General features: G+C 72.0%; 81 protein-coding genes and 2 pseudogenes (1 of these 83 running past the window's edge). 38 read left to right on the top strand and 45 right to left on the bottom strand.

Annotation, left to right across the window (positions count from 1 at the left end; all coding sequences use genetic code 11):
- Window positions 1-169: 169 nt before the first annotated feature.
- The 5 genes from ACFWRT_RS28490 to ACFWRT_RS28470 form a co-directional block, all read right to left on the bottom strand.
- Complete coding sequence (locus ACFWRT_RS28490; RefSeq protein WP_380954035.1) at window positions 170-1,366, bottom strand: LLM class flavin-dependent oxidoreductase; 1,197 nt, start codon at window positions 1,364-1,366, stop codon at window positions 170-172.
- The gene (locus tag ACFWRT_RS28485; protein ID WP_380954036.1) at window positions 1,363-2,397 is read right to left on the bottom strand and encodes an ABC transporter substrate-binding protein; all 1,035 of its coding nucleotides are present in this window, start codon (window positions 2,395-2,397) and stop codon (window positions 1,363-1,365) included. Before ACFWRT_RS28485 ends, ACFWRT_RS28490 begins: the two co-directional genes overlap by 4 nt.
- A 64-nt stretch (window positions 2,398-2,461) precedes the next feature.
- Window positions 2,462-3,310: an ABC transporter ATP-binding protein gene (locus tag ACFWRT_RS28480; protein ID WP_380954038.1), complete on the bottom strand. Its 849-nt coding sequence runs from the start codon at window positions 3,308-3,310 to the stop codon at window positions 2,462-2,464.
- A complete protein-coding gene (locus tag ACFWRT_RS28475; protein ID WP_380954039.1) occupies window positions 3,283-4,170 on the bottom strand; it encodes an ABC transporter permease in 888 nt (295 codons plus the stop codon). Before ACFWRT_RS28475 ends, ACFWRT_RS28480 begins: the two co-directional genes overlap by 28 nt.
- 255 nt (window positions 4,171-4,425) lie before the next feature.
- Window positions 4,426-4,509 (bottom strand): putative leader peptide, encoded by an 84-nt coding sequence (locus ACFWRT_RS28470; protein ID WP_311307964.1) that lies wholly within the window; start codon window positions 4,507-4,509, stop codon window positions 4,426-4,428.
- A gap of 92 nt (window positions 4,510-4,601) precedes the next feature.
- Here ACFWRT_RS28470 and ACFWRT_RS28465 point away from each other — a divergent pair, with 92 nt between their 5' ends.
- The 3 genes from ACFWRT_RS28465 to ACFWRT_RS28455 all read left to right on the top strand — a co-directional run bounded on the left by ACFWRT_RS28465 (window position 4,602) and on the right by ACFWRT_RS28455 (window position 6,375).
- A complete protein-coding gene (locus tag ACFWRT_RS28465; protein ID WP_380954041.1) occupies window positions 4,602-5,027 on the top strand; it encodes a secondary thiamine-phosphate synthase enzyme YjbQ in 426 nt (141 codons plus the stop codon).
- 464 nt (window positions 5,028-5,491) lie between these two features.
- Complete coding sequence (locus tag ACFWRT_RS28460) at window positions 5,492-5,869, top strand: ArsR/SmtB family transcription factor (RefSeq protein ID WP_380954042.1); 378 nt, start codon at window positions 5,492-5,494, stop codon at window positions 5,867-5,869.
- Window positions 5,866-6,375, top strand: a complete 510-nt coding sequence (locus ACFWRT_RS28455) for an SRPBCC family protein (RefSeq protein WP_380954043.1) — start codon at window positions 5,866-5,868, stop codon at window positions 6,373-6,375. Before ACFWRT_RS28460 ends, ACFWRT_RS28455 begins: the two co-directional genes overlap by 4 nt.
- On the opposite strand, the gene ACFWRT_RS28450 is transcribed toward ACFWRT_RS28455, so the two are convergent.
- A complete protein-coding gene (locus ACFWRT_RS28450; protein WP_380954044.1) occupies window positions 6,368-7,264 on the bottom strand; it encodes a helix-turn-helix transcriptional regulator in 897 nt (298 codons plus the stop codon). The genes ACFWRT_RS28455 and ACFWRT_RS28450 overlap by 8 nt on opposite strands.
- A gap of 167 nt (window positions 7,265-7,431) precedes the next feature.
- Here ACFWRT_RS28450 and ACFWRT_RS28445 point away from each other — a divergent pair, with 167 nt between their 5' ends.
- From ACFWRT_RS28445 to ACFWRT_RS28430, 4 genes are all read left to right on the top strand, one after another.
- Complete coding sequence (locus tag ACFWRT_RS28445) at window positions 7,432-7,557, top strand: hypothetical protein (protein ID WP_380954045.1); 126 nt, start codon at window positions 7,432-7,434, stop codon at window positions 7,555-7,557.
- A 37-nt stretch (window positions 7,558-7,594) separates the two neighbouring features.
- On the top strand, window positions 7,595-8,110 hold the full coding sequence (locus ACFWRT_RS28440; RefSeq protein ID WP_380954046.1) for a hypothetical protein: 516 nt from the start codon (window positions 7,595-7,597) through the stop codon (window positions 8,108-8,110).
- A 128-nt stretch (window positions 8,111-8,238) separates the two neighbouring features.
- On the top strand, window positions 8,239-9,387 hold the full coding sequence (locus tag ACFWRT_RS28435; RefSeq protein WP_380954047.1) for a hypothetical protein: 1,149 nt from the start codon (window positions 8,239-8,241) through the stop codon (window positions 9,385-9,387).
- Window positions 9,388-9,482: 95 nt separating this feature from the next.
- Window positions 9,483-10,799 carry a serine hydrolase domain-containing protein gene (locus tag ACFWRT_RS28430; RefSeq protein ID WP_380954049.1) on the top strand — a complete coding sequence of 439 codons (1,317 nt, stop codon included), beginning with the start codon at window positions 9,483-9,485 and terminating at the stop codon, window positions 10,797-10,799.
- Window positions 10,800-10,934: 135 nt separating this feature from the next.
- Here ACFWRT_RS28430 and ACFWRT_RS28425 read toward each other — a convergent pair whose 3' ends face one another.
- A complete protein-coding gene (locus ACFWRT_RS28425; protein WP_380954050.1) occupies window positions 10,935-12,095 on the bottom strand; it encodes an agmatine deiminase family protein in 1,161 nt (386 codons plus the stop codon).
- Window positions 12,096-12,214: 119 nt separating this feature from the next.
- Window positions 12,215-12,964, bottom strand: coding sequence for a TetR/AcrR family transcriptional regulator (locus tag ACFWRT_RS28420; RefSeq protein WP_380954051.1), 750 nt, complete (start codon window positions 12,962-12,964; stop codon window positions 12,215-12,217).
- Window positions 12,965-13,366: 402 nt separating this feature from the next.
- Here ACFWRT_RS28420 and ACFWRT_RS28415 point away from each other — a divergent pair, with 402 nt between their 5' ends.
- From ACFWRT_RS28415 to ACFWRT_RS28400, 4 genes are all read left to right on the top strand, one after another.
- On the top strand, window positions 13,367-13,948 hold the full coding sequence (locus ACFWRT_RS28415) for a TetR/AcrR family transcriptional regulator (protein WP_380954052.1): 582 nt from the start codon (window positions 13,367-13,369) through the stop codon (window positions 13,946-13,948).
- 295 nt (window positions 13,949-14,243) lie between these two features.
- The gene (locus ACFWRT_RS28410) at window positions 14,244-14,648 is read left to right on the top strand and encodes an FKBP-type peptidyl-prolyl cis-trans isomerase (RefSeq protein WP_380954054.1); all 405 of its coding nucleotides are present in this window, start codon (window positions 14,244-14,246) and stop codon (window positions 14,646-14,648) included.
- A gap of 108 nt (window positions 14,649-14,756) precedes the next feature.
- Entirely contained in the window at window positions 14,757-15,155 is a 399-nt protein-coding gene (locus ACFWRT_RS28405) for a hypothetical protein (protein WP_380954055.1), read from the top strand.
- 86 nt (window positions 15,156-15,241) lie between these two features.
- Complete coding sequence (locus tag ACFWRT_RS28400; RefSeq protein WP_380954101.1) at window positions 15,242-15,382, top strand: hypothetical protein; 141 nt, start codon at window positions 15,242-15,244, stop codon at window positions 15,380-15,382.
- Window positions 15,383-15,472: 90 nt separating this feature from the next.
- Here the strand turns inward: ACFWRT_RS28400 and katG are convergent, their stop codons facing one another.
- Window positions 15,473-17,728 (bottom strand): catalase/peroxidase HPI, encoded by a 2,256-nt coding sequence (gene katG / locus ACFWRT_RS28395; RefSeq protein ID WP_380954056.1) that lies wholly within the window; start codon window positions 17,726-17,728, stop codon window positions 15,473-15,475.
- Window positions 17,729-18,115: 387 nt separating this feature from the next.
- On the opposite strand from katG, the gene ACFWRT_RS28390 reads away from it, so the two are divergent.
- Window positions 18,116-18,526 (top strand): Fur family transcriptional regulator, encoded by a 411-nt coding sequence (locus tag ACFWRT_RS28390; protein WP_380954057.1) that lies wholly within the window; start codon window positions 18,116-18,118, stop codon window positions 18,524-18,526.
- Window positions 18,527-18,598: 72 nt separating this feature from the next.
- On the opposite strand, the gene ACFWRT_RS28385 is transcribed toward ACFWRT_RS28390, so the two are convergent.
- Complete coding sequence (locus ACFWRT_RS28385) at window positions 18,599-18,814, bottom strand: DUF6243 family protein (RefSeq protein WP_380954058.1); 216 nt, start codon at window positions 18,812-18,814, stop codon at window positions 18,599-18,601.
- Window positions 18,815-19,113: 299 nt separating this feature from the next.
- Here ACFWRT_RS28385 and ACFWRT_RS28380 point away from each other — a divergent pair, with 299 nt between their 5' ends.
- From ACFWRT_RS28380 to ACFWRT_RS28365, 4 genes are all read left to right on the top strand, one after another.
- Entirely contained in the window at window positions 19,114-20,382 is a 1,269-nt protein-coding gene (locus ACFWRT_RS28380; RefSeq protein WP_380954059.1) for a pyroglutamyl-peptidase I, read from the top strand.
- 149 nt (window positions 20,383-20,531) lie between these two features.
- Complete coding sequence (locus ACFWRT_RS28375) at window positions 20,532-21,158, top strand: class I SAM-dependent methyltransferase (protein WP_380954061.1); 627 nt, start codon at window positions 20,532-20,534, stop codon at window positions 21,156-21,158.
- 30 nt (window positions 21,159-21,188) lie between these two features.
- Window positions 21,189-22,061 (top strand): alpha/beta fold hydrolase, encoded by an 873-nt coding sequence (locus ACFWRT_RS28370; RefSeq protein ID WP_380954062.1) that lies wholly within the window; start codon window positions 21,189-21,191, stop codon window positions 22,059-22,061.
- A gap of 40 nt (window positions 22,062-22,101) precedes the next feature.
- Window positions 22,102-24,063, top strand: coding sequence for an acyl-CoA dehydrogenase family protein (locus ACFWRT_RS28365; protein WP_380954064.1), 1,962 nt, complete (start codon window positions 22,102-22,104; stop codon window positions 24,061-24,063).
- 64 nt (window positions 24,064-24,127) lie between these two features.
- Here the strand turns inward: ACFWRT_RS28365 and ACFWRT_RS37650 are convergent, their stop codons facing one another.
- The 3 genes from ACFWRT_RS37650 to ACFWRT_RS28355 form a co-directional block, all read right to left on the bottom strand.
- Window positions 24,128-24,271 (bottom strand): MFS transporter small subunit, encoded by a 144-nt coding sequence (locus tag ACFWRT_RS37650; protein ID WP_326707124.1) that lies wholly within the window; start codon window positions 24,269-24,271, stop codon window positions 24,128-24,130.
- The gene (locus ACFWRT_RS28360) at window positions 24,240-25,586 is read right to left on the bottom strand and encodes an OFA family MFS transporter (protein WP_380954065.1); all 1,347 of its coding nucleotides are present in this window, start codon (window positions 25,584-25,586) and stop codon (window positions 24,240-24,242) included. The genes ACFWRT_RS37650 and ACFWRT_RS28360 overlap by 32 nt, the downstream gene beginning before the upstream one ends.
- A 149-nt stretch (window positions 25,587-25,735) precedes the next feature.
- Complete coding sequence (locus tag ACFWRT_RS28355; protein WP_380954067.1) at window positions 25,736-26,344, bottom strand: TetR/AcrR family transcriptional regulator; 609 nt, start codon at window positions 26,342-26,344, stop codon at window positions 25,736-25,738.
- A gap of 104 nt (window positions 26,345-26,448) precedes the next feature.
- Here ACFWRT_RS28355 and ACFWRT_RS28350 point away from each other — a divergent pair, with 104 nt between their 5' ends.
- Complete coding sequence (locus tag ACFWRT_RS28350) at window positions 26,449-27,408, top strand: oxygenase MpaB family protein (RefSeq protein WP_380954068.1); 960 nt, start codon at window positions 26,449-26,451, stop codon at window positions 27,406-27,408.
- A gap of 49 nt (window positions 27,409-27,457) precedes the next feature.
- Here ACFWRT_RS28350 and ACFWRT_RS28345 read toward each other — a convergent pair.
- Window positions 27,458-27,641 (bottom strand): annotated as a pseudogene (locus tag ACFWRT_RS28345) (siderophore-interacting protein); the annotation flags it as partial.
- Here ACFWRT_RS28345 and ACFWRT_RS28340 point away from each other — a divergent pair.
- Window positions 27,627-27,818, top strand: a pseudogene (locus ACFWRT_RS28340) (iron chelate uptake ABC transporter family permease subunit); the annotation flags it as partial. The pseudogenes ACFWRT_RS28345 and ACFWRT_RS28340 overlap by 15 nt on opposite strands.
- A gap of 40 nt (window positions 27,819-27,858) precedes the next feature.
- Here the strand turns inward: ACFWRT_RS28340 and ACFWRT_RS28335 are convergent.
- Complete coding sequence (locus tag ACFWRT_RS28335; protein WP_380954069.1) at window positions 27,859-28,251, bottom strand: hypothetical protein; 393 nt, start codon at window positions 28,249-28,251, stop codon at window positions 27,859-27,861.
- A 108-nt stretch (window positions 28,252-28,359) separates the two neighbouring features.
- A complete protein-coding gene (locus tag ACFWRT_RS28330) occupies window positions 28,360-29,205 on the bottom strand; it encodes a hypothetical protein (protein WP_380954071.1) in 846 nt (281 codons plus the stop codon).
- A 256-nt stretch (window positions 29,206-29,461) separates the two neighbouring features.
- Between ACFWRT_RS28330 and ACFWRT_RS28325 the strand changes: the two genes are divergently transcribed.
- Together ACFWRT_RS28325 and ACFWRT_RS28320 are read left to right on the top strand one after the other, a co-directional pair.
- Window positions 29,462-31,996: an ATP-dependent Clp protease ATP-binding subunit gene (locus tag ACFWRT_RS28325; protein ID WP_380954072.1), complete on the top strand. Its 2,535-nt coding sequence runs from the start codon at window positions 29,462-29,464 to the stop codon at window positions 31,994-31,996.
- A gap of 6 nt (window positions 31,997-32,002) precedes the next feature.
- Window positions 32,003-32,173 carry a hypothetical protein gene (locus ACFWRT_RS28320; RefSeq protein ID WP_380954074.1) on the top strand — a complete coding sequence of 57 codons (171 nt, stop codon included), beginning with the start codon at window positions 32,003-32,005 and terminating at the stop codon, window positions 32,171-32,173.
- A 31-nt stretch (window positions 32,174-32,204) separates the two neighbouring features.
- On the opposite strand, the gene ACFWRT_RS28315 is transcribed toward ACFWRT_RS28320, so the two are convergent.
- Both ACFWRT_RS28315 and ACFWRT_RS28310 read right to left on the bottom strand, forming a co-directional pair.
- Window positions 32,205-33,353, bottom strand: a complete 1,149-nt coding sequence (locus ACFWRT_RS28315; protein ID WP_380954075.1) for an FAD-dependent oxidoreductase — start codon at window positions 33,351-33,353, stop codon at window positions 32,205-32,207.
- A 122-nt stretch (window positions 33,354-33,475) separates the two neighbouring features.
- Window positions 33,476-33,841 (bottom strand): hypothetical protein, encoded by a 366-nt coding sequence (locus ACFWRT_RS28310; protein ID WP_380954076.1) that lies wholly within the window; start codon window positions 33,839-33,841, stop codon window positions 33,476-33,478.
- 149 nt (window positions 33,842-33,990) lie between these two features.
- Here ACFWRT_RS28310 and ACFWRT_RS28305 point away from each other — a divergent pair, with 149 nt between their 5' ends.
- Entirely contained in the window at window positions 33,991-34,662 is a 672-nt protein-coding gene (locus ACFWRT_RS28305) for a DUF6518 family protein (protein ID WP_380954078.1), read from the top strand.
- A 66-nt stretch (window positions 34,663-34,728) separates the two neighbouring features.
- Here the strand turns inward: ACFWRT_RS28305 and ACFWRT_RS28300 are convergent, their stop codons facing one another.
- The 4 genes from ACFWRT_RS28300 to ACFWRT_RS28285 form a co-directional block, all read right to left on the bottom strand.
- Window positions 34,729-34,995: a DUF4235 domain-containing protein gene (locus ACFWRT_RS28300; RefSeq protein ID WP_380954080.1), complete on the bottom strand. Its 267-nt coding sequence runs from the start codon at window positions 34,993-34,995 to the stop codon at window positions 34,729-34,731.
- Window positions 34,992-35,525 (bottom strand): DUF3618 domain-containing protein, encoded by a 534-nt coding sequence (locus tag ACFWRT_RS28295; protein ID WP_380954081.1) that lies wholly within the window; start codon window positions 35,523-35,525, stop codon window positions 34,992-34,994. The genes ACFWRT_RS28300 and ACFWRT_RS28295 overlap by 4 nt, the downstream gene beginning before the upstream one ends.
- The gene (locus ACFWRT_RS28290) at window positions 35,522-35,935 is read right to left on the bottom strand and encodes a phage holin family protein (RefSeq protein WP_380954082.1); all 414 of its coding nucleotides are present in this window, start codon (window positions 35,933-35,935) and stop codon (window positions 35,522-35,524) included. Before ACFWRT_RS28290 ends, ACFWRT_RS28295 begins: the two co-directional genes overlap by 4 nt.
- A 166-nt stretch (window positions 35,936-36,101) precedes the next feature.
- The gene (locus ACFWRT_RS28285; protein ID WP_380954083.1) at window positions 36,102-37,148 is read right to left on the bottom strand and encodes a YihY/virulence factor BrkB family protein; all 1,047 of its coding nucleotides are present in this window, start codon (window positions 37,146-37,148) and stop codon (window positions 36,102-36,104) included.
- Between the two features lie 165 nt (window positions 37,149-37,313).
- On the opposite strand from ACFWRT_RS28285, the gene ACFWRT_RS28280 reads away from it, so the two are divergent.
- Window positions 37,314-38,189, top strand: coding sequence for an RNA polymerase sigma factor SigF (locus ACFWRT_RS28280; RefSeq protein WP_380954084.1), 876 nt, complete (start codon window positions 37,314-37,316; stop codon window positions 38,187-38,189).
- A gap of 114 nt (window positions 38,190-38,303) precedes the next feature.
- Here ACFWRT_RS28280 and ACFWRT_RS28275 read toward each other — a convergent pair whose 3' ends face one another.
- On the bottom strand, window positions 38,304-38,786 hold the full coding sequence (locus ACFWRT_RS28275) for an ATP-binding protein (protein WP_380954097.1): 483 nt from the start codon (window positions 38,784-38,786) through the stop codon (window positions 38,304-38,306).
- Window positions 38,787-39,066: 280 nt separating this feature from the next.
- Between ACFWRT_RS28275 and ACFWRT_RS28270 the strand changes: the two genes are divergently transcribed.
- From ACFWRT_RS28270 to ACFWRT_RS28250, 5 genes are all read left to right on the top strand, one after another.
- Window positions 39,067-39,936 carry a universal stress protein gene (locus tag ACFWRT_RS28270; RefSeq protein WP_380954085.1) on the top strand — a complete coding sequence of 290 codons (870 nt, stop codon included), beginning with the start codon at window positions 39,067-39,069 and terminating at the stop codon, window positions 39,934-39,936.
- Window positions 39,937-40,280: 344 nt separating this feature from the next.
- Entirely contained in the window at window positions 40,281-42,074 is a 1,794-nt protein-coding gene (locus ACFWRT_RS28265; RefSeq protein WP_380954086.1) for a GAF domain-containing sensor histidine kinase, read from the top strand.
- 108 nt (window positions 42,075-42,182) lie between these two features.
- Window positions 42,183-42,863, top strand: a complete 681-nt coding sequence (locus ACFWRT_RS28260) for a response regulator (RefSeq protein ID WP_380954087.1) — start codon at window positions 42,183-42,185, stop codon at window positions 42,861-42,863.
- 316 nt (window positions 42,864-43,179) lie between these two features.
- On the top strand, window positions 43,180-43,971 hold the full coding sequence (locus ACFWRT_RS28255) for a SigB/SigF/SigG family RNA polymerase sigma factor (protein WP_380954088.1): 792 nt from the start codon (window positions 43,180-43,182) through the stop codon (window positions 43,969-43,971).
- Window positions 43,972-44,362: 391 nt separating this feature from the next.
- Window positions 44,363-45,409 (top strand): SDR family oxidoreductase, encoded by a 1,047-nt coding sequence (locus tag ACFWRT_RS28250; protein WP_380954089.1) that lies wholly within the window; start codon window positions 44,363-44,365, stop codon window positions 45,407-45,409.
- 35 nt (window positions 45,410-45,444) lie between these two features.
- On the opposite strand, the gene ACFWRT_RS28245 is transcribed toward ACFWRT_RS28250, so the two are convergent.
- Complete coding sequence (locus ACFWRT_RS28245) at window positions 45,445-46,239, bottom strand: RNA polymerase sigma factor SigF (RefSeq protein ID WP_380954090.1); 795 nt, start codon at window positions 46,237-46,239, stop codon at window positions 45,445-45,447.
- A gap of 353 nt (window positions 46,240-46,592) precedes the next feature.
- Here ACFWRT_RS28245 and ACFWRT_RS28240 point away from each other — a divergent pair, with 353 nt between their 5' ends.
- Window positions 46,593-47,381: a VOC family protein gene (locus tag ACFWRT_RS28240; protein WP_380954091.1), complete on the top strand. Its 789-nt coding sequence runs from the start codon at window positions 46,593-46,595 to the stop codon at window positions 47,379-47,381.
- 217 nt (window positions 47,382-47,598) lie between these two features.
- Here the strand turns inward: ACFWRT_RS28240 and ACFWRT_RS28235 are convergent, their stop codons facing one another.
- On the bottom strand, window positions 47,599-48,072 hold the full coding sequence (locus ACFWRT_RS28235; RefSeq protein WP_380954092.1) for a DUF5709 domain-containing protein: 474 nt from the start codon (window positions 48,070-48,072) through the stop codon (window positions 47,599-47,601).
- Between the two features lie 47 nt (window positions 48,073-48,119).
- On the bottom strand, window positions 48,120-48,446 hold the full coding sequence (locus ACFWRT_RS28230; RefSeq protein WP_380954093.1) for a plasmid stabilization protein: 327 nt from the start codon (window positions 48,444-48,446) through the stop codon (window positions 48,120-48,122).
- Between the two features lie 612 nt (window positions 48,447-49,058).
- Between ACFWRT_RS28230 and ACFWRT_RS28225 the strand changes: the two genes are divergently transcribed.
- Entirely contained in the window at window positions 49,059-49,295 is a 237-nt protein-coding gene (locus tag ACFWRT_RS28225) for a DUF5133 domain-containing protein (RefSeq protein ID WP_380954095.1), read from the top strand.
- Between the two features lie 77 nt (window positions 49,296-49,372).
- Here the strand turns inward: ACFWRT_RS28225 and ACFWRT_RS28220 are convergent, their stop codons facing one another.
- Window positions 49,373-50,104: a GAF and ANTAR domain-containing protein gene (locus ACFWRT_RS28220; RefSeq protein WP_380953219.1), complete on the bottom strand. Its 732-nt coding sequence runs from the start codon at window positions 50,102-50,104 to the stop codon at window positions 49,373-49,375.
- 324 nt (window positions 50,105-50,428) lie between these two features.
- Here ACFWRT_RS28220 and ACFWRT_RS28215 point away from each other — a divergent pair, with 324 nt between their 5' ends.
- The 5 genes from ACFWRT_RS28215 to ACFWRT_RS28195 all read left to right on the top strand — a co-directional run bounded on the left by ACFWRT_RS28215 (window position 50,429) and on the right by ACFWRT_RS28195 (window position 57,172).
- Window positions 50,429-50,914 (top strand): STAS domain-containing protein, encoded by a 486-nt coding sequence (locus ACFWRT_RS28215; protein WP_380953220.1) that lies wholly within the window; start codon window positions 50,429-50,431, stop codon window positions 50,912-50,914.
- Between the two features lie 500 nt (window positions 50,915-51,414).
- On the top strand, window positions 51,415-52,143 hold the full coding sequence (locus tag ACFWRT_RS28210) for a GAF and ANTAR domain-containing protein (protein ID WP_380953221.1): 729 nt from the start codon (window positions 51,415-51,417) through the stop codon (window positions 52,141-52,143).
- Window positions 52,144-52,288: 145 nt separating this feature from the next.
- Window positions 52,289-53,605, top strand: coding sequence for an ATP-grasp domain-containing protein (locus tag ACFWRT_RS28205; RefSeq protein WP_380953222.1), 1,317 nt, complete (start codon window positions 52,289-52,291; stop codon window positions 53,603-53,605).
- A gap of 56 nt (window positions 53,606-53,661) precedes the next feature.
- The gene (locus tag ACFWRT_RS28200) at window positions 53,662-55,698 is read left to right on the top strand and encodes a CocE/NonD family hydrolase (RefSeq protein ID WP_380953223.1); all 2,037 of its coding nucleotides are present in this window, start codon (window positions 53,662-53,664) and stop codon (window positions 55,696-55,698) included.
- Between the two features lie 127 nt (window positions 55,699-55,825).
- Window positions 55,826-57,172 carry a cation:proton antiporter gene (locus tag ACFWRT_RS28195; protein ID WP_380953224.1) on the top strand — a complete coding sequence of 449 codons (1,347 nt, stop codon included), beginning with the start codon at window positions 55,826-55,828 and terminating at the stop codon, window positions 57,170-57,172.
- A 45-nt stretch (window positions 57,173-57,217) separates the two neighbouring features.
- On the opposite strand, the gene ACFWRT_RS28190 is transcribed toward ACFWRT_RS28195, so the two are convergent.
- A complete protein-coding gene (locus ACFWRT_RS28190; RefSeq protein WP_380953225.1) occupies window positions 57,218-58,048 on the bottom strand; it encodes a pentapeptide repeat-containing protein in 831 nt (276 codons plus the stop codon).
- Window positions 58,049-58,229: 181 nt separating this feature from the next.
- Between ACFWRT_RS28190 and ACFWRT_RS28185 the strand changes: the two genes are divergently transcribed.
- Both ACFWRT_RS28185 and ACFWRT_RS28180 read left to right on the top strand, forming a co-directional pair.
- Window positions 58,230-58,802 (top strand): PadR family transcriptional regulator, encoded by a 573-nt coding sequence (locus ACFWRT_RS28185; protein ID WP_380953226.1) that lies wholly within the window; start codon window positions 58,230-58,232, stop codon window positions 58,800-58,802.
- Window positions 58,803-58,872: 70 nt separating this feature from the next.
- Window positions 58,873-60,597 carry an acyl-CoA dehydrogenase family protein gene (locus tag ACFWRT_RS28180; protein WP_380953227.1) on the top strand — a complete coding sequence of 575 codons (1,725 nt, stop codon included), beginning with the start codon at window positions 58,873-58,875 and terminating at the stop codon, window positions 60,595-60,597.
- Window positions 60,598-60,655: 58 nt separating this feature from the next.
- Here ACFWRT_RS28180 and ACFWRT_RS28175 read toward each other — a convergent pair whose 3' ends face one another.
- The 3 genes from ACFWRT_RS28175 to ACFWRT_RS28165 form a co-directional block, all read right to left on the bottom strand.
- Window positions 60,656-61,414, bottom strand: a complete 759-nt coding sequence (locus tag ACFWRT_RS28175) for an IclR family transcriptional regulator domain-containing protein (protein ID WP_380953228.1) — start codon at window positions 61,412-61,414, stop codon at window positions 60,656-60,658.
- Window positions 61,415-61,520: 106 nt separating this feature from the next.
- Window positions 61,521-63,635, bottom strand: a complete 2,115-nt coding sequence (locus ACFWRT_RS28170; RefSeq protein WP_380953229.1) for a neutral/alkaline ceramidase — start codon at window positions 63,633-63,635, stop codon at window positions 61,521-61,523.
- Window positions 63,636-63,843: 208 nt separating this feature from the next.
- Window positions 63,844-66,186, bottom strand: a complete 2,343-nt coding sequence (locus ACFWRT_RS28165) for an FdhF/YdeP family oxidoreductase (protein WP_380953230.1) — start codon at window positions 66,184-66,186, stop codon at window positions 63,844-63,846.
- Window positions 66,187-66,461: 275 nt separating this feature from the next.
- On the opposite strand from ACFWRT_RS28165, the gene ACFWRT_RS28160 reads away from it, so the two are divergent.
- Window positions 66,462-67,106: a DUF1345 domain-containing protein gene (locus ACFWRT_RS28160; RefSeq protein WP_380953231.1), complete on the top strand. Its 645-nt coding sequence runs from the start codon at window positions 66,462-66,464 to the stop codon at window positions 67,104-67,106.
- Here ACFWRT_RS28160 and ACFWRT_RS28155 read toward each other — a convergent pair.
- The 7 genes from ACFWRT_RS28155 to ACFWRT_RS28125 all read right to left on the bottom strand — a co-directional run bounded on the left by ACFWRT_RS28155 (window position 67,096) and on the right by ACFWRT_RS28125 (window position 75,081).
- The gene (locus ACFWRT_RS28155) at window positions 67,096-68,886 is read right to left on the bottom strand and encodes an ABC transporter ATP-binding protein (protein WP_380953232.1); all 1,791 of its coding nucleotides are present in this window, start codon (window positions 68,884-68,886) and stop codon (window positions 67,096-67,098) included. The two genes, ACFWRT_RS28160 and ACFWRT_RS28155, sit on opposite strands and share 11 nt — an antisense overlap.
- On the bottom strand, window positions 68,883-70,547 hold the full coding sequence (locus ACFWRT_RS28150) for an ABC transporter transmembrane domain-containing protein (RefSeq protein WP_380953233.1): 1,665 nt from the start codon (window positions 70,545-70,547) through the stop codon (window positions 68,883-68,885). Before ACFWRT_RS28150 ends, ACFWRT_RS28155 begins: the two co-directional genes overlap by 4 nt.
- Window positions 70,544-71,611 (bottom strand): FecCD family ABC transporter permease, encoded by a 1,068-nt coding sequence (locus ACFWRT_RS28145; protein ID WP_380953234.1) that lies wholly within the window; start codon window positions 71,609-71,611, stop codon window positions 70,544-70,546. Before ACFWRT_RS28145 ends, ACFWRT_RS28150 begins: the two co-directional genes overlap by 4 nt.
- The gene (locus tag ACFWRT_RS28140) at window positions 71,608-72,687 is read right to left on the bottom strand and encodes a FecCD family ABC transporter permease (protein WP_380953235.1); all 1,080 of its coding nucleotides are present in this window, start codon (window positions 72,685-72,687) and stop codon (window positions 71,608-71,610) included. The genes ACFWRT_RS28145 and ACFWRT_RS28140 overlap by 4 nt, the downstream gene beginning before the upstream one ends.
- A 25-nt stretch (window positions 72,688-72,712) precedes the next feature.
- Window positions 72,713-73,801 carry an iron-siderophore ABC transporter substrate-binding protein gene (locus ACFWRT_RS28135; RefSeq protein ID WP_380953236.1) on the bottom strand — a complete coding sequence of 363 codons (1,089 nt, stop codon included), beginning with the start codon at window positions 73,799-73,801 and terminating at the stop codon, window positions 72,713-72,715.
- Window positions 73,802-73,965: 164 nt separating this feature from the next.
- Complete coding sequence (locus ACFWRT_RS28130) at window positions 73,966-74,829, bottom strand: helix-turn-helix domain-containing protein (RefSeq protein WP_380953237.1); 864 nt, start codon at window positions 74,827-74,829, stop codon at window positions 73,966-73,968.
- A 105-nt stretch (window positions 74,830-74,934) separates the two neighbouring features.
- Window positions 74,935-75,081, bottom strand: a complete 147-nt coding sequence (locus ACFWRT_RS28125; RefSeq protein ID WP_380953238.1) for a hypothetical protein — start codon at window positions 75,079-75,081, stop codon at window positions 74,935-74,937.
- A 347-nt stretch (window positions 75,082-75,428) separates the two neighbouring features.
- Between ACFWRT_RS28125 and rph the strand changes: the two genes are divergently transcribed.
- Window positions 75,429-78,047 (top strand): rifamycin-inactivating phosphotransferase, encoded by a 2,619-nt coding sequence (gene rph, locus ACFWRT_RS28120; RefSeq protein ID WP_380953239.1) that lies wholly within the window; start codon window positions 75,429-75,431, stop codon window positions 78,045-78,047.
- A 40-nt stretch (window positions 78,048-78,087) separates the two neighbouring features.
- On the opposite strand, the gene ACFWRT_RS28115 is transcribed toward rph, so the two are convergent.
- The 7 genes from ACFWRT_RS28115 to ACFWRT_RS28085 all read right to left on the bottom strand — a co-directional run.
- Window positions 78,088-78,444 carry a PRC-barrel domain-containing protein gene (locus ACFWRT_RS28115; RefSeq protein WP_380953240.1) on the bottom strand — a complete coding sequence of 119 codons (357 nt, stop codon included), beginning with the start codon at window positions 78,442-78,444 and terminating at the stop codon, window positions 78,088-78,090.
- Between the two features lie 147 nt (window positions 78,445-78,591).
- A complete protein-coding gene (locus tag ACFWRT_RS28110; protein WP_380953241.1) occupies window positions 78,592-79,371 on the bottom strand; it encodes an FkbM family methyltransferase in 780 nt (259 codons plus the stop codon).
- Entirely contained in the window at window positions 79,368-79,586 is a 219-nt protein-coding gene (locus ACFWRT_RS28105; RefSeq protein WP_380953292.1) for a Trm112 family protein, read from the bottom strand. The genes ACFWRT_RS28110 and ACFWRT_RS28105 overlap by 4 nt, the downstream gene beginning before the upstream one ends.
- A gap of 89 nt (window positions 79,587-79,675) precedes the next feature.
- Entirely contained in the window at window positions 79,676-80,572 is an 897-nt protein-coding gene (locus tag ACFWRT_RS28100) for a hypothetical protein (RefSeq protein ID WP_380953242.1), read from the bottom strand.
- A gap of 4 nt (window positions 80,573-80,576) precedes the next feature.
- Entirely contained in the window at window positions 80,577-81,338 is a 762-nt protein-coding gene (locus ACFWRT_RS28095; RefSeq protein WP_380953243.1) for a class I SAM-dependent methyltransferase, read from the bottom strand.
- Window positions 81,335-82,636 (bottom strand): condensation protein, encoded by a 1,302-nt coding sequence (locus tag ACFWRT_RS28090; protein WP_380953244.1) that lies wholly within the window; start codon window positions 82,634-82,636, stop codon window positions 81,335-81,337. The genes ACFWRT_RS28095 and ACFWRT_RS28090 overlap by 4 nt, the downstream gene beginning before the upstream one ends.
- Window positions 82,633-84,906, bottom strand: the 3' portion of a protein-coding gene (locus ACFWRT_RS28085) for an alpha-(1->3)-arabinofuranosyltransferase (RefSeq protein ID WP_380953245.1). 2,088 nt of this gene lie beyond the right edge of the window; 2,274 of the gene's 4,362 nt are visible here — the last part of the coding sequence; its start codon lies off the right edge, out of view — the gene reads right to left on this strand; its stop codon occupies window positions 82,633-82,635. The genes ACFWRT_RS28090 and ACFWRT_RS28085 overlap by 4 nt, the downstream gene beginning before the upstream one ends.

The raw sequence follows: 84,906 nt of genomic DNA, 5'->3' as shown, positions 1-84,906 counted from the left end.
GTCCTGGGGTTTGTCGTTTTTTTTTATTCTCTCGATCATCTATTTGATGCCCACGCCGGGGGGGGGGGGGGGCGGGCGCCCCCCCCCCCCCCCCCCCCACGACCGCTACCGCGAGGCTCAGCGCCGACTGGGCACCGCGCGGCTCAGCGCCGACCGGGCACCGGGAGGTTCAGCGCCCGCCCGCGACCAGCAACGGAGCCCCGGCCGTCCGCGATTCCCCGCCGGACCTGCCCAGCAGCGGGGACGCCGGTACGGTCGACAGCAGCCCGCGCCGGGTCAGCTCGGGCGTCACGCCCTCACCGAACCAGTACGCCTCCTCCAGGTGCGGATAGCCCGAGAGCACGAAGTGCTCCACACCCAGCGCGTGGTACTCCTCGATCCGGTCGGCGACCTCCGCATGGCTGCCCACCAGCGCGGTCCCGGCCCCGCCGCGCACCAGACCGACGCCCGCCCAGAGGTTCGGCGCGATCTCCAGCTCGTCCCGCGAGCCGCCGTGCAGCGCCAGCATCCGCTGCTGCCCGACCGACTCGCTCCTGCCCAGCGCCTGCTGTGCCGCCGCGATCGTGTCCGCGTCCAGGTCGCCCAGCAGCCGGTCGGCCGTCGCCCACGCCTCGCGCGACGAGTCACGCGAAATGGTGTGCAGCCGGATCCCGAACCGGACGGTACGCCCCTGCTCCTCGGCGAGCCCGCGGATCCAGTCGATCTTCTCCTTCACCTGGGCCGGCGGCTCACCCCAGGTCAGGTAGACATCGGCATGGGCGGCGGCCACCGGCCCGGCGGCCGCCGAGGACCCGCCGAAGAAGATCTCCGGCAGCGGGTCCGGCGGCAGCGCGGTCAGCCCGCCCTCCACCTGGTAGTGCTCGCCGTCGAAGTCGTACGGCTGCCCGCTCCAGGCACCCCGTACGACCGACAGGAACTCCGCCGTCCGCGCATACCGCCGGTCGTGGTCCAGGTGGTCGCCGAACCGCCGCTGCTCGGTCGAGTCACCCCCGGTCACCACGTTGAGCAGGAGCCGCCCCCGGGTGATCCGCTGGTAGGTCGCGGCCATCTGGGCGGCCAGCACGGGCGAGATGACCCCCGGCCGGAAGGCGACCAGGAACTTCAGCCGCTCGGTGTGCTGCGCGAGCGCGACCGTGGTCAGCCAGGCGTCCTCGCACCACGTACCGGTCGGCGTCAACACGGCCTCGAAGCCGAGCTGTTCGGCCGCCTTGGCGATCTGTGCCAGATATTCGATGTCCGGTGCGCGCACCCCGCTCACCGGGGTGATCCGGTCGCGCTTGATCCCGCCGTCGGTGTACGCGTGCCGGTCCACGAGCGTCCGGCCGTCACCTCCGGTGGGCAGGAACCAGTGCAGATGGACGTTCACGAGGAGGCCTTTCCGTAGGAGCGGGGGGCGGTGTCGGAGGCGGGGAGATCGCGGTTGAAGCGGGTGTCGACGTAGTCCTTGAAGGCGAACCGCCGTGGGATCAGCTTGAGTTCGGCGAAGGTGTCGGCGATCTCCTGCTCGGAGGCGATGGCGGCGTCGTCGATGGCCACCGGAACCCGGGTGCCGTAGCTGCGCTTCACCGCGTCCAGCGCCACCTCGTAGGGAAGCCCGGTCTCCTTCGCCCAGACCTTCGCCCACTCCTCCGGATGCTCGAAGACCCAGCTCTGCGCCCGCTCCAGCCGCACGAGCAGATCGCCGATGGCCTTCGACTTCTTCGCGTCCTTCAGCGAGGCGGGCGAAGCGACTTGGAAACCGAGGCCGTTGACGACACCCTCACCGGTCGTCAGCACACGGGCGTTCCCGGCCCGCAGGATCTGCGAGGTGTACGGATCCCAGATCGCCCAGGCGTCCACCTTGCCCCGGCTGAACGCGGCCAACGCGTCAGCGGGCTGAAGGTAGTTGAGCTTCACGTCCTTGATGGAGAGGCCGGCCTTCCTGAGCGAGGCAACCAGTTGGAAGTGGGCCGAACTGCCCTGCGCCACGGCGACGGACTTCCCCTTGAGCTGCTCGGGCCTTTTGAGCGGAGAGTCCTCGGGTACGACGATGACCTCACCGGCCGGTGAACCGTGAGTGGCGCCCACGACGGTGATGTTCGAGTCGGACCCGGCCGCGAAGACGGGCGGCGTGTTGCCCACTCCGCCGATGTCCACGGCCCCGGCGTTCACGGCCTCCAGCAGCGGTGGACCGGAGGTGAAGGTGGACCAGGTGATGCGGTAGTCGAGGTCGTCGAGCTCTCCGGAGGCCCGCAGGATGGCTTCGTAACCGCCTTTCTGGTCACCGACGTTGAGCGTCACGCTGCCCTTGCCGTCGGTGCTGCCTCCTCCCGACCCCGTGGACGAGGCGCCGCCACCGCAGGCGGCGAGGAGAAGAGCGAGGGGAAGGAGCAGGGCGGGCAGGGTGCGGCGTTTCATGGTGGTTCTCCGTGTTGCTCGGGGAAGCGGGTGGGTGGTGGTGGTTGGGCGAGGTTGGGGGAGGTCATACGTCCGAGCGCGCGGCGGCAACCGCTTCCTGCTGGTGTACGGCCCTGACATCAGCGACCCCGACATCAGTGGCCCCGGCGTCGGCGGCACCGCCGTCCTCGACGCCCAGCTCGCTCAGCAGCCGCGAACGCAGTCCGGCGAAGCCGGGGGCGCCGACACCGCGTGGGCGGTCCAGCCCGACGGCCGTGTCGTACGCGATGCCGCCCTCCCGCATCACCAGCACTCGGTCGGCCAGCAGCAGGGCCTCGTCCACGTCATGGGTGACCAGCAGGACCGCGCAGCCACGCCGCTGCCAGAGCTCCGCCACGAGCTGCTGCGCCTTGATCCGGGTCAGGGCGTCCAGCGCGCCGAAGGGCTCGTCGAGCAGGAGCAGATCAGGCTCGCGCACCAACGCACGTGCCAGGGAGGCACGTTGGGCCTCGCCGCCGGAGAGGGTCTTGGGCCAGGCGCCTGCCCGGTCGGTCAGCCCGACCTCGGCCAACGCCTTCTCGGCCAGGGCCCGTTCGGGCTTGCCGGGCAGCCCCAGCAGGACGTTGCGCCAGACCCGCTTCCAGGGCATGAGGCGCGGCGCCTGGAAGGCCACCGCACGCCGCCGGGGCACCAGAACCGTGCCCGCTATCTCGCGGTCGAGCCCGGCCAGCACCCGCAGCAGGGTCGACTTGCCGCACCCGCTGCGCCCGAGCAGAGCGGTGAACTCCCCGGCCTTCAACGTCAGATCGAGGCCGTCGATGACGGCACGCCCGTCGAAGGCCCGGGTGAGCCCTTCGACCCGTACGGCTGCCTCTGGCTCCCCGGCGGGGGAGGGGGTCGGGATGGTCACTGGCCGGTGAAGGTCGGTCGCCATTGCAGAAGCAGCCTTTCGAGGGTCCGGACGATGACGTCGGCGGTGAGGCCGAGGAAGGCGTACACGACGAGGCAGACGACGATCACGTCGGTCCGGAAGAACTCCCGGGCCTGGTTCATCAGGAACCCGATCCCGGCATCGGCGTTGATGGACTCACCGAAGACGAGCGCGAGCCAGGCGGTGGCCAGGGAGTACCGCAGCCCGGTCATGGCCCCGGGCAACGCCCCCGGCAACACGACATGGCGCACGAGCCCCCACCGGCTGAGCCCCAACGACTCACCTGCCTCGATGAGGTGGGCGTCCACGCCGCGGATCCCCGCATACACGTTCAGGTACAGATGGAAGGCGACCCCGAGCGCGATGAGCGCCACTTTCGGCGCCTCGCCGATCCCGAGCCAGATGATGAACAGCGGGATCAGCCCCACCCAGGGCACGGTGCGCAGCATCTGCACGGTCGCGTCGACGAGGTCCTCGCCGAGCCGCGAGAGCCCCGAGACCAGCGCGAGCACCGTCCCGACGACCCCGCCGAGCACGAGCCCCACCGCCACCCGCTGGAGCGACACGCCCATGGCGGCCGGCAGGGTCCCGTCGGCGATCAGATCACCGCCCGCCCGGGCGATGGTCCCCGGCGAGGCGAGCACGTCCGGGTGCAGAACCCCCGTAGCGCTGAACACCTGCCAGAGCGCGAGCAGCAGCAACGGCCCCACGGTGCGCCGCAGCCACCGGGGCACGGACCGCAGCCGCGCCCGGCGCACGGACGCCGGGACGATCGGCTCCAGACCGGGTGACGTAGGACTGTCGGAGGCCGGGGCATTCTCCGGGCCGGCGGCCAGATCGGGCGGTGCATGGCTGATGGTCATGGGGGCTCCACGGAAGGTCGTACGGAGGGGGATCGGGAACGGAGACGCGCCGAGGCACCCCGGGCCGCCGGGACGCAGCGGCTGACCCGAACACGTCAGGAAGACCGCAAGGCCGGAGGATCAGAGGCGACGGGCCCGGCCGCCGGCAGCTCGAAGCGGCCGCACGGGTGTGCCGAGGGAAAGGCGCAGCCGCCGGGGCGGAGCAGACACGGAAGGGCCAGGGTCAGAAGCGACCGGAATGGCGCTGAGGGAACGTCAGCAGCCGCGACAACACGCGGCGGATGCCACCCGCAGCAGGTCGATGTGACCGCGCGAGGTGAGCAGAGCTGATCGGAACATGGCGATGAACGTAGTCATCCGGTCAGGAGGCGGTCAACGGTGTCTCGGAGCGTGGACGTGTGATCTCGCCCTCCGGAAGGGAGGATGGGGGCATGTCCGATTCCTTCACCACCACTGTTCTGCACATCGCCACGGGGACCGCCGAGAGCGTCACCGACCTCACCCGGCAGTGCGAGGAGTTCCTCACCCGGGCGGCGGCCGGCCGGGACGGCCTGCTCAACGTCTTCGTCCCCCACGCCACGGCGGGCATCGCGATCCTGGAGACGGGCGCGGGCAGCGACGACGACCTCCTGGCCGCCCTCCACCACCTGCTCCCGGCGGACGACCGCTGGCAACACCGCCACGGCAGCCCGGGCCACGGCCGCGACCACGTACTCCCCGCCCTCGTCCCGCCCCACGCCACCTTGCCGGTGATCGGGGGGTCGCTGGAGCTGGGGACGTGGCAGTCGGTGTGCCTGGTGGACACGAACGTCGACAATCCGGAGCGTCAGGTGCGGCTGAGCTTCCTCGGTCAGTGAGCTGCTCCGGTGGGCCGTAGGGAGAATCCTCCGACCGTACCGACTGAGTAGCGCCGGGGAGTGCCAGGCGAGCGTGGCACATCTGGCGGCAGACCACCTTCTCCAAGCCGGCCGCCACGTGGTGGAACTGCCCCTGCAAGACGATGAGTTCGCTCTCCTTGTCGTCAGGGAGAAGAAGGCGGTTCAGCAGGTGGCGGTGCGTCTCAATAATTCCCATGGCGGGTGAAGTCTCCACTTCTCAGGGGGACCTGATCGGCCGGGCTTCCGGGTCGAGCTTGCCCTCGGCCTGGGCGAGTAGTGGCTGAAGGCCACAGCCGTGTACACCCGGCGACGAGGCAGTTGCGCCTCACCCGGACGCGGCTTGCCGACTCCTCGATGCGCCAGCGTCGCTCCTCATTGCGGGAATCCCGGAGCCGTGGGGCCGAGGACTTGCCCATTGGTAACCTATGGGTTACCAATGAGAGGTGGACCCCTTCACCGCCCTGGCCGATCCCGTACGCCGTGAGCTGCTGCGCGCCCTCGCCTCCGGGCCGGCCCGAGTGGTCGACCTCGCGGCGCGGCACCCCATCAGCCGGCCCGCGGTGAGCAAACATCTGCGACTGCTCACCGAGGCAGGGCTGGCCACCGTCGAGGACCACGGCCGCGAGCGCCACTACGCGCTCGCCCGCCAAGGCCTCGCCCCGGTCCGGGCCCTGCTCGACGAGCTCGCCGGGTACCGCCCCCCGATCCCCGAGAGCGCCTTCGACGCCCTCGACCTGGAGGTCCGCAGGACCCTCCACGAACGCCGGGCCGGCACCGACGCCGCTCCCGGCACCGGACGACCTCAGGAGGAATCAGCATGACCAGCACCCCCACCGGGCGTCGCGTGACCATCGACGGCCTGGACAGCATCGCCTTCGACCGCACCTTCCGGGCCGGCATCGAGGACGTCTGGGCGGCGGTCACCGAGTCGGACCGGCTGGCCCGCTGGATCGGCGAATGGACCGGCGACCCGTCGACCGGCTCGGTCGACTTCCGGATGCTCTACGAGGGCGACGAACACCAGGCCGAACTCTTCACCATCCAGGAGTGCCAGGCCCCCCGCCGTCTGGTCCTCACATCGCAGGTACCCGGCCAGGAACTCGTCTGGCACATGACTCTCACGCTCGTCGAGCACGAGGGCACCACCACACTCACCTTCGCCCAGTCCGTCGGCGACGACCCGGCGATGGCCGGTGGAGTCGGCCCCGGCTGGGACTACTACCTCGACCGGCTCGTCGTCGCCGAGACCGGCGGTGACCCGGCATCCGTCGACTTCGGGGACTACCACCCGGCCCACGCACAGCACTACCTCGACATGTTCAGCTGAGCCTGCCCAGGGCGCCCGGTACGAGGGTGGGCTCCCGCCTACCGGGAAAATGCGAGGCGGTCGAGCCCGGGCCGGGGTGCGCGCCGGACGGCTCGGCCGGCCCGGGAAGCAGGCCTGCGTCCTGGGCACGCAGCACCGCGCTGAGCCGGTCCGCGGTCCCGAGCTTCCGGTACAGCGCGTTCAGGTGCTTGTGGACGGTGCGCGGTGAGATGCCCAGCCTCCGTCCGATCACCTCGGCGGTCAGCCCCGCCGCCAGCAGGTGCAGTACGTTCGTTTCGCGCGGGGTCAGCGGCGCCGCCAAGGCGTGGTTGGCCTGCCGCCTGCGAGCGCTGCCCGACGACTTGCGCAGCGCCGTCAGGAGGGACCGGTGGGCCGTCGCGGCCTTGAGCAGCGGCTGCACGCGTGCTGCGTAGCGCTCATCGTGCCGGGAGAAGTCGCCCCCGGACCGGTGCACCAGGAACCCGCTGACGTGCGGCCCCCTCTCCGGCAGCGGCAGGCCGAACACGTGCCGTGTCCCGAACGCCTGACGGAGTGCGTCGGCCGTCGGACTGTTCTGCCAGGTCCGCGCCCCCACCACCCGTGCGGCGCTCTGCGGCGTCCAGTCGGAGGTGGCCCCGTAGCGGTCGATGAAGGGGTACCCCGAACGGATGTAGGCCTGCACAGAGTCGTCACCGTCACCGTCATCGACGCCGACGTTCGGTAGGGGTTCCGGGGACCGGATCACCACGCTGCCCTGATCCCGGGTCCAGGGCACCTCCTTGACCACGATCAGCTCCCCGTCGAGCGCCGTGAGCAGCTCCCCGGTGAGCAAGGGCCAGACGGACTCCGGGGCTTCGGCGCTCATCACCTCGACCGCCAGGTCCAGCATGCGTGCGTACCGATCCGGCATGACGACTTCCCCCGACGTCCCCGCGAGTGTGCCTCCTCACCGTAACCCGCCGCTGTCCATACGCACTTCTCCCCATAGCGCGGTACGGAGCACTCCCGCCACGATCGGCTCCGGGCGGACCACCACCTGTCCGGGGGTGGCCGAACAACCTGACGTCCTTCCGGGTGATGGGCGGCCGCACCCAGGCGTACCTCAGTGGCCCGCGCGGCAGCGGCTCGTTCACCTGGCAGGTCCCGTACGCCGGCGGCGCCCTCGACGGCGCTGTCACGTACGTGAAGGTCCGGCGCGGCTGACGCCGTGACCGTCAACCACGGAAAGGACATCCGCACCATGCGTTCACCGCGTTCCGTGCTCACCTCTCTCACCGCGGTATGCGCCCTCGCGGCCGGTCTGGCCGTCGTGGCGCCCGTCGCCCCGGCCCAGGCCGCCGCGTCGGACTGTACGGGCGGCGCCCGGGGCTTCCGCGACCACCCGGACAACGCCTCCGGGGACACCGACAAGCCGCGCAGCCTGGATCTCGGCGGCGGCGTGGTCATCACCTTGGAGAAGGGGGTGTACGGGGACCAGCAGATCGGCTTCGGGAAGATCAGCGGCCCCACCCGTCCGGGTGACAAGGTGTGGATGGACTGGCGGGCCGCCGGCTGGGACGACGGAGGCAGGCCGGAATGGCCGGTGCGCCCCTGGCTCCAGTGCGGACCCTTCACCGTCCAGAGCCACGGCCAGAGCCTGACAACTCCCTTCAAGCGCACCAGCACCGACCCCGACTACCAGTTCCGGGTCTGTGGTTCGCTCGCCACCAACGGTGTCGTCCGCTGCGCCGCCAGGAACGGCGTCGACTGGTGGTGACCCGCCGGGACCACGGAGACCCGGCCCGTTCCTCGCGTATCTCTGGACGACTTATGGCTCTGTCTCCCACCCGTTCGTCGGGCGCCGCTCGATGTCGTCGGTCGTGGCGGCCGGCCCATGCAGCCCTGATGGGGGCGTTACTCCTGGCGCTGGTCCTCCCGGCCGCTCTGCCGGCCTCAGCCGCCCCGACATCCGCTCCGACATCCGCTCCGCCATCCGTACCGTCATCCGACCCGTCGTCCAGGGCCGGGCGTGCCGACGTGCCGCCCGGAGTGACGGCCGGCGTCGCCGTCTTCGACCGCGGGTCCGGCTCCTTCACCGAACAGGTCAACCCCTCCCTGCCCTTCCGATCGGCCTCCGTCGTCAAGCTCCTGATCGCCCTCGACCTCCTGGGCGACCGCGGCCCCGACGCACTCCCCGCGCAGGACCGCGCACGCGTCGACGCCATGCTGCGCGCCAGTGACGACGACGCGGCCGGCCACTTCTGGACCGTGAACGGCGGCGGCTCGATCATCGACCGGATGGTGCGCAAGCTCGGCCTCACCGACACCGCCCGCCCGCCGGCGACCCACCCCGGCCACTGGGGATACACCGCGCTCTCCGCCCGCGACACCGTCCGGATCTACCGCTACCTGCTGGACACCGCGCCCGCCGCGGTACGGGACTACGTCATGGGCGGTCTGCGCTCCTCCACCCGCTGTGCCGACGACGGATATGACCAGCACTTCGGCATCCCGGGCGCCTTCGAACGTCCCTGGGCGGTGAAGCAAGGCTGGTCGGGCTTCGGCTCGGGCGGCTGCACCACACCGGCCGGGGCCGTGCCGACCGCCCGCACCGGCGGTCCGGCCGTCGCGGGGGTCGACCTCGCCCGGCCGGCCCTCCACAGCACCGGTACCGTCGGCCCCGACGACCGCGCCATCGTGGCCGTTCTGACCCTGCACCCGGACGGCACCTCGTACGGCAAGGCGTACACCGACCTGGGCCGGCTGACCCGCTCCCTGAACGTGCCCGGGGCCACGCGCTCCGCCGGTACGTGGATCGGCACGTGGGGCGCCGACGTCAACGTCCGCGCGGATTCCACCACGACCTCCCGGAAGCTGACGGTGCTGCCCGCCGGCGCCGAGGTCCTGGTGTCCTGCCAGAAGCGTGGCCAGCAGGTCAGCATTCCTCCGTACACCAACGACTGGTGGGTCTACCTGCCCCAGTACGGGGGTTACGTCACCAACATCTACCTGAGCGTTCCCGAGAACCAGGTTCCCGGCCTGCGCCTGTGCTGAGCCGAACAGTCCGACCCCACCCTGCACCCTTCCGCAGTGTCTGTCGCCGATCGCCGCAGCGCTGCCGTACCCACCCAGTGGAAGAAGAACCGAGGATGACCGTGCCACTGTCGTCACACCGCCGTCTGACCGTGAGCGCAGCCCTGATCGCCGCTCTCGCCGGTGCTCTCGCTCCCGCCACCAGCGCGTCCGCAGCTCCCGCCACCAGCGAGTCCGCAGCCCCCGCCACGAGCGCGTCCGCGGCCCTCGCCACCATCCGCACCCAGACGCCCGCCCCCGACATGGCCGGCATCGTCGCCGCACTCGAGGCCGCGAGGGCCAACGGGGCGCCGGGGGCGATGGCCCGCTACTCGGGCCCGGACGGGGTCAGGGGAAGAGCCGTCGGCGTACGGGACCGGGAATCGGGCACGGCCATGGACACCCGGGCACGGTTCCGGATCGGCAGCGTCAGCAAGACGTTCTCCAGCGTCGTGCTGCTTCAACTGGTGGAGGAGCACCGGCTGAAGCTCGACGCGTCCGTCAACACGTATCTCGAAGGGCTGTTGCCCGACGACCGGATCACGGTCCGGCATCTCCTCACCCACCGCAGCGGTCTGGCCGACTACACCGGCGCCATGTTCAACGAGACCGTGCCGGGCTTCGAGGCCGTACGCAACCGGGTGTTCAGCTACCAGGAGCTGGTCGACCTCTCCCTCGCCGACCCCCGGACCACCGAGCCCGGTGGAGCGTACGCGTACTCGAACACCAACTTCGTCGTCGTCGGCATGCTCATCGAGAAGCTGACGGGACGCCCGGTGGCCGACGCCTACCAGCGGCGCGTCATCAGGCCGCTGGGGCTGCGCGAAACCGCGTACGTCCACCCCGACACGCGCATCAAGGGCACGCACGTACGTGGCTATCTGCACCCCGACGAGGCGGGTGCGCCGCTCGTCGACTCCACCGAGCAGACCGTGTCCTGGGCACAGTCCGCGGGTGCCGTCATCTCCAGCCCCACCGACCTCAACACCTTCACCAGCGCCCTGATGCGCGGCCGGCTGCTCGCCCCGGCGACCCTGGAGGCCATGACCACGGTCACGCCGACGGACGGCACCGACACCCGGTTCTACGGCCTCGGCCTGCGCCGCTACGACCTGTCCTGCGGCACCCGGGTGTACGGGCACACCGGCACCGTCCAGGGCTACTACACGTACGCCTTCTCCACCCGCGACGGACGCCGCAGCCTTTCGGCCCTGGCCAACACCTCCAACCGCGGCGCCGCGAACACCGCGCTGGGCGGCACCCTGGAAGCGGCCTTCTGCGGCAAGCCGCCGGCGCCTGCCCCGATCGCGCGCTCCACGACGCCCTCCGCTCCATCCGCTCCCTCCGCCCACGTACCGCGGCCCGCCGAGCGCGACCTGCCCGAGCGCTACTGAGGTCCGGCACGGCCGGCCGAACTACCCAGGCGGAAGGCGGTCGGAGCGAACAGGGCGGTGGCCGTCCAGCCGAGGGCCGGCCGGGTCAGGACCCTGCGCCGGGTGACGGGGAGCCCGCCTCGGGGTGGACGGGGGTCAGCTGCCGGGCTTGCCGGGCTGGTCGTGCGTGGCGCAGTGGATCCCGCCGCCTCCGGAGGCGACGGTGTCGATCACGACCGGCACGATGTCGCGCTGGGGGAACTGTTCCTGGAGGATTCCCCGGGCCCGGTCGTCGGCCTTGCGGTCGCCGAACCGGGGCATGAAGACCGAGTCGTTGGCCACGTAGAAGTTGGCGTAGGTCGACACGAAGTCATCACCCTCACCGGTGATCCTGTCGAGGTCGGGCTGCGGCAGGTCGATCACCTCGAAGCGTCGGCCCCGGGCATCGGTCGCCTTGCCCAGCACCTCCCTGGCCTGGTCCGCGGCGCGCGACCAGGAGTCCGGGGGCGTACCGGGGAAGGCCTGGTCCAGGAGCACCACGCCCGGTGCCGTGAAGCGGACGAGGCTGTCCACGTGGGCGTCGGTGATGTCCTGGCCCCTCACCCCCTTCAGCCACACCACCTTGTCGACCCCGAGGGTCTCGATGAGTTCGGCCTCGATGTCGTCCCGGCTCATGCCCGGGTTGCGGTTCTCGTTGACGATCGAGCTCTCGGTGATCAGCAGGGTGCCCTCGCCGTCGGTCTCGAAGGAGCCGCCTTCGGAGACGAGGGGGGCTTCGACCCGCGGGATCCCGTACTCGGTGAGCAGCGTGCGGCCGACGCGGGCGTCGTGTCCGTGCTCCTGCTTGTCGCCCCAGCCGTTGAAGTTGAAGTCGACCCCGATGACCTTGCCCCCCTCCTCGACGAAGACCGGGACCGTGTCGCGGGCCCACATGTCGTCCACGGCGAGAGGGATGACCTCGACCTGTGAGCCGCAGGCGCGCTGGGCGGCTTTCTGCTGGTTGGGCCTGGCCATCATGACGACGTACTCGTACTCCGCGATGGCGCGGGCGATGCGGGCGATGTCCTCGCGGACGTACGGGAGGTCCTCCGCCCAGACCGATTCCAGGGCGGGCCATGACATGAAGGTGCGTGCGTGGCTGTCCCATTCCGCACCGAACCGGCGTTCTCCCTCGGCTGCGCGGTCCGAGCCGGTGCCGGTGCCGACGGCGCCGGAGGCGTAGTCGTCCGGTCCGCAGGCCGCAGCCCCGAAGGCGAGTGCGCCGAGTCCACCGAGGGTGCGGAGGACCGTACGGCGGGTGGGGGGACGGTAGGACACGATGTGCTCCGATCGTGGACATTCAGGCTATCCGGGGGCGCGGGGTACGGCGCGGCGGTCCGCGGCCTCGGCGCGAGCGCCGGTTCGGCACTGACGGCACTGTGACACTGACTGAAAGTTCAGTCAAGTTTGTTCGGGCTCGTCGGCGTGCCGCCGGCCGACGGGTCGGCTGTGCGCCTGGCGAGGTGGGCCACCTCCACCTCGATCGCCTCGCGCATCCGGGTACGGGCGTCCGCCAGGGGAAGAATGTCGCTGAGCCACCGGGCGCTGAGGCCCTCGAGCAGGGCGGTCAGTCGTTCGGCGGAGGCGACGAGTGCGGATTCCGGCGCGGTCGGCCGGACTTCGCCCAACTGGTCGGCCACCTCTCGGACCCAGATCACGCTCGCGAGGGCCAGCTCGCCCCGCAGCTCGGGGTCGAACACGGCGCTCGCGCGGAGCTCGCCCCAGGCGGTGCTGTTCTCCCGTACGTGGGGGAGGTCCTGGAGCTCCAGCAGGAGCGCCTGCTCCAGCCGGCGGAGCGGCCCGGCGGCCGGGGCGGCGGTGCGGGCGGCGGGCCGGGCGGCGGGCCGGGCGGTGCCGCTCGTCGCCGCGTCGGGGCCGGCCGTGGCGTCGAAGCGGGTCGCGGCGTCGCGGCCGGTTTCGACCGTCGCTTCGGCGGCCGACTGCTCGACGGTGTACCGCTCGGCACGGTTGTTGACGAAGGCCAGGGTCCGCCGGAGCAGGCCGGTGCGGTCCTCGAAGTGGTAGTAGATCAGGGCCTTGGAGACGCCTGCCTCCACCGCCAGCTCCTCCACCCGGAGCCCCCGTACGCCACGCCGTGCGATGACGGTGGCCGCCGCTTCCAGAATGGCCGTTCTGCGGTCGCTCATCGCGTGCTCCTCCTCATGGGGCGTCCTCCCGGGACGCCTGGTCGATATCGATGGCCATGCCGATGGCGTGTTGACTGAAATTTTAGTCAAGTACACGATCGTCCGAACGCCCAGGTGTGCTCACGGCCCACGCAGGTCGGGCCCACTCCCGGGAGGCGGTGGACCCGGGGCGTCCTGGTAGGGGCGGCTGTGGAGTTACGAGTTCGATCTCCAGGCCGGGGGAAGTGGTCCCCGCCGAGGCCTCGTCCTGGTATCCGGCGCGGAGGCGGAGGAGGGGCCTGTCGCGGTGGTGCTGAGCCGCCGCACCAGGGCGGGATGACCCGGCCGTCCGGGCCGGACGGCCCTTCGCAGGGTCGGCGGCCGGGTGCCGGCGGCGAGGGCCGGACCGGTAGGTTGGTCGCCATGGCGTCCCGTAATACCCGGATTCTCGAAGCGGCCGCACGGGTGATCGCCCGGCGCGGTGTCCGCGGTCTGCGCGTGGAGGAACTCGCGGCGGAGGCGGGTGTGTCCACCGGATTGATCTACTACCACTTCAAGGATCGCACCGGGATCCTCCGCCACACCCTGGAGTTCATCAACGACCGGGCGGAGCGCTACACAACGGTCCGCGACCCGGACGCACCACCTCTCGGCCCGCGCGAAGAACTCGAACAGATCCTTCTGCTGGAACTGCAGGACACCGCCGAAGTCCGGGAGAACAGCGCGGCGTGGGGGGAGCTGCGGGCGAGTGCCGTCTTCGATCCGGCTCTCCGGGAGGATCTCGCCCGGGCGACCCTGGTGTGGGTGCAGGAGGTGGCGGCCCTGCTGGGGCAGGTGCGGCCCATGGCACCGGCCGCGAAGCTCGCAGCCGCGGCCGAGAGGCTCACGGCGTTGCTGGAGGGGCTGAGCATGCGCTGGCTCAGTGGCGGGCTCGGTATCGACCACGCGAGGACCCTTCTGCGGGGCGGTGTCGAGGCGGAGTTGTCCGGACTGGAACCGCGGTAGCCCTGCCCCTCCTGCGGCCTTTCCCGTGGCCTTCCCCTGCTGCGGGCTGGGCCCCGGCGGTACCGTCCCTGTGAGCTGCACCTGCCGTCCTTCTCCCGGTCGCGATTATTGACTGAATGGTCAGCCAGTACCGCAGTGAAGTCAGCGAGAGGTCGAGGGGCCCTCCCCTCGGCCGAAGGCTCGACCACCGGACCGGTCTTCCGTACCGAGGGGGGCGGACTCGACGCGGTGGGAATCACGTGGTACGGAATGACGGCCCGTGCGAGGGGCTCCGGTGGCGAGGGATGGGAAGTCGATGAGCGGACTGACGAAGCCCGTGATCAAGGTTCCGGAGGGTGACGCACCCACCGAACTGACGATCCGGGACCTCGTGGTGGGGGATGGACCCGAGGCGCAGCCGGGCAGGGTCGTCCAGGTCCACTACGTGGGGGTGACGTTCGCGTCCGGGAGGGAGTTCGACTCATCCTGGGAGCAGGACCGGCCGTTCAAGTTCGCCGTGGGCGGTGGCCGGGCCATCAAGGGCTGGGACCGGGGAGTGAGGGGCATGAAGGCCGGCGGCCGACGTGAGATCATCGTTCCCCCGCGGCTCGGCTACGGCAAGCAGTCGCCCTCTGCGCTGATCCCGCCGGGCTCGACTCTGATCTTCGTCGTGGACCTGCTCACGGTGGTGGGTGGCCCGCCGGAGCGAGGCCGGACCTGAAGGACACGGCTTGAGCCGGGCGAAGCCGCACCCCACACCCGCTGGACACCGTCCCGCCGCCCAGGCGCCGGTGCGGATGTTCGGCCTCACCGAAGGACCCTCATCCGCATGAGCACCCCCGACACGCTCCCCCCGCGCTGGCCCGTACCTCCCGCCCCGCCCGCCCATGACCCCGTCCTGTTCGCGCGGGCGATGCGGGACATGCGCCTGACGTGGCGTGCTCGCGGGATCCTGGCCGAACTCGCCGTCGGCTACGCCCCTGGGGAGGCGCCCACGATCGGTGACCTGGTCGCCCTCACCCGCGACGAGCGCCTGGCCGCCGAGGGCCGCGAGGCCTTCCGCAAGGCGGTCGGGACGCTGCGCGGCCTCGGCTACCTGACGCCGGACGCCACCACGGCCTCGGCCTCCGGCGTGGGCGCGCGTCTGATCGTGGATCTGGCCCCGGCCGAGGACGCCTGTCTGATCCCGCAGCGCTACGGCTACGAGCTGGCCGTGGAGGGGGTCTGACCGCCCGTCCGGCCTGACATCGCCCGGTCGCCCGGTCTCGGAGATTCGCGGATGTCCGGGGGCCGTCGGTGGCGGGGGACGGGCCGATGACGGCCGAGCGCCTGGGTGAACTGCGCGGCGCGCCGGCCGCCTTGGCCGATGCGCCGATCGCCACGCTGGAAGCACACCCGCTGCCCGACAAGCTCGACCGCAGCCGGGGCATCCCGCTTCCGGCGGTACCGGCGTAGGCGCTCGAACGCCCCGGTGACGGGGAGCGGGGGCCGGTGTACGTACGTACGCACACCGGCCCCCGCGGCCCCACTGGTGTTCCGGACCCGTCAGACCAGGTCGAAGCGGTCCAGGTTCGTGACCTTCGTCCAGGCGTCGACGAAGTCCGTCACGAACTTCTCCTGCGCGTCGTCGCTCGCGTAGACCTCGGCGAGGGCACGGAGTTCGGAGTTGGAGCCGAAGACCAGGTCGGCGCGGGTGCCGGTCCACCTGACCTTGCCGGAGGCGTCGCGGGCCTCGAACTCGTCCTGCGCCGACGACGTCGACTTCCAGGTGGTGCCCAGGTCGAGCAGGTTCACGAAGAAGTCGTTGGTCAGCGTGCCCGGGCGGTCGGTGAGGACGCCGTGGGTCGAGCCGCCGGAGTTGGCGCCCAGCACGCGCAGACCGCCCACCAGGACGGTGGCCTCCGGAGCGCTCAGCGTCAGCAGGTTGGCCCGGTCGAGGAGCAGGTACTCGGCCGGCAGGCGGGTGCCCTTGCCGACGTAGTTGCGGAAGCCGTCGTACGCGGGCTCCAGAGCGGCGAAGGACTCGACGTCCGTCTGGTCCTGCGTGGCGTCGACCCGGCCGCCGGTGAACGGCACCTCCACCTCGACGCCGGCGTCCTTGGCCGCCTGCTCGACGGCCGCGTTGCCCGCGAGGATGATCAGGTCGGCCAGCGAGACCTGCTTGCCGCCCTTGGCGTTGAAGGAGCCCTGGATGGTCTTTAGCGCGCGCAGGACCTGGGCGAGCTCGTCCGGGTCGTTCGCCTCCCAGCCGCGCTGCGGCTCCAGGCGGACCCGGGCGCCGTTGGCGCCGCCGCGCTTGTCGCTGCCGCGGAAGGACGCGGCCGAGGCCCAGGCGGCCGAGACCAGTTGCGCCACCGTCAGGTCCGTGGCGAGCACCTGCTCCTTGAGCGCGGCGATCTCCGCTCCGTCCAGCAGCTCACCGGTGCGCGCGGGCAGCGGGTCCTGCCAGAGCAGCACCTCGGAGGGGACCTCAGGGCCCAGGTAGCGCTGGATCGGGCCCATGTCGCGGTGCGTCAGCTTGTACCAGGCGCGCGCGAAGGCGTCCGCGAACTGCTCCGGGTTCTCGTGGAAGCGGCGCGAGATCTGCTCGTACGCCGGGTCGAACCGCAGCGACAGGTCGGTGGTGAGCATCTGCGGCTTCTGCTTCTTCGACGCGTCGTGCGCGTCCGGGATGGTCGCCTCCGCGTCCTTGGCGATCCACTGCTTCGCGCCGGCCGGGGACTCGGTCAGCTCGTACTCGTACGCGAAGAGGTTGTGGAAGAACTCGTTGCCCCACTGCGTCGGCGTGCTGGTCCAGGTCACCTCCAGGCCGCTGGTGATGGCGTCCCCGCCCTTGCCCGACTTGTACGAGCTGCGCCAGCCGAGGCCCTGCTCCTCCAGCGGGGCGCCCTCGGGGTCCGCGCCGACGCTCTCGGCGGGGCCCGCGCCGTGGGTCTTGCCGAAGGTGTGGCCACCGGCGATGAGGGCGACGGTCTCCTCGTCGTTCATCGCCATCCGGCGGAAGGTCTCACGGATGTCGCGGGCGGCCGCGATCGGGTCCGGGTTGCCGTTGGGGCCCTCGGGGTTGACGTAGATCAGGCCCATCTGGACCGCGCCGAGCGGGTTCTCCAGCTCACGGTCGCCCGTGTAGCGCTCGTCGTCGAGCCAGGTGGTCTCCGGGCCCCAGTAGACGTCCTCCTCCGACTCCCAGACGTCCTCGCGGCCGCCGGCGAAGCCGAAGGTCTTCAGGCCCATGGTCTCCAGGGCGACGTTGCCGGTGAGGATCAGCAGGTCGGCCCAGGACAGCGCCTGGCCGTACTTCTTCTTGACCGGCCACAGCAGACGGCGGGCCTTGTCCAGGTTGCCGTTGTCCGGCCAGCTGTTCAGCGGGGCGAAGCGCTGCTGACCGGCGCCCGCGCCACCGCGGCCGTCGCTGATGCGGTACGTGCCGGCGCTGTGCCAGGCCATCCGGATCATCAGCGGTCCGTAGTTGCCGAAGTCGGCCGGCCACCAGTCCTGCGAGGTGGTGAGCACCTCGGCGATGTCCCGTTTCACCGCGGGCAGGTCGAGCGCCCGGAACGCGGCCGCGTAGTCGAAGTCCTCACCCAGCGGGTTAGCCACGACCGGGTTCTTGGCGAGGATCTTCAGGTTGAGGCGGTCCGGCCACCACTGCCGGGCGCCGCCGCCCTGGGTGGGGTGCGGTGCGCGGCCGTGGGCCACCGGGCAGCCGCTCGCCTGCGCCTCGGGCACCTCGGGAATGGCCGTCTCAGGCGAATCCGGGACGGTGGGGTCGAAGACGTGCGACTCGTTGTTCTCGGTCATGGGTGATCCTTCCGGCCCCGGCGGGTCGTGGGGGCGCTGTACGGGGGAGGAGGATTCGGGCCGTGCAGAAGGGGCACCTGTAGGTCAGGGGTGTCGTCGCGGATGGGTCCGTACGTCGTACGGACCACCGGGCCGGACGGTCCCGGGCGGTGCGACGGGGACGGTGCTCGGACGGCGGGCGGCGATGCGCCCTCGACCGGCGGGGTCCCGTCATGTGTCTCTGCTGCCGTACCGGAGTCTTCCTGTCTCTTGGATGTCGCCTGGTTCGATCCTACGATGGACTTCGTCCAAGTCAAGAAGTGCGCTAAAACGATAACGGTGAAAGCGCGGCGTGTCGGATCCCTCCCGGGGCCGCACGCCCCGGCGGACCGGAACAGGTGGGACGGGATGAGCGACCTCCTTCAGCGGCTGCGGAGCCGTGGCTGGCGCTTGACCTCGCAGCGGCGTGTCGTCGCGGAGGTCCTCGACGGCGACCACGTGCACCTGACGGCGGACGAGGTGCATCTGCGGGCCGCCGCGCGACTGCCCGAGATATCCCGCGCGACCGTGTACAACACGCTGGGGGAGCTCGTCGCGATCGGCGAGGTGCTGGAGGTCTCCACGGTGGGGCGGGCCAAGCGCTACGACCCGAACGCGCGCCGCCCTCACCAGCACCTGGTGTGCTCCGGCTGCGGCATGATCCGCGACGTCCATCCGGTCGGCGACGCGCTGGGTGATCTGCCCGAGGCGGAACGGTTCGGGTTCGCCGTCGGCTCGGTGGAGATCACCTATCGGGGTCTCTGTCCCGCCTGCGCCTGACTCCTGGAACAGACGAGGGGCTGCCGCATGTGCGGCAGCCCCTTGCGATGCCGCGTGTGCGGCGGTGGTACGTCAGCCCTGTGCGGCGGCGTCGCCCGTCTGCCCGGCGCCCTCGGCCGAGCCGGCCTTCTCGCGCATCTTGCGCACCAGCTCCGCCTTCCGGTCGGCCGCGTCCTGGCGGTCGAGGTTGCGGTGCGGGCCGTTGTTCTGCCGTTCGGCGCGGGACTGCCTCTTGCGCTGGCCGCCGCCTTGGCCGACGGGGTTGTTGATGTTCTTGCTCACGGTCACGGGTTCTCCCGGTGGTGATGTGCGGTGATCTGCGGATTCAGCGGTGGGGGACGGGCGGCGACGCCGGAGTGCGCCGGCGAGGGCCCGTCATGCCCTCACTCGTACATCGGGGTCTGGAAGAACATGACCACGACGTTACCCGGTTCCGCCGACCCCGCCCGGACCGGCCCCGCCGGGAGCCGCCACGCCCGGCCCCGCCCCGCCCGTCCGTGCATGAGTGGGGGAGAGGCCATGCCCCATGGCGTCGGATCCGGTGGTGCCGCGATACTGCGGCCAACCGTTCTGTCGAAAGGGCCCACGTGAAGCAGCAGTGCCCCGCAACCACCCGGCTCGGCCTGAGCGGGGTGACGCTCCTGCTCGTCCTCGCCGGTTCCGCCCTGCCTGCCGTGGCGTCGCCCGCCGACACCGCCCCCGGCACCGCGCAGCCCACCGTCGAGGAGCAGCGCCTGGACCGGGCCGCCCCGCAGGAGATCCTGCGGCGCAGCGGGTTCGACGCCCTCGCCCCGCGCTTCGCCCACGCCCTGGAGGGCGCCCGCGGTTACGCGCAGGCGGAGCGGGCGGTGAACCGCCACGCCTCGGCGCTGTGGCGGCGCGCCGTGGACCGCGCCCAGGGACGTGGCCCCGCCACGGGCGACCTGAGCCGGGGCGACGACCGGCCGCTGTACTGGGCCCGGCTCGCGCTCAGCCGTGAACTGCGGTCGTGGACGCCTCGGTTCGCGCTGGACGACCAGCGGCGCAAGGCTCTGCACACCGCTCTGGAGACCTCCTCGCGCGGCCAGCAGGACATCCACCGCCCGGGCCGTCAGGTGAAGCGGGTCCTCGTCACCGGCTTCGACCCGTTCACCCTGGACAGGGACGTCCGGATCGGCAACCCCTCGGGCGCGAGCGCGCTCGCGCTGGACGGCACCCTGGTGCGGACCGCCGAGGGGCCGGCCCGCATCGAGGCGGTCGTCTTCCCCGTGCGGTGGACGGACTTCGCCGAGGGGGCCGTCGAGCGGGCCCTCGCCCGGCATCTGCCGCATCTGGACCTCTTCACCACCATCAGCCAGGGCCGCCAGGGCCGCTTCGACGTGGAGCGCACCAACGGCGCCTGGCGCGGTGGCTTCGGCGACAACGAGAACCTGTCCCGTACGGGGACCGTCCCCGTCACCGATCCCGCGTCGCAGCCGCAGTGGACCTCCACGACCCTCCCGTACCGGCAGCTCACCGAAGCGGACACCGGCCGCTTCCCGGTGTACGACAACACCGAGGTCACCGAGATCCCGGCGGGTGCCACCCAGCCGGTGACCCGGCCGGACGGGCCCACCCCCGGCTCCACCGCGCGGGCCGGGGGCGGCGGCGACTACCTCTCCAACGAGATCGCCTACCGGGCCACCCTGCTCCGGGACCGGCTGGGACTGTCGAAACTGCCGGGCGGACATCTGCACACCCCGGTCCTCCAGTTCGGTACGGGGAACGAGAACCCGACGACGGGCGCGGTCACCGACCCCGGCTTCGAGCGCAACCGCTCGGACATCGTGCGCCAGATACGGGCGCTGGTACAGACGGCGGTGAGTGCGGCCCGGTGAGCCCCGCGGTGCCGGCGCCGCCCACGCCTGCGACGATACGGGGGCACCGCATTCCGAATCCCTCGAAGACGTTGCCCGACGTTTCCCGGTGGGGCCGACCCGCGGGCACGTTGACAGGGCGTTGACAGGGCAGGGAAAGGCACGCTGACATGACCGGGAATCGTGATCGCTGGGCGGAACTCACCGGCGGACAGGCCGGAGAGGAGTACGCCCGGCGCTTCGCGCGGCTCGCCGAGTCGGGGCACGACATCCACGGCGAGGCCACGTTCTGCGCCGCCTTGGTGGAGCCCGCCGCCCGGGTCCTCGACGCCGGCTGCGGCACCGGACGGATCGCCGTCCGCCTTGCCGAGCTGGGGCATCGCTGCACCGGCGTGGACGTCGACGCCTCGATGCTCGCCGTGGCCCGCCGCCACGCCCCCGCACAGGAGTGGCTCCTCGGGGATCTGGCCCGTACGGACACCCTCGGCCTGCGACCCGATTTCGACCTGGTGCTGGCCGCCGGAAACGTCATCCCTCTGCTGGCCGCGGGCACCGAAGCGGCCGTCATCGGGCAGTTGGCCGCCGTGCTGCGGCCCGGCGGCCTGCTGGTCACGGGCATGGGGCTGGACGCCGCGCACCTGCCGCTGCCCGAAGCGCCCTTCGCCCTCGCGGACTTCGACGCGTGGTGCGACCGGGCGGGGCTGGCCCTGCGGCAGCGCTACGCGACCTGGAGCGGCGATCCCTATGTGCCGGGCTGCGGTTACGCGGTCAGCGTGCATGTCCGTCCGGACCGATGAGTTCGCGGGGCGGGCTCGGTCTGCCCAGGTATGAAGAAGACGCACACGCTCACGACAGCCGGCGCCGACCTCGTGTACGACGTCCACGGGCCGCTGCCCACCGCTGACGGCCGCCCGCCGCTGTTCATGATCGGGCAGCCCATGGACGCCAGCGGGTTCGCCGCGCTCGCGGCCCGTTCCGCCGAGCGCACGGTGGTCACCTACGATCCGCGCGGACTCGGCCGCAGTGTCCGCGGGGACGGGCGGACCGACCACACCCCCGAGACCCAGGCCGACGACGTGCACGCCCTGATCGGGGTACTCGGCGCGGGCCCGGTCGAGATGTTCGCCAGCAGCGGCGGAGCGGTCACCGCGCTCGCCGTCGTGGCCCGCTACCCCGGCGATGTGACCGTCCTGGTCGCCCACGAGCCGCCGCTCATCACCCTCACCCCGGACGGCCCGGCGGCCGTGCGGGCCCGTGCCGCCGTCCGGGAGGCGTACGAGAAGCGGGGGTGGGGGGCCGGAATGGCCGCCTTCGTGGCCATGACCTCCTGGGAGGGCGAGTTCACCGAGGCGTACTTCGACCAGCCGGAGGCCGATCCGGCCGCGTTCGGGATGCCCACCGAGGACGACGGATCGCGGGATGATCCGCTGCTGTCCGACCGGTCCTGGGCGATCAGCGGCTACCGGCCGGACGTCGACGCGATCACCGCCGCCCCCACCCGCGTGGTGATCGCCGTGGGGGAGGAGTCCCGGGCCGTCCAGACCGGACGCACCTCCGCCGCGACCGCCGAACTGCTCGGGCAGCCGCTCACCGTGTTCCCGAGCCACCACGGCGGATTCCTCGACGGCGAGTTCGGTTACCCGGGGAAGCCGGACGAGTTCGCCCGCCGTCTGCGTGAGGTACTCGACGGCGCGGCGTGACGTACCGCGTGATCGCTGCCGGTCGGGGTAGCGAAAGGCTATGAGCACCGACAGAACACCCACCGCTCCCACCGGATACGTGCAGCCGGAACTCGACGTCCGGGCCCTCACCGAGGTCCTGGACGGCGAGTACGCCGAGGTCCGCGACCTGGTCCGCACCAACCTGGTGACGTACGCCTCGGTCCTCGATGACGCCGAGGAGCTCTCCATCGACGCGTACCGCGAGCGGGTGCGCGACATCGTGGTCGAGATGGCGGCGACGGGGCAGACCGGCATGGGCTTCCCCAAGCAGTACGGCGGGGGCGGCGACGTCGGGGCCTCGATCGCCGCCTTCGAGACGGCCGCCTTCGGTGATCTGTCGGTGCTGGTGAAGACCGGCGTGCAGTTCGGCCTCTTCGGCGGCGCCATCCTGCACCTGGGCACCGAACGCCACCACGACGCCTATCTGCCGGACCTGATCACCGGGAAGCTGATGGGCTGCTTCGCGATGACCGAGACCGGGCACGGCTCCAACGTGCAGGCGCTCGGCACGGTCGCGCGGTACGACGCCGCCGCCCAGGAGTTCGTCATCACCACCGAGGGCGACCAGGCCCGCAAGGACTACATCGGCAACGCGGCCCGCCACGGCGAGCTGGCCGTCGTCTTCGCCCAGTTGGAGGTGGGCGGCGAGACCGAGGGCGTGCACGCGTTCGTCGTACCGATCCGGTCCGGCGGCGAGGCGGTGCCCGGCGTCGACATCGAGGACGACGGCCGAAAGATGGGCCTCAACGGTGTGGACAACGGCCGGATCCGGTTCGACGGCGTGCGGGTTCCCCGCGAGGCGCTGCTCAACCGGTTCGCCGACGTCACCCCCGAAGGCGTCTACGAGAGCACGATCGACAACCCCGACCGCCGCTTCTTCACCATGCTCGGCACCCTGGTCCAGGGCCGGGTCAGCGTCGGCGGCGCCGGGGTCAACGCCGCCAAGGTGGCCCTCGCCGTCGCCACGAAGTACGCCCTGCGGCGCCGGCAGTTCGCCACGGACTCCCAGGGGGAGGAGCAGCTCCTCCTCGACTACGGCCTGCATCAGCGCCGTCTGCTGCCGCTCGTCGCGCAGACGTACGCGCTGCACTTCGCGCAGGATGTCCTGCGTGCGCAACTGCACAACGTCTTCTCCGGCCTGGAGGACGACCCGCAGGCCCGGCGCCGGCTGGAGGCGCGGGCCGCCGGAACCAAGGCCCTCGGCACCTGGCACGCCACCCGGGTGATCCAGGAGTGCCGCGAGGCGTGCGGCGGCGCCGGCTATCTCGCCGTCAACCGGTTCGCCGCCCTCAAGGCCGACAGCGACATCTTCACCACCTTCGAGGGCGACAACCACGTCCTGCTGCAACTCGTAGCCAAGGGCCTGCTCACCGACTACGCGAGCGAGTTCGAGGACCTGGACCAGCTCGGCATGGTCCGCTACGTCACCGGCCTCGCCGTCGACACGGTCATCGAGAAGACCTCGGCCCACAAGCTCCTCGAACGGGTACGTGACCTGCTGCCGGGCGGCGACGAGTGGGACCAGGAAGCGGGGCTGCTGGACTCCGAGTACCAGCTCGCCATGCTCCGCTACCGCGAGGAGCACATGCTCGCCGGAGTGGCCCGCAGGCTCAAGGCCGGGGTCGACCGGAAGGGCGACCCGGGCGCCGTCTTCTCGGAGGTGCAGGACCACGTCATCGCCGTCGCCCACGCCCATGTCGAGAGGCTGGTGCTGGAGGCGTTCGTCGAGAAGATGCGTACGCTGCCCGAGGACGGCAACAAGGTGGCGCTGGGCCTGCTCTGCGACCTGTTCGCCCTGTCGACGATCGAGGCGGACCGGGCCTGGTTCATGGAGCACGGCCGGCTGACCGTCCAGCGCTCCAAGGCGATCACCCGTGAGGTGAACGACCTCTGCCGCAAGGTCCGGCCGCTCGCAGGAGATCTCGTGGACGCGTGGGGCGTCCCGGCCGCCATGCTGCGAGCCCCCGACCTGGTGGGCTGACCCGACGGCGCCCGCCCCTGAGCCCAGGGGCGGGCGCCGGGGTCCCGGATCACCGGGTCCCGGGTCAGCCGGTGAACAGCTGGGTGGCTTTGCGGAACAGTTCGTACAGGCCGTAGGCGAGCGGTGCGCCCACCCACAGCCAGGTGAGGACGATCAGCGGTCGCCGGTCCCTCACCTCAGGCGGATTCGGACTGCTGCTGCCGGACATCGGACGCTCCCTTCTGCGCCGGTACGGCGTCGAGGTGGTGGGACGGGTCGACCGGCCGGACCAGTTCATTGGCCACGAAGCCGACCGCGAGCAGGGCCATCATGATGAGCAGCGACGTCCCGTACAGCTCCGCGCCGTGCTTCCCGGCCTCCTCCTGCCGGTCGGCGATCCAGTTCACGATCAGCGGCCCCAGGACACCGGCGATGGACCAGGCGGTGAGCAGCCGTCCGTGGATCGCCCCGACCTGGTAGGTGCCGAACAGGTCCTTCAGGTAGGCGGGGATCGTGGCGAAACCGCCGCCGTAGAAGGAGAGGATGACCAGAGCGCACAGGACGAACAGTGGCTTGGAGGAGCTTCCGACCAGGGCGATGAGCGCGTACATGAGCACGCCCGCGCCGAGGTAGACGCGGTAGATGTTCTTCCGTCCGATGAGATCGGAGGTGGAGGACCAGCCGATGCGGCCGGCCATGTTGGCCGCGGAGAGCAGCGCGACGAAACCGGCGGCGGCGGTCGCCGACACGGGCGCGGAGGTGTCCGAGAAGAAGTCCGAGATCATCGGTGCGGCCTTCTCCAGGATCCCGATACCGGCCGTCACGTTCGTGCAGAGCACCACCCACAACAGCCAGAACTGCGGCGTGCGCAGAGCCTGGCGCGCCGAGACCCGGGGGCCGGCCACGGCCGCGGTGCCACCGGCCGCTCGTTCCTCGGCGCGCGGGCGCGGGACCCGGACCAGCAGAACGCCGAGCAGCATGAAGACGGCGTAACTCAGTCCGTGGACGAGGAAGGCCAGTGCGATGCCGGAGGTTTCGCTGCCGAAGGACTCCAGCATCTGCGCCGACCAGGGCGAGGCGATCAGCGCACCGCCGCCGAAGCCCATGATGGCGATACCGGTGGCCATGCCGGGACGGTCGGGGAACCACTTGATCAGCGTCGAGACCGGCGAGATGTAGCCGATGCCGAGGCCGATGCCGCCGACGAAGCCGTAGCCGAACACGATCAGCCAGAACTGCTCTGTCGCGGCGCCGAGTGCGGAGAGCAGGAAGCCGGAGGAGAAGCAGACGAGGGCGACCGTCATGGCCCAGCGCGGACCTCGGCGCTCGACGAGCGTGCCGCCGAAGGCGGCGGAGAGGCCGAGCATGACGATGCCGAGTTGGAAGGGGAGCGCGCTCTGTGTGCCGCTCAGGCCGAGCGCGTCCTCCAGTGCGGGTTTGAACACGGACCAGGCGTAGGCCTGGCCGATCGAGAGGTGGATCGAGAGAGCGGCAGGCGGAACCAGCCAGCGGCTCCAGCCCACAGGTGCGATGGGGGGACTCATGGGTCCCCAACCGTACTGAGGGGGAAAGTGGTTGAGAAGGTTGTTGAACGTTCTTTCACTCTGTTCGTTTTGTGTGACGGTGTGGCGCCCTACCGTCCGCCCTGCTCCTGCTCCTGCTCCTGCTCCTGCTCCTGGCCCTGGCCCTGCTCCTACTCCTGGCCCTGGGACGATGTCGCCGCGAGCACCAGCTCCACGCAGTGCGCCTCCAGTCGCTCGCGCGGCACGTCGAGCGTGCCGTGCAGCCACCCCGCGAAGAGGCTCGCCAGGCCGCCGACCAGCGCGTGCGCGGCCATCCGGCGGTCGATGCCGTCGCCCGTGGCGGCGAGCTGGCCGCCGACGAGGTCGGTGAAGACCGGCATGAGCCGGTGGCTGTGGGCGCCGAGCACCGGGTCCGCGAAGGGCTCCAGGAGCAGGAGGCGGCCCTTGTGCGGGGCGTCCAGCACCAGGGCGACGAAGGCGGCGACAGCGGTCCGGGCCCGGACCTCCGGCTGAGGGTCGCTGAACGCAACCGCCTCCTCCAGAGCCCTCCTGGCCTCGTCCGCGACCCGCTCGAAGGCGGCGAGGAGCAGGTCGTCGCGGCCGGCGAAGCTCTCGTAGAAGTAGCGGTCGGTGAGGCGCGCCTGCCGGCAGACGGACCGGACTGTGACAGCCGCGCATCCTTCCTCGCCGGCCAGGCGCTCGGCGGTGTCCAGCAGAATCGTCCGGCGGGCCGCGCGGCGATCGGCGAGCTTGGTCCCGCCCCAGCTCCGCTCGGCCAACTCGCTTTCCCTTCCGCTCTGTTGCCCTCCGGCCCATTGACGACAGCCGTCCTCACATTTTACCTTTCGATGTGATGACAGGTGTCCTCAGAATGGAGGCGCACATGGAACCATCAGCTCATGGCCCGGCCCCGAGCGGTCAGGGCCCGGCCGGCCCGATAGCCGTCGAACCCCTCGGCCCCGACTCCCTCACCTGGCGCTGGTTCGGCGACTGGAGGGGCCTCCTCCTCGCCCCCTGGGCCGGATCGATGCAGAACATGCACCCCGAGCTCGGCGCGGGCGTCGCCGAGCACTCCCGCTTCTTCGAGGAGCGCTGGGAGCGCCTGTTCCGCTCGCTGTACCCGATCGGGGGAGTGGTGTACGACGGCCCGCTCGCCGCCCGTACGGCCCGCGAAGTGCGCGGCTACCACGCCTCGATCAGCGGGGTCGACGAGCACGGCCGCCCGTACCACGCGCTCAACCCGGGCACGTTCTACTGGGCGCATGCCACGTTCTTCATGCTCACCGTGCAGGTGGCCGAGCGCTTCGGCGGCGGCCTCACCGACGCCCAGCGGCACACGCTCTTCGACGAGCACGTCCGCTGGTACGCGCTGTACGGCCTGTCCATGAAGCCCGTTCCCCGTAGCTGGGAGGAGTTCCAGAAGTACTGGGACCACATGTGCGCCGACGTCCTGGAGGACAACCGGCCGACCCGGGACGTCCTGAACATGCGGCGGATCGCCAGACCGCCTCTTCTGCGGCTGCTGCCCTCGCCGCTGTGGGCCGTCGCCCGGATCCCACTCGTGCGGCTGACCCTGTGGATGACGATCGGCCTGTATCCGCAGGCCGTACGCGAACGCCTCGGGCTGCGCTGGACGCCCCACGACGAACGGCTGCTACGCCTGCTGGGACGGCTGGTCCACCACGCCTGGAGTTGCGTTCCCGAGCGGCACCGCTTCCACCCGCGCGCCCGTGCGGGCTGGGACCGCGAGCGGGGCCGGCCGGTGAGGGGGCCGGTGGAGACGCCCGCCCGGAACCTGCCGCCGGAGGAGCGGCGCGGGCTTCCGCAGCACTACGTACCGTAGAAGCCTGTCCGGGTCGGGGCCCCACCTCAGCCCCCATCTCAGCCCCCGCTCAGCCCCGGCGCAGGATCGTGGCTTCTGTGCCCCAGCCGAGTGCGATGGTCCGCTCGACCTCCCACCCCGACCGGTGCCCCAGGGCCGCGATGGCGGCCGAGTCGCGTGAGGAGCTGTACGGCCTCCTCGTCGGTGCGGTGGGCGAAGGCCTTCGCGGCGACGGCGACCTCAGCGGGCGCCGAACGGTCGACCTCGCCGGTGCGGCGCTCATCGGCGGGCTCCTGCTGCTCGGCGCCGACCTCGTGGCGCAGCACGCGGTTCCGGACGTGTCGCTGCCGACGGGCGCGGTCACCGTGTGCGTGGGCGGGGCGTATCTGCTGGTGCTGCTGGTGCGGGAGTCCCGACGGGGGGCGAGATGAACGTTTTTCTTCCGGGGGCTGGTAAGTCGGCGGCGGCGCCTCAGGCGTGAGGGGAGGAGCGTTCCTGCGGAATGCTCGGGCTGCTCGGGCTGATCGTGTTACTCGGACCGCTCGGACCGCTCGGACCGCTCGGGCGGTCGTCCGATGACGTGCGGGAGGCGGTCCAGATGGCCTCGATGCCGAGCGGACGGTAGCCGTCCTCCGGCGTCCACCCCGAGGAGCTGGAACGTTCCTGCGAATGAACATGTGTCAAGGGCGTCGGCAGCGCCCTGCGTTCGATGCCTCCCAGGCGTCGCTCGAAGTCGGCCTGGAGCCGGTTCATGGTGTCGAGGAAGTCCTCAAGCGGAATGCTTCCTTCGTACATCTGCTTCTCTTTTCCCGCGCCGTCTGTTCCTGCGGTCGTCCCGCGCAGTACGGCCTCGAAAGTCGTCAAAATCGAAACGAAAGAGGCTTGCCGTCGTTGCACTCCGCACAACGATCTCTCCCGTCGGGGGGAATGCTGCATTCGGGTGAACCGCGGGCCTGACGGGGTGGCTGCCGCTCAGCCGCGCCACCAGGGCTCTCGCACGTACAGGCTCTCCTCGCCCGTGCACCCCACGCCGTTGGAGAGCTCCGCCGTGTCCAGGTTCCAGCCCACGACGCCGTTGCCCTTGCGGCTCAGCTCGATCAGACGGTTGCTCTCGGCCCGGGTGCCGTCGGTGACCTGGCAGCGGACGATCGAGGTCCACGCCTGACCGTCCAGCGCCGAGACGAACGCCAGGACCGGAAGGGCCACGGTGGTCAGGCCCAGGGCCACCCACTGTTCGAGGGCCGCCGCCCGGCGCAGCCGGGGCGACGGCAGACCGCCGCTGTCGCCACGCGCCCCGGCTGCCGGCCGCTGGTCGGCACGGTGTCCGTGCGGCCGCCGTCTGCCGGTGCGGTACTCCACCACGACGCCCTTGCGGAGCGCGTACGCGGCGAGGCCGGTGCCCAGCCCCCACCAGGGGCCGAAGAAGCACAGGTCCACCACCCCCACCGCGACCGGGTTGACGACGGTCAGCGCCACCCGCTGGAGCGCCGCCAGGACACCGCTGCCCCCGGGAACCGCGCCGCGCGCCGCGAACAGGGCGAACACCACCCGGGAGACCACGACAGCCAGCACGGAGGCGAGGAGCGGGTCGGTGAGCACCATGCCGATCAGGACGTCGGGCCAGTTCGCGGGTTCCATGCCGACGAACACGTCACGGGCCGCGCCACCGCCCCCGACCGTGTACGCGACCTTCGTCACCGGGACCGCGAGGACCAGCGCCAGCAGCACCGTGTGCCCGGGGCCGCCCTTGAGGTCGGCCGACCGGGGTGGTTCGTCCCGGACGGATTCTCCTCGGGCCGGGTCCGTCGTCTTTGCCACGGCGCCTACAGCCGGTCGCGGTCGGCGGCGGGGCGAGCGGAGACCATGCGCGTTCCTGCTTCCCGGGCGGCCGAGGCGCTGACGCGGCAGCGCCGTGCCCGCTCAGCAGCCTTCACCGCTCGCCCCGCACCGGCCACCAGCACTACGCCGGGCGGGTGGCCGGTGCTGCCCGGTACCGCTCCGCCGTACCGTTTGCGGACCCGGGGACATCGGGTTTGAGTGGATGGGACCCCCCATCCGCTCAACTGGAGCTGGCATGTCGATGGCATTCGGTTCTCCCTCCGGTTCGCCGGACCCGTTCAGTGACCTGCTGAATCGTTTCTTCGGAATGTCGCCGGCCTCGTCGCCCCCGGCCGTGCAGCGCGTCCCCATCGGCCGGCTCCTCACTGAGTCGTCGCGCGAACTCCTGGACGCCGCGGCCCGCAGAGCGGTCCAGGACGGTACGTCCGACCTCGATACGGAGCACCTCCTGTGGGCCGCCACCCAGGTCGAGCCCACCCGGAGGCTGCTCGCCCAGGCAGGCGTCGACCCCGAACGGCTCGGCGACCGGATCGCCGAGGTGCTGCCCCGGGAGTCGCAGGAGCCGGCCTCCGAGCCCGGCCTCACCCCGGCCGCCAAGCGGACCCTCGCCCTCGCCCACGCCAGGTCGCAGGCGGCGGAGGTCTCGTACATCGGGCCCGAACACGTCCTCGGCGCGCTCCTCGCCGACGCCGACTCCGGCGCCTCCCGGTTCCTGCGCTCCGAGGACCTGGACGTCGGGAAGCTGCGCGGGGCGACGGACCGTACGTCCGGTGCCGACGGGACTCCGGCCGGTGGCGGGCAGCCGTCCGAGACGCTGGACGAGTTCGGCAGGGACCTGACGGAGGAGGCGAAGGCCGGCAGGCTCGACCCCGTGGTCGGCCGGGCCGAGGAGATCGAGCAGACCATCGAGATCCTGTCGCGGCGCTCCAAGAACAACCCCGTGCTGATCGGTGAGCCGGGCGTCGGCAAGACCGCCATCGTGGAGGGGCTCGCCCAGCGCATCGTCGCGGGCGAGGTCCCCGACACCCTCAAGGACAAGCGGGTCGTCTCGCTGGACCTGTCCGGCATGGTGGCCGGGGCCCAGTACCGCGGCCAGTTCGAGGAGCGGCTGAAGAAGGTCATCGAGGACGTGCAGAAGGCCGAAGGGGAGATCATCCTCTTCATCGACGAACTCCACACCGTCGTCGGAGCGGGCGCCACGGGCGAGGGCTCGATGGACGCGGGCAACATGCTCAAGCCGGCTCTCGCCCGCGGCGAGCTCCACGTGGTCGGCGCGACGACGATCGACGAGTACCGCAAGCACATCGAGAAGGACGCCGCCCTGGAGCGCCGCTTCCAGCCCGTCCTGATCCCGGAGCCCACCGTCGAGGAGACCGTACAGATCCTCGAAGGGCTGCGGGACGCGTACGAGGCGCACCACCAGGTCCGCTTCGCCGACGGGGCCCTGACGGCGGCCGCCGAGCTGTCCGACCGCTACATCAGCGACCGCTTCCTCCCCGACAAGGCCATCGACCTGATGGACCAGGCCGGTGCCCGCGTACGGCTGCGCAGCGCGAACCGCTCCACCGAGGTCGTCAGCCGCGAGGACCGCCTCGCCAAGCTGCGCCGGGAGAAGGACCAGGCGGTGGCGGCGGAGGAGTTCGAGCGGGCCAAGGAGCTGAAGGAGCAGATCGCCGAGGTGGAGGGCGAGCTCGCGGGCATCGAGGAGCGCCGGGAGGGCGTCGTCTCCGTGACGGCCTCCGACATCGCCGACATCGTCTCCCGCCGCACCGGCATCCCGGTCTCCCAGCTCACCGCGGGCGAGAAGGAGAAGCTCCTCAAGCTGGAGGAGGAGATGCACGCCCGGATCGTCGGCCAGGACGAGGCCGTCACCGCGGTCTCCCAGGCCGTACGCCGTAACCGGGCGGGCATGGGCGACCCCAACCGGCCCGTCGGCTCGTTCCTCTTCCTCGGCCCCACCGGCGTCGGCAAGACCGAGCTGGCCAAGACGCTGGCCGAGCTGCTGTTCGGCGCCGACGACCGCATGATCCGGTTCGACATGAGCGAGTTCCAGGAGAAGCACACGGTCGCCCGGCTCGTCGGAGCGCCGCCCGGATACGTCGGTTACGACGAGGCGGGCCAGCTCACGGAGAAGGTGCGGCGCAACCCGTACAGCGTGGTGCTCTTCGACGAGGTGGAGAAGGCGCACCCCGACGTCTTCAACACGCTGCTCCAGATCCTCGACGACGGCCGGCTGACGGACGGCCAGGGCCGCACGGTCGACTTCCGCCACTGCGTCGTCATCATGACGTCCAACATCGGCGCCCACCGCATCCTCGCCCACCAGGGCGATGCCGCCGAGCTCAGGGACGAGCTGATGGAGGACCTGCGCGGGCGGTTCCTCCCCGAGTTCCTCAACCGCATCGACGACATCATCGTCTTCCACAGCCTCACGGAGGACGACCTGTCCGAGATCGTCGAGCACCTGCTGGACCGCAGCAAGCATCGCGTCCACGCGCAGGGCCTGACGCTGGACGTCACCGAGGCGGCGAAGAAGCTCCTCGTGGCCCACGGCTATCAGCCGGCGTTCGGCGCCCGCCCGCTGCGCCGCACGATCCAGACCGAGCTCGACAACCGCATCGCCTCCCTGCTCCTGGGCGGCGAGGCCGAACCGGGCGACACCATCGTCGCCGATGTGAAGGACGACTCCCTGCACTGCACGATCCGCACGGACGACAACGGCGCGGACGACGCCCGCACGGACGACAACCCCACGGATGACAAGGAGTGACCGACGATGGCTCACCATCACCATCACAAGTCGAACGACGAGGTCGAGGGCGACCCCGACACCGGCCACAGCCGGGGCATGCCCCGCCGCCCGGACGAGCGGAAGCTCGACGAGCGGCTGGAGAAGGATCGCGAGGAGGTACGCCGTCCTCCGGAGGACGACACCCGGGCCGACTAGCCGGCCGTGGGGCCCCGGTATCGATGCGGCTTCAGCGCGCGGGCGCCGAGCGGCCGAGGGCGAACCGGCCGGTGCCCGGCCGCCCCTCGACCAGGTCGGCGGCCAGTTCGCCGATGGCCGGTCCGAACTTGAAGCCGTGCCCGGAGAAGCCGGCCAGCACGGTGACCGGGCCCTGCCGGTCGATGACGAAGTCCTCGTCGGGCGTCGTGGTGTAGAGGCAGGTGAGGGGGGTCGGCTCGGTGCCGGCCACGCCGGGCAGCCACTCCTCGGCGTAGGCGCGGAGGCGTTCGACGGCCGCCGCGTCCGGCGTACGGTCGCGGTGGTCGGGGTCCACGACCGGTCCGACGCCGTGCAGCCCGATCTTGACGCCGTCCACGCTGCCCAGCCCGTACAGTCCGCCCGGCACGTGCCACCCGGCCCCCGGGTGGTGGATGAACGACGGCCACTCCAGCGCGCCCGGGACCGGGAAGTGCACCGGCTGCTCCTGGGTGACGCGCATCGGTGGCAGGCCGCTCACAAGGTCCGGCAGGAATCCGGGCGCCCAGCCGCCCACGGCGACCACGACCGCGTCCGCCGTCAGCGCCTCGTCGGCGTCCGTGACGACGGTGGCTCCGACCCCGCCGGTACGCGCGGTGTCCCGGATCTCCGTCTCCCTGGTACGCGCGGTGTCCCGGATCTCCGTCACGCGCACTCCGTGCCGCACCTCGGCGCCACGCTGCCCGGCCGCCTTGAGCAGCGCGGCCACGGCGTCGTCGGCGTGCACCCGCCCGGCGTCCGGGTGGTACAGCGCGGTGGTGTCGGCCCGGAGCCCCGGCCACCGGTCGGCCACCTCACCGGGGGACAGGCGCCGCGCGGACCGCCCCGCCCCGGCGAGCACGTCGGCCAGCCGGTCCACCGCCTCGGGCAGGCCGTGGTCGACGGCCCCGGTGAGCGTCAGCACCGACTGCCCGCTCTCCTCCTCCAGCCGCCGCCACAGGGGCAGCGCCCGCAGCGCCAACTCCGTGTACGAGGGCTCCGCGTACGCCAGCCGGAAGATCCGGGAGGTGCCGTACGAGCTGCCGCGGTCGTGGCCTGGGCCGAAACGTTCCAGCACGGTGACCTGGTGGCCGCGTACCGAGAGGCGCCAGGCAGCGGCCGCCCCCATCAGCCCGCCACCGACGACGAGAACCCGTAGAGCCATGACCGTATGTCCTTTCCTGTGCCGGATCCTGCCGGTCACCGTGCCACCGCCCACGTACCGAGACCGTCCATGTACCACGATCCGGACGCCCCTCCCCGACGAAGGATACGGACGGCAGGTCGTCAGTACGGAGCCATCACCGGGTCGCCGATCACCGCCGGCCCGACCTGTGCGGCCAGCCACGGTGCTCGCTCGGCCTCGACCTGCTTCACGTGGACGAAGACGGTGTGGTCGGTCGCGGGCTCCTCCAGTCGGAGGTCGCGGACGTTGACGCACAGCGTCACGAACGCGCCCCTGGCTCCACCGCCGCCCAAGCCCACTTCGGGGGCGGCGGGCCAGCCCATGAAGTCCCACCGCAGGGTGGCCGGGCTGTCACCCAGCGAGCCGAGGAACGGCCGCACGGCCTCCACCGGAGCGCCCCAGCTCCCCAGCCGGACGGGCAGGTACGCCGACGGCTCGTCAGTTGGATATGGCGGCCACTCTGCCATCGGAGCACCGGCGCTATGCGCTGCATGTATACGCGAGATGTATAGTCGCGAACTCCTGAAGATCTCCGAGAGCCCCGCAGCCCCGGAGAGCTCCCGAAACCGGAACCGAAACCGAGACCGAGACCGAAACCGAGACCATGGAGATGACGATGACCACCAGCACCATCCCGGACGCCCCGGGCGTCCCGGCCGCCCCCGCCGCGCCGAGAAGTGGCGTGCGCACCCGGGTCGGCCGCGCCGCTGTGGCGACGAGCGGTGGTCTGCTCCTCGGCGTACTGACCAACCTGGCCCAAGGATGGCTGCCCGACACGTGGCAGCAACTGGCCAACTCCGGTGCGGTCTGGTCCGCCGCCGCGTTCGTCGTCGGCGCGGTGCTGTACCGGCACGAGCGGCTCGTGCAGGCCGCGTTGGGCGGTGCGGTCGCGGAGGCCGGGCTGGTGGTCGGGTACTACGGGTACGCCGAGTTCGGGCGTGACGGGGCGGGCAGTCTCTTCTTCCCGCTGGTCTGGCTCGGGCTGGCTCTCGTCGCCGGGCCCCTGTTCGGTGCCGCGGGCCGGTGGTGGCGGCAAGGCCGGGGCCTGCGGCGCCGCGTGGTGAGTCTGGGCGCGTTCGCGGGGCTCTGGGGGATGGAGGGGCTCACGTACGCCGTGGACCTCGGCTACCTGCCGGAGGCGTACGCCTGTCTGGCGCTGTTCGTCCTGATCCCGCTGCTGATGGCCCGGGACCACAAGGAGCGTGCCCTGACGCTGGGGGCCGCCGCGGTCTGCGCACTCGTCGCGTACGGCGTCGTCGAGGTCCCTCTCCAGATGCTCAGCGCCTGATCCGAACTCCGCCCTGCCGCCCGGGCGGTGCCGGCCCGCTCGTGCGAGGGCCGGCACCGCGGCGGGTCAGGCCGGCCAGATGCCCGTGACGCGCCGGGTCGCCTGGGCGCCCGAGCGTTCGACCGTGGCCTTGACCACGGCGAAGATCGCGCCCTGTACGGCGGCGGCGAGGAGGATCTGACGCCACGGGCGGTCCTCGTCCAAGGCGTCGGGGGCGTCGCCCTCACCTTCGATGAGCTTCCACGTCTGCTTGAACGCGGCGCCCGCGATCATGCCGCTGATCGCGCCCAGGGCGAGACCGACCGGCCTGTAGGCGATCTTGGACTTCTTCATCGGTTACGCCCCCGGCTACGACGGATCAGCAGGAAGGCGACCAGCACCGCACCGCCCGCCAGGAGCGGGGTGCGGTTGGCGCGGGCGGCCGTCGCGGCCCGGTCCGCCTTCTCCAGCAGCGGGTCGGGCGTCTTCTCCGCCGCGTACCGCTTGGCCTGGGCCGCGCTCTCGCGCACCTGCGCGGCGGCCTGTGCCGTCTTCTCCAGCACGGCGTCCGGCGTCTTGTCCTTCACCGCCTGTGCGGCCTGCTCCGTCTTCTCCCGGAGCTGAGCGGACGCTGCCGCCGCCTTCTCGGCAGCCTGCTCCCTGACCACGGCGGTCTTCTCGGCAGCCTGTTCCTTGACCGCCGCCGACTTCTCCGCGGCCTGCTCCTTCACGGCCGCCGTCTTCTCCTTAGCCTGCGCCTTGATGTCGGCCTTGGCCGCCAGCGCCTCGACGGTCTGCCCGAGTTCGTCGCGCGTCCGCTCGACCTGCTCGCGCAGTTCCTCGGGAGTGGGCGTGCCCATCTTGTTCTGTGATTCGTCGTTCATCGGTGCGCTTTCTCCTTGACCTCGGCCAGATCGGCCTTGACGCTGTCGATGGTCTGTTCGGGTGCGGGGGTACCTGCCCGGGCGATCTGCTTCTTGCCGGCCAGGGCGGCCACGCCGGCCACCGCCGCCAGCACCGCCGTGACGATGAGCGCCGCCGCCCACACGGGCAGCGCCAGTGCGAGTGCGGCGATACAGGTCACCACCAGCGCCTGGGCCGCCAGGATGGAGACAAGACCCGCGGCGCCGAAGAGGCCGCCGCCCTTACCGAACCGCTTGCCCTTCTGCGTCATCTCCGAACGTGCCAGCTGCATTTCCTCGCGGACCAGCTCCGAGATCTGCCGCGAGGCACGCGAGACCAGCACCCCCACCTGGTCGCCATCGGTGCCGGTCTGCCGCTCTGCTGTGCTCATGATGAGGTCACCTTGCTCTCCTCGATCGGTCGGAATCGTCACGGGGCGCGGGCCGGTGGGCCGTTGCGACGGAACGCACTCGTCCGGATGTGTACGCCGTTGTCGTCCGGCTACCCGGCAACGGCCGTGCCACCCGTCCCGGGAACCGCGAACCGCGAACAATCGCTCACTGCTCCATACGCCGACGGTCCCCGTCGCTCCAGGCCCGGGTGTCACGGGGTTCCACGTACGGCTCCTCGTCCTTCGGGTGGCCGCCGGCGATCGCCCGCTGGCGGACCATCTCCGCGTCGAACTCCAGCCCCAGGAGGATCGCCAGGTTGGTGATCCACAGCCACACCAGGAAGACGACCACGCCGGCCAGGGCGCCGTAGGTCTTGTTGTACGAGGCGAAGTTCGCGACGTAGAACGCGAAGCCGGCCGACGCGGCCAGCCAGATCACCAGGGCGAGGAGACTGCCCGGCGTCACCCACCTGAAGCCGCGGCCCTTGGCGTTCGGCGCGGCCCAGTAGAGGACCGCGATCATGACGGTGACGAGCAGGACCAGGACCGGCCACTTCGCGATCGCCCAGACGGTCAGGGCAGTGTCCCCGATCCCCAGGGCGGCACCGGCCTGCCGGGCCAGACCGCCGGAGAAGACCACGATGAGCGCACTGGCGCACGCCAGGACCATCAACGTCACCGTCAGGGCGAGGCGCAGCGGCAGGACCTTCCACACCGGCCGGCCCTCCGGCATGTCGTAGACGGCGTTCGAGGTGCGGATGAACCCGGCGACGTAACCGGAGGCCGACCACACGGCGACGGCGAGACCCGCGATCGCCATGAACGAACCGACACCGGCGTTGCCCTGGAGTTGCTCCACGGCATCACTGATCACGTCCCGGGCGGAACCGGGTGCCAGGTTCCGCAGGTTCTTCAGGACCTGTCGAGTCGCGGACTCGCCCGCGACGCCCAGCAGGGACACCAGCACGAGCAGGGCGGGGAACAGCGCCAGCACCCCGTAGTACGTCAGCGCGGCCGCCCGGTCCGCGAGTTCGTCGTCCTTGAACTCCTTCAGGGTGCCGCGCAGCACCGCCGTCCAGGAGCGCCGGGGCAGCTCGGTCGGACGGTCCGGTGCCCGCTCCTCCACGTGTTCATCAGGTCCCACTCGGCTGTCGCCGTGTACGTTCCCGCCCGCGTGTTCATCGCCGGGTCCCGGCTTCGGTGTGTCCGTCATCCCCAGCGGGTGTCCACCACGGCGGTGCTTCATGTCCCTGAGCCACCGGTCCCGGCGGACTTCTGATTGCCGCCGTTCCGCATGTGTGTTCCGTGCCGACCCGGGTACACGCAGCCACACGCAGGCGGGATTCCGCGGCAGCGTCCGGCACAGGGAAGGTTCGTCATGTCGATATCCATGGAGGCCGCGACCGGGGTCGCGACCTCGGCCGCACTCGCGCCGGCGGCACTCCCGCAGATCGACGATCCGCAGAAGATCGCCCCGAAGGACGCCCGGTCGCTGAGCGCCCTCTTCTTCCAGCAGTTGCAGGTCCTCGAAGAAGGCACGCACGAGTACCAGTACGCGCGCAACACCCTCATCGAGATGAACCTGTCGTTGGTGCAGTTCGCCGCGAAGCGGTACCGCAACCGCGGCGACGGCCAGATGGAAGACATCATCCAGGTCGGCACCATAGGCCTGATCAAGGCGATCGACCGCTTCGAGCTGTCGCGCGAGGTCGAGTTCACCTCCTTCGCGATCCCCTACATCGTCGGCGAGATCAAGCGCTTCTTCCGCGACTCCACGTGGTCCGTCCACGTACCCCGGCGCTTGCAGGAGCTGCGGGTCACCCTGGCCAAGGCCAAGGAGGAGCTCACCTCCGTCCTGGGCCGCGACCCCGGTGTCGCGGAGCTCTCCGAGCACCTGGGCATCTCCGAGGAGGAGGTCATCGACGGCCTCATCGCCTCCAACGGCTACACCGCGGGCTCCATCGACCTCCCGCTCGGCGGGACCGAGCAGGGCGCCTCCGACACCGGCACCAGCTACGCCGACATCACCGGCGACTGCGACCCGGGCATGGAACTGGTCGAGAACCTCCACGCACTGGCCCCGCTGCTGGAGACCCTGGAGCCCCGCGACCTTGAGATCGTGCGGATGCGCTTCGGCCAGGAGATGACCCAGGCTCAGATCGGCGAACATCTGGGCATCTCCCAGATGCATGTCTCCCGGCTGCTCTCCCGGCTCCTCGCCACGTTGCGGGAAGGCATGCTCACCCAGAACTGAGCTACCGGAACACCGGAACACCCGGACACCGGAACACCGGAAGTCGGTCGAAGAAAGAACCCCCGCAGTGGCCCGCTGCGGGGGTTCTTTCCCTAGGTTCTTTACGTTCTTTCGCTACCAGGCCCCAAGGCTCCCGGCCGGATCGCCCTGCGGGCCATCGAGCAGCGAGATCTCCACGCGGACACGCTTCCCCACGGGCTCGCGGCGCACTTCGAAGCTCTCGCAGACCGCGAGAACGATCTCCAGCCCGTGCTGCCCCATGCGCGTCGGATCGGCCTGCCGACTGGTGGGCAGCACCGAACCCGTGTCCCACATCGTGATGCTCAGCACCCCGTCGCCCGCTTCGAGGTCGAGGAGGCACGGGCCCGGCGCGTACTTGCAGACGTTCGTGGCCAGCTCGCTCACCACCAACTGCGTCACATCCATCGCCCGCGCCGACACGGGCATCCCGTGCAGCGACTGCGCATCCGTCAGGAAGTCCCGTACGAAGGCGCGAGCCTGGGCGATCTCTCCCGAACCCATGTCGTACGCGGCACTGCCCAGCACGGTGCCCTTACCCGCCGTCCGCCGGTCCTGTCCGGTCTCCCGGTCCGCCATCAGCAGTTCCACGTCATGTCCCCCGTCGGCCGACTGCACCACACAGCTCTCACCTCTCAAACGCCACCCGCCTACCCGCCGCCACACGTTTCAGTCCCGGGCGGGTCCAGGAATTGTCAGCTTCGGGCCACGGGAACGTCGCCGGCCGTATTCCGGTGCCCAACGGGCCCGGGAGGAGGGCCGATCGGCCCTCCTCCCGGACGGGCCCGCCGGTGATGCTGGTTCCAGGGGTCGGCCGAGGGGCCGGTTCGCACGGACGTACAAAGACGGAGGCAGACTCGTGAAGAAGGCCGTGGTCGTAGGGGTGGACGGTTCGCCGGAGAGTCTGGCGGCGGCCGACTGGGCGGCGCGCGAGGCGTCCCTGCGGGGCCTGCCGCTGCGCATCGTGCACGCCTGGCTCTGGCAGCCGCTGGACATCCCCCTCGTACAGAACCGGGAGACGGAGGCCGAGGCCGCCCGTGCCGTGCTGCGGGAGGCCGAGGAGCAGGTGGCCGGCCGGTACCCCGAACTGTCCGTCTCCAGCCGGGTGCTGCCCGAGACGGCGGTCGTGGCGCTGCTGGCCGAGGCCGAGCGGTCCGCCCTGCTCTGCCTGGGCACCCGGGGGCACGGGGCCCTGCTCGGCTTCCTCCTCGGCTCCTACGGGCAGCAGGTGATCGCCGGGGCGAAGGGCCCGGTCGTCTCCGTCCGGGCGTACGACGGTGAGTACCCGGTCCGCGAGAGCGGCGAGGTCGTGGTCGGCCAGCAGGGCACCCCCGAGGACAGCGCGGACGTGCTCGGCTTCGCCTTCGAGGCCGCTTCCGTACGGGGAGTCCCGCTGCGCGCGGTCCGCGCCTGGAGTCTGCCGCCCGTCTACACCTGGAGCGCCTCCCTGGCCCTCGCCGACGCCTCGGGAGGGCTGGAGCCCTTCGAGCGCAAGGCGCTCCAGGAGGCCCTGGCCCCGTGGCGGGAGAAGTACCCCGAGGTGCAGGTCAGGGAGCACGTCGAGATGGGGAGCGCCGGGCAGGTGCTGGTGGAGGAGTCCGCCGAGGCGCAGTTGACGGTGGTCGGGCGGCGCGCCCGCCGGGCCCCGATCGGCACCCGGATCGGCTCGGCCGCCCACGCGGTCCTGCACCACGCCCGCTGCCCCGTCGCCGTGGTCCCACACGCCTGACGCCCCGGCCCACATGCCTGACGCCCCGGCCCACATGCCTGACGCCCCGGCCCACATGCCTGACGCCCCGGCCCACATGCCTGACTCCCCGGCCCGGGTGCCTGACTCCCCGGCCCGGGTGCCTGACTCCCCGGCCCGGGTGCCTGACTCCCCGGCCCGGGTGCCTGACTCCCGTCCTGACGCCTGACGCCTGACGCCCGCCCCGCACGCCTGACGCCCCCGTCCCCGCCCCGTCCTACGAGCCCGCCCTGTCTCCCCTCAGGGCGGGCTCCGGAGCAGGACGGGCCGGGGCGGCCCTCTAGAGTGGCGCGGTAGGTGGACGGGGCGGAGGGGAAGAGGGCGCTGTGGGGGATGAGCAGCCGCTGTCGCGGATGCCGCAGATGCGGCTGGACGAGCTGCTGGAGGAGTTGCAGGCGAGGATCAACGCCGCCCGGGGGACCCGCGACCGGGTGCACAGCCTGCTGGAGGCCGTCGTCTCCGTGGGCCGCGAACTGGACCTCTCCCAGGTGCTGCGCCGCATCGTCGAGGCCGGTGCGCACCTTGTGGACGCGCAGTACGGCGCGCTCGGCGTCATCGGACCCGACGGGCGGAGCCTGTCCCAGTTCCTCACCTCGGGGATGACAGCGGAGCAGCGGCGGCGGATCGGACCGCTCCCGGCCGGGCACGGCCTCCTCGGCGAGCTGATCCGGCACCCGGAACCCCTGCGGCTGAGCGAACTGGGTACGCACGAGGCCTCGTTCGGCTTTCCGGAACACCATCCGCCGATGCGTACGTTCCTCGGCGTGCCGATCCGCGTGCGCGACGAGGTCTTCGGGAACCTCTACCTCACCGACAAGCGCGCCGGCCTCGACTTCGACGCGGAGGACGAGTCCGTGATCACCACGCTGGCGGTGGCGGCCGGAGTGGCGATCGACAACGCCCGTCTGTACGAGAGCGCGCAGCGCCGGCACCGCTGGCTGCGGGCGGGCGCCGAGGTCACCAACCACCTGCTGTCGGGCGCCGCCCGCCAGGACGTGCTGGAACTGATCGCGCGCCGGGCCGGGGAGATCACCGGCGCCCGCCTGGCGGAGGTGTCCGCGCCCGTCCCCGGCACCGGCGACCTGGTCGTGGAGCTGTCCGTAACGCTGTCCGAGGACGAGGACGAGGACGAGGACGAGGGTGACGGCGACGGCGACGGCGAGGGCACGGACGCGGGCGCGGGCGAGAGCGACCACGGCCTCCCGGGCCGCGTCCTCCCGGTCGACGGCACGCTGGCCGGCGCCGCCTCGGCGGCGGGTGCCCACGTGGTCTCCGCCGACCTGGGGAAGGACCCCCGTTTCCTCCCCGACCCCCACCCCCACCTGCACCTGACCACCGACCCGGGCCCCGCGGTGGCCGTCCCCCTGGGGGCGGCCGGAGCGCACGTCCTGCTGCTGGTCCGCGCGGTCGGCGAACCCGTCTTCACCGAGGCGGACCTGGAGCCGCTGCTCGCCTTCGCGGGGCAGGCGGCGCTCGCCCTGGAACTGGCCGTACGCAGGCGGGACGCCGAACACGTCGCGCTCCTGGAGGACCGGGACCGCATCGCCCGCGACCTCCACGACCTGGCGATCCAGCGCCTGTTCGCGACTGGGATGACGCTCCAGAGCACCGCCCGGCTGATCGAGCACACCGGAGCGGCCGAGCGGGTGAGCCGGGCCGTCGACGACCTGGACGAGACCATCAAGATCATCAGGTCCACCATCTTCGGCCTGCGGGCCCGCGACGACGGCCCCGCCTCCAGCCTGCGCGCCCGGGCCTCCCGCACGGTGGGGGACGCGGTCACCTCGCTCGGCTTCCCGCCCCGGCTCAGCATGGAGGGCCTCCTCGACACCGACGTACCGCTCGATGTGGCCGAGCACGTGGTGGCGGCGCTCGGCGAACTCCTCAGCAACGCGGCCCGCCACGCGCACGCCACCCGGGTCGAGGTCAGCCTGAAGGCGACGGCCGACGAGGTACGCCTGACGGTCTCCGACAACGGCGGAGGCATCCCCGCGCAGAGCCGCCGCAGCGGCCTGGACAACCTCGCCGAGCGCGCCCGCCAGTGCGGCGGCGCCCTGGAGATGTCCACGCCCGACGGCGGCGGCAGCCGGCTGGTCTGGCGCGCCCCGCTGAGCCGATAGGCCGGCGGCCGATGAGGGCCGACCGGCCCTGTTCGCCGGGACCGCCCGTACGGCACGATCGTCACGGCCCACCGCGGCGGGCACGGACAAGAGATGACGGAGCATGTGATGACGGAGCAGCGCACGGGCACCGACGGGAAGGCCCCGGTGACGGTGTTCCTCCTCGACGACCACGAAGTGGTACGCCGGGGTGTGCACGACCTGCTGGACGCCGAACCCGACCTGACCGTCGTCGGCGAGGCGGGCACCGTGGCGCAGGCCCTCGCCCGGGTCCCGGCCCTGCGCCCCCAGGTCGCGGTCCTGGACATCCGCCTGCCCGACGGGGACGGCGTCGGCGTCTGCCGCGAACTGCGCTCCCGGATGCCGGATCTCGCCTGCCTGATGCTGACGTCCTTCGACGACGAGGAGGCGCTGCTCGACGCGATCGTGGCGGGCGCCTCCGGCTACGTACTGAAGCAGATCACCGGTACGGACCTCGTCCAGGCCGTACGCACGGTCGCCTCCGGCCGTTCGATGCTCGACCCCGGCGCCACCGCACGCGTGATGGCCCGGCTCCGCGACGACGCGGCCCAGGACGACCGGCCCTCGGGGGTCGCCGCGCTGACCGCCCGTGAGCAGGACATCCTCGCGCTCATCGGCGAGGGGCTCACCAACCGCGAGATCGGACTGCGGCTCCACCTCGCCGAGAAGACGGTCAAGAACAACATCTCCCGGATCCTGGCCAAGCTCGGCGTCGAACGCCGCGTCCAGGCCGCGGTTCTCGCCACGGAGGCACGACGGGCCGGGTGACCCTCTGATCCGCCCCCACCCCAGGTCTCCCCGCCCCCCGCCCCGCGCCGGCTCATCCGCTCGGAGAGCGCGCACCGGGCGGGGACGGGGGCGGGGCGGGGACGTAGGCGGCGGGCGGCCGCTCGGGTGAACGCACCGGCCCCCGGTTTTCGCGGCCCTCCCGGCGTGGCAAGGCCACGGGGTGCTTCGGAGGTGAGGCACGCCCCCGCGACGGATGCCGTGCGGGTCGCGCCCGCTGACGTGACGACCCGCTCCGGCGCCCCGCCCCCCCCCGGGCGACAGCCATCCCGCACGGCGAGGAGTTGAGCCGCCCCCCATGCCCGAGGAAAGCCGGTACGCCGACGACCCCGACACGGCCATGGACTTCCGGCGTCTTCTGGCGCTGCCGGACGGGCCCGTGAGGGAGCGGCTGCGCGGGGAGATCATCTGCGCCTGGCTGCCCATGGCCCACCGGCTGGCCGCCCGCTACCGCAACCGCGGCGAGACGCTGGAGGATCTGCGGCAGGTCGCGGCCATCGGTCTCGTCAACGCCGTCGACCGCTACGACCCCGAGATCGGCCGCGCCTTCGCGCCCTTCGCCGTCCCCACCATCACGGGGGAGATCAAACGGCACTTCCGGGACCGCATGTGGTCGGTGCACGTACCCCGCCGGATCCAGAACCTCCGCAACGTCGTCCGCCTCGCCCACGCCGAACTGGCCGCTTCGGGCGCTTCGCCCTCGTCCGCCCGGATCGCCGAGCACACCGGGCTGAGTGAGGAGGACGTACGGCAGGGGAGCGAGGCGCTGCACGGCTTCAGCGCCCTCTCCCTCGACACGGAGACCGCCCCCGACGGCAGCGAGCCGCTCCTCGGTGACCGCTTGGGGGCGCTGGACGAGGCGTACGACCTGGTGCTGGACCGCGAGGCGGCGAAGCCGGGCATCCACCGGCTCGCCGAGCGCGAGAAGCGGGTGCTCTACCTGCGGTTCTTCGCCGGGATGACCCAGAGCGCCATCGCCGCCGAACTGGGCCTCTCGCAGATGCACGTCTCCCGGCTGATCACCGAGTCCTGCCGCCGCATCCGCGAGAGTGCCCGCGAGCAGCCCGTGGAGCAGAGCACGCTCGTGTGACAGCGGCTCGGCCGAGGTGACAGACCGCCGGTCACCCGCGCGGCCCCCGTCCGGCAGCGGGGGTTCGACCGGTTCCGCGTGTCGTTCGCGTGGGTGACCGGAACATTCTCGGTGCGGGCGGCGCGGCCGATCAGCCGGGTGAGCTGGGGAGGGGCCTGGGCATTGATCGGGTCGATGACGATGAGCGCGCTCTTCCCCCGACGCCATCCTCCTACCACGTCCGCGTTGCTACACCGTGGTGTTTCACCGAAAGTCCCATGGGAACTCGGCACTCGTTCGACACCCGGGGGAAAGGGCCGTGAAATCCGACGCTGAACAGGGAGTAGCACGTCCCCTGACCTGGTGACCTCGATGACCTGGTGACCTCGATTCCCGACGGAAGGAAGCCTTCATGGATACCACCGGACGTTCCGGCGGCAAGCGGATCGTGGTCACCGGGGCCACCGGCAACGTGGGGACGAGCGTCGTCCGCGCCCTGGCCGCCGACCCCGGGGTGGACTCGGTCCTGGGCCTGGCCCGCAGGCGGCCCGCGCTGGAGATCGCGGGCGTCGAGTGGGACACCGTCGACCTCTCGCGCGACGACAGCGAGGAGCGGCTCACCGGCCTGCTGCGCGGCGCGTACGCCGTCGTCCACCTGGCGTGGCGCTTCCAGCCCACCCACGACCCGGTCGTCACCTGGCAGAGCAACGTGCTCGGCTCCCAGCGGGTCTTCCGCGCGGTGGAGCGGAGCGGGACGCCCGCCCTGGTGCACGCCTCGTCCGTCGGCGCCTACTCCCCGGGCCCCAAGGACGAGCCCGGCGTGGACGAGGAGTGGCCGACCCACGGCTGGCCGGACGCGGCCTACTGCCGGGAGAAGGCCTACCTGGAACGCGTCCTCGACACTTTCGAGCTGCGGCACCCGCAGATCCGGGTGGTCCGGATGCGCCCCGGCTTCCTCTTCAAGGAGACGGCCGCGCCCGAGCAGCGGCGCATCTTCGCCGGCCGCCACGTCCCGGGCAACCTCCTCCGCCCCGACCTGCTGCCCTTCGTGCCCGACCTGGAGGGGCTGCGGTTCCAGGTGCTCCACACCGACGACGCCGCCGAGGCGTACCGGCTGGCCGTGCTCCAGGACGTGACCGGCCCCTTCAACCTGGCGGCGGACCCGGTGATCGACGCCCGCGTCCTGGCGGAGCTGCTCGACGCCCGGATCGTACGGGTCCCGAGGGCGCTGGTGCGTACGGCGCTCGCGGGCGCCTGGCGGGCCCACGCCGTACCGGCATCGCCGCACCTGTTCGACGCGGTGCTGCGGCTGCCCGTACTGGACTCCAGCAGGGCCCGCGAGGTGCTGGGCTGGCAGCCCACCCGTACGGCGCAAGAGGCGCTGAACGCCTTTCTGCGCGGCGTACGGGAGGGCCGGGGCGAGGACACCGCGCCGCTGGTCGGCCGGAAGGTCGGCTGAGGCCGCGAAGCGTCCCGTGCTCCCGGGCCCTCACATCACACGGCTCCCTTCAGGGCCCCGGCGCGGACACGCGCGCAGGACTGGCTGATGAGGCGGGAGACGTGCATCTGGGAGATGCCGAGGCGCTCCGCGATGCCGACCTGGGTCATGTCGCGGAAGTACCGCAGATACAGGATCGTCCGCTCGCGCTCGGGCAGCCTGCGCAGTCCCGGCTTGACTGCCTCGCGGTCGACGGCGACGTCCAGGGCGTGATCGCAGGAGCCCAGCCGGTCGGCCAGAGTGATTCCCCCGTCGGCACCCGCCGGTTCGGCGTCCAGGGACAGGGCGCTGTAGCTCTCCAACGCCTCCAGGCCGAGCAGGACGTCCTCCTCGCAGAGGTCCGCCTCCGCCGCGATCTCGGCGCAGGTGGGGGTGCGTCCACCGAGCCGCTGGGCGAGGTCGCGCCGCGCTGTCCGGACCTGGTTGCGGAGGTTCTGGACCCGGCGGGGAACGTGCACATCCCAGGTGTGGTCGCGGAAGTGCCGCTTCAGCTCACCCGTCACCGTCGGGACGGCGAACGTCTCGAAGGCCTTGCCCCGCGCGGGGTCGTAACGGTCCACCGCCTTCACGAGCCCCATCGCGGCCACCTGGCGCAGATCGTCCATCGGCTCGCCGCGGTTGCGGAAGCGGGCCGCGAGCCGGTGCGCCATCGGCAGCCAAGTGCAGATGGTCTCGTCGCGCAGGGCCTCCCGCTCCGGTCCCGGAGGGAGCGTGCTCAGCCTCTGGAACGCCGTACCGGACGCTGGGGCATCCGTGTCCGACAGCAACTCGGGGGTAGGTGCAGCCTGCATGGTGGTCACTCCTCGACGGCGATGCCCGGTCGCCGTGGGAGTGCTCGCTACCGGACATGGACCACCCGGAACTCCCACGGGCGCCTCATGTCCGAAGCACAGTTCATGCCCTACCCGTCCTAAACGGGGCTAAACGTATGAATCCGCTCCGCGAGGAGCGAACGAGGATGACTGGCGGCGAGCGCGGGACAGCGCCGGGGTGCGGAGGACAGAGCGGACATTCGCGGTGCCCCGCAGCGTATGGACCGGCGCGAAAGGGGTACCCGCCTCGGCTGAGCCCGCCCCCACGGACCGGGAGGAGGCCACGCCTACGGGCGCCGCTCGACGCCGAGGACACCCCGGCCGAGGAGACGATGACCATGCCGACCGTGACCGAGGCCCTGCCTGTGCGGGGCGCACCGTGCTGGGTCAATCTGCTGGTGCGCGACCTGCCCGGCGCGCAGGCCTTCTACTCCGCCGTGCTCGGCTGGAAGTTCGACGACTCCGGGATCCTGGGGGAGGGCTTCTCGGTGGCGCTCGCCGACGGGCGTCCGGTCGCCGGCATCGGGGCCCGTTCCCCCTTCCTGGCCGCCCCGACGGTGTGGACGCCGTACTTCGCCTCCGCCGACGTGAACGGGATCGCCGACCGGATCCGCGAACGGGGCGCGACCGTCGCGGTCGGCCCGCTCGCGGTGGGGGAGGGGCGGGCGGCGATCGCCTCCGACCGGGACGGTGCCGTCTTCGGGGTCTGGGAAGGCGCCGCACCGCTCTGGCCGTCCGGTGCGGCGGGCCCTCTGCCGTGGCTGGAGCTGTGGACCCGGGACGCCTTCGAGGCCGCCCTGTTCTACGGCGAGGTCTTCTCCTGGCCGCGCCCCGGTCCGGACGCCATCGACGTCGCGTACGAGGAGGAGCAGGTCGTGGCCCGGATGGCCGGCCGGCCCATGGCCGTACTCTCCGGCGGAGCCGTCGGCAGCGCACCGGACCCGAGGATCCGGCCGCGGTGGATCGTCCACTTCCCGGTGGACGGCGCCCCTCGGGCGGCGGCGCAGGCGGACCGGGCGGGCGGGGAGACCTTCCCCTCGCCCGGCGTACGAAGCTCCGAATACGTCGTCCGGGACGCGGAAGGAGCGCTGTTCACCGTGGCCGAGGGCGCCGGGGTGTGAGCGTGCCGGTGTGTCCGGTGTGTGAGCGGGCCGGCGCCCTCTCCATGTCCCACACCGTGTCCCCCACGTGCAGATGGTCGGTGTCGGTGAGCGTGCCGTCCACGTCGAAGATCGCCGCGCCTGCCATGTGCACCCGTCTCCTCGCCTGCGTGCCCCGCCGGTCCACCGCTGTCCCCACGTGCGCCGCCCCGGGGCACCCGCTCACCCGCTCACCCGGTCAGGCCCGCCGTCCTCCGCCGTCCTCGTCGTCCGCGACGTGCACGGCGGCTTCCTCGGCGGACGCCGCTCCGCCGTCGATGCCCACGTCCTCGGCGAAGACATCGGTGTTCCGGCCCGTGGCGTCGTCCGCCGCGGCGAGCCTTCCGGCACGCGCGTCGCCGTCGATCCGCTCCTGCGGCTCGCCGTCGCCCTCCGGGACATCGCCGATGCCGTCGCCGTCCGGCGGTTCCACGTCCGGCACCTCCTGGGCGAGCCGCTGGTCGAGCGATTCGCCTTCGCGCTCCTCCTCGCCCGTGGTGCCGAACTTGTTCACGCCCAGGGGGCGTTCGGGAGGGGAGTAGCCCTCTTCCATCTGGTCGTCCAGGTCACGTTCGCCGAGCGTGTTCTCCAGGTCGAGATCGTCGTTCGGCGGGTCCTGGCCGTCGTCGGCCTGGGGCTGGTACACATCGTCGCCGCGCGCTTGGTCGCTCATGGAGTCCTTTTCCGCCGTAGGGTTCTTGCGCTGCCCGGAGAGGTCCGTCAGCGCCCGACAGCCTTCCGCAACTCGTCCTTGTTCATGGAGGAGCGCCCGTCGATGTTCTTCTTCTTCGCCTCCGCGTAGAGCTGGTCCCTCGTCGGGCCCTTCGCTCCCCGGTGGGAGCGTTCGCCGCCGCGTTCGTAGGCGGACTTCTTGTCCTGTGTCGACGTCCTGCTCGCGGTCTTCGACTCGCCGGACCGGGCGCGCTCCTTGTTCACCGTCCTGGCGGCGATCTCCTTGGCGCGCTCGGTGGAGGTGCCCCGCTCCTCCTGGCTCTCCTTGATGTGCTCGTACTGGCGCTCACGCTTCGCACTCGATCCGGCAGGCATGACGTGCTCCTTCTCCGGCCCATCGGCCGCATGGCCGCGAGACCTCATCGGAACGGGTGAACGGGTGAATCGACCACCCGAGGGACGCCCACCCGCGTTTCCCGTACGAGGCCCAATAAACCGCGCCGGGAGGAAGGGGGCACGCCCGTCGAGCCGTTCCGCGTCCAGTTGAGTGAAGGCGCGTCGGCGAGGGGCGACGTTCTTTTCGTGTGCGGCGCCGAGGGCTGTTTTCCCAACCCGTCGGCGCCTGAGCTCCGCGTACGCTGGATACCTGATAAGGGGAGTACCCCTCGCCAGGGCACTAAACATGTCCCTGAACACCGGTCCGCGAGGCGTCGCCGGACCCGTCCACGCTTGCATGAATCGCGCAGGGCTGGGCACAGTTGTAGAAAGAGGTCAGGAAGCGGCCGGCTCGAATGGTCCGCGTCCCCTCTGGTGATCCGTGCTCTTATCCGGATCACTTCTCCTTCCCCGTCCGTATGCGTGCCACCCGGTCATGCGCGATATGCGCTGTCGGTATGTCGCTGCGTGTCGGTCGTCCGTCTCGGGAAAGCTGTCCGCGCTCGTTCACTTCAGCGAGCGCCCTTGGTCGTGAGAGAAAGGCAGAGCGCGATGCTGATGGCACACCCCGCGGTACTCGAGGAACTTCTGCGCCGCTACGAAGAGTTGCGGGCGCGGTACGGCGGGGGCGACGAGGGGCTGTCCCGCGGTCTGGAGGACGTGACCTACACGTTGTGCGTCTCCACCGGGACCCGTGACATCGCCGCGGCGCTCGTCGTCGCTCGTGAGCAGGTGCAGCGCTCGGCCCCGCGAGCGAAGGCCCCGGCCTCCGCCTCGGTCCCCGTCTGACCGGCCGCCGGCCCGGGTGGCCCGTCGGAGCCGACGGGCCACCCGGGCCGGCGAGGTCTCAGGGACGCGGGCGCGGCTCAGGGGCGCGGGCGCAGCCGGGGGCCGCTCGTCGGCGGATCGCCGGAGATACCGCCGACGAGCTGCCCGCAGAGGTCGCGAAGTTTGACATTGCGGTGCTGCGACGCGGTGCGCAGCGTACGGAGCGCCTCTTCGGCCGAGCAGCGGCGCTGACTCATGACGATGCCGATCGCCTGGTCGATGACCGCGCGCGACTGCAGGGCCGCATGCAGATCGGCGGTGAAGGTCCGGGCGTCGGAGAGCCTCTGGGCCAGTGCGATGGCGCCCGTGGCCTGGGCGGCCAGATCGCGTAGACCGTCGAGGTCCGCGTCCTCGAAGCCCTTGACCTCGGGCGAGTAGATGTTCAGCGCGCCCGCGGTGTGGGAGTGCGCGGCGATCGGGAGGGAGAACGAGGACAGGGTCCCGGCGGCCACGGCGAAGGCCGGATAGCCGTTCCAGCGGCTCTCGGCCCGCATGTCGACCACACTGACCTCATGCCCTTCGCGCAGGGCTTCCAGGCAGGGGCCGTCGTCCTGCCCGTACTGCGCCTCGTCCAGCGCCGGTGCGCTGGTCCCCGCGCTCACCACCGTCAGAGCGCGGTTCTCGCGCTCCAGTGTGATGCCACAGCCATCGGCGCCGGGGGCGTTGACCAACGCCCCCTCGACCAGCGCCTGAAGGAAATCATCCAGCGTATCGGTGTCCAGGAGCAGCGAGACGAGATCAGGCGTCCCTGGGGTCAGGGCGTCGGTCATGGTCGCTCCCTTCCGGGCCCGGGAGCCCTCGCAGCCAGCATGGCACGATACGGGAAGTGGCGTCGCGGCCCCGTCGGACCCTGGGCCCCTCCCGCGCACGGGCCGAACCGGACCCGGGCCCCTTCCCGCACGCGGGCCCCTTCCCGCACCCCGGTTCCTTCCCGCACCGGCCCCTTCCCGCACCGGCCCCTTCCCGCACGCGGGCCGAAGAAAGCGAGGGAAAAGGGGGTGTGGGATGCCGATCCGCGGGCAGACGCGCAGCGAGGTCAGGAAGCGGCCTTTCATCGGCCTGTTCCCCTGTCCGGCTGCTTCGCGGAGTACACGATGTCCTTGCTGAGTTATCGCCTCGACGAGTCCCATGTGGTCGTGGAGCTGTGGGAGGTCGTCGACCACGACAACGAGTCGACGGTCGAGCAGGAACTCTCCCGGCTGCTTCCCTGCTGCGGCCCGAGCACCGTCATCGTGGACGTCCTCACCCCTCTCCTCACGCCGAGGGCCCTCGGCGTCCTGTTGCGTGTGCGCGGCGCCGCCGAGCAGCGCGGCGTGTCGATCGCGGTGGTGGCCCGGCACGAGACGTCCCGTGCGGTGCTGAGCGCCGCGGGACTCAACCGCCTCCTTCGCGTCGCGTTCAGCCTCCCGGGCGCCGAGCTCCGGAGCCGGGGCTGCGGACCGGGCGTCGGCGCCTCCCGACCGGAGACGACCCGGGAGCGACCGGAGCGACGGAACGCGCGGCCGGACACCGCCCGGCGCCCGAGCAAGGCCGTCGGGCCGTACACCGCCACGTCCCTGCCGCGTTTTCCCGGGAAATGAGGCCGGTGGAGCCAGGCGGAGGGGCCGGCGGCCAAAGGTGCTTTCCGGCCCTCCTGGCCGGTCTCCGCGAGGCCGGGCGGGCCGTGGCGGCCGAGAGGGCATAATGAAGCGCTGGAGGTCAGGAAACGGCCCTTGAGATTTCTTCCTGCCTCCTTGGAGTTCCCGTGAACCACGCGCTTCCCCGCCGCTCCGCCGCGGTCCCGGCCGCCGGCGCTCCCCGCCCGGTGCGCCCCCCGGCTTCGGCCGCCCGCAGCCGCCCGCCGTCGGCCCGGCCTCTTCCCCGGGGAAGCCTCAGCAGTCCTGCGACCACGGCCGGTGGCGCGCCCGCCCTTCGGCGGCCACCGCTCACCCACGCCTGACCTCCCCGCCGCACGCCCGGAGCCCGTCCCAGGCGCCGGTGCGTCGGTGGAGGTTGCCCTGTCCCAGCGGCACCGGACCGCGCCGCGCCAGCTCTGTCCCGCCCTTTCGGGAGGCGGGTCACCGCCCAGAACGAGATGATCATGACTGACAGGCCCGTGGCCGCGGCGCCGGACACGACCGCGCTGCTCCTGGAGACGAAATCGCTGGACGAGTTCCTCCACGCGCTCGCCCGCAGCGCCCTGGAGCTGGTGGAGGCGGCCGACGGATGCGGCATCACGCTGGAGCGGCAGGGGCGTCCCGTCACCGTCTCCAGTGCGGGAGCCTCCGCCACGAAGCTGGACGAGGCCCAGTACGGGCAGGACGACGGGCCGTGCCTCCAGGCGATGCGCACCGGCCTGGAGGTCAGCGTGCCCGACACGCTCCGGGAGAGCCGCTGGGCCGACTACCCCGCCTACGCCGCGGTCTGCGGTGCCCGGTCCTCGCTGTCGCTGCCCATCGCCCCGCACAGCCACACCGCCGGCGCCCTCAACCTCTACGCGCCGCTCCCGAACGCCTTCGCGAACGCCGACCTGACGGCCCTGCGGCTGCTCACCGCGCAGGCCACGGGAGCCATCGCCCTGGCCCAGCGCATCGCCGACACCGAGGAGTTCGCCGCCGACCTGGAGGCCGCCCTCCAGTCGCGTACGGTCATCGACCAGGCCATCGGCGTGGTCGTCGGCCAGCAGCGCTGCACCCCGGAGAAGGCCTTCGAGGTCCTGCGTACGGCGTCCCAGCACCGCAACGTCAAACTCCGGGTGCTCTGCGCCGAGCTGATCGCCAGCATCACGGGCGAGACTCCCCCCGAGGCACGGATCCAGCCCCGGGGGTGACATGCCGTCGGGCGACGGCCCGTCGGATCAGGACGCCGGGGAGGGGGGAGAGGCGGGAGGGGAGGGGTGCCGGCCGGGTCGCCGTTTGAATCTCCGCACACGGGTAGACGACGCAGAACCCCGCCGTCCTACGTGAGGAATCCCTGTGCCCCGAGATCAGCGCAAGAACATTTTCGTCATCGGAATGGACGAGGCCAACCTGCGCACGCTGGAGGCCGTTCCGGACGCCGGCGACTTCCGTCTCCACCCGCTCCTCAGTCTCAAGGAGTTGCAGGAGGACACCACCACCGTCGACGAACTCCTCACCCACGCACGTGCCGTGCTCGACGCGCACGACGGCTCCATCGACGCGATCGTCGGCTACTGGGACTTCCCGGTGAGCACCCTCGTCCCCCTCCTCAGCAAGGAATACGGGACGACCAGCACCAGCCTCGAATCCGTCGTCAAGTGCGAGCACAAATACTGGAGCCGGCTGGAACAGCAGAAGGTCAGCGACGCCCATCCGCGCTTCGGCATCGTCGACCTGGACAGTGACGATCCGCAGCCGCCGGAGGGCATGAGCTTCCCCATGTGGGTGAAGCCCGCGCTGGCCTACTCCTCCGAGCTGGCCTTCGGCGTGGCGGACATGGACGAATTCCGGACCGCCGTCGCGGAGATACGCGGAGGCATAGCCCGGGTCGGAAAGCCTTTCGAGGCGATACTCGATCTCCTCGAACTCCCGTCGGAGATGGCGGGCGTCGGAGGCCAGGTCTGTCTCGCCGAAGAGGCCATGACCGGAATCCAGGTGGCCGTCGAGGGATATGCGCACCAGGGCGAGGTCACCGTCTACGGCGTGCTCGACTCGATCAACTACCCCGACTCCTCGTCCTTCCTGCGCCACCAGTACCCGAGCACCCTCCCGGGCCCGGTCATCCAGCAGTTGCACCAGGTCAGCGAACGCACCATGCGGCAGATCGGCATGGACAACGCCACCTTCAGCATCGAGTTCTTCTACGACCCGAAGACCGGCGACGTCAGTCTGCTGGAGATCAACCCCCGGCACTCCCAGTCGCACGCGGAGATGTTCCACTTCGTCGACGGCGTCCCCAACCACCACCGCATGTTCCGCCTCGCCCTGGGCGGCGACCCGGCCCTCCCGGCGGGCGGGGGCCGCTACAAGGTGGCCGCCAAGTGGTACTACCGCTGGTTCGGTGAGGGGCGCGTCCACCAGGTGCCGACCGCCGAGGAGATCGCCGCCATCGAGCGGGACATCCCCGGCGTCCACATCGACATGGTCCCCGCCGAGGGCCAGAAGCTCTCCACCGTCCACGGACAGGACAGCTACAGCTACGAGGTCGCCCACATCTTCACCGGCGGGGACGACGAGGACGACCTGCGCCGCAAGTTCGACGCCTGCGTCGCCGCGCTCGGCCTGAGCTTCGACGAGACCGAACCGGGCGGCCGTGGCCGGAATTCTTCGTGATGTCCCGGGTAGCCGCCCCCACCGGACCCGACGTCAGGAAGGACCCTGCCACCCGTATGCGATTCGTCGAACAACTCCCGTACGCGACCGAGGTCGAGGACCACGTCACCATCACCATGGCGGACGGGGTACGCCTGTCGGCCAGGATCTGGCGGCCCGTCTCCTCCGACGCGGAACCGGTCCCGGCGGTCGTCGAGACCATCCCGTACCGCAAGAACGACCTCACCTCCACCCGGGACGCCATCCACCACCCGTACATCGCGGGCCACGGCTACGCCTGTGTACGGGTGGACCTGCGCGGGACCGGGGAGTCGGAGGGCGTCCTGCTGGACGAGTACCTGGAGCAGGAGCAGTGCGACGCCGAAGAGGTGCTGGCCTGGGTCGCGGCCCAGCCCTGGTGCGACGGGAACACCGGCATGATGGGCATCTCCTGGGGCGCCTTCGCCGCGCTCCAGACAGCGGCGCGCAGGCCGCCGAGCCTCAAGGCCATCGTCATCGCCTCGTTCACCGACAACCGGTACGCGGACGACATGCACTACCTCGGCGGTGCCATGCTCTCCGACAACCTCGCCGAGGCCGGCACGATGTTCGCGTACGCCACCTGCCCGCCCGACCCGGAAGTGGTCGGCGACCGGTGGCGGGACATGTGGCGGGAGCGGCTGGAGTCCGCCCGCCCCTGGGTCCTGGAGTGGCTCCGCCACCCGCACCGCGACGCCTACTGGCAGCACGCCTCACTCAGCGAGGACTACGGACAGCTACAGACCCCCGTCCTGGCCTCCAGCGGCTGGGCGGACGGCTACTCCAACGCGGTCACGCGCCTTCTGGCGGGCGTCGACGTGCCCCGCAAGGGCCTCATCGGCCCCTGGTCGCACAAGCTGCCGCACCTCGGCGAGCCCGGCCCCGCCATCGGCTACCTCCAGGAGGTCGTCAAGTGGTGGGACCACTGGCTCAAGGGTGTCGACAACGGCGTCATGGACGGGCCGATGCTCCGCACCTGGATGCAGGAGAGCGTCCCGCCCTCCACCTCGTACGAGGAGCGCCCCGGCCGCTGGGTCGCCGAACCCTCCTGGCCCTCGCCGCACGTCAAGGAGGTGGTGCACCCGCTGCGGGGCGCCACCATCGTGACCGGGGACGAGGAGGAGCCGTTGCCGCGCGGCCGTACGCGTACGGTGCAGTCGCCGCTCTCCGTCGGCCAGTTCGCGGGCAAGTGGGCCTCCTACAACGCCCCGCCGGACCTGCCCTACGACCAGCGTGAGGAGGACGGCGGCTCCCTGGTCTTCGAGACCGAACCGCTGACCGAGCGGGTGGAGATCCTCGGCGCGCCCTCCGTGGACCTGGAGGTCTCCGCCTCCGCGCCCGTCGCCCAGGTCACCGCCCGGATCTCCGACGTGGCCCCGGACGGCCGCGCCACCCGGGTCACGTACGGCGTGCTCAACCTGACGCACCGGGAGAGCGACGAACACCCCGAGCCGCTGGAGCCCGGCCGCCGCTACCGCGCCCGGGTCACGCTGAACGGGGTCGCGCAGGCGTTCCCGCCCGGCCACCGCATCCGGCTCTCGCTCTCCACCTCGTACTGGCCCCTGGTCTGGCCGGCCCCGGAGCCGGCCCTGCTCACCGTCCACGAGGACGGCGCCGCCCTGACCCTGCCGGTACGTCCCACCGAGGAGCCCGACGGCATGCCCCAGGCTTCCTTCGGCGAGCCGGAGGGCTGCCGTCCGCCGCCCGTCACCCGGCTCACCGAGCCCGAGCAGGCCTGGAACGTGTCCAGGAGCCTGGTGGACTACCACTCCGCCCTCGACATCGTGAAGGACCGGGGCCGCCAGCGGTACGAGGACAACGGCATCGAGGTCGGGCTGCGGGCCTGCGAGCGGTACACCTCCGTGGCCGACGACTTCGCCTCCCTGAGCGGCCGTTCGGCATGGACGATGACCTTCTCCCGGCCCGGCGGCTGGGACGTACGGGTCGAGACGAGCACCGTCCTCACCTCCAGCGCCGACACGTTCACCGTCGACGCGACCCTGGACGGGTACGAGGACGGGCGCCGGGTCTTCTCCCGCACCTGGAACGAGACCGTGCCGCGAAATCTGGCCTGACCCGGGAGACCCCCCCGCGGTGGCCTCACGGACCGCCCCGGACCGGACCGCCCCGGACCGGACAGCCCCGGCCGGACCGCCCCGGATTGGACAGCCCCGGGGCGGTCCGGCCGGACATGAAGAGAAGATGAGGCCTCACGTGTCGATCACCACCGTGGGTGCGGTGTACGGGTGTCTCGGCATAGGAGCCTTCCTCGCCGCCGCGCTGCCCCGGCTGCTCTCCCGTCTGCCGGTCTCGGTCCCGATGGTGTTCCTCGCCGCCGGTGTGCTCCTCTACCTCGCGCCGCTGCCGCTGCCCGAGATCGACCCGGTCGCCGACCGGGTCTGGACGCAGCACCTCACCGAGCTCTGTGTGATCACCTCGCTGATGGGGGCGGGCCTCGCCATCAACCGCCCTTTCGGGTGGCGGTCCTGGGCCGCCACCTGGCGGCTGCTCGGGGTGGCGATGCCGCTGACGATCGGGGCGACGGCGCTCGCCGTCTGGTGGCTGCTGGGCTGGCCGGTCTCCGCCGCGCTCCTGGTGGCTGCGGCCCTCGCGCCGACGGACCCCGTCCTCGCCTCCGAGGTGCGGGTGGGGGAGCCGTCCGACGACGAGCACGACGAGGACGAGGTCCGCTTCGCGCTGACCAGTGAGGCGGGGCTCAACGACGGGCTGGCCTTCCCCTTCGTCCTCGCGGCGGTCGCTCTCGCGGCGGCCGGGGAGAGCTGGACCGGTGGGTGGCTGACGCACTGGGCGTGGAGTGACGTGCTCGTGCGGATCGGGGTGGGTGTGGCGGCGGGCGTCGCCATCGGGCTCCTGTTGGGCCGGGTGCTCTTCCGGGCCCGGGCCACCTCGCTGCGGCTCGCCGAACACGGCGAGGGGTTCGTGGCGCTGGCGGCGATGTTCCTGTCGTACGGCGTCACCGAGGCGCTGCACGGGTACGGCTTCCTGGCGGTCTTCGCCACCGCGTGCGCCCTGCGCAGGTCCGAACGCGACCACGGCTACAACAAGGTGATGCACGGCTTCGTCGAGCAGGTCGAACGTCTGCTGATGGCCCTGCTCCTCTTCGCTGTGGGCGCGTTCGTGGCCTCGGGCGGACTGGCCGCACTCACCTGGCGGGGCGCGGTGATCGGTGTACTCCTGCACGTTCTCATCCGCCCGGCCATCGGCTGGCTCGCCCAGCTGCGGGGTCCCGGGCTGCCGACCGAGCGGGCGGCCATCGCCTTCTTCGGGATCCGGGGCATCGGCTCGTTCTTCTACCTCGCCTACGCCGTGGGGGAGGGCGGCTTCGGGCGGTACGAGGGGGAGATGTGGGCGGTGGTGGTCTTCGCCGTCCTGATCTCCGTGGTCGTCCACGGCGTGGCGGCGACCCCGGTGACGGCGTACCTCGACCGTCGCGCGGCCAAGGCCCCGGCCGGGAACGAGGCCGGGCACGAGGCCGGGGAGGAGGCCGGGAAAGGGGCCGGGAACGAGGCCGGGGAGGAGGCCTCCTAGGGAGGCGGCGTGCCGCCGGTGGCGTTCATGATCTCGCCCCCGTGCTCAGGCGGCCCAGTGCCCCGGCCGCCGCAGGGCGCCCGGGATCCTGGTCGCCGCGTCGCCCCGGGCCGCGTTCAGCTGCGGCTGGGTGAGGAAGAGGGCGCCGGTCAGATCGGCGCCGGACAGGTTCGCGTCGCGCAGGTCCGCGCCGATCAGGTCGGCGTCGCGCAGGTCGGCGCCGGAGAGGTCGGCGGCGATCAGGCAGGCGCCGCGCAAGGTGGCCCCGCGGAGCTTCGCGCCGCGCAGCCGGGCGCCGAAGAGGTCGGCGCCCCGGTGGTTCTTCTTCCTGCCGGGGACGGCGGCGGCACGGGCGAGGTCGCCGGCGCGCAGCAGGTGAGCGTTCACCTCGGCGCGGAGGGCCGGTACGTCGACGGCGAGGAGGGCGTCGGCGGAGTCCCGGGTCAGGGCGTCGAGCCGGTCGTAGGCGGCGCGCAGGTCGGGGTGGACCGCCTCGGCCGCCGGCAGGTCCAGGGCCTCGGCCGTGTACCGCAGCAGTTCGTGCAACTGCCGCACCACGGGGAAGACCTCGTACATCGTGCCGGCGGAGTCCGGCTCCGCACGCCAGCTACGGCCGCCGAAGGTGACCTGGGAGACCTTCTGGCCCGCCCCGAAGCAGTCGAACACCGTGCAGCCCTGGTAGCCGCTCCCGCGCAGCCGCTCGTGGATCCCGCAGCCGAAGTCCTCCCGGAGGTTGGAGCACGGGGTCCCGGCGGCCTTGTCCGCGGCGAAGTCCGCCGAGCGGGCGAAGGGCAGCGCCACACAGCACAGGCCGAAGCAGTTCCCGCAGTCGGCCTGCAGATCGGGGTGACCGGCGTGCGTGGTGGGCTGGGACAAGGCGGTGGTTCTCCTGGTACGGCGAGCGGGTGGTGGGCGCGCGGTCCATATACGGCAGGCGTGTGGTGGGCGCACTGTCCATTGTCCCAGGGGGCCCGAGCGCGGCGTGGCTCGGGTGAGCCCTGTCTCACCCGGGCCACGCGACTTGTCTATGCAACGAGTTGCATAGAAGGATCGCGGTATGGCGCTCGAACACGCGATTCTCGTCTCCCTGCTGGAGAAACCCGGCTCCGGCTATGAGCTGGCCCGCCGGTTCGAGCGGTCCATCGGCTACTTCTGGACCGCCAGCCACCAGCAGATCTACCGCGTCCTGAGCCGTATGGAGGCCGACGGCCGGCTCGTCGTCCGCGAGGTCGAGCAGCAGGGCCGGCCGGACAAGAAGGAGTACTCCGTCGCCGGCCCCGGCCGCGCCGCCCTCGCCGAGTGGCTGCACCGGCCGATCGAGCCCGAGAGCCTCCGCCACGACCTCGCCGTCAAGATCCGGGGCGCCGCCTTCGACGACCCGGCCGCCCTGGTCCGCGAGGTCGAGCGCCACCGCCAGGTCCACCGGGATCGCCTCGCCCACTACCTCGCCGGAGAGGTGCGCGACTTCACCGGGCCGGAGGCGCCCGGACCCCCGGACGCGGGCCAGGAGCTCCAGCACGTCGTGCTGCGCGGCGGCATCGCGTACGAGCGCATGACGATCGCCTGGCTCGACGACGTCCTCGGCACCCTCCACCGGCTGGCCGGTCCACCGACGGGCCCCGGCGCCTGACGGCCCCGGCCGCCGCCACCTCCGTACCCCCGACAGAACCCTCAACCCTCACTCCCGGAAGGCGATCTCCATGGCTGAGTCCGCGTCCCCGCTCTTCAACCCGCGCACCTACGACCCCCAGCACTTCGACCCGGAGACGCGCAGGCTGCTGCGCGCCACCGTCGACTGGTTCGAGGAGCGCGGCAAGCGCCGGCTGATCGAGGACTACCGCTCCCGCGCCTGGCTCGGCGACTTCCTCGCCTTCTCCGCCAAGGAGGGCCTCTTCGCCACCTTCCTCACCCCGGCCTCCGCCGCCGGGAACGAGGACCAGCGCTGGGACACCGCCCGGATCGCCGCGCTCAACGAGATCTTCGGGTTCTACGGGCTCGACTACTGGTACGCCTGGCAGGTGACCATCCTCGGCCTCGGCCCGGTCTGGCAGAGCGAGAACGCCGACGCCCGCGCGCGGGCCGCCGAACTCCTCTCCCAGGGGGAGGTGTTCGCGTTCGGCCTCTCCGAGAAGACGCACGGCGCCGACATCTACTCCACCGACATGCTGCTGGAGCCGTCCGGCGACGGCGGCTTCCTGGCCTCCGGCTCCAAGTACTACATCGGCAACGGCAACGCCGCCGGTCTCGTCTCCGTCTTCGGCCGCCGCACCGACGTCGAGGGCCCCGACGGCTATGTCTTCTTCGCCGCCGACAGCCGCCACGACGCCTACCACCTGGTGAAGAACGTCGTCGACTCCTCCAAGTTCGTCAGCGAGTTCCGCCTGGAGAACTACCCGGTGGCGGCCGCCGACATCCTCCACACGGGCCGCGCCGCCTTCGACGCCGCGCTGAACACCGTCAACGTCGGCAAGTTCAACCTCTGCACCGCCTCGATCGGCATCTGCGAGCACGCGATGTACGAGGCCGTCACCCACGCGAGCAACCGCATCCTCTACGGCCGTCCCGTCACCGCCTTCCCGCACGTGCGCCGCGAGCTGACCGACGCCTACGTCCGGCTCGTCGGGATGAAGCTGTTCAGCGACCGTGCCGTCGACTACTTCCGCTCCGCCGGGCCCGACGACCGCCGCTACCTCCTCTTCAACCCGATGACGAAGATGAAGGTGACCACGGAGGGCGAGAAGGTCATCGACCTGATGTGGGACGTCATCGCGGCCAAGGGCTTCGAGAAGGACAACTACTTCGCCCAGGCCGCGATCGAGATCCGGGGCCTGCCGAAGCTGGAGGGCACGGTCCACGTCAACCTGGCGCTGATCCTGAAGTTCATGCGCAACCACCTGCTGGCCCCGGTCGACTACCCGGCCGTCCCGTCCCGCCTGGACGCGGCCGACGACGACTTCCTGTTCCGGCAGGGACCGGCGCGCGGTCTCGGCGCCGTACGGTTCCACGACTGGCGCCCGGCCTTCGACGCGTACGCCGAGGTGGCCAACGTCGCCCGCTTCCGCGAGCAGGCCGACGCGCTCTGCACCTTCGTGGAGACCGCCGCCCCGGACGAGGAGCAGAGCCGTGACCTGGACCTCCTCCTCGCCGTCGGTCAGCTCTTCGCCCTCGTCGTGCACGGCCAGTTGATCCTGGAGCAGGCCCGGCTGACCGGCCTGGACTCGGACCTGCTGGACGAGCTGTTCGCCGTCCTCGTACGCGACTTCTCCGCGCACGCCGTCGAGCTGCACGGCAAGGACTCGGCCACCGAGGCCCAGCAGGAGTGGGCGCTCGGTGCCGTACGGCGGCCCGTCGTCGACGCCGAGCGCTCGGCGCGGATCTGGGAGCGCGTGGAGGCGCTGTCGGGGGCGTACGAGATGGCCGAGTAGCCCCCGGCGTAGGAGATGGCCGAGTGGCCCCCACCCGGGCGCGCGCCGCGCCTCCGCGTCACTCCGGGATCGTCAGCCTCCGGGTGACGCGCAGCGCCGACGACAGGAGCTGGGCCCTGACCTCGCTGGTCCGGTACATCCGGTCCGACCGGAAGGAGATGCCGAGCGAGCCGACCTGGTCGCCGCAGTACACGCGTACGGCGACGCAGGTCGTGCCCCGCCGGTACTCCTCCCGGTCCCGGGCCAGCGGTGCCATCGGCGGCGACTCCAGCTCCCGGAGCAGCTCCTCGCGGCGGGTGATGGTGTGGGACGTGAGGTCGGCGAGCGGGTGGCGGGAGAGGTAGTTGGCGCGGGCCTCCTCGTCCAGCCCGCCCAGGACGCTCTTGCCGAGCGCGGTGGCGTGTCCGGCGTCCTCGAAGCCCACCCAGAGGTCGACGCGGGGCGCCCGCGCGCTGTCGACGATCTGGAGGACCCGGATCTCCCCCTCGTCGTACAGCGTCAGGTAGGCGGCGGCGGAGAGGCCGTCGCGCAGCGAGGTCAGGAGCGGGCGGATGCTCTGGGTCCAGGTCCCGGCACCGACTCCGGCGCCCGGTGAGGGGCCCCGGTCGGCCAGGGCGAACGCGCCGTCGTCCAGTTCGCTGAGGTAGCCGTCCTCGGCGAGGGCGTGCAGGTGGCCCTCGGCCATGCCGAGCGGCAGCTCGGCCTCGCGGGCGAGCTGCTCGGCAGGGGCACCCGTCGGATGTGCCCCAGCGGCCTCCAGCAACCGGAGGTCCCGCCGGACGGACACGGTGGGCTCGGGGCCGGCCTGGTCACCCATGCCCCCAGCATGGACCCGGCACGGGGGCCCGGCATCTCGTACCGAATGGCCGTGGTGGGCGGGGTCCCGGCTGCCCGGCCCCCGCCCACCACCCTCACCGCTACCGCTACCCGGTCACGGTGAACGTCGGGGACGTGCCCATGAACGGGGTGATCTTCCCCAGCAGGTTCTTCGCGTCCCCGTGGTGCACGATCCGGTACGTGCCGGGGGCGGTGTCCGGCCCGATGTCCCAGGTGACCGTGGCCTTCGACGTACCGGTCAGTCCGTTGATCCGGGTCCAGCGATACCTGGTCTCCCAGTCGCCGTCGTCCAGCACCCGCACCCACTTTCCGGCCTCAAGACGCTGGACCTCCAGGAAGGTCCCGCCCCGGCGCACGTTGTTCTTCGGGTGTCCGGTGGCGAACTCGACGGTCGCCGTGGAGCCGCGTGCGTACGAGGAGACCGGCGCGGTCAGGACCGAGCCGAAGGACTTGCCGAGCGGCGGGTTGTCGTACACCACGCCCGTCTGGAACGTGAACTGCCGGGCCGACTCGTCCGGCGGTGCCGTGCCCCGGCCGATCGGGGTGCCCTGGCGCAGCGAGGCCGCGACCCGCGCGAACTCCTGCTGGTAGGCGGGGAGCGTGTTGCGGCCGTAGAGCGTGGAGCCGCCCTCGTAGTTCTGCGTGTCGTACTCCTCCGGCGTCGTCACGTACTGGCTGTAGGCGTTGGCGTACCCCTGGAGCAGCACCCGCTCCAGCGGAACCCCGAGCTCCTGGGCCACGGTCCGGCGGACCCGGAGCCCGGCCGTGATCGTGAACTCACCCGGGCCCGCCACCAGGTACAGCTCCCCGATCCGCATGATCTGGAGCGGGAGGATCTTCGGCGTGACCGGGTGGACGTTGCTCAGCAGGCCCGTCGGGATCAGGCTCGCCTTCGGGTACTGGCAGGTCGCGAGCCAGGACGGGGTGTCGACCCGCAGCGCGTCGATGATGGAGGCGACCGGCGTGCGCATGCCCTCCTCGAAGCCGGGGATCGCCGGGCCGTCCTCCACACTGCCCGCGAGGGTGGAGGCGCCCACGACGGCGGGGCAGGTGCGGGCCTCCTTGCCGTCGCTCGTGTACTGCCCGCGTACGGTGACGTTCTCCATGTCCACGTAGGTGAGGCGGGAGTCGATCCCGCCGGTCACCGGCTTCGCGTCCCGGTAGACCTCGCGGGCCTTGTCGAGCTGGCGCTCACCGATGATGCGCGTGTTCTCGAACTCGTCCTCGGTGGGCCCCGATCCGGGCTTCAGATTGAGGTTCGGGGACATGTCGCCCGCGTTGGTGTTGGGGAACGCGGCGACGAATCCGGGGGTGTTGTCGAGATAGCGCACGCCCTCGTGGTCGTGCTCCCAGGCATAGGCGGCATAGCCCTTGTTGTCCGGGCTGATGAGCGTGTTCTTGTTGGTGATCGAGGTGTTGTGGGTGGCGAACCAACTGATCGCGCCCGCGTCCTTGCCGCCCTGCCGGAACCGCAGCACGGTCATCGCCGGGTCGATCCCGTCCGGGAAGGCCGCCCGGTCGGCCGCCGGATTGCGGTCGAAGGCCGCGCGGGAGCGGTTGACGCTGGCGTTGGCGAGAGTGCCGGTGCCCAGGCTGATCGTGCCGGGCTTCAGGTCGTCGTGGGCCTTGGCGACGGACTCGGCGATGCCGTCGACGATCGCCCGGTAGGTGCCGTTCTGGAAGCCGAGGACGGAGAGGTTGTACGCCACGTGATGCGAGTAGCCGCCCGGGCCGGAGTGGGTGTGGGTGGCGGAGAGGAGGACGTTCTCCTCCCCGTACAGGCTGCCGTACCGCTCCTGGAGACGGGCCAGGACGCCCTGCCGGACGGACTGGAAGATCATCGCGAGGTCGGCGTTGACGTAGACCACGCGCTTGCCGGTCGCCCGGTCGGCCACGACGTACGCGCGTGACCGCTGGCGCTGGTGGATGCCGGACGTCTTCTGGTCGAAGCTGGAGTAGCCCATCATCCCGGTCTCGGCGGCCTCCCCGGTGACGTCGGCGATGCCGCGCCCGATGAGGTAGTCCGGTTCGGCGGTGGCGGTGGCGGTGACGGTGGCGCCTGAGGCTGCGGCTGCCGCGGCTGCCGCGGTGGCCGGTGAGGCCGATGCGGGGGAGGGGGCGCCGAGAGCCACGGCTCCCAGAGCGACGGCGAGTGCGAGGGCGGAGAGCTTGCGTGGGGAGCGGCGGGGGGCTGGGGGCATCGGACCTCCTGGGGCGGGAGACGTGCGGGACCCCGGGGCCCGGTCGGCGGCTCACCGACAGCGGCGGGACCCGGAGCGCTGCCCCGACGGTAGAGGGGTGTGACCTGCGTCGCATAGATCTCTACCGGCCAGTAAATGAGCATTCCTCAGAAACCGTGCCCGGACTGGTGTGTTATGACGCTGAAGGTAGGGAATGCGCCGCCGTGGCTCAGGCGGCAGGCGCGATCGTCACCTTCACATGCTTCATGATCGGCTGGTCGCTCTGCGTGCTGTAGTCGCCGAGCGCGCACAGCACGTTCATCTCCGGCATGTATCCGGCCGCGCAGCCGCGCGGGATGTCGTACGGGATGGCCAGGTAGCCGTTGAGGTGGCGCCGGCTGCCGTCCTTCGCCGTGCTCGTGATGTCGACCGGGCCGAGGTCGGCGATGCCGCGGTCGCGCATGTCGGCCCGGTTCATGAAGACGAGCGTGCGCAGGTTCTTGATGCCCCGGTAGCGGTCGTTGTCGGAGTAGATGGTGGTGTTCCACTGGTCGTGCGAGCGCATGGTGCCCAGCGCCAGCGTGCCGGCGGCGGGCACGACGTCCGGCAGGGCGGCTGTGGAGAACTCGGCGCGCCCGGACGGGGTGAGGAAGACCAGCTCACGGGCGGGCTGCCGGATGCGGAAGCCCAGCGGCAGGCGCACCCGCCGATTGAAGTCCTCGAAGCCGTCCAGCGCCTTGGCCATGGTGTCGCGGATGCGGTCGTAGTCCTCGATGTACCACTGCCAGGGCGTCGCGCTGTCCGGCAGGGCGGCGCGGGCCATCCCGGCGACGATGGCCGGTTCGGAGAGCAGGCGCGGCGACGCCGGGCGCTTCATGCCGATCGACAGGTGGACCATGCTCATCGAGTCCTCGACGGAGGTGGACTGCACGCCCTTGCGCTGATGGTCCTTCTCGGTCCGGCCGAGACACGGCAGGATCAGGGCCCGGCCGCCGTGGACGAGGTGGCTCCGGTTGAGCTTCGTACTCACCTGGACGGTGAGGTCGCAGGAGCGCAGCGCCGCGAAGGTGGCCGGGGTGTCGGGCGCGGCCATGGCGAAGTTGCCGCCCATCGCGACGAACACCTTGATCTCGCCCTGCCGCATCGCCTTGATCGTGCCGACGGTGTCCAGGCCGTGTGCGCGGGGCGGGGTGATCCCGCAGGCCTCGGCGAGGCGGTCGAGGAAGGCGTCGGTGGGGCGGTGGTCGATGCCGCAGGTCCGGTTGCCCTGGACGTTGCTGTGTCCGCGTACGGGGGAGGGGCCCGCGCCCTCCCGGCCGAGGTTGCCGCGGAGCAGCAGCAGGTTGACGATCTCCCGTACGGTGTCGACGCCGTGCTCGTGCTGGGTGAGGCCGAGGCACCAGCTCACGACGGAGCGGTCGGCCTCGCCGTACACCCGCGCCGCCTTCAGCACGTCGGCGCGGCTCAGCCCCGACTGGGTCTCGATCTCCTCCCACGGCGTCGCCTCGCACAGCGCCCGGTACTCCGCGAAGCCGGTGGTGTACCGGTCGATGAACTCCTGGTCCATCGCCTTCGGATCGGACGCCGACTGCTCCAGCACCGCCTTCGCCATGCCCCGCAGCAGCGCCATGTCCCCGCCGATGCGCGGCTGGAGGTTGAGCGTGCTGGTCGGCGTCGACTTGAAGAGCGCCATGTCCATGAAGTCGTGCGGGACGATGGTGCGGGTGGCGGCCGCCTCCACGAGCGGGTTGATGTGCACGATCTGCGCGCCGCGCCGGTAGGCCTCGGAGAGGGCCGTGAGCATCCGGGGTGCGTTGGAGGCCGCGTTGACGCCGAGGATGAACAGCGCGTCGGCGCTCTCCCAGTCCTTGAGGTCGACCGTTCCCTTTCCCGTACCGAGGGAGGCGGTCAGCGCCCGGCCGCTGGCCTCGTGGCACATGTTGGAGCAGTCGGGCAGGTTGTTCGTGCCCAGCTCGCGGGCCATCAGCTGGTAGAGGAACGTGGCCTCGTTGCCGAGCCGGCCGGAGGTGTAGAAGGCCGCCTGGTTCGGGTCGTCCAAGCCGCGCAGGGCGGAGCCGACGGTCTCGAAGGCGTCCTTCCAACTGATGGGCGTGTAGTGGTCGGACGCGGGGTCGTAGACCATCGGCTCGGTGAGGCGGCCCTGGTTCTCCAGGTCGTAGTCGCTCCATCCGGACAGCTCGGTCACCGAGTGCGCGGCGAAGAACTCCCGCCCGACCCGCTTGCGGGTCATCTCCCAGGTGACGTGCTTGATCCCGTTCTCGCAGATGTCCAGGTGCAGGCCCTTGAGGTCGTCCGGCCAGGCACACCCGGGGCAGTCGAAACCGCCGTCCTCGTGGTTCATCTTCAGGATGGCCCGCGGACCGTCCACCGGGGAGCGCTCGCGCGCCAGGAACCGGGTCACGCTCTCCGCCGCGCCCCAGCCGGCGGCCGGGTGGTGGTAAGGGCGGAACCGCGGCTCGCCGTCGGGGGCGGGGCCGACGCTGTGCTCTGGTGGGTCCTCCCGCCCGTCGTGGTGGTCCGGGCGGTCCTGCTCGTGGTGGTGGGTGCTCACGGCTCTCGACCTTTCGACCCGGCCGCGTACGACCTGCGACTCATTTCGGGCATGAGGTGACGAAACGGGGCTCCCTCGCAGGCTATGCAGGGGCCTTCCCGTACGCCACTCGGCCCGTGGTGAGGTGCGGCGGGAGGCCCGGGGGAGTGGGATGGCGGTGGTCGTACGGGAGTCGATCCGCCCGATCCCCCGATCCGCCCGGTTCCCCCCGATCCGCCCCACCCGCCCGGATCCCCAGATCCGCCCGATTCACCGATCCGCCGAGGTGATCCCGCTTGAGCCCCCTGCCCCACCGCCCCGCGCTCTCCGCCGTCCCCCGGCTCGTCGTCGCGGCGGTCCTCGGGGTCGTCGCCGGCGTGGTCACCGGTCTGCTGACCCACGCGCCGCTCGGCGTCCTCGCCGGGATCGCCGCCGCCGAGACGATCTTCGTCATCGCCGGCTGGATCGCGCTCTGGCCCATGGACGCGGCCACCACCCACCACAACGTCCGCCGTGAGGAGTTCCGTCCCGTCCTCGAAGAGCTGGTCGTCGTCGCGGCCGCCCTCTGCGGGCTCGTCGGCATCGTGGTGCTGCTCCTGACCAGCGACTCCGACCTCAGCCACGCCGCCGCGGCCATCGCGCTGGCCGGCGTCTTCACCGCCTGGGCCTCGCTCCACCTGATGTACGCCACCCGGTACGCGTACCTCTACTACGTGCCCACCGAGGGCGGCATCGACTTCAACTCCCGGAACAGTCCGAAGTACGTCGACTTCCTCTACTTCAGCTACAACCTCGGCATGACCTACCAGGTTTCCGACACCAACGTCTCCACCACCGAGATCCGCGCGGTCGCCCTCCGGCACTGCCTGCTGTCGTACGTGTTCGGCGCCAGCATCCTCGCCACCACCATCAACCTCGTCACCGGGATCGTCACGGGCTGACCGCCGGCCCGCCGCCCCGCCGCGCGCGGTGGTACGCCGCCCAGAGCGCCGCGTACGCGCCCCCGGCGGCCAGCAGCTCGTCGTGCGTTCCCGATTCCGCCACCACGCCGTCCCGCAGGACCAGGACCCGGTCGGCCAGGCGCGCCTGCTCCAGCCGGTGCGCCACGACCACGGAGGTGCGGCCCGCGGTGACCCGGGCCAGGGCGCCCTGGAGGAGGGCGCGGGTCCGCGGGCCCGATTCGGCGGTGGCCTCGTCCAGGACGACGACGGGCGGGTCGGCCAGCAGGACCCGGGCGAGCGCCAGGTGCTGGACGGAACCGTCGTCGAGCGGGGTGCCGCCGGGGCCCAGGACGGTGTCCAGCCCGTCCGCCAGGGCCGGTTCCCAGTCGGCCCCGGCCTCGCGCAGGGCGTGGCGGAGCTGGTCGTCGGTGGCGCCGGGCCGGGCGAGCCTCAGGTTGTCGGCCAGGGTGCCCCCGAACAGGTGGACCTCCTGGGTGACCAGATAGCGGAAGGCCGGGGCGTCGGGGCTTCCCACGGTGACGCTGCCCCGGTCCGGGGTGCCGATCCCCGCGATGAGCCGGGCCAGCGTGGACTTGCCCGAGCCGCTGGCGCCGACGAGCGCGAGGCTGGTGCCCGCCGGGGCATGGAGCGAGACCTCGCGCAGGGCCGGGCGGGTGCCGTCGTACGCGTACGAGACGCCCTTCACGTCGATGTCCGGGCTCCCCGGGCGACCGGGCCTCCGCGCCCCGCTCCCCGGGTGTGCGGGGCGGCCCCCCAGGTCGGTGATCCCGACGAGGCGCGACAGCCCCACCGTGGCCCGCTGGATGTCGTCCAGGCTGCCCAGGAGCGCCCCGACCGGGCCGAAGAGCCGGTGGAAGTAGAGGGCGGCGGCGGTGGCGGCGCCGAGGGTGACGGCCCCCGAGCGGAAGAGCGCGAAGCCCGTCACGAGGACGGCGGCGAGACCGAGGAACTCCGCCGCGTTCAGCAGCCCCGTGAACCGGTTGCGCAGCTTCACCCCGTCGCGCTGCCGCTCGACGGCGTGGACGCTGCGTTCGGCCAGGTCGTCGAGATGGTGGGCCTGGGTGCGGTACGCGACGATGGACTCGGCCCCGCGCACCGCCTCGATGACCGCCTGTCCGCGCGCCGACTCCAGCCTGCGGATGTCCCCGTACACGCGGTGCGAGCGGTGGAGGAACTGCCTGGTGGCGTAGGCGTGGACGGGCAGGCAGACGAGCCCGGCGAGCGCGAGACGGACGTCGAGGACGGCGAGTCCCACCAGGCTCAGACCGATGGTGAAGCCCGCGTTCGTCACCTCGGGAAGGACGTCGGACGCCGCCTCCGAGACCGCCTCCACATCGCGGGTGACCCGGGAGACGACATCGGAACTGCCGCTGCTCTCCAGGGTGTTGACGGGGAGGTGGACGGCGGTCTCGAAGACGTCCTCGCGCAGCCCGGCCAGTACCTCCTGCACGAGCGCCACCAGCATCCGGCCGCCCGCACAGGCGAGGGCGGCCCCCACAGCGGTCGCGGCCGCCAGGGCGATCCCGAGGACGAGTACGTGGCTCTTCGCGGCGCCGTCCGCGACGGTGTCCACGATCCCGCCGAGCAGGGGCGGCGTGGCGAGCGTGGCCGCCGTACCGCCGAGGAGCGTGAGCAGGGCCGCCCCGAGCCGGCGGCGGAGGGTGCGGAGGCGGCGGAGGATCTCCGCACGGGTCCGGCGGGCGTCGGCGACGGGAAGGGTGGTGACGGGGGTGTCGGTCGGCTGAGGGGTCGGGGTCACCGGGCGGGTCCGTTCGGTTCGTCGCTTTCGGGGGTGCCCTGCCCGGTCCCGCCGAGCTCGACCACCCGGTCGCAGGCGGAGAGCAGGATCGGGCTGGCGGTGATCAGGAGGATGGTGGACGGCAGGGACCGCAGCCCTTCGGCGATGCGCTGTTCGGTCACCGGGTCGACGGCGGTGGCGGGTTCGTCGAGGACGACGAGGTCCGCGTCGGCGTGCAACGCCCGGGCCAGCAGCAGCCGTTGCCGCTGACCGCCGGAGAGCCGGCGGCCGTGCTCCCCGACCTCGGCCAGGTCGCCCCCGATCTGTTCGCGTACGTCGTCGAGCAGGGCCGCCGCCGTGACGTCCGGGTCCACCGCCCCGCCCCGGGGGACCAGGTTGGCGTGCAGGGTGCCGGAGAAGACCGCGCCGTGGTGGGGCGGGGCGACGACCCGGGCGCGTACCCGGTCGGGGCCCAGGTCGACCGCGTCCACCCCGCCGATCAGGAGTTCGCCGCGGGGGAGGGGGACCCGGTAGCCGAGCCGGTCGCTGAGGCCGCGGGCGTGGGCGGGGTGGTGGGGGACGACGCCGACGAGGTCGCCGGGGCGCAGGTCGAGCGGCTCGCCGTGGCCGGGCGGGTGCCAGCGGAGGAGGGACGATGCCGGTTCCGTAACCGTTCCGGTCGACAGCGGCTCTATCAGGTGCGGTGCGTCGATCAGTTCGCCGAGGCGGCGCGCGGAGGCCCGCTTGTGGATCCAGTTCGAGGCGAAGGTGCCGACATGGGCGAGGGCGCCCTGGAGGAACTGCGCGAGTCCCAGCACAGTGACCAGTTGGCCGATGGTGATGTGACCGTCCAGCGCGAGGTGGCCGGACGCCGTCGCCAGCGCCGCGAGGAAGACGCCCGACAGCAGCTGACTGAGACCGCTGTACGCCAGGACCGACCGCGAGGCTGCCACGGCACCGCGCCGCGAGGTGTCGCTCGCGGCGCGGTAGCGGCGGGCGGCCTCCGCCCGGGCGTCCATCCCGGCCACCACCCGTATCCCCGTGATCAGATCGGTGGCCACCTCACTGGCCCGCGCCGCCGACCCCTGCTCGGCCAGCCCCCGCGCCTCCAGCGGCACCGACACCCGCCGCATGACCACCAGCATGAGGACGGTCCCGGCGATGACCCCCACGCCCAGCGGCACGGAGATCACCAGCAGGGCCACCGACGCCGTGAGGATCGCGGTCAGGGTGGACGCCTGCTGGACCACGCTCCACGACACCCCCGCCACCCGGTACGTGTCCGAGGAGACCAGCGAGAGCGCCTCACCGGAACCGGGGCGGGGGCGCAGCGACAGCGGGTCCAGCAGCCGGGTCATCGCGCGCTGCCGGAGCTCGTGCTCCCCGTAGCCGTACACCGTGACCATCGACGACGACGCGCGCTGGTACGACAGCGACAGCACGACGAAGACCCCGCCCAGCGCGGCCAGCCACCAGACCAGGGCGGTCCGGTCCGCCGGGGCCATCGCCCGGTCGATGACCACGCCGATGAGGACGGGCACCAGCGCCTCGCACAGCTGGTGGACCATGAACGCCGCGGTGGTGAGGCCGATCCGCAGACCACGCCCGTCACGCAGCAGCGCCACCCGGAAGAGAGCCGCGACGGACGCTTCCGCGCGCGTGGTGGATCCGGGGGAACTCATCGGCGGCCACCCTTGTACTGGCGCGCCAGCAGCCAGGCCAGATAGGCCCCGCCGACGCACACCGTGACGACACCCACGGGCAGGTCCACCCGCTGGGCGAGGAAATCGGCCGCGACCAGGACCGCCGCACCGGTGAGCGCCGCCGGGGCGATCCGCAGGGTCGTGGAGCTCCGGGTCAGCCGCTGGGCGATCTGCGGTGCGGCGAGGGCGACGAACGCGATCGGCCCGACGGCCGCCGTCACCAGTGCGGTCAGCGCGACCCCGGTGACCGTGGCGGTGAGCCGGGCGCGCTGGGCGTTCACCCCGAGCGCCAGAGCGGTGTCGTCGCCCATCTCCAGGTGGACCAGGGGCCGCACCACGCCGGCCGAGCAGATCAGCAGGACGGCGAAGACGACGGCCGTCGCCCGCAGTTGCTCGAAGCCGAGCCCGCTGAGGGAGCCGGCGCCCCAGGTGGCCACCAGCATCGCCCGCTCCGGGCTGACGGCGAGCAGCAGCATGGAGGTGATGGAGGAGAGGAACGCGCCGACGGCGATGCCCACGATGATCAGCCGGAACGGGCTCACCCCCCTCCGGTGGGCCAGCACATACACCAGGAGTGCGGTGAGGGCCCCGCCGATCAGCGAACCCGCGGCGACCGCAAGGTAGTCGGCGGTGCTGAGCACGAGCATGACCACACTGGCGCCCGCGTACGAACCGGAGGCGAAGCCGATCACGTCCGGTGAGCCCAGCGGGTTCTTCGTGAGGGACTGGAAGAGCGCCCCGCTGACCGCGAGGGCCGCTCCGCAGACCACCGCGAACAGCAGCCGAGGCAGCCGCCAGGTGACGACGACCAGCCGCGTACGGGGCTCGGCGTCCGGGTCGAAGAGCGCGGAGAGCACCTGGGCGGGGGTGAACTGGATGGAACCGGTGGCGAGGGTGAGCACACCGAGGGCGGCCACGGCCAGGACCAGGGCGCCGCAGACGAGGACGGACCGCCGCTCGACGCGCAGCGAGGCGCCGCCCCGACGCACCGCCCAGGTGGCCTGTTTGAAGCCGGTTCTGCCGGCGAGGGGCCGGGCGGTCACAGCGCGCTCGCCTTCCGGCGCCGGACGAGCGCGATGAGGACGGGCGCGCCGACGAGCGCGGTGACGAGTCCGACCCGCAGTTCCCCCGACGGCAGCACGATCCGGCCGACGATGTCGGCGGCGAGCAGGAAGGCGGGGGCGGCGACGCAGGTGACGGGCAGGATCCACCGCTGGTCGGGTCCCACGAACCAGCGCACGATGTGCGGCACCATCAGCCCCACGAACGAGATGGGACCGGCGACGGCGACGGAGGTCCCGGCCAGCAGCGTGACGGCGAGGATCAGGGTCACCCGGGTGAGCGCGAGACGCGTCCCCAGGGACCGGGCGAGGTCGTCGCCGAGGGCCAGGGCGTTGAGGGAGCCGGCGCTGAGCAGCCCCAGCAGGAGGCCCGCGCCGATGAGCGGCAGCGCGACGGGGAGGATGTCCAGCGAGCGGCCGCCGATGGAGCCGACGCCCCAGAACCGCATGACGTCGAGGGTGGCGGTGGACTTGAGGACCATGGCGGAGGTGAGGCCGCCGCACACGGCGGTGAACGCGACACCGGCCAGGGTGAGTTTCACCGGGGTTCCCCGGTCCGCCCCGATCGACCCCAGGGTGTAGACGAGCACGGTGAGCCCGAAGGCGCCCCCGAGCGCGAACCAGATGAACTGGCTCGCCGCGGTGAACCCGAGCACGGCGACGGCGAACGTCACCGCGAGGCTCGCGCCCGCGTTGACCCCGAGGATGCCGGGATCGGCCAGCGGGTTACGGGTGAACGCCTGGATCAGCGCCCCGCTCAGGCCCAGCGCCGTACCGGTGACGAGCCCGATCACCGTGCGCGGCACCCGCAGTTCGCGGACCATCACGTGCTCGTCGGAGTTGTCGAAGCGCAGCAGCGCGTCCCAGACGGTCCCCGGAGCGATGGGCCGGGCGCCGACCATCACACTGAGGACCGCCGTCACGGACAGCAGCGCGAGGGCGGCCAGCAGGATCAGCAGGCGGTAGCGGTGGCGCCGGCGGACCGGACCCGCGGCGTCGCGCGGGTCCGGTCCGGCCTGGCCCGGGGCCGGGGCGGGGGGTGGTGCGGTGGTGGTCATCGTCATCCCTGCCAGGCGTGGCGGATCAGGAGCCCGCGCCGGTGCTGCCCTTGCCCGCGACGGCATCGGCGAGCATCGGCACATAGCGTTCGAGACCCCACGGGATGGAGAGCACGGTCGGTCCGCTCGTCGCCATCGCCAGCTGCGGGTCCTGGACGAAGGCGTAGTGCTTGCCGGCGATCGGCTTCCAGCGGGAGAAGAGCGGGTCCTTGAGGGAGTACGTGACCTCGGCCGGGGCGTTCGCCCAGGCCACGACCACATCCGCCTCGATCGAGTCGAGCTTCTCCAGGCTCACGCCGCCGTACCAGTTGGTGCCCTTGGCCGTGGCGGCGATCGTGCTCATCGACGGGGTGTTCCTGAACCCGATCTCGGTCAGCAGCCGCACGCGGGCGTCGTACTCGAGGTAGAGGCCGGCCTCCGTCGACCCGGGGGTGAGAGCGACCGCGTAGGTGAAGGTCTTCTCCTTGAACTCCGGGTGGTCCACGGCGACCGCCGCCAACTGCCCGCCGACGTCATCGACCAGGCCCTCGGCCTTCTTCTCCTCGCCCATCGCCTTGCCGATGGTGCGGGTCATCTCCTGCCAGGTCCCGCCGTCCCAGGGCTTCTTGAGGTAGGGGAGCGTGGGGGCGATCTCGGCGAGGCGCTTGTAGTCGACGTCCGTGATGCCGGAGTACAGGCCGATGATGAGGTCGGGTTCGAGGGAGAGGATCTGCTCGAAGTCGATCTCTCCCGCGTCGCCGTACTCCAGCGTCTCGGGGAGGGGCCCGCCGAGCTTCTCGACCTGGGTGCGGAACCAGGGCGTGTAGCCGTCCTTGTCGCCGCCCCACTGCTCGTCCACGCCGACCGGTACGGTGCCGAGCGCGGCGACGACGTCCAGCGACATCCAGCTGAGCGTGACGATGCGCTCGGGCTTCGCCTTGATGGTGGTGGTGCCGTGGGCGTGCTTGATGTCCACGGGGAAGCTGTTGGACGCGCCGTCGGCCTTCGCCTCGGTCGTGGTCTTCCCGGACTCGCCGCTGCCGCAGCCTCCCAGGACGAGTACGGCGCCGATGACGAGCGCCAGGACACGGGCCAGCGGGCCCGTTCGGCGTCCGGCCGGCATGGATGGGGACACGGTTCTCCTCGGATCTGGACAGCGGGGCGGGTCAGGTGACCCTTGCCTCGCCGAACGCTAGAAGGACCGGACGCCGAGGAGGGTCGCGAACGGGCCAGGGTGCGTCGCGAATCGGCCACGCGTGAGGCGCGTGACGGGTGTCGGTCGAGGTCCGTGACGGCGTATCAGTGGCCGGCGGGCGCGAGCGTCGACTGCTCGCGCAGATACGCGGTCGGGCTGGTCCCGGTCACCCGGCGGAACGCGGCGGAGAACGCGCTCGTCGTCGAGTAGCCGCAGCGGTGCGCGACCAGGTTGACCGGGCGGCCCTGGGCGAGCAGGGTCGTCGCCGCGGACATCCGTACCAGCGACCGCCACCGGGTGAACGACATCCCGACGTCCCGGCCGAACGCCCGCGTGACCGTCCGCACGCTCAGCGCGTGCCGCGCCGCCCACTCCTCCAGCGAGAGGTCGCTCTCCGGGTCCCGCATGATGTCCTCGGCCATGGCCCGGATCCGCGGGTCCTCGGGGACGGGGACCTCCATCGCCGCGTGCGGGTCCTCCTCCAGCATCTCGATGATGAGCCGCTGGGCCCGCAGGCGCCGGTCGTCGGGCATCGCATGGGCATCGAGGTGCAGCAGCATCTCCTGGAGCGCGCGCCCCATCCGCAGGGAGCGCGGGGCGTTCCAGCGCGGCGGGATCGCGGCCCGGGTCACATAGGTGTAGCAGGCCACGCTCCCCGGATCGGGGTGCGAGGCGTGCGGGGTGCCCGGTGGCATCCAGGCGGCCTGACCGGGTACGAGGCGGCGCACCGTGTTCCGCGTGTGCAGGGTCGTGGTGCCGACGTGCGGCCAGACCACGAGGGCGTCGTCGTGGGTGTGCACCCCGCTCGTCGACGACCCGGCGGGGGCGGGGCTGTCGAGGACCGCAGTGGTGAGCAGGTAGGGCGCCTCCACCACGGGTCCGCCGACCGACGGCTCGGCCCAGCGGAGCAGAGTCGCCGAGAGCCTCTCCGCGCGCCCGCGACCGGGGGAAACAACCGAAACCGACATGGAAGTTAGGGTAACCTAACTTCTGTGGTCGGCGGGAGGCTCGGGGGTCGTCTTCGGCGGCATCCCCCTTATGAGGGCGTGTCCTGGTGATCAGGCCACGGGGCCTCACACGGACAACTCCTCCCCGGGGCCGGTGTCGTCCTCCGCGTCGGCTTTCACGGCGTTGTCGACATGGGCGGTAAGGACCGTGCCGCCGACCAGCATCAGCAGCAATGCCGGCCCGCCGAGCACGAACGCCGTGCTGAATTCCATGGAGCGCACCTTCGGAGCAGCGCGGCCAAGGATTCGCCATCGCGCCATCGGCCGGGAATTGCCAGGGCGTGCAGAACACCACCTGGTCGTATCATCCGCACGCCGCAACACGCCGCTCGCCCGCACACGACCCGAACGCGCCATCCGACAGCCCGCCGTACGGAGTCGGGGGAGCATGGAACGTGGCGCAAAAAGAAGGGCACCCAAAGCAAAGGCACCAAAAAGCAAAGGCAAGGAGAGTGCTCCCCTTGCCGTGTTCAACATATAGCGCACCGGGGGGCTTGCCACAAGGCCCCGGTCACCGCGCAGAATCGTCCGCCGTGCCCCGAACCACGGAGGAAGAAGGAATGACGATGCGCCGGACAGACGTACGGGACCTCCATGAGGCCGATGCGACGCAGCTCGCCCTCGTCGGCGGCAAGGGAGCCCAACTGGGCGCGCTGTCCCGGATCGACGGCATCCGCGTGCCGGACGGCTTCTGCGTGACGACCGACGCCTTCCGCCGGGTGGTGGCGCGGGTTCCGTCCCTCGACGACCGGCTGGAGAGGTTGTCGCGCTCGGACCCGGACGACCGGGAGGCGCTCCGCACGCTCAGCGCGGACATTCGCCGGGCCGTCGAGGAGACCGAGATCCCCGGCGGCCTCGCGGCGGAGATCACCGGTGCCCTCGCCCGGCTCGGTGAGGGGACCGCCGTCGCCGTCCGGTCCAGTGCGACGGCGGAGGACCTGCCGACGGCCTCCTTCGCCGGCCAGCAGGACACCTACCTGAACGTCGTCGGGCCGGCCGAGGTGCTCCGGCACGTCAGCCGGTGCTGGGCCTCGCTGTTCACCGAGCGGGCCGTCGCCTACCGCCGGCGGAACGGCATCGACCACCGGGCGGTCCAGATGGCCGTGGTCGTCCAGCGGATGGTCCGCCCCGAAGCGGCCGGCGTCCTGTTCACGGCCGATCCCCTCACCGGCGACCGGCGGACCGCCACCGTGGACGCCGGCTTCGGTCTCGGCGAGGCCCTGGTCTCCGGGCTGGTGAACCCGGACGTCTTCACCGTGCGGGACGGCGCGGTCGTCGCCCGGGCCATCGCCGCCAAGCAGCGTGCCGTGCACGCCGTGCCGGGCGGCGGTACGCGGGCGGTGGAGGTCGATCCGCAGCGGCAGGGGCGGCCGGCGCTGACGGATGCGCAGGTCCTGCGGCTTGTGGAGCTCGGGCGGCGGATCGAGGCGCACTTCGGCCGTCCGCAGGACATCGAGTGGTGCCTGGCCGACGACGGCTTCCGGATTGTCCAGAGCCGCCCGATCACGACCGCGTACCCCATCCCCGACGCCGGTGACCAGGACCCTCACGTCTACGTCTCCGTCGGCCACCAGCAGATGATGACCGACGCCATGAAGCCGCTGGGCCTCTCCCTGTGGCAGCGGACGGCCCTGGTCCCGATGCACGAGGCCGGCGGACGGCTGTTCGTCGACGTCACCCCCCGACTGGCATCGCCCGCGTCACGTGCCGCCCTCCTGGACCTGGTGGGAAGAGGCGATCCGCTGGTCAGGGACGCTCTGGAGACCGTCCTCGACCGGGGTGAACTCGTCCCCCCGCTCCCGGACCCGGACCCCGGGACGCCGCCGGCCGCCGGTGCGTCCGAGCCTCCGGCCGAGGCCGATCCGGCGATCGTCCCGGAGTTGGTCGAGCGCAGCCGGGCATCCGTCGCCGCCTTGGAGCGCGACCTCCGGACGAAGCGCGGACCGGCGCTGTTCGACTTCCTCCTCGAAGCCTTCGAGGAGCACCGGCGGGTCCTCGGCGATCCGCTGAACATGCGGGCGATCACGGCGGGCATGGAGGCCGCCTGGTGGCTCAACGACACGCTGGGGGAGTGGCTGGGCGAGAAGAACGCGGCCGACACACTCACGCTCTCCGCCCCCGGCAACATCACGTCGGAGATGGGGCTGGACCTGCTCGACGTGGCGGACGTGATCCGCTCGCACCCCGAGGTGGTGGCGTTCCTCCAGGGCGTCGGGAAGGGAGCGGAGGACGAGGGCTTCCTGGACGAACTGGCGAAGCTGCCGGGCGGCGCCGAGGCGCGCGCGGCGATCGACGCCTACCTCGACCGGTACGGCATGCGCTGCGTGGGCGAGATCGACCTCACCAGGCCGCGCTGGCGCGAGCGCCCCACCACGCTCGTCCCCCTGATCCTCGACAACGTCAGGAACTTCGGGCCGGGCGCCGCCGCACACCGCTTCGAACAGGGCCGGCAGAAGGCGCGGCAGAAGGAGCAGGACGTGCTGTCGCGCCTGCGCGGCCTGCCGGACGGAGACCGCAGGGCCGAGCAGGCCCAGCGGATGATCGACCAGGTCAGGGCCTTCGCCGGATACCGGGAGTACCCGAAGTACGGGATCGTCAGCCGCTCCTTCCTCTACAAGCAGGCCCTCCTGGAGGAGGCCGGGCGCCTCGTCCAGGCCGAGGTGCTGGCAGAGAAGGAGGACATCTTCTACCTCACGTTCCAGGAACTCCACGACGTCGTGCGCTCGCACCAGGCGGACGACCGGCTCATCCGGGAACGTAAGGACGCGTTCCGGTCGTACGAGGCGCTCACCCCGCCCCGGGTGCTCACATCGGACGGCGAGGCCCTCTCCGGGGCGTACCGACGGCAGGACGTACCGGCCGGGGCCCTGGCCGGTCTGGCCGTCTCCACCGGGACCGTCGAGGGAAGGGCCCGCGTCATCCTGGACCTGGCGGACGCCGACCTCGGAGCGGGCGACATCCTGGTCACCAGGTTCACCGACCCCAGTTGGTCGCCGCTGTTCGTCGGCGTCGCGGGCCTGGTGACGGAGGTGGGCGGCCTGATGACCCATGGCGCGGTGATCGCCCGGGAGTACGGACTGCCCGCCGTCGTCGGCGTGGAGGGGGTCACCCGGCTGATCCGGGACGGGCAGCGGATCCGCGTGCACGGAACGGACGGGTACGTCGAGCTCCTGCCCTGACCGCCCACCCGGCCGCACCCGTGACCGGCCGGACCGGTCGTCAGCGGCGGGCCAGCACCCGTACGCCGTCGGCCGGCGGCAGGTACTCCAGGCCGAAGTAGGCGAAGAGCGCCGGCTCGTCCTCGGCGGGCAGGATGTCGTCCGTCCCGATCGAAGGGCCGTCCTTCACCTTGGCCTTGGCGTGGGCGACCTTCACGTAGTCCGGGCCGACGACGGCCCCCGCCAGCGGCACGAAGGCCAGCCGGTGACGGGTCGGCAGGCCCACGATCACGGTGGCGAACGCCGGCTGGTCCGTCCCCGTGTCCACGTAGACGGACTCCAGGGACCCGATCCTGCGCCCGTCGGGGTCGACGACGTCACGCGTACGCCACTCACGGATGTCTGCGCTCTCGATCACGGTGGAACTCCTCGGGGTCAGGCCAGGTCGTACGGGCGGTCTCGACGGGTCGGCCGGGCGGCCGCCCACGCGGGGGCGGCCACCCGGCTCTCCCCCTCACCTGCCCCGCAACCTTCCCCTCAGCGCGGCCCGTACGGGTGGATTCGCTCAGGCCGCCGAGGCGCCCGGGACCCGCCCCTCGGGAAGGAACAGCACCGAGTTGATGTACCGGGTGCGGCGCGGCTCGAACGCCCTGCGCAGCAGCCCCTGATGGACGAGGTGTTCCGTCCGCGCCTGGTGGGCCGGCAGGTCGAACCCGGCCAGCGGCATCCAGCGCCGTCCGGTCAGGATCCACCCCGCGTACCCCAGGCCGGTGAGCAGGTCGACCGCCGGAGCGATCGGGCCGAGCCGGCTCTCCAGCTCGACGAGCAGCGCCGGACGGTCCCGCCGCAGCAGCTCCGCCGCACCCCGCAGAGCGGCCACCTCCGCACCGTCGACGTCCATCTTCACGAAGCCGACGCCGTCCAGGCCCAGGCCGTCGATGGTGAGGGACTCCACCTCCACGCAGTGCGCGTGGATGTCCCGGCGCTCCAGCGAGGAGACCCCGCGGTCGCCCTCGTCGCCCTCCGGCAGCCAGAGCCGGACCGTGGAGCCGTCGCGGTCCGTCGCCGCGCCCTGCACCACCCGGACGTTCGACGGCAGCGTACGGCGCAGATGCGCGGCGAGATGCGGTACGGGCTCCACGGTGACGACCCGGTCGCAGCGCCGGGCGAGCCGCCGCGACCAGGGCCCGTACCAGCCGCCGATGTCCACGGCGGTGGAGCCGGGCGGGCAGAAGTCGGCGAGCCGGCGCAGCTCCGGTTCGAAGCGCGGGTAGAGGGCGACGGCGGCGGAGGCGACCAGGCCGGTGGGCAGCCGGGACGCCACCGCCGCGGCGAACGTGGTCACGCGGCCGAGGCCTTCAGCTGCGCCAGGTATCTCTCATGGGCGTCGGTGTCCACCTTGCGGCCCGAGGAGGGCAGCAGTTGCGGGATGCCGTCCAGGATGGGGTAACTCAGGCGCAGCCGGGGGTTGTAGAGCGCCTCCTCATCGGTCAGCAGGGCCAGGCGGCCCTTGTCGAGCGGGCAGACCAGGAGGGCGAGCAGCGGGTCGTCGGGGTTCATGGAGACTCCCTCGGTGGTGGGGAGGTTCATGGGGACTCCCTCGGTGGTGGGGACGGGACGGGAGGGCGCGAGGCCGGTGGTGGTCGGAGTCAGGACGGGGCCGCCGCGGCGGGAGGGTCGTGGCGGGGCATGGCCAGCAGGACGGTGAGGGCCAGCGCGGTGCCGGCCAGCCGCAGGGTCAGCAGCAGCGGATCGTCGGGGAGCGACTCCCCGAAGGCGATGCTCCCGAGGACCGCGGTGAACACACAGGTCACCGTGGTGCACACGGGCACGATGAGGGAGGCCCGGCAGCGCTGCAGCGCCGTCTGGGACATGACGAGACCGGCGACGGCGGTGAACAGCAGCAGATACGGGTAGGGCGAGCCGAACAGCGAACGGGCGGCCTCCCCGAGGTCGGTGGTGGTCAGCCGGCTGGAGGTGCCCTTCACCGCCAGGGAGCTGACGCCGTACAGCAGCCCGACCGCCACCCCGTAGCCGATGCCGCTGGTCGGCACCCGGTGGCGCTTGGTCGCCCGGCTCTCCACCCGTACGTAGAGCCAGACGCCCACCGCCAGCGCCGGGACGCAGACCAGGAGCACCAGCATCCACGGGGCACCGGAGCTCACCTGGTCCTCGCCCTCGCGCACCGAGGCGACGACCATCAGCAGCGCCACCAGGACACCGCCCAGGGCGTACCGTTCGCGCCCGGTCGACTCCTCGCCGAGGACGGTCGAGGAGAGCAGGAGCAGCAGCACCAGGCCGGAGACGAAGATGCCCTGAGCCGCCGCGATCGGCAGCGCCCGGTAGACGATGAGCTGGGCCGCGAAACCGGCCGCCAGCGACAGCGCGCCCAGCATCCACAGCGGGCTGGTCAGCAGGACGAGGATCAGCCGCAGCGGCTTGCCCGCGGAGAGCGCGGGCAGGTTGCCCAGGGCCCGCTTCTCCACCACGAACCCCACGCTGTACAGCAGGTTGGCCACCAGCGCGGCCCCCACACCCCACCACATCGCGCTATCGCCGCCGCGCGTGGGCCAGCAGGATGGACGCCGCACCCGGCACCGCGCACGCGGCCCGGTCCACCAGCCGCAGCGGACGCGGCACCCCGTGGAAGGGGGCGCCCGTGATCCTCACGTCCTCGAAGCCGGAGGCCGTCAGGAAGGAGCGCAGCGCCCGAGCGGTGTAGAGCCGCAGATGGCCCACCACCTCCGAGCCGGGGCGGCCGTGGATCCCGCGCAGGCTGACCTCGGAGAACACCGGCTGCACCCCGGCCAGCAGCAGCGCCCGGTTGTACCAGGCGGCCAGGTTCGGGGTGGACAGCATCAGATGGCCGCCCGGCTTCAGGATGCGCCGCAGCTCGTCCAGCGCCTGGTCCGGGTCGACGAGATGCTCCAGGATCTCGCTGAACAGCACCGCGTCCGCGCACCCGTCGGCGAGCGGCAGCCCGCCGTGCTCCAGCTCGCCCCGGACCACCGAACCCATCCGGGGACGGGCCCGGCGCAGCGCGTCCTGCGACCAGTCGACGCCGATCAGCCGGTGGCCGGTGAGGATCGGCGCGGCGGTGGCGGCGGCCGTCCCGTCGCCGCATCCGACGTCCACGATGACCTGGCCGGTCCGCCCGCGCAGGGCGTCGGCCAGCAGCCGCGCCTGGCGTCGGCTGCGCCCGTCGCCGGACGCCACGGGGACGGCCGGGTTCTCGTAGAAGTCCCGCAGCCCGGGCGGGGGAGCGGAGACAGGGGTGTCGGCCCCCAGCGGGAGGGGGGCGGTGCCGGTCACGGAGCCTCCGAGGATGTCGCGGCCAGATGGCGGGTGAACAGGCCGAGCAGCGCCTCGCCGTCCTCGTCCCCCAGCAGGGTCCGCGACCAGCGCAGGGCCAGGTGCAGCCGGCCGTTGGTGGACGCGGTGGTGAACGTCAGCCCCCTGGGCATCCGGGCGGGCGCGGAGATCCACAGGGCGCGGGAGCTCCCCGCGTCGCCGAAGTCCAACGGGTACGGGATCCGGCCGACGTTGCTGAGCAGCGTCGTCGAGGTCCACGGCCCCGCCACCACCCGTAGCCCCCGGGTGTACGCGGCACGCACGGCGACCGGAAGCAGCGGGGTGGTCAGCAGCGAGGTGGAGCGGCCCAGTTGCGGACGCGGCTGCCCCTTCAGGGCGCGGGTCCGCTCGGCGGTCAGGCGCAGCAGCGCGGAGATGTCCCGCCCGGACGCCACCTCCGTCGCGTCGAAGCCGACCTCGACCAGCCGGGTGCCGTTGCCGATCGGCATCTCCGGACCCCGGGTCCGGTCGTCGACCGGCATGGTGATCCGCAGCGGCCGCTCGGCGGCCCCCTGCCGCCGGTTCCAGTCGGCCACCGTCAGGGCGGTCGCCACCATCAGTTGGTCGTTCACCGTGTAGGGCGCGCCCGGCTCCCGCCGGGGCACCGGCAGTTCGGCCAGGAGCTGTCCGTTGCCCGGCACCGTCCCCGGGCTGCCCGCCGCCACCCGGGCCGGCCGCGTGAGGGCGGAAGGACCGGAGTGCCGGGGCAGGGGTGCGGCGGCCGGGCGGGCCGGGGCGGACGGCGGGGGAAGAAACCGTCCGCTGTAGATCTCGGCGGCCGTCGCCGCCAGCCGCAGACAGGCGGGCCCGTCGAGCGCGGTGTGGTGCACGGTGAACACCAGAACACACCCCTCCCGGCCCGGCTCCTCGACCACCTCGACCCGCAGCGGAGGGGAGAGGGTGAGCGGCGGGGCGACGGCGAGGGACGCCGCCCGCGCCCGGTCGAGCGCCCCGGGCGCGGGCGGCAGGAAGGTGACCGGGTCCCGGTCGGGACCGTCCGTCAGCTCCCATTCGTACCGCCGCGCGAACGGGCCGCGCGGCCGCTCCCGCATCAGCGCCCGCGGAAACCGCGCCAGCGACGCGGTGAACGCGGCGCGCAGCCGGTCCTCCTCCAGCCGGCCGGGCAGATGGACCTCGATGTGGATCGTGCTCGGCTCGGCGTCCTGCGCGCAGTGCCGGTCCACCTCGTCGACGACGGGGAACGGTACCCGGGGCAGCCGCCCGGCCGCGTACGGCCGGGCGGGATGCGTGGCGGTCATCCGGTGGGTCCTCCGCTGCCGGGCGGAGCCGTCGGGCCGCCCGGACCGCGCGCGGGCGGGTCGGTGTGCGGCCGCTTGGCGTCGGCGGAGAGGGTCCGGCCGGACGGCGTCGCCGCCTGCTGCTGCGGGATCGTCGGGTCCCCGTCGCCCCGGTCGCCCCCGTCGGCCGTGGCGGCCGAGGGCTCCGTGGACCGGCCGGCCCGTCGCCTGCCCCGGCTCGGGGCGGACCCGACCGTGACCAGTGCGGCGAACAGGGCGATCAGCGCCAGGAGTTGAGGTGTCGCCCCGAAGGCGCCCTCGCCGACGGCGGTGTACTCCCCGGTGCTGAGGGCCACGACCACCCCGGCCGCGGCCATCGCCGTGAAGGCGACCGGCGACAGCAACGACGGGCGGAAGTGGGCGAGTACGGCGAGCACGGGCACCACCAGGGCGACCGGTCCCGCGATGACGATGCCCACCAGGGTCAGCGCCACGGTGCCCAGGATCAGCCCGGGAGCCGGCGGCAGGGCCTGCTCCTCACGCTCGTACGCCTCCTCCGCCGGGCCGGAGCCCTTGCGCCGGAAGACGGCGAGCGCCACCAGGACCAGGAACAGCACCCCGGCCCCGATCAGCCCGGCCCGGTAGATCAGCGAAGGCTCGTACTCCAGGGTGACCGTGCCGCCCTCGCCTTCGGGGACCAGCCAGGCCTGCTGCCAGCCGTCGATCCGCAGCGGCGTCAGCTCCTTGCCGTCGAGCGTGGCCTTCCAGCCCTTGTTGTGGTTCTCGTGGAGCTGGAGGTACGAGGCCTCGCCGGCGCCGACCGTCAGCGTGCGGCGGTCGCCGTCGCCCGTCTTGACGTCGACCGTCCGGGCGGTGGCCGCCGGAGCCTTCGTCTCGCCCGTGGAGAGCGTGACGTCGGTGATGGCGAGCGGACCGGCGTCGCCGGCCTCCACGGTGTGGGTCGACGCGCCCAGCTCCACCTCGGACCGCTCGGAGCAGAGCGAGACGGCGATGGGACGGCGCTGGGTCAGGTCCCTGATCCGGCCCTCGGCCTTGGTCTCCATCAGCGTGCCGCCGATGGAGAGGACCGGCCCCTGACCGCAGGGCAGGCTGAACTTCTTCTCCGGTGCGGGCTGCGGCGAGCGGAACTTGTCCAGCGCCGGGATGTAGACCTCGCTCAGTCCGACCGGAAGCTGCAACTGGCCGCCGGCGAACGGGTTGTGCACGGTGAGCGGTGCCTGGCGCGAGATGGTGATGTCCATCTTGTCGGTGGTGATGGGCGAGAAGCGGGCCATGCCGTTCTCGTCCACCGCCGCGACCGCCGTGCCGTCCGGCGAGCTGATCTGGACCTGCTCGGGCCGGGTGGAGATCCCGCCGGCCGCCGCGAACACGATCTCGCCGATCTGGGTCTTCTCCGGCCAGGACAGCCGCAGTACGGGACGGTCCCCGGCGATCCACGCGGTGGTGAGGTCGCCGTCCGTCAGGTTGCGCGCGCTGAGGTTGGTGCCGAGACGGGCCGTCGAGTCGGCGCTGACCAGGATCTTGTCGCGCTTGCCCGTCAGGTCGAACAGCAGCTTGTCCAGGGCCTCGCCCGGTACGGGCACCGCGCTCGCGGCCACCTTGTACGGACCGGCCTGGCCGGCCGTGAACTGGCGGTGCAGCCCGGTCTCGGCGGCCACGGCGGAGAGCCCGCCCGGGTCGCTGCCGCGCTTGAGCGAGAAGACCGTCGCGTCGGCGCCCTCACGCGGTGCGTCGGAGGGCAGCTCCAGCATCCGGGTCACCTGCACCCCGGGGATGGCGATGTCAGTGAACCCGGCACCGGTGAGACCGGGGCTTCCCTGCTGGGACTTGAGGATCGTCACCTTCAGCCACGCGGCCGGCCCGGCGGGCGCGGCCACCTCCTGCGGAGAGCCGTCGGGGCGGATCGGGCTGTCCTTCGAGCCGCGGTCCGTCTCGACGCGCACCTCGGTCGCCGCCGCCCGCACCCCGTTGCTTGGCAGCGGGGTGAGCTGCAACGAGCCCGGGATCTCCTGCGTACCGGAGAAGTCGATCCGTACCCACTCGTCCTTCGGCGAGGCGGCGGAGCCCTCGGCCCAGGCGGTGTCCGGGTTGCCGTCGAAGGCGTTGGCCGGGTCGTACTGCGGCAGATGGAACAGCCAGTTGCCGATGGACGACGCGCTCACCGACTTGGCGCCGCGCAGCACCGCCGTGGTCTGGTGCTCCTTGCCCGAAGTCGGCAGGATCTGGCGCGGCGCGGCGCCCGGGTCCTGCTCCGACTCCGGCGCGTTGCG

Source organism: Streptomyces cyaneofuscatus (genome assembly GCF_042718795.1).
In the GTDB taxonomy this organism is placed as follows: Bacteria; Actinomycetota; Actinomycetes; order Streptomycetales; family Streptomycetaceae; genus Streptomyces; species Streptomyces cyaneofuscatus_A.
This window is presented reverse-complemented; position numbering and strand designations above follow the sequence as displayed.

Bases quoted from the DNA above. Each gene is read 5' to 3' on its own strand.
- ACFWRT_RS28215 (WP_380953220.1), top strand. From the start codon at position 50,429: ATGTCCTTGCTGAGTTATCGCCTCGACGAGTCCCATGTGGTCGTGGAG.
- ACFWRT_RS28310 (WP_380954076.1), bottom strand. From the start codon at position 33,841: ATGGCAGAGTGGCCGCCATATCCAACTGACGAGCCGTCGGCGTACCTG.
- ACFWRT_RS28210 (WP_380953221.1), top strand. From the start codon at position 51,415: ATGACTGACAGGCCCGTGGCCGCGGCGCCGGACACGACCGCGCTGCTC.
- ACFWRT_RS28275 (WP_380954097.1), bottom strand. From the start codon at position 38,786: ATGGCGGACCGGGAGACCGGACAGGACCGGCGGACGGCGGGTAAGGGC.
- ACFWRT_RS28435 (WP_380954047.1), top strand. From the start codon at position 8,239: ATGGGGGCGTTACTCCTGGCGCTGGTCCTCCCGGCCGCTCTGCCGGCC.
- ACFWRT_RS28125 (WP_380953238.1), bottom strand. From the start codon at position 75,081: ATGGAATTCAGCACGGCGTTCGTGCTCGGCGGGCCGGCATTGCTGCTG.
- ACFWRT_RS28170 (WP_380953229.1), bottom strand. From the start codon at position 63,635: ATGCCCCCAGCCCCCCGCCGCTCCCCACGCAAGCTCTCCGCCCTCGCA.
- ACFWRT_RS28305 (WP_380954078.1), top strand. From the start codon at position 33,991: ATGACCACCAGCACCATCCCGGACGCCCCGGGCGTCCCGGCCGCCCCC.
- ACFWRT_RS28390 (WP_380954057.1), top strand. From the start codon at position 18,116: ATGAGCGACCTCCTTCAGCGGCTGCGGAGCCGTGGCTGGCGCTTGACC.
- ACFWRT_RS28465 (WP_380954041.1), top strand. From the start codon at position 4,602: ATGTCCGATTCCTTCACCACCACTGTTCTGCACATCGCCACGGGGACC.
- ACFWRT_RS28245 (WP_380954090.1), bottom strand. From the start codon at position 46,239: ATGCAGGCTGCACCTACCCCCGAGTTGCTGTCGGACACGGATGCCCCA.
- ACFWRT_RS28440 (WP_380954046.1), top strand. From the start codon at position 7,595: ATGCGTTCACCGCGTTCCGTGCTCACCTCTCTCACCGCGGTATGCGCC.
- ACFWRT_RS28220 (WP_380953219.1), bottom strand. From the start codon at position 50,104: ATGACCGACGCCCTGACCCCAGGGACGCCTGATCTCGTCTCGCTGCTC.
- ACFWRT_RS28480 (WP_380954038.1), bottom strand. From the start codon at position 3,310: ATGGCGACCGACCTTCACCGGCCAGTGACCATCCCGACCCCCTCCCCC.
- ACFWRT_RS28455 (WP_380954043.1), top strand. From the start codon at position 5,866: ATGACCAGCACCCCCACCGGGCGTCGCGTGACCATCGACGGCCTGGAC.
- ACFWRT_RS28445 (WP_380954045.1), top strand. From the start codon at position 7,432: ATGGGCGGCCGCACCCAGGCGTACCTCAGTGGCCCGCGCGGCAGCGGC.
- ACFWRT_RS28430 (WP_380954049.1), top strand. From the start codon at position 9,483: ATGACCGTGCCACTGTCGTCACACCGCCGTCTGACCGTGAGCGCAGCC.
- ACFWRT_RS28410 (WP_380954054.1), top strand. From the start codon at position 14,244: ATGAGCGGACTGACGAAGCCCGTGATCAAGGTTCCGGAGGGTGACGCA.
- ACFWRT_RS28130 (WP_380953237.1), bottom strand. From the start codon at position 74,829: ATGTCGGTTTCGGTTGTTTCCCCCGGTCGCGGGCGCGCGGAGAGGCTC.
- ACFWRT_RS28295 (WP_380954081.1), bottom strand. From the start codon at position 35,525: ATGAACGACGAATCACAGAACAAGATGGGCACGCCCACTCCCGAGGAA.
- ACFWRT_RS28400 (WP_380954101.1), top strand. From the start codon at position 15,242: ATGACGGCCGAGCGCCTGGGTGAACTGCGCGGCGCGCCGGCCGCCTTG.
- ACFWRT_RS28255 (WP_380954088.1), top strand. From the start codon at position 43,180: ATGCCCGAGGAAAGCCGGTACGCCGACGACCCCGACACGGCCATGGAC.
- ACFWRT_RS28230 (WP_380954093.1), bottom strand. From the start codon at position 48,446: ATGCCTGCCGGATCGAGTGCGAAGCGTGAGCGCCAGTACGAGCACATC.
- ACFWRT_RS28195 (WP_380953224.1), top strand. From the start codon at position 55,826: ATGAGGCCTCACGTGTCGATCACCACCGTGGGTGCGGTGTACGGGTGT.
- ACFWRT_RS28260 (WP_380954087.1), top strand. From the start codon at position 42,183: ATGACGGAGCAGCGCACGGGCACCGACGGGAAGGCCCCGGTGACGGTG.
- ACFWRT_RS28350 (WP_380954068.1), top strand. From the start codon at position 26,449: ATGGAACCATCAGCTCATGGCCCGGCCCCGAGCGGTCAGGGCCCGGCC.
- ACFWRT_RS28175 (WP_380953228.1), bottom strand. From the start codon at position 61,414: ATGGGTGACCAGGCCGGCCCCGAGCCCACCGTGTCCGTCCGGCGGGAC.
- ACFWRT_RS28180 (WP_380953227.1), top strand. From the start codon at position 58,873: ATGGCTGAGTCCGCGTCCCCGCTCTTCAACCCGCGCACCTACGACCCC.
- ACFWRT_RS28235 (WP_380954092.1), bottom strand. From the start codon at position 48,072: ATGAGCGACCAAGCGCGCGGCGACGATGTGTACCAGCCCCAGGCCGAC.
- ACFWRT_RS28105 (WP_380953292.1), bottom strand. From the start codon at position 79,586: ATGAACCCCGACGACCCGCTGCTCGCCCTCCTGGTCTGCCCGCTCGAC.
- ACFWRT_RS28240 (WP_380954091.1), top strand. From the start codon at position 46,593: ATGACCATGCCGACCGTGACCGAGGCCCTGCCTGTGCGGGGCGCACCG.
- ACFWRT_RS28100 (WP_380953242.1), bottom strand. From the start codon at position 80,572: ATGTGGTGGGGTGTGGGGGCCGCGCTGGTGGCCAACCTGCTGTACAGC.
- ACFWRT_RS28250 (WP_380954089.1), top strand. From the start codon at position 44,363: ATGGATACCACCGGACGTTCCGGCGGCAAGCGGATCGTGGTCACCGGG.
- ACFWRT_RS28415 (WP_380954052.1), top strand. From the start codon at position 13,367: ATGGCGTCCCGTAATACCCGGATTCTCGAAGCGGCCGCACGGGTGATC.
- ACFWRT_RS28285 (WP_380954083.1), bottom strand. From the start codon at position 37,148: ATGACGGACACACCGAAGCCGGGACCCGGCGATGAACACGCGGGCGGG.
- ACFWRT_RS28475 (WP_380954039.1), bottom strand. From the start codon at position 4,170: ATGACCATCAGCCATGCACCGCCCGATCTGGCCGCCGGCCCGGAGAAT.
- ACFWRT_RS28315 (WP_380954075.1), bottom strand. From the start codon at position 33,353: ATGGCTCTACGGGTTCTCGTCGTCGGTGGCGGGCTGATGGGGGCGGCC.
- ACFWRT_RS28200 (WP_380953223.1), top strand. From the start codon at position 53,662: ATGCGATTCGTCGAACAACTCCCGTACGCGACCGAGGTCGAGGACCAC.
- ACFWRT_RS28405 (WP_380954055.1), top strand. From the start codon at position 14,757: ATGAGCACCCCCGACACGCTCCCCCCGCGCTGGCCCGTACCTCCCGCC.
- ACFWRT_RS28325 (WP_380954072.1), top strand. From the start codon at position 29,462: ATGTCGATGGCATTCGGTTCTCCCTCCGGTTCGCCGGACCCGTTCAGT.
- ACFWRT_RS28360 (WP_380954065.1), bottom strand. From the start codon at position 25,586: ATGAGTCCCCCCATCGCACCTGTGGGCTGGAGCCGCTGGCTGGTTCCG.
- ACFWRT_RS28470 (WP_311307964.1), bottom strand. From the start codon at position 4,509: ATGTTCCGATCAGCTCTGCTCACCTCGCGCGGTCACATCGACCTGCTG.
- ACFWRT_RS28370 (WP_380954062.1), top strand. From the start codon at position 21,189: ATGAAGAAGACGCACACGCTCACGACAGCCGGCGCCGACCTCGTGTAC.
- ACFWRT_RS37650 (WP_326707124.1), bottom strand. From the start codon at position 24,271: ATGTCCGGCAGCAGCAGTCCGAATCCGCCTGAGGTGAGGGACCGGCGA.
- ACFWRT_RS28290 (WP_380954082.1), bottom strand. From the start codon at position 35,935: ATGAGCACAGCAGAGCGGCAGACCGGCACCGATGGCGACCAGGTGGGG.
- ACFWRT_RS28375 (WP_380954061.1), top strand. From the start codon at position 20,532: ATGACCGGGAATCGTGATCGCTGGGCGGAACTCACCGGCGGACAGGCC.
- ACFWRT_RS28320 (WP_380954074.1), top strand. From the start codon at position 32,003: ATGGCTCACCATCACCATCACAAGTCGAACGACGAGGTCGAGGGCGAC.
- ACFWRT_RS28365 (WP_380954064.1), top strand. From the start codon at position 22,102: ATGAGCACCGACAGAACACCCACCGCTCCCACCGGATACGTGCAGCCG.
- ACFWRT_RS28185 (WP_380953226.1), top strand. From the start codon at position 58,230: ATGGCGCTCGAACACGCGATTCTCGTCTCCCTGCTGGAGAAACCCGGC.
- ACFWRT_RS28090 (WP_380953244.1), bottom strand. From the start codon at position 82,636: ATGACCGCCACGCATCCCGCCCGGCCGTACGCGGCCGGGCGGCTGCCC.
- katG (WP_380954056.1), bottom strand. From the start codon at position 17,728: ATGACCGAGAACAACGAGTCGCACGTCTTCGACCCCACCGTCCCGGAT.
- ACFWRT_RS28150 (WP_380953233.1), bottom strand. From the start codon at position 70,547: ATGAGTTCCCCCGGATCCACCACGCGCGCGGAAGCGTCCGTCGCGGCT.
- ACFWRT_RS28140 (WP_380953235.1), bottom strand. From the start codon at position 72,687: ATGACCACCACCGCACCACCCCCCGCCCCGGCCCCGGGCCAGGCCGGA.
- ACFWRT_RS28485 (WP_380954036.1), bottom strand. From the start codon at position 2,397: ATGAAACGCCGCACCCTGCCCGCCCTGCTCCTTCCCCTCGCTCTTCTC.
- ACFWRT_RS28420 (WP_380954051.1), bottom strand. From the start codon at position 12,964: ATGAGCGACCGCAGAACGGCCATTCTGGAAGCGGCGGCCACCGTCATC.
- ACFWRT_RS28280 (WP_380954084.1), top strand. From the start codon at position 37,314: ATGTCGATATCCATGGAGGCCGCGACCGGGGTCGCGACCTCGGCCGCA.
- ACFWRT_RS28225 (WP_380954095.1), top strand. From the start codon at position 49,059: ATGCTGATGGCACACCCCGCGGTACTCGAGGAACTTCTGCGCCGCTAC.
- ACFWRT_RS28300 (WP_380954080.1), bottom strand. From the start codon at position 34,995: ATGAAGAAGTCCAAGATCGCCTACAGGCCGGTCGGTCTCGCCCTGGGC.
- rph (WP_380953239.1), top strand. From the start codon at position 75,429: ATGACGATGCGCCGGACAGACGTACGGGACCTCCATGAGGCCGATGCG.
- ACFWRT_RS28450 (WP_380954044.1), bottom strand. From the start codon at position 7,264: ATGCCGGATCGGTACGCACGCATGCTGGACCTGGCGGTCGAGGTGATG.